This is a genomic window from Pseudoflavonifractor sp. MSJ-37, from assembly GCF_018917965.1.
In the GTDB taxonomy this organism is placed as follows: Bacteria; Bacillota; Clostridia; order Oscillospirales; family Oscillospiraceae; genus Pseudoflavonifractor_A.
This window is the reverse complement of record NZ_JAHLPP010000002.1, coordinates 170,987-285,235: the sequence shown is the minus strand read 5'-3', so window position 1 is coordinate 285,235 and position 114,249 is coordinate 170,987. Positions and strand designations below refer to the sequence as shown.

The 114,249-nt window shown below is 64.0% G+C and carries 104 protein-coding genes, 1 tRNA gene and 1 riboswitch (1 of these 106 running past the window's edge); of the genes, 75 read left to right on the top strand and 30 right to left on the bottom strand.

What is annotated here, in order from left to right; translation table 11 throughout:
- The 7 genes from rpmH to KQI12_RS07130 all read left to right on the top strand — a co-directional run.
- Positions 1-15: the final stretch of a 50S ribosomal protein L34 gene (gene rpmH, locus KQI12_RS07160; protein ID WP_087261554.1), read on the top strand. 120 nt of this gene lie to the left of the window's left edge; the window shows 15 of its 135 coding nt (coding positions 121-135); its start codon lies beyond the left edge, outside the window; the stop codon is at positions 13-15.
- Between the two features lie 159 nt (positions 16-174).
- Positions 175-525 carry a ribonuclease P protein component gene (gene rnpA, locus KQI12_RS07155; protein ID WP_216572128.1) on the top strand — a complete coding sequence of 117 codons (351 nt, stop codon included), beginning with the start codon at positions 175-177 and terminating at the stop codon, positions 523-525.
- Complete coding sequence (gene yidD / locus KQI12_RS07150) at positions 522-740, top strand: membrane protein insertion efficiency factor YidD (protein WP_216572126.1); 219 nt, start codon at positions 522-524, stop codon at positions 738-740. The genes rnpA and yidD overlap by 4 nt, the downstream gene beginning before the upstream one ends.
- Before the next feature lie 55 nt (positions 741-795).
- Positions 796-2,142, top strand: a complete 1,347-nt coding sequence (locus tag KQI12_RS07145; RefSeq protein WP_216572124.1) for a YidC/Oxa1 family membrane protein insertase — start codon at positions 796-798, stop codon at positions 2,140-2,142.
- Positions 2,143-2,151: 9 nt separating this feature from the next.
- Positions 2,152-2,937, top strand: a complete 786-nt coding sequence (gene jag / locus KQI12_RS07140) for an RNA-binding cell elongation regulator Jag/EloR (RefSeq protein ID WP_216572122.1) — start codon at positions 2,152-2,154, stop codon at positions 2,935-2,937.
- 760 nt (positions 2,938-3,697) lie between these two features.
- Positions 3,698-5,623, top strand: a complete 1,926-nt coding sequence (gene htpG, locus KQI12_RS07135) for a molecular chaperone HtpG (RefSeq protein WP_216572120.1) — start codon at positions 3,698-3,700, stop codon at positions 5,621-5,623.
- A gap of 170 nt (positions 5,624-5,793) precedes the next feature.
- Complete coding sequence (locus KQI12_RS07130) at positions 5,794-6,009, top strand: hypothetical protein (protein ID WP_216572118.1); 216 nt, start codon at positions 5,794-5,796, stop codon at positions 6,007-6,009.
- A gap of 76 nt (positions 6,010-6,085) precedes the next feature.
- Here KQI12_RS07130 and KQI12_RS07125 read toward each other — a convergent pair whose 3' ends face one another.
- Together KQI12_RS07125 and KQI12_RS07120 are read right to left on the bottom strand one after the other, a co-directional pair.
- On the bottom strand, positions 6,086-6,733 hold the full coding sequence (locus tag KQI12_RS07125) for a TrkA family potassium uptake protein (protein WP_216572116.1): 648 nt from the start codon (positions 6,731-6,733) through the stop codon (positions 6,086-6,088).
- 13 nt (positions 6,734-6,746) lie between these two features.
- A complete protein-coding gene (locus KQI12_RS07120; protein ID WP_216572365.1) occupies positions 6,747-8,081 on the bottom strand; it encodes a TrkH family potassium uptake protein in 1,335 nt (444 codons plus the stop codon).
- 317 nt (positions 8,082-8,398) lie between these two features.
- On the opposite strand from KQI12_RS07120, the gene KQI12_RS07115 reads away from it, so the two are divergent.
- From KQI12_RS07115 to mnmG, 9 genes are all read left to right on the top strand, one after another.
- A complete protein-coding gene (locus KQI12_RS07115) occupies positions 8,399-9,502 on the top strand; it encodes a metallophosphoesterase (RefSeq protein ID WP_216572114.1) in 1,104 nt (367 codons plus the stop codon).
- Between the two features lie 48 nt (positions 9,503-9,550).
- Positions 9,551-10,582, top strand: a complete 1,032-nt coding sequence (locus KQI12_RS07110; RefSeq protein WP_216572112.1) for a YeiH family protein — start codon at positions 9,551-9,553, stop codon at positions 10,580-10,582.
- Positions 10,583-10,599: 17 nt separating this feature from the next.
- Positions 10,600-11,229, top strand: coding sequence for an HAD family hydrolase (locus KQI12_RS07105; protein WP_216572110.1), 630 nt, complete (start codon positions 10,600-10,602; stop codon positions 11,227-11,229).
- A gap of 105 nt (positions 11,230-11,334) precedes the next feature.
- A complete protein-coding gene (locus tag KQI12_RS07100) occupies positions 11,335-12,942 on the top strand; it encodes a peptide chain release factor 3 (RefSeq protein WP_216572108.1) in 1,608 nt (535 codons plus the stop codon).
- Between the two features lie 182 nt (positions 12,943-13,124).
- Positions 13,125-13,868 carry an AzlC family ABC transporter permease gene (locus KQI12_RS07095; RefSeq protein WP_216572364.1) on the top strand — a complete coding sequence of 248 codons (744 nt, stop codon included), beginning with the start codon at positions 13,125-13,127 and terminating at the stop codon, positions 13,866-13,868.
- On the top strand, positions 13,862-14,230 hold the full coding sequence (locus tag KQI12_RS07090; protein ID WP_216572106.1) for a branched-chain amino acid transporter permease: 369 nt from the start codon (positions 13,862-13,864) through the stop codon (positions 14,228-14,230). The genes KQI12_RS07095 and KQI12_RS07090 overlap by 7 nt, the downstream gene beginning before the upstream one ends.
- Before the next feature lie 99 nt (positions 14,231-14,329).
- Positions 14,330-15,706, top strand: coding sequence for a tRNA uridine-5-carboxymethylaminomethyl(34) synthesis GTPase MnmE (gene mnmE, locus KQI12_RS07085; protein ID WP_216572104.1), 1,377 nt, complete (start codon positions 14,330-14,332; stop codon positions 15,704-15,706).
- Between the two features lie 34 nt (positions 15,707-15,740).
- Positions 15,741-16,631 (top strand): diacylglycerol kinase family protein, encoded by an 891-nt coding sequence (locus tag KQI12_RS07080; RefSeq protein ID WP_216572101.1) that lies wholly within the window; start codon positions 15,741-15,743, stop codon positions 16,629-16,631.
- 681 nt (positions 16,632-17,312) lie between these two features.
- A complete protein-coding gene (mnmG, locus tag KQI12_RS07075; protein ID WP_216572099.1) occupies positions 17,313-19,178 on the top strand; it encodes a tRNA uridine-5-carboxymethylaminomethyl(34) synthesis enzyme MnmG in 1,866 nt (621 codons plus the stop codon).
- 139 nt (positions 19,179-19,317) lie between these two features.
- On the opposite strand, the gene KQI12_RS07070 is transcribed toward mnmG, so the two are convergent.
- A complete protein-coding gene (locus tag KQI12_RS07070) occupies positions 19,318-19,473 on the bottom strand; it encodes a hypothetical protein (protein ID WP_216572098.1) in 156 nt (51 codons plus the stop codon).
- Positions 19,474-19,586: 113 nt separating this feature from the next.
- Positions 19,587-20,384 (bottom strand): DUF4358 domain-containing protein, encoded by a 798-nt coding sequence (locus KQI12_RS07065; RefSeq protein WP_216572096.1) that lies wholly within the window; start codon positions 20,382-20,384, stop codon positions 19,587-19,589.
- 173 nt (positions 20,385-20,557) lie between these two features.
- Here KQI12_RS07065 and KQI12_RS12695 point away from each other — a divergent pair, with 173 nt between their 5' ends.
- Positions 20,558-21,508, top strand: coding sequence for a putative ABC transporter permease (locus tag KQI12_RS12695; protein WP_216572094.1), 951 nt, complete (start codon positions 20,558-20,560; stop codon positions 21,506-21,508).
- A 224-nt stretch (positions 21,509-21,732) separates the two neighbouring features.
- Here KQI12_RS12695 and KQI12_RS07055 read toward each other — a convergent pair whose 3' ends face one another.
- Positions 21,733-22,425: an N-acetylmuramoyl-L-alanine amidase family protein gene (locus KQI12_RS07055; protein ID WP_216572092.1), complete on the bottom strand. Its 693-nt coding sequence runs from the start codon at positions 22,423-22,425 to the stop codon at positions 21,733-21,735.
- A 317-nt stretch (positions 22,426-22,742) separates the two neighbouring features.
- Here KQI12_RS07055 and KQI12_RS07050 point away from each other — a divergent pair, with 317 nt between their 5' ends.
- Positions 22,743-23,303 carry an RNA polymerase sigma factor gene (locus tag KQI12_RS07050; protein WP_216572090.1) on the top strand — a complete coding sequence of 187 codons (561 nt, stop codon included), beginning with the start codon at positions 22,743-22,745 and terminating at the stop codon, positions 23,301-23,303.
- Positions 23,300-23,872: an entericidin like toxin protein gene (locus KQI12_RS07045; protein ID WP_216572088.1), complete on the top strand. Its 573-nt coding sequence runs from the start codon at positions 23,300-23,302 to the stop codon at positions 23,870-23,872. The genes KQI12_RS07050 and KQI12_RS07045 overlap by 4 nt, the downstream gene beginning before the upstream one ends.
- Before the next feature lie 165 nt (positions 23,873-24,037).
- Here KQI12_RS07045 and KQI12_RS07040 read toward each other — a convergent pair whose 3' ends face one another.
- A complete protein-coding gene (locus tag KQI12_RS07040; RefSeq protein WP_253290885.1) occupies positions 24,038-25,093 on the bottom strand; it encodes an FAD:protein FMN transferase in 1,056 nt (351 codons plus the stop codon).
- Positions 25,094-25,393: 300 nt separating this feature from the next.
- Here KQI12_RS07040 and KQI12_RS07035 point away from each other — a divergent pair, with 300 nt between their 5' ends.
- From KQI12_RS07035 to KQI12_RS07010, 6 genes are all read left to right on the top strand, one after another.
- Entirely contained in the window at positions 25,394-25,669 is a 276-nt protein-coding gene (locus KQI12_RS07035; RefSeq protein WP_216572086.1) for a TM1266 family iron-only hydrogenase system putative regulator, read from the top strand.
- Entirely contained in the window at positions 25,650-26,765 is a 1,116-nt protein-coding gene (hydE, locus tag KQI12_RS07030; RefSeq protein ID WP_216572082.1) for a [FeFe] hydrogenase H-cluster radical SAM maturase HydE, read from the top strand. Before KQI12_RS07035 ends, hydE begins: the two co-directional genes overlap by 20 nt.
- Positions 26,766-26,812: 47 nt before the next feature.
- The gene (gene hydG / locus KQI12_RS07025) at positions 26,813-28,231 is read left to right on the top strand and encodes a [FeFe] hydrogenase H-cluster radical SAM maturase HydG (RefSeq protein WP_371817980.1); all 1,419 of its coding nucleotides are present in this window, start codon (positions 26,813-26,815) and stop codon (positions 28,229-28,231) included.
- A gap of 13 nt (positions 28,232-28,244) precedes the next feature.
- Positions 28,245-29,450, top strand: a complete 1,206-nt coding sequence (gene hydF / locus KQI12_RS07020) for a [FeFe] hydrogenase H-cluster maturation GTPase HydF (RefSeq protein WP_216572072.1) — start codon at positions 28,245-28,247, stop codon at positions 29,448-29,450.
- 641 nt (positions 29,451-30,091) lie between these two features.
- A complete protein-coding gene (locus KQI12_RS07015; RefSeq protein ID WP_253290884.1) occupies positions 30,092-31,459 on the top strand; it encodes a uracil-xanthine permease family protein in 1,368 nt (455 codons plus the stop codon).
- Between the two features lie 26 nt (positions 31,460-31,485).
- Positions 31,486-32,895 carry an amidohydrolase family protein gene (locus KQI12_RS07010; RefSeq protein ID WP_216572069.1) on the top strand — a complete coding sequence of 470 codons (1,410 nt, stop codon included), beginning with the start codon at positions 31,486-31,488 and terminating at the stop codon, positions 32,893-32,895.
- 798 nt (positions 32,896-33,693) lie between these two features.
- Here KQI12_RS07010 and KQI12_RS07005 read toward each other — a convergent pair.
- The 7 genes from KQI12_RS07005 to KQI12_RS06975 all read right to left on the bottom strand — a co-directional run bounded on the left by KQI12_RS07005 (position 33,694) and on the right by KQI12_RS06975 (position 42,389).
- Positions 33,694-34,335, bottom strand: a complete 642-nt coding sequence (locus KQI12_RS07005; RefSeq protein WP_216572056.1) for a transcriptional regulator — start codon at positions 34,333-34,335, stop codon at positions 33,694-33,696.
- A gap of 113 nt (positions 34,336-34,448) precedes the next feature.
- Positions 34,449-36,422 carry an ATP-dependent zinc metalloprotease FtsH gene (gene ftsH, locus KQI12_RS07000; RefSeq protein WP_253290883.1) on the bottom strand — a complete coding sequence of 658 codons (1,974 nt, stop codon included), beginning with the start codon at positions 36,420-36,422 and terminating at the stop codon, positions 34,449-34,451.
- Between the two features lie 99 nt (positions 36,423-36,521).
- Complete coding sequence (gene hpt, locus KQI12_RS06995; protein WP_216572054.1) at positions 36,522-37,067, bottom strand: hypoxanthine phosphoribosyltransferase; 546 nt, start codon at positions 37,065-37,067, stop codon at positions 36,522-36,524.
- A gap of 19 nt (positions 37,068-37,086) precedes the next feature.
- A complete protein-coding gene (tilS, locus tag KQI12_RS06990) occupies positions 37,087-38,499 on the bottom strand; it encodes a tRNA lysidine(34) synthetase TilS (RefSeq protein ID WP_253290882.1) in 1,413 nt (470 codons plus the stop codon).
- Between the two features lie 5 nt (positions 38,500-38,504).
- Positions 38,505-39,851, bottom strand: coding sequence for a replicative DNA helicase (dnaB, locus tag KQI12_RS06985; protein ID WP_216572051.1), 1,347 nt, complete (start codon positions 39,849-39,851; stop codon positions 38,505-38,507).
- 33 nt (positions 39,852-39,884) lie between these two features.
- Positions 39,885-40,331 (bottom strand): 50S ribosomal protein L9, encoded by a 447-nt coding sequence (gene rplI / locus KQI12_RS06980; protein WP_216572049.1) that lies wholly within the window; start codon positions 40,329-40,331, stop codon positions 39,885-39,887.
- 69 nt (positions 40,332-40,400) lie between these two features.
- Positions 40,401-42,389, bottom strand: coding sequence for a DHH family phosphoesterase (locus tag KQI12_RS06975; RefSeq protein ID WP_216572047.1), 1,989 nt, complete (start codon positions 42,387-42,389; stop codon positions 40,401-40,403).
- Positions 42,390-42,740: 351 nt separating this feature from the next.
- On the opposite strand from KQI12_RS06975, the gene KQI12_RS06970 reads away from it, so the two are divergent.
- From KQI12_RS06970 to KQI12_RS06950, 5 genes are all read left to right on the top strand, one after another.
- Positions 42,741-43,805, top strand: coding sequence for a branched-chain amino acid aminotransferase (locus KQI12_RS06970; RefSeq protein ID WP_216572045.1), 1,065 nt, complete (start codon positions 42,741-42,743; stop codon positions 43,803-43,805).
- A 351-nt stretch (positions 43,806-44,156) separates the two neighbouring features.
- Positions 44,157-45,410 (top strand): diaminopropionate ammonia-lyase, encoded by a 1,254-nt coding sequence (gene dpaL, locus KQI12_RS06965; protein WP_216572359.1) that lies wholly within the window; start codon positions 44,157-44,159, stop codon positions 45,408-45,410.
- A 259-nt stretch (positions 45,411-45,669) separates the two neighbouring features.
- Complete coding sequence (gene arcC, locus KQI12_RS06960) at positions 45,670-46,611, top strand: carbamate kinase (RefSeq protein WP_216572042.1); 942 nt, start codon at positions 45,670-45,672, stop codon at positions 46,609-46,611.
- Between the two features lie 20 nt (positions 46,612-46,631).
- Positions 46,632-47,009, top strand: a complete 378-nt coding sequence (locus KQI12_RS06955) for a RidA family protein (RefSeq protein WP_216572031.1) — start codon at positions 46,632-46,634, stop codon at positions 47,007-47,009.
- A 708-nt stretch (positions 47,010-47,717) separates the two neighbouring features.
- Positions 47,718-49,118, top strand: a complete 1,401-nt coding sequence (locus KQI12_RS06950) for a uracil-xanthine permease family protein (protein WP_216572028.1) — start codon at positions 47,718-47,720, stop codon at positions 49,116-49,118.
- 569 nt (positions 49,119-49,687) lie between these two features.
- Here KQI12_RS06950 and KQI12_RS06945 read toward each other — a convergent pair.
- The gene (locus KQI12_RS06945; protein WP_216572027.1) at positions 49,688-50,182 is read right to left on the bottom strand and encodes a deaminase; all 495 of its coding nucleotides are present in this window, start codon (positions 50,180-50,182) and stop codon (positions 49,688-49,690) included.
- 161 nt (positions 50,183-50,343) lie between these two features.
- Here KQI12_RS06945 and KQI12_RS06940 point away from each other — a divergent pair, with 161 nt between their 5' ends.
- The 5 genes from KQI12_RS06940 to KQI12_RS06920 all read left to right on the top strand — a co-directional run bounded on the left by KQI12_RS06940 (position 50,344) and on the right by KQI12_RS06920 (position 60,256).
- Entirely contained in the window at positions 50,344-50,733 is a 390-nt protein-coding gene (locus tag KQI12_RS06940; protein ID WP_216572025.1) for a hypothetical protein, read from the top strand.
- A gap of 451 nt (positions 50,734-51,184) precedes the next feature.
- A complete protein-coding gene (gene secA / locus KQI12_RS06935) occupies positions 51,185-53,944 on the top strand; it encodes a preprotein translocase subunit SecA (protein WP_216572023.1) in 2,760 nt (919 codons plus the stop codon).
- Positions 53,945-54,098: 154 nt separating this feature from the next.
- Positions 54,099-54,911: a peptidoglycan editing factor PgeF gene (gene pgeF / locus KQI12_RS06930; RefSeq protein ID WP_216572021.1), complete on the top strand. Its 813-nt coding sequence runs from the start codon at positions 54,099-54,101 to the stop codon at positions 54,909-54,911.
- A 149-nt stretch (positions 54,912-55,060) separates the two neighbouring features.
- Positions 55,061-56,470: an ABC transporter substrate-binding protein gene (locus KQI12_RS06925; RefSeq protein ID WP_216572019.1), complete on the top strand. Its 1,410-nt coding sequence runs from the start codon at positions 55,061-55,063 to the stop codon at positions 56,468-56,470.
- A gap of 84 nt (positions 56,471-56,554) precedes the next feature.
- Positions 56,555-60,256, top strand: coding sequence for a phosphoribosylformylglycinamidine synthase (locus KQI12_RS06920; protein WP_216572017.1), 3,702 nt, complete (start codon positions 56,555-56,557; stop codon positions 60,254-60,256).
- A 545-nt stretch (positions 60,257-60,801) separates the two neighbouring features.
- Here the strand turns inward: KQI12_RS06920 and KQI12_RS06915 are convergent.
- The 4 genes from KQI12_RS06915 to KQI12_RS06905 form a co-directional block, all read right to left on the bottom strand.
- Positions 60,802-61,878, bottom strand: coding sequence for a CAP domain-containing protein (locus KQI12_RS06915; RefSeq protein ID WP_216572014.1), 1,077 nt, complete (start codon positions 61,876-61,878; stop codon positions 60,802-60,804).
- A gap of 121 nt (positions 61,879-61,999) precedes the next feature.
- Positions 62,000-62,128, bottom strand: coding sequence for a hypothetical protein (locus KQI12_RS12635; RefSeq protein ID WP_256445855.1), 129 nt, complete (start codon positions 62,126-62,128; stop codon positions 62,000-62,002).
- Positions 62,125-62,286 (bottom strand): hypothetical protein, encoded by a 162-nt coding sequence (locus KQI12_RS06910; RefSeq protein ID WP_216572012.1) that lies wholly within the window; start codon positions 62,284-62,286, stop codon positions 62,125-62,127. Before KQI12_RS06910 ends, KQI12_RS12635 begins: the two co-directional genes overlap by 4 nt.
- A gap of 78 nt (positions 62,287-62,364) precedes the next feature.
- Positions 62,365-62,874, bottom strand: coding sequence for a helix-turn-helix domain-containing protein (locus KQI12_RS06905; protein ID WP_216572009.1), 510 nt, complete (start codon positions 62,872-62,874; stop codon positions 62,365-62,367).
- A gap of 249 nt (positions 62,875-63,123) precedes the next feature.
- Between KQI12_RS06905 and KQI12_RS06900 the strand changes: the two genes are divergently transcribed.
- Positions 63,124-63,636, top strand: coding sequence for a helix-turn-helix domain-containing protein (locus KQI12_RS06900; RefSeq protein WP_256445854.1), 513 nt, complete (start codon positions 63,124-63,126; stop codon positions 63,634-63,636).
- Positions 63,637-63,836: 200 nt separating this feature from the next.
- Here KQI12_RS06900 and KQI12_RS06895 read toward each other — a convergent pair.
- Positions 63,837-63,912, bottom strand: a tRNA-Val gene (locus KQI12_RS06895).
- A 154-nt stretch (positions 63,913-64,066) separates the two neighbouring features.
- On the opposite strand from KQI12_RS06895, the gene ymfI reads away from it, so the two are divergent.
- The 7 genes from ymfI (at position 64,067) to KQI12_RS06860 (ending at position 70,823) form a co-directional block, all read left to right on the top strand.
- The gene (ymfI, locus tag KQI12_RS06890) at positions 64,067-64,822 is read left to right on the top strand and encodes an elongation factor P 5-aminopentanone reductase (protein WP_216572002.1); all 756 of its coding nucleotides are present in this window, start codon (positions 64,067-64,069) and stop codon (positions 64,820-64,822) included.
- A gap of 152 nt (positions 64,823-64,974) precedes the next feature.
- Positions 64,975-66,189 carry an ABC transporter substrate-binding protein gene (locus KQI12_RS06885; RefSeq protein WP_216571999.1) on the top strand — a complete coding sequence of 405 codons (1,215 nt, stop codon included), beginning with the start codon at positions 64,975-64,977 and terminating at the stop codon, positions 66,187-66,189.
- 195 nt (positions 66,190-66,384) lie between these two features.
- Positions 66,385-67,266, top strand: a complete 882-nt coding sequence (locus tag KQI12_RS06880; protein ID WP_216572358.1) for a branched-chain amino acid ABC transporter permease — start codon at positions 66,385-66,387, stop codon at positions 67,264-67,266.
- 10 nt (positions 67,267-67,276) lie between these two features.
- Positions 67,277-68,356, top strand: coding sequence for a branched-chain amino acid ABC transporter permease (locus KQI12_RS06875; protein WP_216571996.1), 1,080 nt, complete (start codon positions 67,277-67,279; stop codon positions 68,354-68,356).
- A 29-nt stretch (positions 68,357-68,385) separates the two neighbouring features.
- Complete coding sequence (locus tag KQI12_RS06870; RefSeq protein WP_371817985.1) at positions 68,386-69,210, top strand: ABC transporter ATP-binding protein; 825 nt, start codon at positions 68,386-68,388, stop codon at positions 69,208-69,210.
- Positions 69,211-69,214: 4 nt separating this feature from the next.
- Positions 69,215-69,916 (top strand): ABC transporter ATP-binding protein, encoded by a 702-nt coding sequence (locus KQI12_RS06865; protein ID WP_216571993.1) that lies wholly within the window; start codon positions 69,215-69,217, stop codon positions 69,914-69,916.
- Positions 69,917-70,016: 100 nt separating this feature from the next.
- A complete protein-coding gene (locus KQI12_RS06860; RefSeq protein ID WP_216571989.1) occupies positions 70,017-70,823 on the top strand; it encodes a zinc dependent phospholipase C family protein in 807 nt (268 codons plus the stop codon).
- 154 nt (positions 70,824-70,977) lie between these two features.
- On the opposite strand, the gene KQI12_RS06855 is transcribed toward KQI12_RS06860, so the two are convergent.
- The 3 genes from KQI12_RS06855 to KQI12_RS06845 form a co-directional block, all read right to left on the bottom strand.
- Positions 70,978-71,796: a TIGR03915 family putative DNA repair protein gene (locus KQI12_RS06855; protein WP_253290880.1), complete on the bottom strand. Its 819-nt coding sequence runs from the start codon at positions 71,794-71,796 to the stop codon at positions 70,978-70,980.
- A 2-nt stretch (positions 71,797-71,798) separates the two neighbouring features.
- Positions 71,799-73,070: a putative DNA modification/repair radical SAM protein gene (locus KQI12_RS06850; protein WP_216572356.1), complete on the bottom strand. Its 1,272-nt coding sequence runs from the start codon at positions 73,068-73,070 to the stop codon at positions 71,799-71,801.
- A 297-nt stretch (positions 73,071-73,367) separates the two neighbouring features.
- On the bottom strand, positions 73,368-74,291 hold the full coding sequence (locus tag KQI12_RS06845; RefSeq protein ID WP_216571987.1) for a selenium metabolism-associated LysR family transcriptional regulator: 924 nt from the start codon (positions 74,289-74,291) through the stop codon (positions 73,368-73,370).
- A gap of 131 nt (positions 74,292-74,422) precedes the next feature.
- Here KQI12_RS06845 and selD point away from each other — a divergent pair, with 131 nt between their 5' ends.
- From selD to obgE, 11 genes are all read left to right on the top strand, one after another.
- Complete coding sequence (gene selD / locus KQI12_RS06840) at positions 74,423-75,478, top strand: selenide, water dikinase SelD (protein WP_216571985.1); 1,056 nt, start codon at positions 74,423-74,425, stop codon at positions 75,476-75,478.
- A gap of 329 nt (positions 75,479-75,807) precedes the next feature.
- Entirely contained in the window at positions 75,808-76,872 is a 1,065-nt protein-coding gene (yedE, locus tag KQI12_RS06835; RefSeq protein WP_216571983.1) for a YedE family putative selenium transporter, read from the top strand.
- Between the two features lie 24 nt (positions 76,873-76,896).
- A complete protein-coding gene (locus KQI12_RS06830; protein ID WP_216571981.1) occupies positions 76,897-77,100 on the top strand; it encodes a sulfurtransferase TusA family protein in 204 nt (67 codons plus the stop codon).
- A gap of 1 nt (position 77,101) precedes the next feature.
- On the top strand, positions 77,102-77,344 hold the full coding sequence (locus KQI12_RS06825; protein ID WP_216571979.1) for a DUF3343 domain-containing protein: 243 nt from the start codon (positions 77,102-77,104) through the stop codon (positions 77,342-77,344).
- Positions 77,345-77,507: 163 nt separating this feature from the next.
- Positions 77,508-78,314 carry an RNA-binding protein gene (locus KQI12_RS06820; RefSeq protein WP_216571977.1) on the top strand — a complete coding sequence of 269 codons (807 nt, stop codon included), beginning with the start codon at positions 77,508-77,510 and terminating at the stop codon, positions 78,312-78,314.
- 49 nt (positions 78,315-78,363) lie between these two features.
- Entirely contained in the window at positions 78,364-78,576 is a 213-nt protein-coding gene (locus KQI12_RS06815) for a DUF896 domain-containing protein (protein WP_253290879.1), read from the top strand.
- A gap of 35 nt (positions 78,577-78,611) precedes the next feature.
- A complete protein-coding gene (locus KQI12_RS06810) occupies positions 78,612-79,850 on the top strand; it encodes a uroporphyrinogen decarboxylase family protein (RefSeq protein WP_216571975.1) in 1,239 nt (412 codons plus the stop codon).
- Between the two features lie 190 nt (positions 79,851-80,040).
- Positions 80,041-80,352 carry a 50S ribosomal protein L21 gene (rplU, locus tag KQI12_RS06805; protein ID WP_216571973.1) on the top strand — a complete coding sequence of 104 codons (312 nt, stop codon included), beginning with the start codon at positions 80,041-80,043 and terminating at the stop codon, positions 80,350-80,352.
- Positions 80,353-80,359: 7 nt separating this feature from the next.
- Positions 80,360-80,686: a ribosomal-processing cysteine protease Prp gene (locus KQI12_RS06800; protein ID WP_216571971.1), complete on the top strand. Its 327-nt coding sequence runs from the start codon at positions 80,360-80,362 to the stop codon at positions 80,684-80,686.
- 47 nt (positions 80,687-80,733) lie between these two features.
- On the top strand, positions 80,734-81,018 hold the full coding sequence (gene rpmA, locus KQI12_RS06795) for a 50S ribosomal protein L27 (protein ID WP_216571968.1): 285 nt from the start codon (positions 80,734-80,736) through the stop codon (positions 81,016-81,018).
- Positions 81,019-81,135: 117 nt separating this feature from the next.
- Positions 81,136-82,416 carry a GTPase ObgE gene (gene obgE, locus KQI12_RS06790; RefSeq protein ID WP_216571966.1) on the top strand — a complete coding sequence of 427 codons (1,281 nt, stop codon included), beginning with the start codon at positions 81,136-81,138 and terminating at the stop codon, positions 82,414-82,416.
- 96 nt (positions 82,417-82,512) lie between these two features.
- Here the strand turns inward: obgE and spoIIP are convergent, their stop codons facing one another.
- Complete coding sequence (spoIIP, locus tag KQI12_RS06785; RefSeq protein ID WP_216571963.1) at positions 82,513-83,709, bottom strand: stage II sporulation protein P; 1,197 nt, start codon at positions 83,707-83,709, stop codon at positions 82,513-82,515.
- A 149-nt stretch (positions 83,710-83,858) separates the two neighbouring features.
- On the opposite strand from spoIIP, the gene KQI12_RS06780 reads away from it, so the two are divergent.
- The 11 genes from KQI12_RS06780 (at position 83,859) to KQI12_RS06730 (ending at position 96,878) form a co-directional block, all read left to right on the top strand.
- Positions 83,859-84,698, top strand: a complete 840-nt coding sequence (locus KQI12_RS06780; RefSeq protein WP_216571960.1) for a DegV family protein — start codon at positions 83,859-83,861, stop codon at positions 84,696-84,698.
- 82 nt (positions 84,699-84,780) lie between these two features.
- The gene (locus KQI12_RS06775) at positions 84,781-85,803 is read left to right on the top strand and encodes a low specificity L-threonine aldolase (RefSeq protein ID WP_216571958.1); all 1,023 of its coding nucleotides are present in this window, start codon (positions 84,781-84,783) and stop codon (positions 85,801-85,803) included.
- Positions 85,804-85,933: 130 nt separating this feature from the next.
- The gene (locus KQI12_RS06770) at positions 85,934-87,037 is read left to right on the top strand and encodes a methionine synthase (RefSeq protein ID WP_216571956.1); all 1,104 of its coding nucleotides are present in this window, start codon (positions 85,934-85,936) and stop codon (positions 87,035-87,037) included.
- A 1,254-nt stretch (positions 87,038-88,291) separates the two neighbouring features.
- Positions 88,292-89,551 carry an S-layer homology domain-containing protein gene (locus tag KQI12_RS06765; protein WP_216571954.1) on the top strand — a complete coding sequence of 420 codons (1,260 nt, stop codon included), beginning with the start codon at positions 88,292-88,294 and terminating at the stop codon, positions 89,549-89,551.
- Positions 89,552-89,685: 134 nt separating this feature from the next.
- A riboswitch (Lysine riboswitch) is annotated at positions 89,686-89,855 on the top strand.
- Positions 89,856-90,009: 154 nt separating this feature from the next.
- Positions 90,010-90,900, top strand: coding sequence for a 4-hydroxy-tetrahydrodipicolinate synthase (gene dapA / locus KQI12_RS06760; protein ID WP_216571952.1), 891 nt, complete (start codon positions 90,010-90,012; stop codon positions 90,898-90,900).
- A complete protein-coding gene (gene dapB, locus KQI12_RS06755) occupies positions 90,897-91,634 on the top strand; it encodes a 4-hydroxy-tetrahydrodipicolinate reductase (RefSeq protein WP_216571949.1) in 738 nt (245 codons plus the stop codon). The genes dapA and dapB overlap by 4 nt, the downstream gene beginning before the upstream one ends.
- Positions 91,635-91,655: 21 nt before the next feature.
- Positions 91,656-92,351, top strand: a complete 696-nt coding sequence (dapD, locus tag KQI12_RS06750; protein WP_216571947.1) for a 2,3,4,5-tetrahydropyridine-2,6-dicarboxylate N-acetyltransferase — start codon at positions 91,656-91,658, stop codon at positions 92,349-92,351.
- Positions 92,352-92,551: 200 nt separating this feature from the next.
- Entirely contained in the window at positions 92,552-93,409 is an 858-nt protein-coding gene (locus KQI12_RS06745) for a transporter substrate-binding domain-containing protein (RefSeq protein WP_216571945.1), read from the top strand.
- Between the two features lie 85 nt (positions 93,410-93,494).
- Positions 93,495-94,193: an amino acid ABC transporter permease gene (locus KQI12_RS06740; protein WP_253290878.1), complete on the top strand. Its 699-nt coding sequence runs from the start codon at positions 93,495-93,497 to the stop codon at positions 94,191-94,193.
- A gap of 4 nt (positions 94,194-94,197) precedes the next feature.
- Positions 94,198-94,947, top strand: a complete 750-nt coding sequence (locus tag KQI12_RS06735) for an amino acid ABC transporter ATP-binding protein (protein WP_216572353.1) — start codon at positions 94,198-94,200, stop codon at positions 94,945-94,947.
- A complete protein-coding gene (locus KQI12_RS06730; RefSeq protein ID WP_216571943.1) occupies positions 94,944-96,878 on the top strand; it encodes a molybdopterin-dependent oxidoreductase in 1,935 nt (644 codons plus the stop codon). The genes KQI12_RS06735 and KQI12_RS06730 overlap by 4 nt, the downstream gene beginning before the upstream one ends.
- A gap of 63 nt (positions 96,879-96,941) precedes the next feature.
- On the opposite strand, the gene KQI12_RS06725 is transcribed toward KQI12_RS06730, so the two are convergent.
- Together KQI12_RS06725 and KQI12_RS06720 are read right to left on the bottom strand one after the other, a co-directional pair.
- Positions 96,942-97,712, bottom strand: a complete 771-nt coding sequence (locus KQI12_RS06725) for a type III pantothenate kinase (RefSeq protein WP_216571941.1) — start codon at positions 97,710-97,712, stop codon at positions 96,942-96,944.
- Positions 97,713-97,740: 28 nt separating this feature from the next.
- Positions 97,741-98,403 carry an ECF transporter S component gene (locus KQI12_RS06720; protein WP_216571939.1) on the bottom strand — a complete coding sequence of 221 codons (663 nt, stop codon included), beginning with the start codon at positions 98,401-98,403 and terminating at the stop codon, positions 97,741-97,743.
- Between the two features lie 296 nt (positions 98,404-98,699).
- On the opposite strand from KQI12_RS06720, the gene coaBC reads away from it, so the two are divergent.
- A complete protein-coding gene (coaBC, locus tag KQI12_RS06715; RefSeq protein ID WP_216571936.1) occupies positions 98,700-99,905 on the top strand; it encodes a bifunctional phosphopantothenoylcysteine decarboxylase/phosphopantothenate--cysteine ligase CoaBC in 1,206 nt (401 codons plus the stop codon).
- Between the two features lie 61 nt (positions 99,906-99,966).
- Here the strand turns inward: coaBC and KQI12_RS06710 are convergent, their stop codons facing one another.
- The 5 genes from KQI12_RS06710 to KQI12_RS06690 all read right to left on the bottom strand — a co-directional run bounded on the left by KQI12_RS06710 (position 99,967) and on the right by KQI12_RS06690 (position 105,546).
- Entirely contained in the window at positions 99,967-100,989 is a 1,023-nt protein-coding gene (locus tag KQI12_RS06710) for an S-layer homology domain-containing protein (protein WP_216571933.1), read from the bottom strand.
- 1,427 nt (positions 100,990-102,416) lie between these two features.
- Positions 102,417-103,235, bottom strand: coding sequence for an HAD-IIB family hydrolase (locus KQI12_RS06705; RefSeq protein ID WP_253290877.1), 819 nt, complete (start codon positions 103,233-103,235; stop codon positions 102,417-102,419).
- 76 nt (positions 103,236-103,311) lie between these two features.
- Complete coding sequence (locus KQI12_RS06700; RefSeq protein WP_216571927.1) at positions 103,312-104,223, bottom strand: RluA family pseudouridine synthase; 912 nt, start codon at positions 104,221-104,223, stop codon at positions 103,312-103,314.
- Complete coding sequence (gene lspA, locus KQI12_RS06695; protein ID WP_216571924.1) at positions 104,220-104,690, bottom strand: signal peptidase II; 471 nt, start codon at positions 104,688-104,690, stop codon at positions 104,220-104,222. The genes KQI12_RS06700 and lspA overlap by 4 nt, the downstream gene beginning before the upstream one ends.
- A gap of 82 nt (positions 104,691-104,772) precedes the next feature.
- Positions 104,773-105,546 carry an S-layer homology domain-containing protein gene (locus tag KQI12_RS06690; protein WP_216571922.1) on the bottom strand — a complete coding sequence of 258 codons (774 nt, stop codon included), beginning with the start codon at positions 105,544-105,546 and terminating at the stop codon, positions 104,773-104,775.
- Positions 105,547-105,705: 159 nt separating this feature from the next.
- Here KQI12_RS06690 and KQI12_RS06685 point away from each other — a divergent pair, with 159 nt between their 5' ends.
- The 9 genes from KQI12_RS06685 to KQI12_RS06645 all read left to right on the top strand — a co-directional run bounded on the left by KQI12_RS06685 (position 105,706) and on the right by KQI12_RS06645 (position 114,241).
- Positions 105,706-106,299 (top strand): HD domain-containing protein, encoded by a 594-nt coding sequence (locus KQI12_RS06685; RefSeq protein WP_216571919.1) that lies wholly within the window; start codon positions 105,706-105,708, stop codon positions 106,297-106,299.
- Positions 106,300-106,357: 58 nt separating this feature from the next.
- Positions 106,358-106,858 (top strand): shikimate kinase, encoded by a 501-nt coding sequence (locus KQI12_RS06680; protein WP_216571916.1) that lies wholly within the window; start codon positions 106,358-106,360, stop codon positions 106,856-106,858.
- Positions 106,859-106,916: 58 nt separating this feature from the next.
- Positions 106,917-107,660, top strand: coding sequence for a GntR family transcriptional regulator (locus KQI12_RS06675; protein WP_216571913.1), 744 nt, complete (start codon positions 106,917-106,919; stop codon positions 107,658-107,660).
- A 94-nt stretch (positions 107,661-107,754) separates the two neighbouring features.
- Positions 107,755-108,933 carry a sporulation integral membrane protein YtvI gene (gene ytvI, locus KQI12_RS06670; protein ID WP_216571911.1) on the top strand — a complete coding sequence of 393 codons (1,179 nt, stop codon included), beginning with the start codon at positions 107,755-107,757 and terminating at the stop codon, positions 108,931-108,933.
- An 81-nt stretch (positions 108,934-109,014) separates the two neighbouring features.
- Complete coding sequence (locus KQI12_RS06665) at positions 109,015-110,394, top strand: S1C family serine protease (RefSeq protein ID WP_216571909.1); 1,380 nt, start codon at positions 109,015-109,017, stop codon at positions 110,392-110,394.
- A 200-nt stretch (positions 110,395-110,594) separates the two neighbouring features.
- A complete protein-coding gene (locus KQI12_RS06660) occupies positions 110,595-110,834 on the top strand; it encodes a hypothetical protein (RefSeq protein ID WP_216571907.1) in 240 nt (79 codons plus the stop codon).
- A gap of 152 nt (positions 110,835-110,986) precedes the next feature.
- Positions 110,987-111,487, top strand: coding sequence for a CarD family transcriptional regulator (locus KQI12_RS06655; RefSeq protein WP_216571904.1), 501 nt, complete (start codon positions 110,987-110,989; stop codon positions 111,485-111,487).
- Positions 111,488-111,752: 265 nt separating this feature from the next.
- Complete coding sequence (gene thiI / locus KQI12_RS06650; RefSeq protein WP_216571902.1) at positions 111,753-112,931, top strand: tRNA uracil 4-sulfurtransferase ThiI; 1,179 nt, start codon at positions 111,753-111,755, stop codon at positions 112,929-112,931.
- Positions 112,932-112,981: 50 nt separating this feature from the next.
- A complete protein-coding gene (locus tag KQI12_RS06645; protein WP_216571900.1) occupies positions 112,982-114,241 on the top strand; it encodes a competence/damage-inducible protein A in 1,260 nt (419 codons plus the stop codon).
- The last annotated feature ends 8 nt before the right edge of the window (positions 114,242-114,249 follow it).

The window sequence follows — 114,249 nt, the reverse complement described above, 5'->3', positions numbered from 1 at the left end:
CGCCTGTCTCACTGATCCGTTTCAGGAGGACAGCCCGCGTCCGGGAACAACGGTATAGAGTGGAGACAAGGGGCGGGGGAGCGTCATCCCACCGCCCCTGATCAGTATCCGGGGCATTTCGGTACGGTCCCGTACCGATGAGGGCAGCGTATTTTTCCGAGGGGGGAGAACATCGTGGAGACCACCGTCTCGCTGAAGCAGAACCATCAGTTCCGCCGGCTGTACAGTAAGGGCAAGTCGGCGGTGTCCCCCTGTCTGGCGGTGTACTGCCGGAAGAACCGACTGGATCATGACCGCCTGGGCCTGACTGTGGGCACCAAGGTGGGCAAGGCGTGGCTCCGCAACCGGACCCGCCGCCGTATCCGCGAGGCGTTCCGCCTCCACGAGGCGGAGATCCGCCGGGGCTATGACATCGTGATCGTGGCCCGGGTGAAGGCCGGCTTCTCCCGGTATCCGGTGCTGGAGCGAGAGCTCCTGAAGGACCTGGACCGCCTGGGCCTGCTGATCCGGGAGAAGGACGGATGAAGTCTTTCCTCCTGACGGCCATCCGGTTTTACCGGCGGGCCATCTCGCCCCTGCATCCCCCCTGCTGCCGCTTCATCCCTACCTGCTCGGCCTACGCGCTGGAGGCGGTGGAGAAGTACGGCGCCTGCAAGGGGGGCTTTTTGGCCCTGCGCCGTCTGCTGCGATGCCACCCCTTCCATCGGCAGGAGAGCGTCCAGTACGACCCGGTGCCCTGACCGACCGTATGTCCCCGGCTTCCCGATCTGTACAAAGACTATGGAGGCCTGACACATGAAGATCCTTCTCACGCCCTTCGTATGGGTGCTCAATTCCTTCTATGAGCTGACCGGGAGCTACGGTCTGGCTCTGATCCTCTTCGCCCTGGTGGTGAAGGTGATCCTGTTCCCCTTCCAGCTCAAGGGCAAGAAGAGCATGATCCAGATGAACATGCTCTCCGCCCAGACCCAAAAGCTCCAGAAGCAGTACGGCAAAGATCAGGCCCGCTACAACGCGGAGCTCCAGAAGCTCTACGAGCGGGAGAACGTGAACCCCATGGGCGGCTGCCTTTGGTCCTTCCTGCCCATCTTCATCCTGCTGCCCCTGTACTCCATCATCCGCCAGCCCCTGTTCTACATGATGAACGTGGACGAGAGCGCCCTGGGCGCCATCGCCCAGGTCCTGGACTGGGGCAACGTGGCCTTCCAGAACGGCTGGATCCGCACCGCCGGCGCGGAGTTCGTCAACAACAGCTATAACCAGCTCTATCTGGCCAGCCTCATCACCCCCGACAACGTCAGCGCGGTCCAGGCCGCGGCCGGCGCCGGGGCCAGTGTGTTCTCCATCAACTTCGACTTCCTGGGCATCTTCAACCTGGCGCTGGTGCCCCAGCTCAAGTTCTGGACTATCACCGGCGGCTTCGCTCTGTTCCTGCTGCCTGTGATCTCCGCGGCCTCCGGCTTCGTGTTCTCTCTGATCTCTCAGAAGACCAACGCCATCAACAAGCAGGCCGCCCAGGACAACCCCAGCATGAAGGGCATGCTCTTCACCATGCCCCTGATCTCCCTGTGGATCGGCTTCAGCATGCCCGCCGCCCTGTGTCTCTACTGGATCATCCAGAACCTGCTGTCCATGGTGCAGGAGTTCATCTGCGGCAAGCTGCTGAAGAAGGACTATGAGGAGGCCGCCGCCAAGGCCGCCGAGCGGGAGCGTCTGGAGAAGGAAGAGGAAAAGGAGCGCAAGCGCCAGGCCGCCGAGGAGCGGGCCCGCCGCATCGAGGAGGCCAAGCAGGCTAAGGGCAAGAAGCGCAAGGAGCTCCTGAACGCCATGGAGAAGAAGGACAAGGACAGCGGCGTCATCGCCGTCAGCGGCATCGGCCTGCGGTCCTATGCCCGTGGCCGCGCCTACGATCCCACCCGCTTCCGCGCGGAGGGGCCCACTCCCTACTTCGACCCTGCCACCGGTAAGCTGGAAGAGGCCCCTGTGGTGGAAAAGCCGAAGGCGGAGGCTCCCGTAGAGGAAGCGCCCGAGGCCAGGACGGAGGAGGTCTCCACCTCTCCCGCCGCTGATGTGGAAAACGATGCGGCTCCCGCGGACGATGCCGTGGAGCAGACCGCGGATGAGAACGCAGACAAGGAGTGAGTACAGACCATGCAGAAGTGGATCGAAAGCACTGGTAAGACCGAAGAAGCGGCCATCGAGGCCGCGCTGGTCCAGCTTGGTCTGGACCGGGACGATGTTTCCGTGGAGATCCTGGAGCGGGCCAAGTCCGGCTTCCTGGGCATCGGAAGCTGCCCTGCCAAGGTGAAGGTGAGCTACGAGGCCCCCGATGAGGAGCCCGCCCCCGCTCCGGTGGAGGAGGCTCCCGCCGCTGTCTCTGCGGAGGAGCCCTCCGCTTCCGCCCCCGAGGCCCCTGCGGCGGAAGCCGCGGAGGTCCCTGCCGCCGTGGCCGCCGATCTGAGCGGCGACCAGATGGCCCAGAAGATCGACCGGTTCCTGCGGGGCCTGCTGGCCCACATGGGGGCTCAGGCCGAGCCTGTGATCCGGGTGAACGAGCAGGGCTGTTATGAAGTGGAGCTGGTGGGCCAGGAGCTGGGCGCTCTGATCGGCCGCCGGGGCGAGACCCTGGACGCCATCCAGCAGCTCTGCGTCTATGCGGTGAACAAGGGCCTCACCCACCGGGTGCGCGTCCATCTGGACGCGGAGCACTACCGGGCCAAGCGGGAGGAGTCTCTGGTCCGTCTGGCCAACAAGGTGGCGGGCAAGGTGGTCCGCTACCGCCGGAACGTGACGCTGGAGCCCATGAATGCCTATGAGCGCCATGTGATCCATACCGCTCTCCAGGACCGGGCCGACGTGACGACGTACTCTGTGGGCACCGAGCCCAACCGCCGGACGGTGGTGGCTTACAGCCGGGGCGAGCACCGGCAGGGCTAAAACGATATCTCATGCGCGCCGGGCGCCTCATCGGAATGGGTGGGGCGTCCGGTTTTTTCTGCCGGACGGACGCCCTGCGCGGGCAGCGCCCTATTTCTTTTTCTGAGCGTCAGAAAAAGAAACAGGGGAAAGAAAAAGGACCGCCAGAGGGGGACAGTCGATCCCCCTCTGGACTCCCCCCAATGCGTCCCCGGCTGGCGTTCGAAGGCAGAAGCGCCCGCGCGAGCCTGGCAGCACACACACGTTCGCTTGGCGCTCCCGACGGACGTTTTTCGGCTCAAAAGACAAGATGGCCTGCCACTTCGAAGGGCAGGATCGGACGGGAGCGTTTTGTGCGTTCAGACCATCATAGGGGCGGCGTCCTCGCCGCCCCATCATAGACTTTCGGTCGTGCGCTCCGCGCGATCAGAGGACATCCGAGACGAGGACAGGGCCTTTATGATTATATCGGGAGAGAACGAGCGCATAGGGGGTGTCCAGAGGGGAGGTCCGCCCCCTCTGGCGTTCTTTTTCTTTTCCACCTTTCTTTTTTCTCACGGGAGAAAAAGAAAGAGGGCTCCCGCTGAGTAAGCGGCCCGTCCGGCGAGGACACAACACTCCCGCCCCGTGGGCGGCCCGAACGAGGAGAATTTGTAAACATTCTTTGAACCCTCTTGAAAATTTCCATACTAAGGTCTATCATAAGATCAGCACTCAAAAAAGATGAGTGCTGATCTTTCGTCCATCCATCACAGATATCATATACGGAGGCGCACAAACCATGGAAAAGAAAGCCTTTCAGGCAGAATCTCAGCGTCTGCTGGACCTGATGATCAATTCGATCTATACCCACAAGGAGATCTTCCTGCGGGAGCTGGTCTCCAACGCCAGCGACGCCATCGATAAGCTGGCCTATAAGGCCCTCACCGATGACAAGGTGGGTCTGGACCGGTCCGACTTCAAGATCGTCCTCACCCCTGACCAGATCGCCCGTACTCTGACCATCTCCGACAACGGCATCGGCATGACCAAGGAGGAGATGGAATCCAACCTGGGCACCATCGCCAAGAGCGGCTCCCTCCAGTTCAAGCAGGACATGGCCGCCCGGGACGCCGGCGAGGGCAAGGGCGACGTAGACATCATCGGCCAGTTCGGCGTGGGCTTCTACTCCGCCTTCATGGTGGCCGACCACGTGACCGTGATCTCCAAGGCCTACGGCGGCGACCAGGCCTGGAAGTGGGAGTCCGACGGCAAGGACGGCTACACCATGGAGCCCTGCGAAAAGTCCGGCGTGGGCTCCGACGTGATCTTGCACATCAAGGCCGACACCGACGAGGAGCATTACAGCGACTATCTGGAGCAGTACAAGCTCTCCGACCTGGTGAAGAAGTACTCCGACTACATCCACTACCCCATCACCATGCTCATGCACAAGTCCCGCCAGAAGCCCAAGCCCGCCGATGCCGGCGACGACTACAAGCCCGAGTGGGAGGACTATGACCAGTGGGAGACCCTGAACTCCATGGTGCCCCTGTGGCAGCGGCCCAAGAGCGAGGTCAAGGATGAGGAGTACGCTCAGTTCTACAAGGAGAAGTACGGCGACTGGGAAGACCCCCTGACCACCATCCATATCTCCGCCGAGGGCGCGGCGGAGTACAAGGCCATGCTGTACATCCCCAGCCATGCGCCTTTCGACTTCTACTCCCGGGACTATCAGAAGGGCCTCCAGCTCTATTCCTCCGGCGTGCTGATCATGGACCAGTGCGCGGACCTGCTGCCGGAGCACTTCCGCTTCGTCAAGGGCGTGGTGGACTCCCCCGACCTCTCCCTGAACATCTCCCGTGAGATGCTCCAGCACACCCGCCAGCTCAAGGTGATCGCCAACAACCTGGAGAAGAAGATCAAGGCCGAGCTGATGAAGCTCCAGAAGGACAGCCGGGACAAGTACGAGATGTTCTGGAAGGCCTTCGGGATGCAGATCAAGTACGGCATCCTGGCCGACTACGGCGCCCATAAGGATCTGCTGAAGGATCTGCTCCTCTTCTGGTCCTCCAAGGAGGAGAAGCTGGTCACGCTGGCCGAGTACAAGGAGCGGATGCCCGAGGATCAGAAGTACATCTACTTCGCCGCCGGCGAGAGCGTGGAGAAGATCGCCCAGCTGCCCCAGACCGAGCGGATCCGGGACAAGGGCTATGAGATCCTCTATCTGACCGACGATCCCGATGAGTTCGTCATGGACCTGCTGGGTGAGCTGGACGGCAAGGCGTTCAAGTCCGTCAGCGACAGTGACGCCCTCCCCGAGAGCGACGAGGAGAAGGCCAAGGCCGAGGAGAAAGCTCAGGAGAACAAGGACGTGCTGGACTTCGTGAAGGAGGCCCTGGGCGACAAGGTCAAGGAGGCCCGGATCTCCAAGATCCTGAAGAGCGGCGCCGTGTGCATGACTGCCGACGGCCCCGTGACCCTGGAGATGGAGAAGTACTTCAACAAGGTGGACCCGGAGCGGGCCAAGAGCATGAAGGCCCAGCGGGTGCTGGAGCTCAACCCGGACGCCCCCGCCTTCGCCGCCCTCCGCGCCGCCATGGGCAGCGATCCGGAGAAGGCCAGGACCTATGCCGAACTGCTGTACGATCAGGCGCTGCTGATCGCCGGTCTGCCCATCGAGGACGCCGCCCACTACACGGAGCTGGTCTGTTCCCTGATGAAGTGATCCGGCCGGATCCACCCGGCAGATCGCCGAAGATCTCCCTGCTCGACCGGCAGAAAACCGGCTCACAGACGTGCCATTTTTCGTTCCCATCCGCTATACCATGTAGTATAATATAGGAGAGCGCGCAAAGCCCTGATATTTGGATGTGGAAAATGTAGGGGGAATAACTGATGGTAGTAAGAAAGACGTTCGCCTCCCGTGAGGCGGTCCATAAGCTCCGCGAGCTGGCGCTTTCCGTTCCTGAGCCTGTGACCATCCGTTCGATGGATGGCGAGGTCTCCTTGAACGCGAAGTCACCTATGGGGATCTTCGCGCTGGACTTTTCCGAGCCGGTGGAGATCGAGTGTGATTCCGAGTGGTTCCATCAGCAGCTTGCCGCGATCTGAGCAGAAAGAAAGAGGGCCCCGCGCCGGCTGGCGCGGGGCCCTTTTTTGTATTTTGGAGGCCGATGGAGACGGCCGCTCACAGGTGGAAGCACTTCCGCAGGGCCTCGTACTCGCCCAGCGCCAGCAGGGTGGCGCCGCTGTCCAGCACGGTGTCCGAGGAGATGGCCATGTCGGTCCGCGCCCCCCGCTTCACGCCGAGGATATTGATGCCGTACCGTTTACGGATGTCCAGAGTGCCGATGCTCTTCTCCCGCCAGTCCCTCGGCACGTCCACCTCCACGATGGCGTGCTGCTCGTCCAGCTCGATGTAGCTGGAGATATGGTCGGCGGTGTAGCGGATGGCCGCCCATTTCGCCAGCTGTTTCTCGGGATAGGCCACCGCATCCGCGCCGTTGCGCAGGAGGAATTTGGCCTGTACGTCCCGTTCGGCCCGGGCCACCACATACCGGGCCCCCAGCTCCTTGAGGAGCGAGGTGGTCTCCAGAGAGTTCTGGAAGCTCCCGCTGATGGTGACGTAGCAGATGTCGTAGTTGTTCACGCCCAGCGACCGAAGGAAGTCCTCCCGGGTGCTGTCGCCGATCTGGGCGTTGGTGACGAAGGCCATACACTCGTTGATCCGCTCCTCGTTCTGGTCCACAGCCATGATCTGGTGCCCCAGCTGGTCCAGCTGGATGGCGAGGTGCCGCCCGAAGCGGCCGAGACCGATCAGCAAAACGTTCTTCATGGGATAGCTCCTTTCAGCCGACGGTGATCTTTTCTTTCGGCGCCCGGGCGCAGGGGCGGTCGTGTCCGGAGAAGGCGGCGTAGATCAGAGTCAGTCCGCCCACGCGGCCGAAAAACATCAGGAGGATCAGGATGCCCCGGGACAGCGCCCCTAGCTGGGGCGTCAGGCCAAGGCTCAGGCCTACGGTCCCGGCGGCGGAGACCGTCTCGAACAGGCAGACGGAGAGCGGGAGCCCCTCCGCCATGCTGAGGACCGCCGCCCCTGTGAAGGGCAGGAGCAGATACAGCAGGAGGATCGCGCCGGCGTTCCTGCCCGCCGTGTTCTCCAGCCGGCGGTCGAAAAGCTGGAGGTCCTCCCGCCGGCAGAAGGCGGCGCGGGCGTTGGCCATCAGCACGGCCACGGTGGTGACCTTCATGCCGCCCGCCGTGGAGCCGGGCGCACCGCCGATCAGCATCAGCAGGATCACGACTGCCCGGGAGACGTCGCTCATGGCGTTCAGGTCCATGGTGTTATAGCCCGCGGTCCGGGGCGTGACTGCCTGGAAGAGAGCGGCCAGCACCCGCTCGCCCAAAGGCAGGGCGGCATAGTCGGTCAGGAAGAACAGCGCGGCGGGGCACAGGATCAGGACCGCCGTGACGGCAAGGATGACCTTGCTCTGCATCCGGTAGCGCCGCAGACGGAGCCGGTGGGTGCGGACGTCGTCCCAAGTCAGGAACCCGATGCCGCCGACGACGATCAGGAGAGTGATGACTAGGACCACCAGAGGGTCGGCGGCATAGTCCATCAGGGACGGGTAGAGATGCCCCGGCCGCCCGAGGATGTCGAACCCGGCGTTGCAGAAGGCGGAGACGGAGTGGAACACGGCCATCCAGATCCCGCGGGGGCCGTAGTCCCGGCAGAACGGCAGGATCAGGAGCGCCGCGCCGATGCCCTCGATGAGGAGCGTGCCCCGCAGGATGGAGCGGGTCAGACGCACGATGCCGCCCACCGCCGGCGCGGAGATGGCGTCCTGTAGGGCACTGCGCTCCTTCAGCGTGATGTTCCGGCCGGAGAGCATCAGGAAAGTGATGGCAGCGGTGATCACGCCGAGGCCGCCCACCTGGATCAGCAGGAGGATGACGGCCTGTCCGAAAGCGGACCAGCAGCTCCCGGTGTCCCGCACCACCAGACCCGTCACGCAGACCGCGGAGGTGGCGGTGAACAGGGCGTCCGGGAAGGGCGTCCACTGCCCGCCGGCTGCGGCGATGGGGAGCGTCAGCATCAGCGCACCCAGCAGGATGACCCCGGCGAACCCCAGGATCATGATCTGGAACGATGTCAGATGACGCCTCAGACGGACCATGCTCATGACCATGGCGGATCCCTCCTTGGAACGGTCAGATACTGGATCCTATCATATCACATAATGGCGCTGTTGACAAAGTCCAATCTTCTAAAAATCGCCTGATCATTTGCAGGAAACTGTGTGAATAACCATTGAGTTTTCTTCAAACTTTTTAGAACGCTGTTTTTTCAAAACGAGACTTTGTCAACGGCTCCATAATGGGCCGGATGTCAGTATCGGGATGAAAAGACCGGGAAAGGCCCTGTCCCCCGCCGTTGCGGACCTCCCCCGGGTGTGATAGAATGGGTACCACGACACCACCACGAGAGCGAGGACATGAGATGGAGCGGGCAAAAGTAGTACCGATCGAACTCCCGGCAGGCCGCCGGGTGCTGGTGATCAGCGATATCCACGGCAATCTGACCTTCCTGAAGGCCCTGCTGGCCCAGGTGGGCTTCTGCAAGTCGGACATCCTGATCCTGCTGGGAGACGTGCTGGAGAAGGGGGTGGACAGTCTGGCCACCCTGCGCTATGTGATGGCGCTGGCCCGGGACTATGAGGTCCATATGCTCTGCGGCAACTGCGACAACCTGGCCTATAATTTTGTGGACGAGATCCCGGATATCCCGCCCTCCTTCTATGAGAGCTACGTGTTCGGCTGGGGGGAGAAATGCGTCCTCTTCCAGATGGCGTCAGAGGCCGGGGTGCCGCTCCGGTCCCCGGCGGACTTCCCCGCCCTCCGGGCGGCGGTCCGGGAGTGCTTCCAGCCGGAGTTGGACTTCCTCCGGGCCCTGCCTACGATCCTGCTCAGCGACAAGTTCCTCTTCGTCCACGGCGGCGTGTACCGGGAGGACCGGCTGGACCAGCTCACAGCCTGGCGGTGCATGAAGAACGACGATTTTCTGGATCAGGGCTTTTCGTTCCGGCACTGGGTGGTGGTGGGCCACTGGCCTGTGACGCTGTATGACCCAGCCATCCCCTCCGCCGCTCCGATCGTCCTGCGGGACCGGCACATCATCAGCATCGACGGCGGCTGTCAGCTCAAATGGGACGGTCAGCTCAACGTCCTCATCCTCCCGGACGGCCAGTCGGAGGACTTCTCCTGGCAGAGCTATGACGGCCTCCCCGTGGGGACGGCTCTGGACCGTCAGGCGGCCTCCATCGACTCCATCAACATCCGCTGGAGCGAGAACCCAGTGGAGATCCTGGAGCGGGGCCCGGAATTCAGCCGGTGCCGCCACATCGCCAGCGGCCGGGAGCTGGATATCCTGACGGCCTATCTGTATGAGAAGGGCGGCGTCACCCGGTGCGAGGACTCCACCGACTACCGGCTCCCGGTAGAGCCGGGGGACCGGCTGTCCATCGTCCGGGAGACCTCCCGCGGGTATCTGGCCAAGAAGGACGGCGTCACCGGCTGGTACGCCGGACGCGTCCGGAAGGACTGAACCAGGCCGGCTATCCTGGAAAAAGAAGAGAGAAAGAGGCATCATCACATGGAAACGATCCGTAAGAAAGCACCCGGCGTCCTGATCTGTCTGATCATGGCGCTCCTCTGCACCCAACTGGGCAAATGGCTCCCCGTGGTGGGAGGTCCGGTGTTCGCCATCCTGCTGGGCATGGCCGCCGGCCTGTTCTGGAAGGACAAGGGCGCCTGTAAAGAGGGCATCGCCTTCACCTCCAAGAAGATCCTGCAATACGCGGTGATCCTGCTGGGCTTCGGCCTGGACCTGTTCCAGGTGGCCCGGGTGGGACTCACCTCCCTACCGATCATCTGCTCCACGATCGCCACGTCGCTGATCGTGTCCTTCCTGCTGTGCCGGGCCCTGCGGATGCCGGCCAATATCTCCACGCTGGTGGGCGTGGGCTCCTCCATCTGCGGCGGCTCCGCCATCGCCGCCACCGCTCCGGTGATCGGGGCCGACGATGACGAGATCGCCCAGGCCATCTCGGTCATCTTCCTGTTCAACGTGGCCGCCGCCCTGTTCTTCCCCGCTCTGGGCGGCGCGATCGGGCTGAACGATCCGGGCTTCGCCCTCTTCGCCGGCACCGCCATCAACGATACCTCCTCCGTCACCGCCGCCGCCTCCACCTGGGACACGCTCCATCAGACCGGCGGAGCGGTGCTGGCGCAGGCCACCATCGTGAAGCTCACCCGCACCCTGGCCATCATCCCCATCACGCTGGCGCTGGCCTTCTGGCGCACCGCCCGGGCGAAGCGGGAGGGTAGCGTCACCGCCGGGCGTTTCTCCCTGAAAAAGGTGTTCCCCTTCTTCATCCTGTTCTTCGTGCTGGCCTCTCTGATCACCACGGCCGCCACGGCGGCGGGGGTCGACGCGGGGATCTTCCACCCGTTGAAGTCCCTGTCCAAGTTCTTCATCGTCATGGCCATGGCGGCGGTGGGTCTGAACACGGATCTGGTCAAGCTGATCCGCACCGGCGGGAAGCCCATCCTGATGGGCTTCTGCTGCTGGGTGTCGATCGCCTGCGTGAGCCTGCTCATGCAGCACCTGCTGGGCCTGCTGTGAGGGAAAGGAGCGATATCATGAGGACAGACGGCATCCTGTTCGATCTGGACGGCACCCTCTGGGATGCGGTAGAGGGCATCTGCCGGGGCTGGAACGACGGCTTCGTGGAGTGCGGGCTGGAGCCCCGTTTGACGGTCCCTCAGCTCCGCGCCTGCATGGGCCTGCTGATGGAGGACATCGCCGCCCGGATCCTGCCGGAGATCGGGGATCCGGCGGCCCGCATGGCGGTCATGGAGGTCTGCTACCGCCATCAGCTGGCATACCTGGCGGAGCACGGCGGCACGCTCTATCCCGGCGTGGAGGAGACGCTGGCGGCTCTGGCGGAGCGCTTCCCCCTGTGCATCGTCAGCAACTGCCAGGACGGATATATCCAGTGCTTCCTGAAGGTCCACGGGCTGGAGCGGTACTTCACCGACTTCGAGTGCCCCGGCCGCACGGGGCAGGCCAAGGCGGGCAACATCCGGCTGGTGACAGAGCGGAACGGCCTCCGCGCCCCGGTCTACGTGGGCGACACCCAGGGAGACTGCGATGCGGCCCACGCCGCCGGGGTCCCCTTCCTCCACGCCGCCTACGGCTTCGGCACGGCGGAGCCTGTGGAGGGCCGGATCGGCGCCATCGGGGCGCTGAAGGACCTGCTGGAGCGGTGAAAGAGGGCCCGTTTCGTCCTGCGGTGCCCTCTTGTGGACCGTTCTGGGCTGTGGTATAATAGACCGCTGATATCGTTCATTCTTTACAAAAGGTAGGTCATCACCTTGTCGAAATACGCCTCTGAGATCGAACGCCGCCGGACGTTCGCCATCATCTCCCACCCGGATGCCGGTAAGACCACTCTGACCGAGAAGTTCTTGCTCTACGGCGGGGCCATCGCCCAGGCCGGCCAGGTCAAGGGCAAGAAGAACACCCGCGCCGCCACCTCCGACTGGATGGAGATCGAGAAGCAGCGCGGCATCTCCGTCACCTCCTCTGTCATGCAGTTCCAGTATGAGGGCTTCTGCATCAACATCCTGGACACCCCCGGCCATCAGGACTTCTCTGAGGACACCTACCGCACCCTCATGGCCGCGGACTCCGCCGTCATGGTCATCGACGCCGCCAAGGGCGTGGAGGCCCAGACCCGGAAGCTCTTCAAGGTCTGCGCCATGCGGGACATCCCCATCTTCACCTTCATCAACAAGATGGACCGGGAGGCCCGGGACTCCTTCGAGCTTTTGGAGGAGCTGGAGAAGGAGCTGGGCATCGAGACCTATCCCGTGAACTGGCCCATCGGCTGCGGCAAGGACTTCAAGGGCGTGTACGACCGGACGTCGAAGAAGATCGTCCACTTCACCTCCAACGGCGGCGCTAAAGCCGCCACTGCCACCGAGGTGGAGCTGGGTGACGAGCACCTGGACGACCTGATCGGCCGCGGCCTCCATGAGAAGCTGGTGGAGGAGATCGAGCTGCTGGACGGCGCCGCCGCCGAGTTCGATCTGGACCGGGTCCGCCACGGCAAGCTCTCCCCTGTGTTCTTCGGCTCCGCCCTGACCAATTTCGGCGTGGAGCCCTTCCTGGAGCATTTCCTCCGCATGACCACCGCGCCCCTGCCCCGGAGGGCCGGGGACGAGGTCATCGACTCTATGGGGGACGACTTCTCCGCCTTCGTGTTCAAGATCCAGGCCAATATGAACAAGGCCCACCGGGATCGGATCGCCTTCATGCGCATCGTCTCCGGCAAGTTCGAGGCGGACAAGGAGGTCTACCACGTCCAGGGCGGCCGGAAGCTCCGGCTCTCCCGGCCCCAGCAGCTCATGGCCGCCGAGCGGGAGATCATCGAGGAGGCCTACGCCGGCGACATCATCGGCGTGTTCGACCCGGGCCTCTTCTCCATCGGCGACACCCTGTGTACGCCCGCTAAAAAATTCAAGTTCGACCCCATCCCCACCTTCGCCCCCGAGCACTTCCGCCGGGTGCGGAGCCTGGACACCATGAAGCGCAAGCAGTTCCTAAAGGGCATGGAGCAGATCGCCCAGGAGGGCGCGATCCAGATCTTCAAGACCCCCTACTCCGGCATGGAGGAGGTCATCGTGGGCGTGGTGGGCGTCCTCCAGTTCGACGTGCTGGAGTACCGGCTGAAGAACGAGTACAACGTGGACCTCTACATGGAGGGCCTGCCCTATGAGTACCTGCGGTGGATCGTCCGGGAGGATGAGGACGCCGAGCCGATCAAGGAGGAGGACCTGATCCTGGGCACCGACACCAAGCTGGTGGAGGACTACAAGGGCAACCAGCTCCTGCTGTTCGGCTCCCAGTGGGCGATCCAGTGGACCACCGAGCGCAACAAGGGCCTGACGCTGCGGGAATTCGGCGAAGGCGGGGCCTAAGACCGATCATCTATCCGGGCGGGCAGGGGCAGGGGCTCCGGCCCGCCCGGTCTTTTGAAAGGAGACCGACCCCACCCTGTCCGCCGGAGGAGATACGGGTCCGCCGGAGACTTGCGATCTCCAGCGGCTTCTAGTATGATATCCCTCAGATGTCCCCATATTTTCGATCGGAGATGATCCCTGTGGACCGCAAGTCCCTCTCCGCCGCCTTCCGGGCGACGATCCCCGTCCTGATGGGCTATCTGGCCATCGGCATGGCCTTCGGCCTGATGCTCCAGAAGATCGGGTATGATCTCATCTGGGCCTTTTTCATGAGCCTGACGATCTACGCCGGCTCCGGCCAGTATCTGGGCGTCAGCCTGCTGGCCACAGGAGCCGCCCTGAGCACCGTGGCCATGATGACCCTGCTCATCAACTTCCGCCATCTGGTGTACGGCCTGTCCATGCTGGAGAAGTTCCGGGGCATGGGGCTCCGGAAGCTCTACATGATCTTCGCCCTCACGGACGAGACCTATGCCCTGCTCAGCTCCGCCAAGGCGCCGGAGGGCGTGGAGCCCAAGCGCTTCTACTTCTACATCGCCCTCCTGGATCAGCTCTACTGGATCGCGGGCTCGGTGATCGGCGCGGTGGCGGGCGCGGTCCTGCCCATCGACACCACCGGCGTGGACTTCGCCATGACCGCCCTTTTCCTGGTGATCGCCGTGGATCAGTGGCAGTCGGTGAAGAGCCACTTCCCCGCCCTGCTGGGCGGCATCGTCACCGTCATCAGCCTGGCCGTCGTGGGGGCGGACAATATGCTCCTGCCCGCGCTGGGCGTGATGGTGCTGGTCCTGCTCCTGAGTCGGAAGAAGCTGGATGATCCCGGCGTCCCCGTGGCTCAGACCGCCGGGACCGATACAGAGCGAAAGGAGGGTCCGGCATGCTGACCCCGATCCAAGCCATCGCCTCCATCGCCGTCATGGCGGTGGTGACGTTCCTGACCCGCGCCCTCCCCTTCCTGCTCTTCGACCGGGGGGACCATCCCCCCAAGCTGGTGCTCTATCTGGGACGGGTCCTCCCCCCGGCGGTGATCGCCATGCTGATCGTCTACTGCCTGAAGAGCGCGTTGTTGGCGATCGGCGGCAACTGGACCGCCCTGCTGGAGCCCGCTGTGCTGGACCAGTGGCTCCCGGCGCTGATCGCCTCGGCGGCAGTGGTGGTGCTCCACCTGTGGAAGCATAACAACCTGATCTCCATCTTCGGCGGCACGGTGCTCTACATGGTGCTGGTGCAGGTGGTGTTCGTGTGAGCCGACCGGGCCCGTGAGACCGGCGGTGTTCCACGTGGAACACCGCCGGTGACTATCGTTTGAACGTTCGGCCTATGATATATAAAGGAGGGAACGCCCATGTCCGATACGATCGCCGCCATCGCCACCGGCCCCGGCCGGTCCGCGGTGGGGATCCTGCGGCTGTCCGGGCCGGAGGCCATACCGGCGGCAGACGCCGTGTTCCGGGCCGGGAACGGCCGGAGCCTGGCCGCCTGTGAGGACCGCCGCTTGGTGCTGGGCGCGCTCCTGGACCGGGAGGGTCGTCCGGTGGATCAGGTGCTGGCCACCGTCTCCCGGGCCCCCCACAGCTATACCGGCGAGGATACGGCGGAGCTCCAGTGCCACGGTTCCCCGGCGGTGCTGGCCCTGGGGCTGGAAGCCCTCTCCGCGCATGGAGTCCGCCAGGCCGGGCCGGGGGAGTTCACCCGCCGGGCCTTCCTGAACGGCCGCTTGGACCTGATGCAGGCCGAGGCCGTGGCCGACCTGATCGACGCGGAGACCGAGGCCGGGGCCCGGGCGGCGGCGGGCCAGCTCTCCGGGGCCCTGAGCCGCCGGGTGAAGGAGATCTACGACGCTCTGGTGGACGTGAGCGCCCACTTCCACGCGGTGCTGGACTACCCGGACGAGGACATCGACGCCTTCGGGGCGGAGACGCTGGACGGGACGCTGGGAGGCGCGGAGCGGGCCCTGTCCGCCCTGCTGGCCACCTACCGCCGGGGGAAGCTCCTGACGGGCGGGATCCCCTGCGCCATCGTGGGCCGGCCAAACGCGGGCAAGTCCTCCCTGCTGAACGCCCTGCTGGGCTATGAGCGGGCCATCGTCACTGACGTCCCCGGCACCACCCGGGACACGGTGGAGGAGAAATGTGTCCTGGGCGGACGGCTCCTGCGGCTGATCGACACCGCCGGCATCCGGGACACCGCTGACGCTGTGGAGCGCATCGGGGTGGAGCGGAGCCGGAAGGCGCTGGAGGGCGCGGCGCTGGCGCTGGTCCTCACCGACCTGTCCGCCCCGCCGGCCCCGGAGGACCGGGATCTGCTGGCCCTGGCCCTGGAGCGGGCCGAGCGGGTGGTGCTGGTGGGCACCAAGCGGGATCTGGCTGAGGGCGCGCCGGAGGCCCTCCTGCCTCCAGACCAGCGGGTCCCTGTGGTGCGCCTCAGCGCCAGGACCGGCCAGGGCCTGGAGGAGCTGGAGCGGACCGTGGCCGCCCTTTTCCCCGCCGATATGGCGGAGGACCGGGGCGAGCTGTTGACCAACGCCCGGCAGGCCGGCGCGGCAGAGGCCGCACTGGAGCAGATCCGCTCCGCCCTAGACGCTCTGGCGGCCGGAGTCACGCCGGACGCGGTGCTGGTGGATGTGGAGGGGGCCATGGAGGCTCTGGGCCAGCTCACCGGCCAGAGCGTCCGGGAGGACGTGACCGCCCGGATCTTCGCCCGCTTCTGCGTGGGCAAGTGAGATGACCGCATAGCGACAGACACAGGAGGAGACCATGAGACGACTGCTGTTCATCTATAACCCCTTCGCCGGAAAGGGGAACATCAAGAGCCACATCTCAGACATCGTGGACACGTTCACGAAGCAGGGCTGGCTGGTGACGATCCATCCCACCCAGGGCAAGGGCGACGCCACGTCTGTGGCGGCGGAGCTGGGCGCTCCGTTCGACCGGGTGGTCTGCTGCGGCGGAGACGGGACCCTCCATGAGACCGTGGCGGGCCTCATGGAGCTGGAACGGCGGCCGGAGGTGGGCTATATCCCCGCCGGCACCACCAACGATTTCGCCCGGAACCTGCACCTCCCCCGGAGCCTGATCGGGAAGGCCGAGACCGCCGGGGCGGGCGTCCCCCGCCCGGTGGACCTTGGGAGCTTCAACGGGGAGCGGTTCATCTATGTGGCGGCCTTCGGGGCCTTCACCGACGTGTCCTACGACACGCCTCAGCCATTCAAGAACATGTTCGGCCATCTGGCCTATGTGCTGGAGGGGGCAGCCCGGCTGGCCTCCATCCAGGCTTACCGCCTAAGGGTGGAGCACGACGGGGGCATCGAGGAGGGCGACTTCATCTTCGGCATGGTGAGCAACACCGTGTCGGTGGGCGGCTTCAAGGGCCCCCATGCGGAGGATGTGGCTCTGGACGACGGCCTCTTCGAGGTGGTGCTGGTCCGTCAGCCCAAGAATGCGGCCCAGCTCCAGAGCATCATCCTGGCCCTGATGCAGACCAAGCCGGAGCCGGACGGCGCGGTGACGGCCTTTCGGAGCGGCCATCTGCGGGTGACCTGCACGGAGGAGCTCCCCTGGACGCTGGACGGCGAATACGGAGGAGCGCCCAAAGAGGCGGAGATCCAGGCTCTGGAGCGGGCGGTCCGTATCGTACACGGGAGATGATGGGCGTTCGTTCCGCCCACGGGGCGGGGGGATGTGTCCTCGCCGGACGGGCCGCCTGCTCGGCGGGAGCCCCCTTTCTTTTTCTCACGTGAGAAAAAGAAAGGGGGAAAAGAAAAAGAACGCCAGAGGGGGCGGGCCTCCCCTCTGGCCACCCCCTATGCGCTCGTCCTCTCCTCGTTCGGTCATAAAGGCCCTGTCCTCGTCTCGGATGTCCTCTGATCGCGCGGAGCGCACGGTCGAAAGTCTATGGTGGGGCGTCGGGGACGCCGCCCCTATGATGGCCTGGATGCACGAAATGCTCTTGTCCGATCCTGCCCTTCGAAGCGGCAGGCCATCTTGTCTTTTGAGCCGAAAAACGTCCGTCGGGAACACCGGGCAAACGTGTGTATGCTGCCAAGCTCGCGCGGGCGCTTCTGCCCTCGAACGCCAGCCGGGGACGCATTGGGGGGAGTCCAGAGGGGGATCGACTGTCCCCCTCTGGCGGTCCTTTTTCTTTCCCCTGTTTCTTTTTCTGACGCTCAGAAAAAGAAATAGGGCGCTGCCCGCGCAGGGCGCCCGTCCGCACCCGCAAGGAGTATGCCGCATCCGTAAGGCGGCAGAGCCGCCAACGGCTGCGCAAGCGAGCGCATCCCCCGTCCCGCCCCGTGGGCGGGACCCTTCTATTCTCAAAAGGAGCTTACTATGGACTACGACGCAGGTACATATGACATCGCCGTGATCGGCGCGGGACACGCGGGGATCGAGGCGGCCCTGGCCGGGGCACGGCTGGGGCTGAGGACCCTCTGTTTCACGGTGGATCTGGACGGGGTGGGCAACATGCCCTGCAACCCCGCCATCGGCGGCACCGGGAAGGGGCATCTGGTCCGGGAGATCGACGCTCTGGGCGGCGAGATGGCCCGGGCGGCGGACCGGGCCTGCATCCAGTACCGGGTACTCAACAAGGGCAAGGGCCCTGCCGTCTGGTCCCTCCGGGCCCAGGCCGACCGCCGGGAGTACCAGCGGATCATGAAGGAGACGCTGGAGCGGCAGGACCGGCTTTGGGTGAAGCAGGCCGAGATCGTGGACATCCTCACGGATGAGGCCGGGGCCGTGTCCGGCGTGCGCACCGCCACGGGCGCGGTCTATGCCGTCCGGGCGGTGGTGGCGGCCACCGGCACCTATCTGGGCGGCCGGACGATCGTGGGAGATCTGACCCGGACCTCCGGGCCGGACGGCCGGATGGCGGCCCTCCCCCTGACGGACTGCCTCCGGCGGCTGGGGCTTTCCCTCCGCCGGTTCAAGACGGGCACGCCTCCCCGGGTGGATGCCCGGAGCGTGGACTTCTCCCGGATGGAGCGGCAGGACGGGGACCCGGAGCCCCTCCCCTTCTCCTTCGAGACGACCGAGGTGCCTGAAAACCGGGCCGTGTGCTGGCTCACCTATACGAACCAGCGGACCCATGACATCATTCGGGCGAACCTGGACCGCTCCCCCCTGTGGTCCGGCACGATCGAGGGCGTGGGCCCCCGGTACTGCCCCTCCATCGAGGACAAGGTGGTCCGCTTCGCCGATAAGGAGCGCCATCAGCTCTTCATCGAGCCCATGGGCCTGGACACCGGGGAGCTGTATGTCCAGGGCCTGTCCTCCTCTCTGCCGGAGGACGTGCAGGCCGCCATGCTCCACACGATCCCCGGCCTGGAGCGGGCCGAGATGACCCGCCACGCCTACGCCATCGAGTACGACTGCGTGGACCCCACGGAGCTCCGGCCCACGCTGGAGTGCAAAAAAGTTCCCGGCCTGTACGGCGCGGGGCAGTTCAACGGCTCCTCCGGCTATGAGGAGGCGGCGGCCCAGGGCCTGGCGGCGGGCATCAACGCCGCCCTGAAGCTGCTGGGCCGGCCCCCCATGGTCCTCCGGCGGGATCAGGGCTATATCGGCGTGCTGATCGACGATCTGGTGACCAAGGGCACCAACGAGCCCTACCGGGTCATGACCTCCCGGACGGAATACCGGCTCCTCCACCGGCAGGACAACGCGGACCAGCGCCTCTGCCCGGTGGGCCATGAGGTGGGACTGGTCAGCGACGAGCGGTATCAGCGGGTGCTGGACAAGTACGCCGCCGTGGAGAAGGAGCGGAAGCGGCTGGAGCACACCGGCGCCGCCCCCTCCCCCGCGCTGGCCGCCATGCTGGCCGCCCACGGGGAGCCTCCCGCGCCTAATGGGGCCCGCTTGGCGGACCTGCTCCGCCGGCCCGGGATCGGCTATCGGGAGCTGGCTCCCTTCGACCCGGACCGCCCGCCCCTCACCGCCGCCGAGGCGGAGAGCGTGGAGATCTCCGTGAAGTATCAGGGCTACATCGATAAGCAGCTCCGCCAGGTGGAGGAGATGCGCCGTTTGGAGGGCCGGGCCCTGCCCCCGGATCTGGACTATGCCGCCCTGGCGGGCCTGCGTCTGGAGGCCCGTCAGAAGCTGGCGGCGGTCCACCCGGAGAACTTGGGCCAGGCCAGCCGGATCTCCGGCGTCAGCCCCGCCGACATCGCCGTGCTCATGGCGGTGCTGGAGCGGTAGAGACCGGGCCATCCCCTTGCCTCACACAGCCCCAAAAAGGAACGGCCCCCTTCCCCGCACAGATCTCGTGCGTGGAAGGGGGCCGTTTGCTATCTCAGCTTCTTCAGATGCTCCAAGATGACGCAGGTGCATATGACGATCACCACACAGATGACGAGGGTGCAGAAGCCAATCGCCCGAATGGTCCAGTCATCCGTGAAAATGGGAAAAAACCGTACATGGCGCCAAAGTAAAATGCGGCGGTCACACCGACGATGACACCGGCGACCGCTTTGATATATGCTTTTTCTTCCATGACAGCGCTTCATCCTTTCGTTGATCGGATGGAGGACTTGGCTCCTCCCTTTTGGCGGTCTGAGTGGAAGGGCGATGGGGACAGGACCAGAGCCCGCCCCCATCGGATCGGTCTTACTCCAGTCCGGCCACGCCGTCCCGGAAGGTCTGGACGGCGGCGTCGGCGTCCTCACCGATCACGAAGAGGAGCCAGCCGTCCTGCACCACGGTCTGGGCCTCCTGCACCTTGGGCAGGTTCTGGCTCAGATACCAGGAGAAGGTGTCCTCCTGCTGCTGGCGGTACTCCTCCAGATCGGCCCTGGCCTGGGCCTCCCTGCCGTCGGCCAGCTTGCCGATCAGCACGGTGTCCGGGCTGGTCATCATGGGGAAGAAACTCCACATCTGGGTGAAGCTGTCGCTGTGGATGCCATAGTCATCCAGGTCCTCGGGGGTGGCATTGGAGCCGATGGCCACGCCGCCCGCCTCGGCCACGGCGTAGGCCAGCTTGGCCAGCGGGGTGCCGTTGGGGGTAGAGATCTCCAGCCTGCCGTCCTTCTCCACCGCAGAGACGCCGTCCAGATGGTCCAGCACGGACACGGGCAGGAAGGTCACGCCGGCCTCCACGGTGGCGGTGACGCCCTCCAGCGCCTCATCGTCCACGGAGACAGAGCCGTCCCGGAAGTCCACCACGATCCGCCGGCCGGCCAGATAGAAGAAGCCCTGGTCCTCGTCCTGGAACCAGGAGGCGTAGCCCTTGTCGGCCTCGGTGACGAGGCGCATGGGGATGCCCTCCACGGCGGGGAGGGCACTGGTGTCCAGCGGAGTGCCGTTGAGAGAGAGCTCAGCGGCGGGAGCCCCGGCGGCCAGCGCGGCGGGGGCCAGCAGGGCGCCGGTCAGGGCGGCGCTCACGAGCAGAGAAGCGGTCTTTTTCATGGTGAGATATCTCCTTTATCATCGGTGGTCCGGGCCGCGGTGGGACCGGCCGGTGTCCGTCGTTCGGAGGGTTAGACGGCGGGGGGCGAAAAAAGTTCCCCTCTCCCCGGCTGATCTGTGATAGAATGGTCCATACTGACACAAGATGCGGGATGCCGGAAAGGAGCCCTCCTATGACGCTGTATGAACTGATCTGGTATTTTTTCGCCTATGCCTTCCTGGGCTGGTGCGGTGAGGTGTGCTATGCCGCCCTGCGGACGGGGCACTTCGTGAACCGGGGCTTCCTGAACGGCCCCCTCTGCCCCATCTACGGCTGCGGCGTGGTGCTGGTGGTGTCCCTGCTCAGCCCGCTGAAGGGCAGGTCCCTCCTCCTCTTCTTCGGGAGCGTGGTGCTGTGCAGTGCCCTGGAATGGCTCACCGGCTTCGTGCTGGAGAAGCTCTTCCATCAGAGATGGTGGGACTACTCGGAGATGCCCTTCAACCTGAACGGCTATATCTGCCCCATCTTCTCCCTCATGTGGGGCTTCGCCTGCCTCATCATCATGGATATGGTCCACCCGGCGGTATCCGGGCTGGTGAGACACATCCCCCATCTGGCAGGGGTGGTCCTGCTGATCGTGTTCGGCGTGACGGCGGTGGTGGACCTGGCCGCCACGGTGGCGGCCATGGTGGGCCTGAACAAGCACCTGCGCCAGCTGGACGAGATGGCCGCCAAGATCAAGGCCGCCTCCAACGAACTGGGAGAGAACCTGGCCGACGCCACCCTCTCCCTGTCGGAGCGGAGCGCGGACCTCAAGGAGGACCTGGCTGAGCGGAGCGCCGGGCTCCGGGTGGACCTGGCCGACCTGGCGGAGAAGGGCGCGGACCTGAAGGAAGAGCTGGCCGAGCGGGCCGCCGCCCGGGAGGCGGAGCAGACCGCCCGCCGGACGGCCCGGGAGGCCGCCCTCAAGCGCCGGGAGGCGGCGCTGGCCGAGCTCAAGGCGGCCAACGAGGAGCTGCTGTCTACTTACGGCTTCGGCCAGCGGCGTCTGCTGAAGGCATTCCCCCATATGACCTCTACCCGCTACGCCGGCGCCCTGGAGGAGGTCCGCCGGCGCGCCCGGGGGCTCCGGAAGAAGGGATGACAGGGCTCACCTTTGGATGCGTTTATCATCGAAAACAAAAAGCAGGCAGGTATGACCCACACCGTCATACCTGCCTGTCCTTATTCACGGTCGAGGCAGACCGTGGCCGTGGTGAAAAAGGTCCCAAGCATTGTCAGCATCGTTCCAACGGCGCGAAGGAGAGGCACATCGATCCTCCTCCTCTGCCGTTCTACCGCCCTTCGTGATGTCGTGACTTCAAGATGTTAGTCCGCTTCGTTCGCCAGATCCTCCTTGAACTGCGCCCAAGCATCCGGGTGGGTCACGTAGTACCGGGGGCACTCCTTGCCCGTCACGTCGTAGTGGCGGATGATCTGGTCCCCGCTCAGGTGGTACTCCTCCTGGAGCCAGTGGACCAGCTTCAGCAGGGACTGGTAGGTGGCCTCGGTGAACTGCCCCTCCTCGTCGGGATGACAGCACTCGATGGAGATCGTGTCCTCGTTCCGCCGGTTGGAGCAGTAGGCCCACTCGTCCAGCGGGACACACTGGATGATCTCCCCGTCCAGACCGATCAGAAAGTGACTGCTGGCGTAGGTATTGGTGTCGACCTCCCCCTCCGCCGGGGCGGTCTGGTCTGCCAGACCGGCGAAGAAGCTCCGGTTCTGCTCCGCGGAGGTGCCGGGGTTGCCCACATAGTGGACCACCACGCCGTCGACCTGTTCCAGCTTGGTGCCGGGCCGGGACCAGGGATTCACCGGCAGGAGCTCCTGCGTCACCCAGGAGGGGGGCGTGGGGCCGCCTGCCTCCTCACGGCCGGTCCGGGCCAGGAGGAACTTCACCCCCAGCAGGACTGCCACCAGCGCGGCTAGCGCCGCTGGGATCAGGAACATCCTCCTGCCGCTGTCCTTCTGCCGCTTCCCCCGGGCCGCGACCCGCTTTCCGCCCTTCGTCTGTGCCATTTGGAGCCGTCTCCTCTCGTCTCGTGGTATCCTCCCATTATACCAGAGTTTCCGGCGCTTGTCTTTTAAGATATCATGGATTCCCTTTTACCTTTTGTGTGGATAGGGTAGAACTCCGGTGATTTCACTAAATCACGCACTTAACCGATACTGGATACCGAAAAGAGCCGAAGTCAGCTTCGGCATTTTTTCATACCTAAATTGTAGAATATTGTGGTATTATGGGATAGAAAAATATTTGAAAAAATGTGTGAGATTTGAGTTCAAAAGTTGTGTATATAGGTGAAAGGGTAAATTTGAAAGTGAGGTGAACACTGATGGATGACGCAAAGATAGTCCAGTTATACTGGGATAGGAATGAGCAGGCAATCCCCGCAACAGCAGACAAGTATGGAAGCTACTGTACCTCGATTGCCAAGAACATACTGGGCAACCATGAGGACACAGAGGAATGCGTGAACGATACATACTTGAACGCATGGAACTCCATGCCACCGCATAGACCGAGCATTCTATCTACGTTCCTTGGGAAAATAGTCCGCAACTTATCGTTTAACCGATACAAGCATAACACTGCCGACAAACGAGGCGGCGGAGAGTTGCCTGTGGTTTTGGAGGAACTTTCAGACCTGGTATCTGGCAAGGATGATGTTGAACAGGTATTTGACCAAAAGGAACTCACGAAAGCCATTGATACATTTCTGGATAGTCTTTATCCAGAGAAAAGAAGTATTTTCATCAGCCGATACTGGTACACCGATAGCATTTCAGAAATTGCTATCCGGCACGGCATGAATGATGGGGCAGTATCAATGGCCCTTAACCGCCTCCGCCTTAAACTACACAACTACCTTTTAGAAAGGGGCTTTGAACTATGACTAACGAAAAACTGTATGAAGTCCTCGGCGATATCAATGAGAAATATGTCAGCGAGGCAAGGGTATATCAAAAAGCAAAGAAGCCCGTCTGGGCTAAATGGGGAGCGGTTGCAGCTTGTTTGGCTTTAGTATGCGTTGCGGCAATTCCCTTTTTTCTCCACAACAATAGTGTTACTACTCCGGGTATAGCAGATGCGGCACCGATGATTTATGTTAATGACACCTTGTATAAGCAGTCCACTTCGCAAACATCGTTCAACGAATTGAAAGACGATTTTGTTTATTTAGGCGTCATTGAAAGTGATGTTACCAACTTCCAAGGCACAAATGACGCAGGTAATTATTTGGACGGGATACCCAAAGAAAACTTCCAGGCAAATCACCCTATTGTTGGCGCAGAAGTTTATCAATATGGCGAAAACATCGTCGTTGGGATTGGCGGGAAATACTGGTTGTATGAAAACTATCATAGCACAGACCTCGACGGAAACCCAGACGGGTATGGCCCACTCCCCAATAACCAAACTTCTGGTGAAGAAGTATCAGAACAAGACCCTGCCGCAAACTGAATGAGCTATCTTCATATCGAAAGGACAGCCGAGAAGTCGACTGTCCTTTTTCTATGCCCATTTTCCGTCAAATCGACGGAGGGATTGGCGGATAGGCTTATATCAACACTTAGGGTAAAAGGGAGATCATGGATCCGGCGGCCCGTCTATCTGGGACCAATGGAGTCAGCGGCGGATGACGGTCAGGTCCCGTCCCTCCCAGTCCCCATAGAGGGAGAAGCGGTCCTCCAGCCCCTCGGAGATCTGGACGGTGCCGTCCTCCAGCAGGAGGACGTAGTCGAAGCCGTCGTTGGCCCGCCAGCAGTCGGCGGCCCTCTCCGGCCCCAGGAGGAAGAGGGCGGTGGACAGGGCGTCCCCCTCTATGCCGGAGGGGCCGACGATCGTGGCGGAGGCCACGCCGGACCGGGCGGGATGGCCGTCCGCCGGGTCGATGATGTGCCAGTAGCGGACGCCGTTTTCCTCGAAGTACCGCTCATAGCCGCCGGAGGTGATCGCGGCCTCGTCCCGGAGCTCCACCACGCCGGCATAGCCGTCCCCGTCCGGGTCCTGGAGGGCCACCCGCCAGGCGGAGCCGTCCGGCTTAGAGCCCAGAGCCTGGATGTTGCCCCCCAGGCTCACCAGAGCGGAGGTCACGCCCCGGTCCCGGAACAGGTCCATGAGCCGGTCGCCGGTATAGCCCTTGGCCACGGCCCCCAGGTCGATCTCCATGCCGTCCGGGACGGTGAGCCGGTCCCCATCCAGCCGGATCCGGGTCCAGTCCACGGCCCGGAGCAGGCTTTGGAGCTCCTCCTCCCCCGGCACCCGGTAGTCCACGGTGGTGAAGCCCCAGGCCCGCACCACCGGATAGATGCTGATGTCCAGCGCCCCGCCGGTGCGCTCACACAGCGTCAGGGCCTGTGCCACCAGATCCGCCGTATCCTCGGACAGAGGGACGGGGACGCCGCCGCTGTGGTCGGCGGCGTAGATCTCGCTGTCCGGATCGGTGACGGACAGGAGGCCCTCCAGATGCCGGATCTCCGCCTCTGCGTCGGCGAGGAGGGCCTCCCCCTCCGCCGGATCCGTCCCATAGACGGTCAGGTCCATGACAGTGTCCATGGCGAAGAGCTCAGACCGGACCGGCTCCGTCTCCGGGGCGGCGGAGGAGGCGGACGGCGTGGACGGAGCACAGGCAGTGAGGGCAAGGGTGGCCAGGAAGGCCGGGAACAGGCGGATGGATCGCATAAGGGACGGGCTCCTTTCGAGGGACGTGTAGTCGGACCGAAGGTTAGTGGATACTAACTTTGCGAGACCTATCATAGCACGACCCGGGCGGAAACGCAACTTTGTCCATTTGGATCCGGAAATGCTTTACAAAAACAAGACTGGCCAGTATAATAGAAGAGACATCGCTGACGCGGAAGGATCCGATCCTGACGGGGAAGGGACGTGACGAGAGCGGGGCCGTGCCGGCCCTATGGTAGCGCGCGCCCTTTTTCGGGGCGCGTTTTTTGTCCCGCGGAGCGCGGAGAAAGGAGAACAGATATGGAAGCAGATCGTGTGGCCCTGCTGGGCCTGGTGGTGGAGGATCCCGACTCGGTGGAGCCCCTGAACAAGATCCTCCACGACTACAAGGACTATATCATCGGGCGGATGGGCATCCCCTACCGCCAGCGGGGGGTCAACCTGATCAGCATCGTGCTGGATGCCCCCGCCGATGCCATCAGCACCCTGTCCGGCAAGGCTGGGATGCTGTCCGGCGTCACCTGCAAGGCGGTCTACTCCAAGCTGCCGGAGGCCGATGAGAACGCTGCTCGATAAGCTGGAGCGGGAGCATCGGCTCTCCAAAGCGGAGTTCGCCTCCCTCCTCCGGGCCAGAGATCCGGATCTGGAGCGAGAGGCCGCCCGCCGAGCCGACGCCGTCCGTCGGCGCTGCTACGGTGCCGACGTGTATATCCGGGGCCTGATCGAGTTCACCAACTGCTGCCGGAACGACTGCCTCTACTGCGGCATCCGGCGCTCCAACGCCCATGTGGAGCGCTACCGTCTGACAGAGGAGCAGATCCTCTCCTGCTGTCGGGAGGGGCATATGCTGGGCTACCGCACCTTCGTCCTTCAGGGGGGCGAGGACCCAAAGTGGGGGCCGGAGCGGATCGCGGATCTGGTCCGGACGATCCGGACGGATTGGCCCGACTGCGCCGTGACCCTCTCCGTGGGCGAGCACAGCCGGGCGGTCTACCAGCTCTGGTTCGACGCCGGGGCGGAGCGCTATCTCCTCCGGCACGAGACGGCGGACGACGCCCATTACCGCACCCTCCATCCCCCGGAGATGTCCCCGGAGCACCGGAAAAAATGCCTGTGGGACCTGAAGGACATCGGGTACCAGGTGGGAGCGGGCTTCATGGTGGGCTCCCCCGGCCAGACGGAGGAGCAGCTGGCGGAGGACCTGTGCTTTCTCTACGAACTCCAGCCCGACATGGTGGGCATCGGACCCTTCATCCCCCACCACGACACCCCCTTCCGGGACCGGCCCCGGGGCTCGCTGGAGCAGACCCTGTTCCTGCTGAGCCTGATCCGGCTGATGCTGCCCACGGTGCTCCTGCCGGCGACCACGGCGCTGGGGACGATCCACCCTCAGGGCCGGGAGCTGGGCATCCGGGCCGGAGCCAATGTGTGTATGCCCAACCTCTCCCCCACGGCGGTGCGGGAGAAATACGCCCTCTACGACGACAAGATCTGCACCGGGGACGAGTCGGCCCAGTGCCGCCAGTGCCTGGCCGCCCGGATGGCCTCGGCGGGCTATCAGGTCGTCGTCGGCCGGGGAGACCGGGCGGGCCGGCAGGAGCGGGCTCCGTGCCCGCATCCTGCCCCTCTGCGGCCCGCGCATCGCGATCCATCCGACTATAAAAATATCTGACGGGGAAGCCCATGCGGCGCTGACCCATAAGAAAGGACTTGACCGAAGTGTACGATCCCAGATCTATGAAAGCCCAGGAGTTCATCGACCATCAGGAGATCCTGGAGAGCCTGGCCTATGCCGATGCCCACAAGACCGACGACGCCCTGATCGGTTCGATCCTGGACAAAGCCCGCCTGCGTAAGGGCCTCTCCCATCGGGAGGCCTCCGTCCTGCTGGCCTGCGAGCTGGAGGACCGGAACCGGGAGATCGATGAGCTGGCCCGGCAGATCAAAAAGGACTTCTATGGCGACCGCATCGTCATGTTCGCCCCGCTCTATCTGTCCAATTACTGCGTGAACGGCTGTCTCTACTGTCCCTACCACGCCAAGAACAAGCACATCGCCCGGAAGAAGCTGACCCAGGACGAGATCCGGGCCGAGGTCATCGCCCTCCAGGATATGGGGCACAAGCGTCTGGCCCTGGAGGCCGGCGAGGACCCCCTCCACAATCCGCTGGAGTATATCCTGGAGTCCATCCGGACCATCTACTCCATCCAGCACAAGAACGGCGCGATCCGCCGGGTGAACGTGAACATCGCCGCCACCACGGTGGAGGACTACCGGAAGCTGAAGGAGGCCGGCATCGGCACCTACATCCTCTTCCAGGAGACCTATGATCAGGAGAGCTATGAAAAGCTTCACCCCACCGGGCCCAAGAGCAACTACGCCTACCACACCGAGGCCCACGACCGGGCCATGCAGGGCGGCATCGACGACGTGGGCCTGGGCGTCCTCTTCGGGCTGGAGAGCTACCGCTATGAGTTTGCCGGCCTGCTCATGCACGCCGAGCATCTGGAGGCCGTGTTCGGCGTGGGCCCCCACACCATCAGCGTCCCCCGGGTCTGCCCCGCCGACGACATTGACCCAGACGCCTTCGACAACGGCATCTCCGATGACATCTTCGCCAAGGTCGTGGCCTGTATCCGGGTGGCGGTGCCCTACACCGGCATGATTGTCTCCACCCGGGAGAGCCAGAAGAGCCGGGAGCGGGTGCTGGAGCTGGGCATCTCCCAGATCTCCGGCGGCTCCCGCACCAGCGTGGGCGGCTATGCCGAGGAGGAGCCGCCGGAGGACAACTCCGCCCAGTTCGACGTGTCCGACCGCCGGAGCCTGGACGAGGTGGTCCGCTGGCTCATGGAGCTGGGCTATGTGCCCTCCTTCTGCACCGCCTGCTACCGGGAGGGCCGCACCGGCGACCGGTTCATGTCCCTGTGCAAGTCCGGCCAGATCCAGAACTGCTGCCTCCCCAACGCCCTGATGACCCTGAAGGAGTATCTGACCGACTACGCCGCCCCTGAGACCCGGGCCGTGGGCGACCGGGTCATCGCCCAGCAGCTGGACGGCATCCCCAACGAAAAGGTCAAGCAGATCGTGACGGAGCGGCTGGAACGGATCGCCCACGGCGAGCGGGACTTCCGGTTCTAAGAGGAGGAGCGGCATGAGCGGACTCAACGAGACCCCCTCCGGCGAGCGGGTCCACATCGCCTTCTTCGGTCGGCGGAACGCGGGCAAGTCCAGTCTGGTGAACGCCTTCACCGGACAGGCCCTGTCCATCGTCTCCCCGGTGGAGGGCACCACTACCGACCCGGTGTACAAGTCCATGGAGCTCCTGCCCCTAGGTCCGGTGCAGATCATCGACACCCCGGGCATCGACGACGTGGGAGAGCTGGGGGCCCTGCGGGTGGAGAAGGCCCGCCAGGTGCTGGACCGGACCGATCTGGCTATCCTGGTGGCGGATGCCGCCGAGCCTCTTGGGCCCGCCATGGAGGCCCTCCGGGAACAGATCCGGGACCGGAAGCTCCCCTGCCTGCTGGCGTGGAACAAGGCCGACCTCCTTCCCGCCGTGCCGGAGGGGACGGACGAGGCCCTCTGGGTCAGCGCGAAGACCGGGCTCCACATCACCGAGCTGAAGGAGGCGGCCGCCCGGGCGGCCATCGGAGCCGTGGAGGAGCGGCCTCTGGTCTCCGATCTGCTGGAGCCGGGGGACACGGCGGTGCTGGTGGTCCCCATCGACAAGGCCGCCCCCAAGGGCCGCCTGATCCTCCCCCAGCAGCAGACCATCCGGGACGTGCTGGAGGCGGGCGCCTCCGCCTTGGTGTGCCGGGACACGGAGCTGGCCCAGACGCTGGAGAAGCTGGCGGAGCCGCCCAAGCTCGTCATCACGGACAGTCAGGCGTTCGCCCAAGTGGCCGGGATCGTGCCGCCCGCGGTGTCCCTGACCTCCTTCTCCATCCTCATGGCCCGGTACAAGGGAGATCTGCCCCTGACCGTGGCGGGAGTGCGGGCCGTCGACCGCTTGAAGGACGGGGACCGGGTGCTGATCGCGGAGGGCTGTACCCACCATCGCCAATGCGGAGACATCGGCACCGGGAAGCTCCCCTGCCTGATCCGGGCCAAGCGGGGGGTGGAGCCGGACTTCACCTTCTGCTCCGGCCGGAAGTTCCCGGCGGACCTGAGCGGCTATGCCATGGTCATCCACTGCGGCGGCTGTACGCTGGGCCCCCGCGAGATGGCCTCCCGCCAGCGGGCGGCCCGGGATCAGGGCGTGCCTATCACCAACTATGGGATCCTGATCGCCTATCTGAACGGGATCCTCCCCCACGCCGTCGCCCCCTTTCCGGATGTGGCGGCCCTGCTGGGATGATCGGACCGAAAAGTGGATAGGATAAGGGGCGGGCCTCGCAAAAGGGGCCCGCCCTGTTCTATATCTGGACGATAGGAGGATCGTGCGATCTGCCATGGAAAATAGTTCCTTTCATGAGGTCTGACCCTCGAAAATGAATGTCGGTATTCGCCGACTGTCCGGAGACCTGTGGAAAACTATGTGGATAATGTGGAAAAGCCCGGCTGCACAGGGACGGAAGTTCTTTCCAATGAAATATCGGCCCATGTTCGATCGCATAAAGGCTGTCAAATAGCAAATCATTTCGGCCCCGATTTGTTGATGCGCCCTTACAAAAAGTCATGGACAACTCATATAAGGTATTGTATCATTTTTAACAGAAAAGGAGGGATCATCGTCAGCCGCGCTTGCAGTGAATGCGCGGGAGGAACAGGGTTCTTTTCTCATCTTATCCTGTCCTCATGCCTGTATCCTGACCCGGCCCGACCCGCCGGCGTCTGCCCTGCTGTGGGTGGACGGCGGTACTTTTTTGCTTGTGAACGGGCCACAGGCAGCGGCGCATACCCTGACCTCCAAAGCAGCGCCGCTCCGTCCGCAACGAGATGAGATAGTTAGGAAGAGAACGACTCTTCCTGGTGGACATCCTTCGGAGGGATCATACTTTGAAACAGAACAACAAGAGCAACGCGATCTACGAGTTGGACGGCAGACCGCCGTTCCTCCAGGCATTCCCGCTTGGATTCCAGCAACTGCTGGCCATGTTCGTGGGCAACATCGTGCCCATGATCCTGGTGGCCAACGCCTGCGGCATGGACAGCTACCACGCCACCCTGCTCATCCAGTGCTCCGTACTGGGCGCCGGCGTGGCCACCCTGATCCAGGCGTTCCCCATCAAGATCGGCAAGATACGGATCGGTTCGGGACTGCCCATCATGATGGGTTTGACCTACACCTTCCTGCCCATCTGTCTGGCCGTCGCCACCAATGAGGACCTGGGCCTCCCCGTCCTGTTCGGCGCGCAGCTCGTCGCCGCGTTCTCTTCCGTTTTCGTGGCATTCCTTCTTCCCTATATCCGCAAGTACTTCCCGCCCATCGTCACCGGTACCATCATCGTGTCGATCGGCATCTCCTGCTTCTCCGTGGCTATCTACAACCTGGCCGGCGGCCAGGGCGACCCCGCTATGGGCCAGCCTCATAACTGGCTGATCGGCGCGCTGGTCATCGTGGTCATCGTGGCCTGCAGCGCCTTCGGCAAGGGCATGATCAACGCTGCCGCCGTGCTGATCGGCATCGTGGCCGGCTACATCGTGGCCGCCGTGGCCGGCTATGTGGACTTCTCCAGCATCGCCTCCGCCAAGTGGTTCGACATCCCCCAGCCTCTGGCCTTCGGCAACGGCGGCGCTCCCCTGGAGTTCCGTTTGGAGTTCATCCTGGTCTTCATCCTGCTCTACTTCATCAACGCCGTGGAGATGACCGGCGACATGACCGTTTCCGCCACCGGCGGCCTGGGCCGCCAGCCTCTGGATGAGGAGCTCTCCGGCGGTATCCTGGGCAACGCCGTGGGCTGTATCTTCTCCTCCTTCTTCAACTGCTTCGCCACCGGCTCCTACAGCCAGTGCTCCGGCATCGTGGCCATGACCAAGGTCTGCTCCCGCTGGGTCATGGGCACCGGCGCCATCACCCTGATCGTGGCGGCCTTCTGCCCCAAGCTGGCAGCCCTGCTGTCCACCATCCCCAACTGTGTGGTGGGCGGCGCTACGGTCGTCGTGTTCTCCATGATCACCATGAGCGGTATGTCCCTGGTGGCCAAGAGCCGCTTCACCAGCCGCTCTATGCTCGTCTGCGGCATCTCCCTCACCCTGGGCCTGGGCCTCTCCTTCGCGAAGGACACCCTGGATGTGGTGGGCGGCTATGTCCAGATGTTCTTTGGTGAGTCCAGCATCATCCTGGTGGCTCTGACCGCCATCGTCCTCAACATCGTCCTGCCTAAGACGCAGGAGGACCGGGACGCGGAGGCCGCTGAGGACTAAGTGAAGAAAAAAGGAGCAATGCTATCATGATCGACCATCTGCTGAAAAACGGGATCATCGTCACTGTCGACAAGGAGCGCAACATCTTCTTCCAGGGTGCTGTCGCGGTCAAGGACGGCCGCATCGTCGAGGTGGGCCCCAGCGCCGAGCTGGAGGCCAAGTACACCGACGCGGCCAGAGTCACGGACCTGGACGGCAAGATCGTCTTCCCCGGCTTCGTGAACACCCACAACCATCTGTTCCAGACCCTGCTGAAGGGCCTGGGCGACGACATGGTGCTGAAGGACTGGCTGGAGACCATGACCTTCCCCGCCGCCACCAACCTGACCCGGGAGGACTGCTATCTGGCGTCCATGCTGGGCTGCATGGAGGGCCTGCACAGCGGCATCACCACCATGCTGGACTATATGTATCCCCATCCCATCGGCGAGCTGTCCGACGGCGTGGTGGACGCCATGCGGGACCTGGGCATCCGCGGCATCCTGGGCCGCGGATGCATGAACACCGGCAAGCAGTTCGGTGTGCATCCCGGCATCATGCAGGATACCGCCACCATCGAGAAGGACCTCTACCGGGTGTTCGACGCCTATCACAACAGTGAGAACGGCCGCATCCAGGTGTGGGTGGCCCCTGCCGCCATCTGGTCCAACACCAAGGAGAACCTGCAGATGCTGTGGCGCGTGACCAACGAGTACAAGTCCGGCTTCACCGTCCACATCTCCGAGACGCCCTGGGACCGCGACGCCGCGCAGGAGCTCCATGGCAAGCCCGACGCTGAGGTGCTGGAGGAGCTGGGTATCGTCGGCCCCAACGTGCTGATGGTCCACTGCTGCTACCTGACCGACAAGGACATCGCCATGGCCAAGAAGTACGACATGAAGGTGTCCCACAACGTCTGTTCCAACCAGTATCTGTCCTCCGGCGTGGCCGATGTGCCCAAGATGCTCCGCAACGACATCACCGTCTCTCTGGGCGTGGACGGCGCCGCCAGCAACAACGCGCAGGACATGGTGGAGCTGATGAAGTTCACCGCCCTCCAGCACAAGGTCGCCACCCGGAACCCCCTGGCCATGTCCGCCGAGAAGGTCCTGGAGATGGCCACCATCGACGGCGCCCGCGCCGTGGGCTTGGACAAGGAGATCGGTTCTCTGGAGGTCGGCAAGAAGGCCGACCTGGTGATCTTCGATCCTCTGGAGTGCCCCAAGGCCATCCCCATGCACAACCCCGTGTCCACGCTGGTGTACTCCTCCTCCATCAAGAACATCGTCGGCGCGATGGTCGACGGCAAGATGCTGATGGAGAACGGCGTCATCACCACCGTGAAGGACGAGAAGGAGATCTACCGCAAGGTGCAGAAGTGCGCCGAGGATCTCTGTGAGCGCGGCGGCATCACCAACCGCCGCGAGGGCCACAAGTGGAACCGCACCTACGGCTGAGCCGACGGGTCCGGTCCTGAGCAAGGCATATGAAACAGCGCGTCCCTGGAGCGTGAGCTCCAGGGACGCGCTTTCGTCTGGGGTCCCGCCATGGGCGGGGACGGGGGATGCGCTCGCTTGCGCAGCCGTTGGCGGCTCTGCCGCCTTACGGATGCGGCATGCCCCTTGCGGGTGCGCGCGGGCCGCCTGCTCGGCGGGGGCCCCCTTTCTTTTTCTCACGTGAGAAAAAAGAAAGGGGGAAAAGAAAAAGAACGCCAGAGGGGGCGGACCTCCCCTCTGGACACCCCCTATGCGCTCGTCCTCTCCTCGTTCGGTCATAAAGGCCCTGTCCTCGTCTCGGATGTCCTCTGATCGCGCGGAGCGCACGGTCGAAAGTCTATGGTGGGGCGTCGGGGACGCCGCCCCTATGATGGTCTGGACGCACGAAATGCTCCCGTCCGATCCTGCCCTTCGAAGCGGCAGGCCATCTTGTCTTTTGAGCCGAAAAACGTCCGTCGGGAGCGCCGGGCAAACGTGTGTGTGCTGCCAGGCTCACGCGGGCGCTGTTGCCTTCGAACGCCGGCCGGGGACGCATTGGGGGGAGTCCAGAGGGGGATCGACTGTCCCCCTCTGGCGGTCCTTTTTCTTTCCCCTGTTTCTTTTTCTGACGCACAGAAAAAGAAATAGGGCGCTGCCCGCGCAGGGCGCCCGTCCGGCGAGGACACATTCCGTCCCGCCCGCGGCGGGAAAAACAGCCAACGGCTGCGCAAGCGAAGACACAATGCCCCGCCTGCGGGCGGACCGAATACCGCCGAGAGCTCACCGCCCCTCCTTCGCCTCATCGATATAGTTGTAGAGGGTGTACTTGGAGACGTGGAAGAACTTGCAGATCTTTTCACTGCTCTTGGTGATGAGGAAGGCTCCGGACTGCTCCAGGAAGCGGACCGCCTCCACCTTGTCGTCCTTGCTCATCAGGGCCACCGGCCTGCCCACCCGACGGACGCTCTCTTCGATCAGCTCGTCCAGCAGGACGTTGACACTGCGCACCGGTCCCTCCGGCGTCTGGAGAGGCTGTGGGGCGGTGAACTGCCGCAGGTCCTCCTCCATGGACAGCAGGAGGCTGATGTCGTAGGAGATCTCCAGGGCGGCCGCGGGGGCCCCGGCCTCATCCCGGTAGAAGCAGACGCTGGACTTGAGCATCTTGCCGTCTCTGGTGCGGCGCAGGCCGCAGACATGGTCCTCCCGGGGGCCGCGGCCGCCCCGCAGGGCCTCCAGCATGAGGGGAGAGGGCCCGTCTCCCACGGCCCGGCCGCTGATCTGGCCGTTCTCGATGGCTGCGATGGACCGGCACCGGTCCGGGACCGTCAGGTCATGGACGGCGGCTTCGCACCGGGGGCCGAACTGCCGGACCAGGCTCCGGGCCAGTTCCTCTAAGAAATGAAGGGTGGACGCCTGCGACATATACGCCGCTCCTTTCCGGTTTCGAGATATCCTGGAACATATTTTAACATATCGGACGAAAAACACAAGGCGCCCCCGCTCATTCGAGCGGGGGCGCGGTCGTGCCGTCAGAGTCATTTTTCATCCTCGGAGACGGGAGCCTCCGCGGCCTTGGAGCGGGGCTTCCCGCCGGTGACTTCGGGCAGGAGGTCCGGTCCTGGGTCTGCCGGGGCCGCCCAGCCCTCCGGGGGCGGGAGGGGCTCGTCAGAGCCGGAGAACACCAGCTCGAACGTCTTGGCGTCCATGTTCTCATACTCCAGCAGATACCGGGCGGTGCGCTCCAGCTCCGGCCGGCGGGCGCGGAGGATCTCCTGGCACCGGGCATAGGCCTGGTCGATCAGAGCCTTGACCTCCTCGTCGATGATGGCGGCCACCTCTTCGGAGTAGGTCTTGGTCTGGGCCATGGAGCGGCCGATGAACACCTCGCCATGGCCGGAGTCGAACACTACGTTGCCCAGACGGTCGCTCATGCCGTAGCGGGTGACCATGTTCCGGGCGATGGAGGTGGCCTTCTGAAGGTCGTTCCCCGCGCCGGTGGAGATGTCGTTCAGAGCCAGCTGTTCGGCGGCCCGGCCGCCCAGACAGACGGCGATCCGCTCGGTCAGGGCCTGCCGGGACAGGAAGGACACGTCCTCCCGGGGAAGAGAGATGGTCATGCCTCCCGCCTGGCCTCTGGGGATGATGGTGATCTGATGGACCGGGTCCTGAGTCTCCAGCTCATGGATCACGATGGCGTGGCCCGCCTCGTGATAGGCGGTCAGGTCCCGCTCCCGCTGGATCACCACCCGGCTCTTTTTCTCGGGGCCGGCCACCACTTTGATGACGGCCTCCCGCAGGTCCCGCATGGCGATGAAGCGCTCGTGCCGGCGGGCGGCCAGTAGGGCGGCCTCGTTCATCAGGTTCTCCAGGTCGGCGCCGGTGAAGCCGCCGGTAGACCGGGCCAGCTCCCGCAGGCTCACGTCATCGCCCAGCGGCTTGTTCCGGGCGTGGACCCGGAGGATCTCCTCCCGGCCCAGAGCGTCCGGGGGACCTACATAGACCTGCCGGTCGAAGCGTCCGGGGCGCAGGAGGGCGGGATCCAGGATGTCCTGCCGGTTGGTGGCGGCCAGGACCACCACGCCCTCGTTGGAGCCGAAGCCGTCCATCTCCACCAGGAGCTGGTTCAGGGTCTGCTCCCGCTCGTCATGTCCGCCGCCCAGGCCGGCGCCGCGCTGGCGGCCCACGGCGTCGATCTCGTCGATGAAGACGATGGCGGGGGCGTTCTTCTTGGCCTGGTCGAACAGATCCCGGACCCGGCTGGCGCCCACGCCCACATAGAGCTCCACGAAGTCGGAGCCGGAGATGGACAGGAAGTGGACCCCGGCCTCTCCGGCCACGGCCTTGGCCAGCAGGGTCTTGCCGGTGCCCGGAGGGCCCACCAGCAGGACGCCCTTGGGGATCCGGGCGCCCAGGCTCAGGAAGCGCTTGGGGTCTCGCAGGAACTCCACGATCTCCTGGAGCTCCGCCTTCTCCTCCTTGGCGCCGGCCACATCGGAGAAGCTGACCCGCTTGGCCTGATCGTCCATGGTGCGGGTCCGGGCCCGGCCGAAGCGGGCGGTGCGGTCGCCGCCGCCCCCGGCGCCTCCACCGTTCTGGCGGAGGAACATCACATACCACAGGCCGCCGAACAGGGCGATCACGCCCACCCAGGCGATCATATCGAACCACCAGGGCTTCTGGAACGCACCGCTGTAATCATAGGTCAGCAGGCCCGCGTCCCGCTGGCTGACCAGCATATCGTTGAATTCTGCGTAGAAGGTGTCGAAGCTGGGCAGGTCGTGGGTGAGCACGGTGGTGCCGTACTCATCCTTGTCCCGCAGGGTGAGGGTGAGCCGGTCCCCCTTCACCGTCACGTCGGAGACCTTCTGCTGGACCAGGAGCTGGCGGATGTCGCCGTAGGTCAGCTGGGGCTGGGCATTGGTCCCCTGGAGCGTGAAGATGCTGGTCAGCAGGATCACGACCACCAGCAGGGAAAAGCCGATGTCGCGCAGACTTCCTCTCTTATTCAAAAAACGGACACTCCCCCCGGCGCTCCGTCCCGGTCACCGGGGGAACGCGCTTTCAGACTTATGATCCGGTCCCGCCCATCGGCAGAGGGACCGGAGGACTCATTCCCCACCGTAGACTCGGGGCTTCAGGATGCCGATATAGGGCAGGTTGCGGTATTTCTCGTCGTAGTCCAGGCCATAGCCCACCACGAAGGCGTCCGGGATGGAGAAGCCGGAGTAGTCCACATGGACGGGCTTGGTGCGGCGCTCGGGCTTATCCAGCAGGGTACACAGCCGGATGGAGGCGGGATGGCGGGCCTCCAGCAGCTTCAGCAGGTAGGACAGGGTGTTGCCGCTGTCCAGGATGTCCTCCACCACGATGACGTCCTTGCCTTCGATCTGCTCGGACAGGTCCTTCACGATCTTCACCTGGCCGGAGCTGGTGGTGCCGCTGCCGTAGGAGGACACGGCCATGAAGTCCACGGTGCAGGGCAGTGTGATCTGGCGCACCAGATCGGCCATGAACACGAAGGAGCCCCGCAGGACGCTGACCAGCAGGGGCTCTTTGCCCTCATAGTCCCGGTCGATCTGCTGGGCGATCTCCGCCACCCGCTGTTTGAGCTGCTCCTCCGAGAAGAGCACACGCTCGATGTCTTGTTCCAGCATATTCTTGCTTCCTTCCTTTCTATGCTTGGTCCGGCTGGACCAGGGGATCGGCGCCGCCCTCCGGCGGCGTGGGATCGGTCCGGATCTGGAGCTCCCAGGCCTCCTGACCGGGCTGGGCCAGCCGGGGGGCATGGGGGCCGTAGGGGATCAGAGCAGCCGGGCCCGCCTCGTCCGCCAGCACCGGCAGACGGTCCCGGTCCCATCGGGGACAGCGGCGGTCGATCAGGAGCTTCTTCACGCTCCGGCCCGGGCGGCCTGGCAGGGCGACCGTGTCCCCGGTCTGCCGGGGACGGAGCAGAGGGACGCCATGGAACTCCGCCACATAGAACGTCCCGGGGGCCGGGCGCTCCGGACAGACCGTCCGGCGGCACCGGAGGCCGTACCGGCTGTGGACCGGCCAGGTCTCCCCTTCCAGCGCCAGCGGCGCGGGGATCAGGGCCGGGACCGGCCCTGCCGGGGCGACCCGGAGGATGCCGCAGCTGAGGCGGCCCTCCCAGCCTCCGCTCAGGGAACAGGCCCTGTCGGTCCGGCCGGCCCGGACCAGAGCCAGCAGGGCCCGGCTGTGGGCGGCGGAGAGTTCACCGCCCCCGGCCTGCCGCACGATCTGCCGCAGGGCCCGGAGGGCCAGAGGATCCGGCGCGGCGGCGAGGCCTGCCGCCGGGACCACGGCACCCTCCGCGTCGGGACGGGCGGCGGCCGCCAGCGGGGCGGCCTGGGCCTCTAAAAAGGCGCTGTCGGCCCGGAGGAGGGCGGCGGTCTCGCCCAGCCGCCGGACCACCTGCGGGTCGATCGGGCGGAGAAGAGGCAGGACCTGATGCCGCAGGAGATTGCGGGCGTAGGCGGTGTCGGTGTTGGAGGCGTCCTCCCGGTGGGGGACGCCCGCCGCCTGGAGATAGGCCTCGATCTCGGCCCGTTCCGTGGTCAGCAGGGGCCGGATCAGGCCGTCCCGCTTGGGCGGGATGCCTCCCAGACCGTGGAGTCCGCTCCCCCGGATCAGATGGAGGAGCACCGTCTCAGCATTGTCCCCGGCGTTGTGGGCGGTGGCGATGGCGGTACAGCCCAGAGCCGCCGCCGTCTCCCGCAGGAAGGCGTAGCGCATGGCCCGGGCGGTCTCCTCGATGCCGGTCCCCCGGCGGCGGGCTTCGCCGGCCACATCGCCGGAGCCCACGGTCAGGGGGATGTTCCACTTTTTGCACCACTTTTCCACAAAAGCCGCGTCTCCGGTGGAATCCGCCCCCCGGAGCCGGTGGTCATAATGGGCGGCGAAGAGGATCAGCTCCCCCCGTTCCGCCCGCCGGGCCAGCAGATGCAGGAGGCACATGGAGTCCGCCCCGCCGGACACGGCGCAGAGGACCCGGCTCCCGGCGGGGAGCATCCCCTCCTGGCGGATCAGACCGGCGAAGGCGGCCGGCTCCCGGAGCGTCGGCCCCATGCCGGTCAAAACTCCTGATGCCGCCGGTCGATGGAGGAGAAGGTGGTGTACTCCGGCAGCCACTGGAGCTCCACCGTGCCCGTCTCGCCGTGGCGGTTCTTGGCGATGATGCACTCGGCCAGATTGTGGTCCTCGCTGTCCTCGTTATAGTAGTCGTCCCGGTAGAGGAACATGACGATATCGGCGTCCTGCTCGATGGCGCCGGACTCGCGCAGATCGGAGAGCATGGGCCGCTTGTTGGTGCGGCTCTCCGGTCCGCGGGAGAGCTGGGACAGGCAGACCACCGGCACGTTCAGCTCCTTGGCCATGATCTTCAGGGCCCGGGAGATGTCGGACACGATCTGCTGGCGGTTGTCCCCGGAGCGGGTCTTTTCCCCGGCGGAGGTCATGAGCTGGAGGTAGTCGATCACCACCAGGCCAAGATCGTCCACCCGGCGGCACTTGGCGTTCATGTCGGCCACGCTGAGGGAGGGGTCGTCGTCGATCAGGATCCGGGTCTTGTTCAGGGCGGCGGAGGCCGCCGCGATCCGGGACCAATCCTCGTCGTTGAGCCGGCCGGTGACCAGCTTCTTATTGTCCACGAAGGACTCGCCGGAGATCAGACGCATGGCCAGCTGTTCCCGGCTCATCTCCAGAGAGAAGAACACCACCGTCTTGCCGGAGAACTTGCCCGCGTGGAGCAGGACGTTCAGGGCGAAGGAGGTCTTGCCCATGCCGGGGCGGGCGGCCAGCAGGATCAGGTCGGACTTGTTCAGGCCGGAGATGGCCATGTCCACGTCGGGCAGGCCGGTGGACAGTCCGGGGACGGCGGAGTCGCTGGCGGCCAGCTCGGCCAGCCGCTCGTATACGTTCAGGATCACGCCGGAGATGTGTTCCAGTCCCCGGGCGGCCCGGCCCTGCCGGATGGCATAGATCCGCTGTTCCGCAGCCTCCAGCACATCCTGGGCAGTGCCGGTGCCCTCCTGGATCATGGCGGTCATGGCCCCGGCCGTCTCGGCGATCCGCCGGAGGAGGGACTTGTCCTTCACGATGGCCACATATTCCTTCACATTGGCCGCCGTGGGGGTGATCTCCATGAGCTGGAGGACATAGTTGCGGGAGGTGTTCTCGTCATAGACGCCGTTCTGCTTCATGTGCTCCAGCACCGTCACCGGGTCGATGGTCTGGGAGAAGTTGAACATGGAGTAGATGGTGTCATAGATGTCCCGGTTCTGCTTGACATAGAAGTCCTCGCTCTTGAGGGACTCGATCACCTCGGGCACACAGCGGGCGTCGATGAGCATGGCGCCCAGGACGCTCTGTTCGGCCTCCACAGAGTGGGGCATCTGCCGGGTGAGGAGCGCTTCGTCCATGGGGACCACCTCCTTTTTCGTTTGGGGATGGCGTTACAGTTCCGTGACCATGACCTTCAGGGTGCCCACGACCTCATAGCCCAGCTTGCACTTGAGCTCATAGCCGCCGAAGGCCTTGATGGGCTCGTCCTGGACGATCTTGGTCTTGGGGATGACCACGTCGAACTGCTCCTTCAGAGCGTCGGAGATCTCCTTGGAGGTGACGGAGCCGAAAAGACGGCCGCCGTTGCCGGCCTTGGCCTTCACCTGCACGGTGATGTCCTTGAGCTTCTTGGCGATGGCCTCGGCCTCGGCCCGCTCCGCGGCCTCCTGGGCCCGGCGGGCCTTCTCCTGGAGCTTCATGGTGTTCAGGTTCTCGGGGGTGGCCAGCACGGCCAGCTTCCGGGGGAGGAGGAAATTGCGGGCGTAGCCGTCGCTGGCCTCGATCATCTGGCCCTTCTTGCCCTGGCCCTTCACGTCCTGCTGCAGGATCACTTTCATGTTGGATCTTCCTTTCTTATCTTGTCCTTCTCCACACGGGGAAAGGATGGTGTGTATGGTCCGGTGCGGTCAGTCCTCCTCGAAGTACTGGTCGATGGCGGCCAGGAGCTTCCGGGACACCTCGTCCAGCGTGCCGGGGATCTGACCGCCGGCGGCACTGGCGTTGCCGCCGCCGCCCAGCTTTTCCAGGATGAACTGGACGTTGGTGTCTCCCATGGAGCGGCCGGAGATGATGACCCGCTCTCCGTCCGGGAAGAGGACGAAGGAGGCGTCCACGCCGGAGATGTTGAGGAGCTCGTCTGCGGCCTGGGCGGCCACCACACGGCCCACGGTGTGGTCCACCACGGCCACGGCGATGCCGTCCCGGTACATCCGGGCGTTCCGGATGATGTCATAGCGGGCGATGGTGCCGTCCAGATCGTTCTGGAACAGCTTGCGCACATCGCCGGTGTCGGCCCCCGCCCGGCGGAGGAAGGAGGCCGCCTCGAAGGTGCGGCTCCCAGTGCGCATGGTGAACTGCTTGGTGTCCAGCACGATGCCGGCCAGCAGGGCCTCGGCCTCGGTCTTGAGCAGATCGACCGGCTCCAGCAGGTACTGGAGCAGTTCCGTGACCAGCTCGCTGGCAGAGGAAGCATAGGGCTCGTGGAAGTTCAGCGCCGCGTCGGCGATATAGGTGGCCGCCCGGCGGTGGTGGTCGATCACCGCCACCTTGGTGCAGGAGAGGAGCAGGTCCTCGGACACGGTCTGCTCCGGCCGGTTGGTGTCCACCACCACCAGCAGGGAGCGGGAGTCGGCCAGGACCATGGCGTCCTGGGAGGAGAGGAACACGCCCTTGTACTCCGGGAGCTCCGAGAGCCGGGCCACCATGTCTCCGGCGGGGTTGGGGTCCGGGTCCTTGATGAAATAGACGGGAGTGCCCTTCTTCCGAGCGATGGCGCAGACGCCGGCGGCGGCGCCGATGCAGTCGAAGTCCGGGAACTTGTGCCCCATGACGAACACATGGGAGGCGTCGGCGATCAGCTCGCCCAGGGCGCTGGACATGACCCGGCTCTTGACCTTGGTGCGGCGCTCCTGCTCTTTCGTGTGGCCGCCGAAGAATTCGAAGTTGAACTTGTTCTTGATGACCACCTGGTCGCCGCCCCGGGAGAGGGCCATCTCCACCGAGAGGGCCGCGTACTGGAACAGATCCTGGAAGGTGTCCGCGTCCCGCCCCATGCCGATGGAGAGGGTGGCGGCCATGCCCTTGGGGTTGAGCACGCTCCGCACCCCGTCCAGGATGGCGAACTTGCCCTCCCGCAGGCTGGGGAGGAACCGCTCCTGGAAGAGGAAAAGATACCGGTCCCGGTCATACTTGCACAGCAGGCCGCCGGTGGGCTTGGTCCAGGCGCTGATCTGTTCGTCGATGGCGCTGAGGACGGCGGAGCGCTCGTTCTCGCTGATGCCCTTCATGAGCTCCTCATAGTTGTCCACCGTCAGGATGGCGCACAAAGGGCGGGAGCCATAAAAGGCCTCCCGCACGGAGGAGTAGTCGGTCACGTCCACCCAGTAGGTGGTGGCCAGGAAGCTGTGGGCGCCCTTCTCGTCGGTGCGGATCAGATGACCGAACACCAGGAAGCGGCGCTGTTCCAGCTCGACCTCCACGGGACACTCGGTCTTGCCCTCCATGAGCCAGCGGGAGGAGAAGTCGGGCACCACGGCGGAGAGCTTGGTGTCGAAGAGGTGCTCCCGCGCGCCGGTGATCTGGAGGAACCGGTCGTTGGACCAGATGACCTCGTCGCTCTCGGGCCGGAAGATGACCATGGGGAGCGGCGCGTTGAGCATGGTGTCCTTGGTGGCCTCATCCATGTTGCAGGTGACGCTGTCGATATACTTGAGGATCTCTTTCTGGCGCTGGGTGCTGTTGTGCCGGAAATAGACATAGAGCAGGACCACCACCGCGCCCTCCGCCGCGCCGAGGACCGGATCGAATACCACGGAGAGCAGGGCAAAGACTGCCAGACAGATGAAATAGAGCTGATAGCCCGGCTCCAGCAGGCGGGACAGCTTCTTTTTCCGCATAGAGGGACCTCCTTGCGCCAAGGGGGGCGCGCAGTGTGACATACCGGATCTCAACATTATATCATAAGAAGCGTGGATCGTGGATCATGATTTTTGCCGCGGCCGGCCAATGGGGAGAGGATATCCACACTCCTGTATCATAACACAAAACAGAGAGAAGGAAAAGTGCGATCAGACACCGTTTTTTGGGCGGAACAGCGTGCAGGAAGCGCAAAAAGCCCTTGCAGATCTGGATAGAGGCTGGTATAATACTTCATCATCCAAAACGGTTCAACTCGCTGAAGCCGCCCCCAGGTGTACCGCCGCGAGGACGGGAAGCGGTTCGATCGCAATGACAGGAGGTCAAATCTGATGAACCAGTTCCCTATCCAGCATCCGACGAAATTCAAGACTAAGCCTGATCCCAAGACCCTGGTGTTCGGCCACAGCTTCACCGACCATATGTTCCTGATGAACTATGACGCCGGCAAGGGCTGGCACGACGGCCGCATCGTCCCCTACGGCCCCCTCTCCCTGGATCCCTCCAGCATGGTGTTCCACTATGCGCAGGAGGTCTTCGAGGGCCTGAAGGCCTACCGCCGTCCTGACGGCGGCGTGCAGCTGTTCCGCCCGGACTGCAACGCCCAGCGCATGATCGACTCCTGCGAGCGCCTGTGCATCGCCCCTGTGCCGGAGGACATCTTCGTGGATGCCGTCAAGGCTCTGGTGAAGGTGGACGAGGACTGGGTCCCCAGCGAGCCGGGCACCTCTCTGTACATCCGTCCCTTCGTGTTCGCCACCGACACCAGCGTGGGCGTACACGCCAGCAAGAGCTATCTGTTCTGCATCATCTGCTGCCCCGTGGGCGCTTACTATAAGGAGGGCATCGATCCCGTCCGCATCTATGTGGAGAACGAGGATGTCCGCGCCGTCCGCGGCGGCACCGGCTACACCAAGTGCGGCGGCAACTACGCCGCCTCCATCCGCGCCGGCGAGCGGGCCGAGGAGCAGGGCTTCGCTCAGGTCCTGTGGCTGGACGGCGTGGAGCGCAAGTATATCGAGGAAGTCGGCTCCATGAACGTCATGTTCAAGGTGGACGGCAAGGTCATCACCCCCAAGCTGACCGGCTCTGTGCTGCCCGGCATCACCCGCCGCTCCTGCCTGGAGCTCCTGCGGTCCTGGGGCCTGGAGGTGGAGGAGCGCCTGATCACCGCTCAGGAGCTCTTCGACGCGGCCAAGGCCGGCAAGCTGGACGAGGCCTGGGGCACCGGCACCGCCGCCGTCATCTCCCCCATCGGCGAGATGGACTGGAACGGCCTGTGCGCCAAGGTGAACGGCGGCAACATCGGCCCCGTCACCCAGAAGCTCTACGATACCCTGACCGGTATCCAGTGGGGCACGAAGGAGGATACCCACGGCTGGACCGTGAAGCTGTGATCCAGATCGCATGACCGTATGAGAGGCGGGCTCTGAACAAGGGCCTGCCTCTTTTTTTGTCGGTGGACCGCGGTGGTTTTTGCCCCGCCCCGCGAGCGGAACGAATATCACAGGGGCGGCCGTCCGCACCTGCAAGGGGAGTATGCCGCATCCGTAAGGCGGCAGAGCCGCCGACAGCTGTGCAGGCGAGGACACACCCTTCAAAAAATATGACGGAACACCCCGCAAATGGCACTCTCGCTCCTTGACTTATGACTCCGATATTGATATGATGTCTCTATAAAATGCGGAGTGTGAACTCCACGATTTGATCTCTATAGTTTTTTACGGAGGCGAATGATCAAAATGGAGATGGAACAGATCAAGTGGGTGCCCAACCGGGTACCGAAGAGCGATGACAAGTGGCTGGACATCATGTCTCTGGAGAACGTGGCCAAGGCCCGTGCCTTCCACAGCAGCTTCCCCCAGTATTCTATCACTCCCCTGGCCAACCTGACCCGCATGGCGCAGTATATGGGCCTGGGCGGCATCTATGTGAAGGATGAGTCCTACCGGTTCGGCCTGAACGCGTTCAAGGTCCTGGGCGGCTCCTTCGCCATGGCCCGCTACATCGCCCAGCAGATGGGCAAGGACGTGTCCGAGATGACCTACGACTACATGACCAGCGAGAAGCTGCGCCAGGAGTTCGGCCAGGCCACCTTCTTCACCGCTACTGACGGCAACCACGGCCGCGGCGTGGCGTGGGCCGCCAACCGTCTGGGCCAGAAGGCTGTGGTCCATATGCCCAAGGGCAGCTCCATGGCCCGCTACAACAACATCGCCAAGGAGGGCGCCAAGGTCACCATCGAGGACGTGAACTACGACGACTGTGTCCGTATGGCCGCCGCTGAGGCCGACGAGTGCGAGAACGGCGTCATCGTCCAGGACACCGCCTGGGAGGGCTATGAGGACATCCCCTCCTGGATCATGCAGGGCTACGGCACCATGGCCTCTGAGGCCGCCGAGCAGCTGCGCCAGATCGGCGTGAACCGCCCCACCCACATCTTCGTGCAGGCGGGCGTGGGCTCTCTGGCCGGCGCCATCCAGGGCTTCTTCCAGAACCTGTTCCCCAACGATCCCCCGAAGGTCGTCATCATGGAGACCGCCGCGGCAGACTGCCTGTTCCGCAGCGCTCTGGTGGGCGACGGCAATCCCCGCATCGTCACCGGCGACCTGAAGACCATCATGGCCGGCCTGGCCTGCGGTGAGCCCAACATCATCGGCTGGGACATCCTGCGCAACCACTCCAGCGTGTTCACCTCCTGCCCCGACTGGGTGTCCGCCAAGGGCATGCGCATGCTGGCCGTCCCCTGCGACGGCGACCCCGTGGTCACCTCCGGCGAGTCCGGCGCTGTGGGCATGGGCTGTCTGGACGCCATCATGAACAACCCCGACTACAAGGATCTGAAGGAGTACCTGGAGCTGGACCGCTTCAGCCAGGTGCTGATGATCTCCACCGAGGGCAACACCGATCCTCAGAAGTTCCGCCGCATCATCTGGGACGGCGAGTATCCCACCACCGGCACGCCTCTGGGCGAGTACGAGGGCTATCGCCTGAACAAGTAAGCGCCCCTGCTGTACCGAGAACATCTCATACGGCGGTCCCGTCAGCTGGGGCCGCCGTATGTCGTTCCCGCGGCGGGACGGTCCCGGACCATTTGGATCCCGCCTTCCGGAAATGACGGATCGGATGTTGAACACAGATCCTTTTTTGACAGGTCGATTTGTGAAAATCGATTGACATCTGATGACTTAAGCTTTATGATAGCTGTATCGAATTAGACTGCGCGTTTCAAGCGCGCAAAAATGAAGAGGTGTGAGATACATGGGAAAGAGAATCGTCATCGCCCTGGGCGGCAACGCCCTCGGCAATAACCTGCCCGAGCAGATGGTCGCGGTCCAGCAGACCTCCAAGGCCATCGCGGACCTGATCCAGGAGGGGCATGAGGTCATCATCGCCCACGGCAACGGCCCCCAGGTCGGCATGATCCAGAACGCCATGACCGAGCTGACCCGTTCGGACCCTGAGAAGTACATCCCCTGCCCCCTGTCCGTGTGCGTGGCTATGAGCCAGGGCTACATCGGCTACGATCTGCAGAACGCTCTGCGCGAGGAGCTGCTGGACCGCGGTATCGACAAGTCCTGCGCCACCGTCCTGACCCAGGTCATCGTGGACAGGAACGATCCTGCGTTCGAGAACCCCACTAAGCCGATCGGCGCTTTCATGAGCAAGGAAGAGGCCGACAAGCTGGCCGCCGAGCGCGGCTATGTGGTGAAGGAGGATGCCGGCCGCGGCTACCGCCGTGTGGTCGCCTCCCCCAAGCCCCAGGCCATCGCTGAGATCGAGACCGTCAAGGCTCTGGTCGAGGCCGGTCATGTGGTCATCGCCTGCGGCGGCGGCGGCATCCCTGTCTTCAAGACCGAGGGCAACCGTCTGGACGGCGCGGCCGCTGTGGTGGACAAGGACTTCGCCTCCTGCGTGCTGGCTCAGCAGCTGGACGCCGACTGCCTGATCATCCTGACCGCCGTGGAGAAGGTCGCCATCCACTTCGGCAAGCCCGATGTGAAGTGGCTGGACGAGCTGACCCCCGCCGAGGCCCAGAAGTACATCGCCGACGGCGAGTTCGCCCCCGGCTCCATGCTGCCCAAGGTCCAGGCCGCTCTGCAGTTCGCCGAGTCCAAGCCCGGCCGCACCTCTCTGATCACCCTGCTGGAGAAGGCCAAGGACGGCGTCGCCGGCAAGACCGGTACCAGCATCCACTGCTGATCCAAAGGAGTGCGGATACCATGAACAAGACGATCACCGCTCCCGACGCCCCCAAGGCCACCGGTCCGTACTGCCACGCCAAGCAGGCGGGCAATATGCTCTTCATCTCCGGCCAGTTGGGCGTGGACCAGGCCAAGGGCGGCCTGGCCGAGACCGTGTCCGAGCAGGCCAAGCTGGCTCTGGAGGGCATGGGCAAGATCCTGAAGGCCGCTGGCATGGACTACACCGACGTGGTCAAGACCACCGTGTTCCTGGCCGACATCAACGACTTCGCCACCATCAACGCCATCTACTCGGATGTGTTCAAGACCGAGCCTCCCGCCCGGTCCTGCTATCAAGTAGCCAACCTGCCCAAGGGCGCGCTCTTCGAGATCGAAGCGATCGCCGTCAAGGGCTGATAGAGACCCTTTGAGCATCTACGGACGCTCGATATATTTCAGCAGCAAGCAGCGGCAGGGGCCGCCCCATTGGGGCGGCCCCTCAGCGTGTCGAAAAAGTTCGACACGCTTCTCAGAAATGCAGGCATTTCTTCGAGGGAGACGCAGGCCGCCACGCGCACTCGCTACGCTCGCACACTTGCGGCCTGAGAAGAGTTTTTTCTGAGGCGCATGTCCCCAGAAAAAACGCCTTGCATCTTATTCCGTCACCTGCGGGTGACGGAACTCTGCGAGGCTCTTGCATCGTTCCCTGTGAGAGATCACTTTTTTGACAGACTGAGGGGCCGCCCCGTTGGGGCGGCCCCTGCTTTTCGTTTTTGGAAAATGTATAGTAAAAATACACAAAAAATGGATTGGATATTTTGAACTAGAGTGAACGGTTCATGTTGAAATGATTTGTGCGATGTGTTATAGTGATATAGTCATCAGAAGAAACGAGGTAGGACATAGTACCTACTACGCAGGTATTCTGGACCGGCAGATCTCCATAGGATGCTGGCCCACGGCTCTGGAGCATCGGGAATGTTCCGACTGGCAAGGGGTTGTGATGGGACGAAATGACCAAAAGGAGGAGAGGCTGAGACCCCCCACGCCATTCCGCAGCGCGGTACCAGAAGTCCCCGACGCGGTGCCACCGCGTCTAAAAAATGAATGAGGTGAAATGAAAACATGAGCAAGCAAAACACGCAGGCTTCCGAGGCAGCTCTGTTCCAGCTGAACGGCAGGCCTCCGATGAGCAAAGCGCTCCCCCTGGGATTTCAGCACGTAGTCGTCGCGATCGTCAGTACGGTCTCTCCCGCACTGCTGGTCTCTGGCACCGCCAATATGGCTCCCGACCAGAAGATCATGCTGGTCCAGGTCTCTCTTCTCATGACCGCTATCGCGATCCTGCTCCAGCTGTTCCCCATCGTCCGCGGCTTCGGCTCCGGCCTGCCCCTGATCATGGGCATCAGCTTCATCCTGCCCACCCTGATGATCGAGCGCTTCTCCTTCCCAGTGATGATGGGTGCGCAGATCGTCGGCGGCATCGCGGGCGCGGTCTTCGCGATCTTCCTGAGACCCATCCGTAAATTGTTCCCCACCATCGTCACCGGCACGGTCGTGTTGACGATCGGTATGTCCATGTATCCCATCGCCGTCCGCAACATGGCCGGCGGCTACACGGACAACTTCGGCACTCCCGCCGTGTGGATCGTGACTCTGTTCACTCTGGTCGTCGTGGTCATCTGCGACAACTGGGGCAAGGGCCTGATCAAGCTGGGCGCGGTGCTGTGGGGCCTGATCGCGGGCTACATCCTGTCCATCATCTTCACCGAGACCGGCATCGCCCATCTGGTGGACTTCTCCAACGTGGGGTCTGCGGGCTGGTTCTCCCTGCCCCGTCCCATGCAGTTTGGCATCGAGTTCGACGCCACCGCCTGCATCTCCATGGCCATCCTGTTCGTGGCCAACTCCCTCCAGACCATCGGAGATATGAGCTCCCTGACCGTGGGCGGCTTCGACCGTATGCCCACTGACCGCGAGCTGTCTGGCGGCATCATGGCCCAGAGCGTGGGCTCCATCGTCGGCGCCATCTTCGGCGGCATGCCCACCTGCTCCTACAGCGAGTGCGTCGGCATCGTCACCGTCACCAAGGTCGTCAACAAGGTGGTCTTCGCCATCGCCGCCTTCGCCCTGCTGATCTGCGGTCTGGTGCCCAAATTCGCCTCCATCCTGACCACCGTCCCTGAGTGCGTGCTGGGCGGCGCCGTCATCTCCGTGTTCGCCATCATCACCATGACCGGTGTGCGCATGGTCACCGGAAGCGGCAAGTTCACCAACCGCAAGGCCACCATCGTGGGCCTGTCTGTGGCCGTCAGCATCGGCATCACTCAGGTCAGCGGCTGCATGGACGGTCTGCCCGCCGTCATCGAGACCGTGTTCGGCTCCTTCGCTCCCGTGGGCGCCGCTCTGATCGCCATCCCCCTGAACCTGCTCCTGCCCAAGGCCCAGGAGGACCTGGACGACGAGCGCGAGCAGGCGGAGCTGGAGCGCAAGCGCATGGAGGCCCTCCAGGCCAAGCAGCAGTGATATCCTGACGATACCCGCGCACACCATCTCTTCTTTTACACACGACGAGGCCCCGGCTGATCCAGCCGGGGCCTCGTCGTATTTTAATATAAGAAAACAAAACATAGTAAGACCATACAAAAATGGCTGTTGATCTCTACCAGAAGCCGAGGATAATGGATTGCAGTTTTTAGCAAGAAGTGATATAGTGATATAGTCATATGATGACAGTGCGCTTCGAGTTGCCCCTCTGCGCACAGGATGATACCCAAGAGGAGAGAACAAAAACTAGGAGGTAACAAGAGATGGGACAGAACACGACGAACGCGCCCGCGGCCGCAGGCGGGGCCCTCTTCCATAGGATGCAGGCCGCCGCGCGCACTCGCTATGCTCGCACACTAGCGGCCTGAGAAGCGTTTTTTCTGAGGCATATGTCCTCAGAAAAAACGTCTTACATCTCATTCCGTCCCCTGCGGGTGACGGAACTCTGCGAGGCTCCTGCGTCGCTCAACGGGAGAAATGACTTTTTTGACAGTCTGCAAGGGCCGTATCCCATGGGATACGGCCCTTTCGTCACTGATATGTCCTTTTTACGGCTCCTGCCCCTCCGGCGCGGGCAGGGAGTCGTCCTCCCGGATCCAGTCCTCCACGTGGACCACGGAATAGTCGCTCTTGGTCCGGCGGATCACCACCCGGTCGATGCCGGCGTTGATGATCAGGCGGCGGCACATGGAGCAGGAGGTGGCGTCGGTCAGGAGGAGCCCGGTCTTGGCGTCCCGCCCCGCCAGATAGAGGGTGGCCCCGATGCAGTCCCGCCGGGCGGCGGAGATGATGGCGTTGGCCTCCGCGTGGACGGAGCGGCACAGCTCATACCGCTGGCCGGAGGGGATGTTCATGATCTCCCGGGTACAGCGGCCCAGGTCGCCGCAGTTGCGCCGTCCCCGTGGCGCTCCGTTGTAGCCGGTGGCCACGATCTCATCGTTCTTGACGATGATCGCGCCGTAGCACCGCCGCAGACAGGTGGAGCGCTCCAGCACGGTCTCCGCGATGTCCAGATAATAGTTCTCCTTGTCGATGCGCTGCATAGCAGGACCTCCCGGCTGTTTTTCCACCAGTATAGCGGGTCTGGGGCCGGGGCGCAAGGCACAATTCACATAATGTTTACGTTTCCTTCCTTGACGTGTCCACAGCCAGAGCTTATCATTGGAATAGATATTTCTCACAGGAAAGGGGGGAGACCGCAGATATGGGATGGCTGAGACGGTTCATGTATGGCAGATATGGCGGAGACCAGCTCTCCTGGTTCCTCCTGGCGGTCTATGTGCTCCTGGTGTTCCTGTCTGGGCTGCCACATCTGGGCGTCCTCTCTCTGCTGGCGTGGGCGGTGCTGATCTGGTCCCTGTACCGGAGCCTGTCCCGTCAGTTCGCCAAGCGCCGGGCGGAGAACGCCCACTTCCTGACCATGGCGGGGCCGGCGATCCGGTGGTTCCGGATGCGCTGCACGATCTGCCGGGACAAGGAGCACCGCTACTTCCGCTGTCCCAACTGCGGGCAGTACCTCCGGGTCCCCAGAGGGAAGGGCAGGATCACCGTGAGCTGCCGCAACTGCGGCGTGAGCTTCGAGGAAAAGAGCTGACCTCCGGGTCAGAGGAAGGGCCGTCCGGAAGGACGGCCTGTCCTTCTTTTGGGGGAGATACCTGCTCATGAGGCAGGTACGTTATGTCCTCGCCGGACGGGCGCCCTGTTTCTTTTTCCTCACGTGAGAAAAAGAAAGGGGGCTCCCGCCGAGCAGGCGGCCCGTCCGCACCCGCAAGGAGTATGCCGCATCCGTAAAGCAGCGGAGCCGCTAACGGCTGCGCAAGCGAGGACACAACACCCCCGCCCGCAGGCGGGGAAACAGACCCATTTCGCACCTGACCGACCGCCCCAGTCTCCATTTTCCCCCTTCCTGAAACCGATTTGTCAGAGAAAAGGCCCATCATTCACAATTTCCCCTTTTTTATTGGGGATGGATGTGCTATACTCTAACATGAAATTTTACGGTCATTGGTTTTCCCGCACCATGCAAGAAAGGTGAATGACTCCATATGAACATCTTGAAGAAGCTGTTTGGCAACAGCTCCGCGAAGGAAGTCAAGGCGATCATGCCCCTCGTGACAAAGATCGAAGCTCTGGACGCGGAATACAGCAAGCTCACCGATGAAGAGCTCAAGGCCAAGACTCCTGCATTCAAGGAGCGCCTGCGTGCGGGCGAGACCCTGGATGACATCCTGCCCGAGGCGTTCGCCGCCTGCCGTGAGGCTTCCTGGCGCGTGCTGGGCATGAAGCCCTACCGTGTGCAGCTGATCGGCGGCATCATCCTCCACCAGGGCCGCATCGCCGAGATGCGCACCGGTGAGGGCAAGACCCTGGTGGCCACCCTGCCCGCCTACCTGAACGCCCTGTCCGGCGAGGGCGTCCATGTGGTCACCGTCAACGACTACCTGGCCAAGCGCGACAGCGAGTGGATGGGCAAGGTCTACCGCTTCATGGGCCTCACCGTGGGCCTGGTGATCCATGACGTCCTGCCTCAGATGCGCAAGGCCGCCTATCAGGCCGACATCACCTACGGCACCAACAACGAGTTCGGCTTCGACTACCTCCGCGACAACATGGCGATCTACGCCAGCGAGATGGTCCAGCGGGGCCACTCCTTCGCCATCGTGGACGAGGTGGACTCCATCCTGATCGACGAGGCCCGCACCCCTCTGATCATCTCTGGCCAGGGCGACAAGTCCACCCAGCTCTACCAGCTGGCGGACCGCTTCGCCGCCGGTCTGAAGGCCAAGGTCTACGCCAAGACCGACTCCAAGGAGGAAGAGGATCCCGACCTGGACGCCGACTATGTGGTGGACGAGAAGTACAAGACCGTCACCCTCACCGCCCGCGGCGTGGCCAAGGCGGAGAAGGTGTTCAATGTGGACAACCTGACCGACCCTGAGAACACCACCCTCCTGCACCACATCAACCAGGCCATCCGGGCCCGGGGCCTCATGAAGCGGGACATCGACTATGTGGTGAAGGACAACGAGATCATCATCGTGGACGAGTTCACCGGCCGCCTCATGTACGGCCGCCGCTACTCCGAGGGCCTGCACCAGGCCATCGAGGCCAAGGAGGGCGTGGAGGTCAAGCGGGAGAGCAAGACGCTGGCCACCATCACCTTCCAGAACTACTTCCGTCTGTATGACAAGCTCTCCGGCATGACGGGTACCGCCATGACCGAGGAGGAGGAGTTCGGCACCATCTACTCCCTGGACATCGTGGAGATCCCCACCAACAAGCCCGTGGCCCGTGTGGACCACCCCGATGTGGTGTACAAGAACGAGGCCGGCAAGTTCCGCGCCATCATCCGGCAGATCGAGGAGTGCCACGCCAAGGGCCAGCCCGTGCTGGTGGGCACCATCTCCATCGAGAAGTCGGAGGAGATCTCCGAGATGCTCAAGAAGAAGGGCATCAAGCACAACGTGCTGAACGCCAAGTTCCACGAGAAGGAAGCCGAGATCGTGGCGCAGGCCGGCAAGCTGGGCGCCGTCACTGTGGCCACCAACATGGCCGGCCGCGGCACCGACATCATGCTGGGCGGCAACGCCGAGTTCCTGGCTCTGGCGGACCTGCGGAAGGCCGGCCTGTCCGACGAGCTGATGGCAGAGGCCACCGGCTACGCCGAGACCGACAACGAGGATATCCTCAACGCCCGGAAGATGTACGCCGAGGCGGAGGCCAAGTATAAGAAGGACATCAAGGTCGAGGCCGAGAAGGTCCGCGAGGTGGGCGGCCTGTTCATCCTGGGCACCGAGCGCCACGAGTCCCGCCGCATCGACAACCAGCTCCGCGGTCGTGCCGGCCGTCAGGGCGACCCCGGCGAGAGCCGCTTTTACCTGTCCCTGGAGGATGACATCATGCGCCTGTTCGGCTCCGAGCGGGTCATGGGCATGATGGAGAAGTTGGGCGTGGACGAGGACACCCCCATCGATGCCAAGATGCTCTCCAACGCCATCGAGAACGCGCAGAAGAGCGTGGAGTCCCGGAACTTCCAGACCCGTAAGACGGTGCTGGAGTACGACGACGTGATGAACACCCAGCGCCAGGTCATCTACGGCGAGCGCCGCAAGGTCCTGGACGGCGAGAATCTGAAGGACTCCATCCAGAAGATGCTGGGCACCGTGATCTCCAACGCGGTCTACGGCCACATGGGCGACCAGAAGCACATGACTGCCGAGGGCTGGAACAGCGCCTGCTCCGGCTTCCGGGGCCTGTTCCTGGGCGCCGAGGACTTGGTGTACTCCGACGGCGACCTGCAGCAGTACACGGCCGATCAGCTGGTGGACCAGCTCATGGAGCGGGCCACGGCCGTCTACAGCCGGAAGGAGCAGGAGCTGGGCGAGCCTCTCATGCGGGAGCTGGAGCGCGTCATGATGCTCCGGGTGGTGGACGAGTACTGGATGGACCAGATCGACGCCATGACCGAGCTCCGCCAGGGCATCGGCCTGCGGGCTTACGGCCAGAACGATCCTGTCGTCGCCTACAAGAAGGAAGGCTACGATATGTTCGAGGAGATGATCGCCGCCATCCAGGAGGAGACCATCCGCCGGATCTTCTTGGCCCGGGTCCAGGTGGGCGGCGCCGTGAAGCGGGAGCGCGTGGCCCGCGTCACCGGCGAGTCCGGCGGCAGCGACGAGTCCGTGAAGAAGCAGCCCGTGAAGCGGCAGGGCATGCAGATCGGCCGCAACGACCCCTGCCCCTGCGGCAGCGGCAAGAAGTGGAAGAAGTGCGACTGCAAGGAGTACCATCCCGACCAGCAGTGACCGGGATGAGGACGGACCGGCGCACGGCCGGATGAGGGACATCCGGCCCCACCCGTTTTCCCCACAACCAAAAACGACGAAAAAGCGGAATGACAGACCGGCGGACCGCCGGAGGAGTCCATTCCGCTTTTTCGATATCCACGGAGGTCATTCCATGAACATCAACGAGACCAGCCGAAACGGCATCCCCTTCCTCACCTGCGACGGCTTCGATGCTGCCGGGGGCGTGGCCCACGGCTTCTCCACCAGGGAGGGCGGCGTCAGCGAGGGGATCTTCGCCTCTCTGAACTTGGGCTTCTGCCGGGGGGACGACCGGGAGAAGGTGCTGGAGAACTACCGCCGCTTCACATCCGCCATCGGTGTGGACTATGAGGGACTGGTCCTCTCCAACCAGGTCCACGGAGACATCGTGCGCACCGTCACCACCGCCGACAAGGGCAAGGGCATCCACAGCAAGGGTGACTACGAGGCCGACGGCCTCATCACGGACGTGCCCGGCATCTGCCTGACCATCTTCGGGGCGGACTGCCTGCCCATCCTGCTGTACGATCCCGTCCGGAGGGTGATCGCCGCGGTCCACGCCGGGTGGCGGGGCACCGTCAACGGGATCGCGGCCAAGGCGGTGGACAAGATGGTCCAGATCTATGGCTCCAGGCCGGAGGACGTGCTGGCCGCTATCGGTCCCGGCATCTCCATGTGCTGCTTCGAGACTGACGAGGACGTGCCCAACGCCGTGACGGAGGCCTTCGGCGCCTGCGCCCTGAAGCACATCCAGTTCCAGGAGAACGGCAAGTTCCATGTGGATCTGAAGGGCCTCAACGCCCTGCGGCTGGAGAAGACGGGCCTCCTGCCGGAGCACATCGCCGTATCCACGGTCTGCACCATGTGCCAGCATGACCGGTTCTGGTCCCACCGCTATACCCACGGGGAGCGGGGCAGTCAGGCCGCCATGCTCCAGCTCCTGTGAGCGTGGGGAGGCGTATATGGGCCGGGGCGCTGGCTCTTGCGCTGATCCTGTCCCTCGCCGCCTGCGGAGGCGGCGGAGTGGAGACGCCGGCCCCCTCAGAGACACCGGCGTCCCCGGCGGCGGAGAGCCCAGTCCCTTCGGCGGAGCCCATGGAGTTCGCCTTGGCCTGCTTCCCGTCCGGCGGCTTCGATCCGATCGCCGGCACCGACCGGACCAACAGTGTGCTGGCGGGGCTCCAGTACGACGGGCTCTATGAGCTGGACCAGAACTTCCGGCCCCAGCCGGCCCTGGCCGTGTCCGGCGCGGCCTCAGAGGATGGCCGGACCTGGACCTTCGTCCTGCGGCAGGGCGTCACCTTCTCCGACGGGAGCCCCCTCACGGCCGCCGAGGTGGTGTCCTCTCTGACAGCGGCCAAGGCCAGCGAGCGGTATGCCCAGCGCCTGGCGGGGATCTCCGCCGTCCGGGCCGGGGCGGACGGCTCTGTGGAGGTGGTCCTCTCCTCGCCCAACGGGGACCTGCCCGCCCTGCTGGACATCCCCATCGTGAAGAAGAGCGCCGGGCCCGCCCCTCTGGGCACCGGCTGGTATGTGCTGGAGCAGAGCGGCGAGAGCTGGCTCCTCCGCCGCCGGCCGGAGAGCTGGCGGGAGGCCGCCCACGCCCCGGAGACCATCCCGCTCCGCGCCGTGGAGGGGACCGCCGGACTCACCTCCGCCTTCGACTCCCGGGACGTGTCTCTGGTGGACACGGACCTGACGGGCATCGGGGCGCTGAACCTGTCCGGCAGCTTCGAGACCACGGACTATGCCACCACCGACCTGCTCTATCTGGGCTTCAATACGGCCAGCGGTGCCTGCCGCTCCACAGCGGTGCGGCTGGCAGTGAGCCGGGGCATCGACCGGGACAGCCTTTGCTCCGCCGTCCTCTCCCGCCACGCCGCGGCCTCCGCCCTGCCGGTCCATCCCCATGCGGCCCTCTATGACGCGGACAGCGCTGCCGCTCTGGACCGCGATCCGGAGGGCATGGAGACCGCCCTCACCGATGGGGGCTGGTCCAAGGATGACAGCGGGGCCTGGAAACGGGGCCGGAGCGCGCTTTCCCTGACCCTGGTGGTGGGCCAGGACAGCTCCTACAAGAGTTCCGCTGCCGGAGACATCGCCCGACAGCTCAACGCCGCCGGGTTCGACGTGACAGTCCAGCGTCTGGCCTGGGAGGACTATCTGTCCGCCCTCCAGAACGGCAAGTTCGACCTCTATCTGGGCGAGGTGAAGCTCACCGCCGACTTCGACCCCTCTCCCCTGCTCCCCGGCGGAGCGCTGAACTACGGCCGGTACAGCGACCAGGCCATGGCCGCGCTCCTGTCCGCGTTCCGGGCCGCTCAGGGGGAGGAGCGGATCTCCGCGGCCCAGGCCCTCTATGCCCGGCTGGGGGAGACGGCGCCCTTTGCGCCGCTGTGCTTCAAGAATTGGTCGGTACTGAGCCAGTGGGGCCAGCTCACCGGTCTGGCCCCCACCCAACAAAATGTGTTCTATCAGTTCGGAAATTGGAATTTCGCCGATTGAGTTTCACCGTTTTTTCGGTTATCATGTAGAAGAAGCAAACGGCGCGCCGCGCCGCCGAGACCAAAAATGTAAGGGGACATGGAAATGGGTAAGGTATTCCGCTGTTATGCCGAGAAGAAGCCGGGCTTCGACGTAGAAGCCCGCCGCCTGATGGGAGAGCTGAGGAGCGAGCTGGGGCTCGAGGGGCTCGCCGGTGTCCGGGTGCTCCACCGCTATGATGTGGAGGGCATCGACGCCGCGACCTATCAGGCCGTCCGCACCACCGTGCTCAGTGAGCCGCAGGTGGACGCCGTGTATGATGAGACCTTCCCCGACGCTCCTGCCCCCTGCCGGGTGTTCGGCGTGGAGTCCCTGCCCGGCCAGTACGACCAGCGGGCCGATTCCTGCGCCCAGTGCATCCAGCTCCTGACCGGCGGAGAGCGGCCCCTGACCGCCGCCGCCTCGGTGTACATCCTGATGGGCGAGATCGGCGATGAGGAGCTGGAGAAGGTCAAGAAGTACCTCATCAACCCGGTGGAGAGCCGGGAGGCCGCCCTGGACCGGGTGGAGACGCTGGAGCGCTCCTATGATGTCCCCGCCGATGTGGCGGTGCTGGAGGGCTTCCGGGAGAAGGACGAGGCCGGCCTGACCGCCATGCTGTCCGACTACGGCTTGGCTATGGATCTGGCGGACCTGACCTTCCTCCAGAGCTACTTCCGGGACGAGGAGCACCGGGACCCCACCATCACCGAGCTCCGGGTGGTGGACACCTACTGGTCCGATCACTGCCGCCACACCACCTTCTCCACCCACATCGACCGGGTGGACATCCTAGATCCCAGCGTGGCCGCCGCCTACCAGCAGTATCTGGCCGCCCGGGAGGAGGTCTACGGAAAGGAGAAGGCTGCCCAGCGGCCCCAGACCCTGATGGATCTGGCCACCATCGCCGGCAAGGTCCTGAAGAAGCGGGGCGTGCTGAAACACCTGGACGAGAGCGAGGAGATCAACGCCTGCTCCGTCCATGTCACCGCGGTCGTGGACGGCGAGGAGCAGGACTGGCTCCTCATGTTCAAGAACGAGACCCACAACCATCCCACGGAGATCGAGCCCTTCGGCGGCGCGGCCACCTGCATCGGCGGCGCCATCCGGGACCCTCTGTCCGGCCGGTCCTATGTGTATCAGGCCATGCGTGTCACCGGCTGCGGCGATCCCCGCGCCCCCCTGAGCCAGACGCTGGAGGGCAAGCTCCCCCAGCGCAAGCTGGCCCAGACCGCCGCCGCGGGCTACTCTTCCTACGGCAACCAGATCGGTCTGGCCACCGGCCATGTGGCCGAGGTCTACCATAAGGGCTACATCGCCAAGCATCTGGAGACCGGCGCCGTGGTGGGCGCGGCTCCCGCTGCCAACGTCCGCCGGGAGGTCCCCGCCCCCGGCGACCAGGTGATCCTGCTGGGCGGCCGCACCGGCCGGGACGGCATCGGCGGCGCCACCGGCTCCTCCAAGAGCCACAACAAGAAATCTCTGGCCACCATGGCCTCTGAGGTCCAGAAGGGCAACGCCCCGGAGGAGCGCAAGATCCAGCGGCTGTTCCGCCGCGGCGACGTGACCCGCCTGATCAAGCGGTGCAACGACTTCGGCGCCGGCGGCGTGTCCGTGGCCATCGGCGAGCTGGCCGACGGCCTGTCCATCGACCTGGACGCGGTCCGCAAGAAGTACGACGGTCTGGACGGCACCGAGCTGGCCATCTCCGAGAGCCAGGAGCGCATGGCCGTGGTGGTGGCCCCCGAGGATGTGGACGCCTTCATCGCCGCCGCCTCCGCCGAGAATCTGGAGGCCTATGTGGTGGCCCAGGTCACCGAGTCCCCCCGGATGGTCATGACCTGGCGGGGCAAAAAGATCGCCGACCTGTCCCGCGCCTTCCTGAACACCAACGGCGCGGCCAAGCACACCAGCGTGTCCGTGCCCGACTACGGTACGCTGGACGGCTCCCTGTTCCACAAGGGCTCCCTCCGTTCCACCGCCGCCAGCCTCAAGACCGCCAGCCGCCGGGGCCTGATCGAGCGCTTCGACAGCTCCATCGGCGCCTCCAGCGTGCTGATGCCCTTCGGCGGAAAGACCCAGCGCACGCCCACGCAGGCCATGGCCGCTCTCCTGCCCGTGGGGCCCGGCCACACCACCGACACCTGCTCCGTGATGGCCTGGGGCTTCGACCCGGACCTGATGGAGCGGGACCCCTATACCGGCGCCTTCGTCTCCGTGCTGACCTCCATGGCCAAGCTGGTGGCCGCCGGCTGCGATCCCACCGCCGCCTACGCCTCCTTCCAGGAGTACTTCGAGAAGCTCCGGGACGAACCCGCCCGCTGGGGCAAGCCCTTCGCCGCCCTCCTGGGCGCCCTGTCCGCCCAGCTGGGCCTGGGCGTGGCCGCCATCGGCGGAAAGGACTCCATGTCCGGCTCCTTCCTGGATCTGGACGTGCCCCCCACTCTGATCTCCTTCGCGATCGCCCCCGCCAAGGCCGGCGACGTGCTCTCCCCCGAGTTCAAGGCCGCTGGCCATCCCGTGTACCTGTTCCAGGCGGAGAACGCCCTGGACTGCGAGGAGATCGTGCCCTGCTTCGCCCGGGTCCACGCCCTGTGCCAGGCCGGCAAGGTCAAGGCCGCCTGGGCCGTGGAGCAGAACGTGGCCGAGGGCCTCATGAAGATGTCCTTCGGCAACGAGATCGGCTTCGCCGCCCGGGAGGATGCCCCCTCCCTGTGGTTCGGCGCCCGTCCCGGCGCGATCGTCGCCGAGTGCGACGGCGAGGTGGAGGGCGGCCTCCTGCTGGGCTATACCACCGAGGAGCCCGTCATCGACCTGGGCCGGGGCGAGAAGGCCTCCGTGGCCGACCTGCTGACCATCAGCGAGGGCGTGCTGGAGGAGGTCTATCCCACCCGTACCGCCGACCGCGGCGCCGTAGAGACGATCTCCTGCGCCGAGCGGGCCCCCATCGTGGCCAAGCATAAGGTGGCTCAGCCCAAGGCGGTCATCCCCGTGTTCCCCGGCACCAACTGCGAGTATGACACCGCCGCCGCCTGCCTGCGGGCGGGCATCCAGCCGGAGATCGTGGTGGTCCGCAATCTGAGCACCGCCGATCTGGCCCAGTCCGCCCAGGCGTTGGAGCAGTCCATCCGCTCCGCCCAGATGGTGGTGATCCCCGGCGGCTTCTCCGGCGGCGACGAGCCCGACGGCTCCGCCAAGTTCATCTGCTCCTTCCTGCGCAATGCCGCCATCACCGACGCGATCCACGACCTGCTCCGGGAGCGGGACGGCCTGATGCTGGGCATCTGCAACGGCTTCCAGGCGCTGGTGAAACTGGGCCTGGTGCCCTACGGCGAGATCCGCCCCATGGACGCCGGCTGCGCCACCCTGACCTTCAATGAGATCGGCCGCCATCAGAGCCGCTATGTGACCACCCGGATCGCCTCGGTCCGCTCCCCCTGGATGCTGAAGAGCCAGGTGGGCGACCTGCATCAGATCCCCATCTCCCATGGCGAGGGCCGCTTCGTGGCCCCGGAGGCCCTGCTGGACCGGCTGGCGGCCAACGGCCAGATCGCCACTCAGTATGTGGACGCCGCCGGTATGCCCTCCATGGACATCGATGTGAACCCCAACGGCGCCCTGCGGGCGGTCGAGGGCATCTTCTCCCCCGACGGCCGTGTGTTCGGCAAGATGGGCCACTCCGAGCGCCGCGGCGCCTTCGTGGGCGTGAACATCCCCGGCGACCGGTATCAGCCCCTGTTCGAGAGCGGTGCGGAGTACTTCAAGTAAACTCAGACGTCCGCCTCTGCGTTTACATATTGTTCACAGACCATTCACGGACCATCCAACTATTGCGGGAGGGATCGTGGTATCTTAGATGCGTGGTCAGGAGTTCCCACCTGACCGCGGGCCGGAAGCGGAGCCAGACGCGGAAGGCCGGAACAAAAGGAATCGTGTTTTTCATTTTACCTCCTCTCTCTCTTTTCAAAGCGAACGCCCCTGTCCGGCCGGACAGGGGCGTTCGTGCGCTGTGGAGGGACAGGCGTTTCCGGGACGGGTTCACAAAACGTTCATAAGCCTTTCACAGAACGTCCAACATTTCCCTCCCCCGGCGTGGTATCCTAGGAGTGCAGTCAGGGAATACCCAAACACCGCTGCTCCAGACTGCGGGAGCAGACCAAAGACAGCATGAGCCCGGCTATGCCGGACCCCTGTTTCGATATAAAAAATACCCTTCCCTCCTCTCTTTTTCTTTTTCTCTCTTTAAACTCCTTTTTTCGACGAAAGCCCCGTCCGTACGGACGGGGCTTTCGTCATAGCCGGGGTCATTTCGGTCACCCGAGGAACACCTGAGACCAGTAGTGGCCATAGGTACAGTCGGCGTCATAGGCATAGCCGACGCCGAGATAGCGGAAGCTGGCGTTCATGATGTTCGCATAGTGTCCGGGGGAGTTCATCCAGCCGTCCACCACCGCCGCAGGGGTGGTGTAGCCCGCAGCGATGTTCTCTCCGAACGTCCGGCAGGAGATGCCTGCCTCGTCCAGCGCGGTGAAGCAGCTGGTCCCGTCGGGACGGGTATGGCTGTAATGCTCAGTCAACTCCTCCGCCCGGAGCTGGGCCACGGCGGTGAGGTCATCCCGAGTGGTCAGGGCAGAGAGGCCCTCGGCGGCCCGCGCCTCATTGACCAGACGCAGGACCTCTGCCGTGAATGCCTCGTCGGGGGCGGCAGGCGTCGTCGGAGCAGGCGCTGACGAGCTGCCGCCCACTGTGTCGGTCAGGCGGCATAGGACCGCACAGGCGGAAGCCCGGTCCATACTGCCGGTGCCGTCGAAGGTGCCCTTGCCGGTGCCGCTGAGACAGCCCATGGCGTACATGGACAGCACCGCGTCCCGATACTGCTCCGGCACGGCGGAGAAGTCGGCGAGCTTACTGGCGGCGGTCTGGATCTTGGCGCTGTCGGGCAGGTCCAGCCCCTTGCTCTTCAGCACATCATACATGATCTGAGCCATATCATAGCGGGACATGGGAGCGTTCATGATGTCCTCGTCCCAGATGCCCTTCTCGTAGTAGGCCAAGGCGGTGGTCTGGTCCAGTGCCCCGGCGTCCATGAGGACATCGGCATACTTGTCCCACCAGGTGTAGGAGCCGCCGTCCCAGCGGGAGAGCTCGTCGGCGTAGAAGAGCTTGCCCACCATGACGCAGAACTGGGCGGTGGAGACCGGATCGCCGGGGGCGAACCGCCCATCGCCGATGCCGGTCACGATGCCCTTGGCGGCCATAGTGCCGATCGGCTGGCTGGCCCAGTGGGTGGAGGGGACGTCGCGGAAGGTCTGCCCCGCCGCCGCCGTGGGAAGCATCAGGCCCAGACAAAGGCCCAGGGCCAGAGTGGTGGGAAGGATATGCTTGTTCATCGGTGGGTCCTCCTCTTATTTGCGGGCCCCGTCGAACTGCCAGGATACGCCCGCTTTCTATGAGTTTATTTTAAGCGGATCGGGACCGAAAAGCAAGTGGAGACCCGGGGTCAACCGTCTGTCATGGCGCCTCAGAGCGGCTGTCCGCTGGCGGAGCGAAGCAGGTCCGGACCTGTTCCGTGAGGCCGGCGGACAGCTGGCCCTTCCCAGCCATATCGGACAGGATGCCGCGGGCGGCCTCGTGGCTCATGCCGGATCTGTACGGCCGATCCCCAGCGCCCGCGCGATGCGCGCGCTGATGCAGGCCACCCGGTTGCTGTGCTTGTTCGTGACGTGGACCAGCTCGGCCTCGATGCAGTCCAGGGCATACGAGCAGGCGCCAGCCAGTCCGACGATATCCAATTCCATCCGCGTCCCTCCAGAAGATGATCGTTCTCTACTATCTTAGAGGAAAGACTGCCATCTGGCAAGAGACGGATGGAGCGTTCACCCCCGCCTTCGGGTCAGACAGGCGCCGATGACGCCGACGAGGAAGAGGGGCGGCGCGATCCGGACGAAGAGCCATTCGAAGGCGTGGAGAGCCACGCCCACGACAGCGGTCTCCGGGTCAGCATAGTCCCAGCTCAGATAGGGACTGTGCCACAGGAGCAGGAGGATCGTCCCGGCGGCCAGGACGGCGCATAGGGCCAGGGACAGGCCGTGGAGCAGGGCCCTCCGGGCGGCCTTCCTGCGGGCGAGCTGGAGGTTGATGGCCTCCAGCTTCTCGGAGAGCGCCCTCCAGTCGTCGGTCGGCGGCGGAGCGGCGGTCTCCCCCAGCAGAGTGCTGACCGGGACTTCGAGCGCTTCCGCCAAAGCGATCAGCAGATCGGCATCCGGGACGGAGATGCCCTGCTCCCATTTGGAGATCGTCTGCCGCACCACATGCAGCTGGACGGCCAGTCCCTCCTGAGACAAGCCCCTCGCCTTCCGGATCGTCTTGATATTTTCGCTCAACATGAGCATCGGCCTCCTTTCGATGCCTCTATCCTATCAGGGGATGGCCCGTTGCGGCAAGCAACGAAAGATGACAGGGCGGGAAAAAAACCGGACGCCGCTGCGACAGCGGGTCCGGGACGGATGGATGCTCCCCCGTTTTCGTACGGCAGAGGCCGATGTCGAATGGACCATATCTTGCCCCTTGGGGCGGTTGCCCTAGCTTGCGTTTTACTGCTGTTCGTGCTATTTTAGCACCAGAGGTGATTTTTCATGGCGAAGGATCGGATCGGGGATCTCCGCCGTGACCGTGGTTTGAACCAAAAGGAGCTCGGGGATAAACTGGGTGTGGGACAGACCACCGTCAGCGCATGGGAGACGGGCAAAAATGAGCCGGACTACCGGTCGATCCGGGCGATGGCGGAATTGTTCGAGGTGTCCGCCGACTATCTGCTGGGCTTCAATGACGATGACCTCCGCCGAGGGCTGACGCCGGAGGAGTTCGAGGCCAGACAGGAGCGGCTGAGACAGAAGCTGGAGAAGGAGCAGGAGCAGAAGGACATCCAGCGGTATCTGCGGGAGCAGGAATTGCAGGAGCATGATATGACCGAGGAAGAGCTGGACGAGTGGAAGGAGGATGCTCTCTGGGACGAGTGGAAAAAGAGCGGCCTTCCGGTGCAGTTCGAGACGTACAAGGTCATCCGGCTGATGGAAGAGGGCAGTAAGGCCCAGCGGACAGCGGCCTTGGAGCACGTCCAGATAACGATGAAATACCTCCAGGCATGACGAAGGGGGAGCCAGCACACCTGAAGGTGTGCGCTGGCTCCCCCCTTCTCTGTTTCGGGGCCTCTGCGGGCCTGTCCCCGGTTTTATGCATGACTTCCGTATAAAAGCCGGATGGGGCGTATCTCCTACCGGTTCGAACGAAAAAAGTCCGTGAAAACGACGAAAAGCCCCCAGGCCTTGCGGCCCAGGGGCTTCAGCGATGGTGGACGATACAGGACTTGAACCTGTGACCTCCCGCACGTCAAGCGGATGCTCTACCAGCTGAGCTAATCGTCCAAACAACGTTGCTTATTATAACGGATGGGAGCGCGATCGTCAATAGGTTTTCCGAAAAAAGTCCAAGTCCTTTTTTGGACCCATTGCCCGAGCGGGAAGGTGGTGCTATACTGGACCGAGCGACGCATCCGATATATCGAAGGAGGGACCACATATGGGAGGGAAGAATGAGACCGCGCCCCGCACGGTGCTGATCACCGGGGCCAGCCGGGGGATCGGGGCGGCCTGCGCCCGCCGCTTTGCTGCGGCGGGAGACCAGGTGGTGGTGAACTATCACCGCTCCGAGGCCGCGGCTCAGGCGCTGGTGGAGGAGATCCGGTCCGCCGGAGGGACCGCCGCGGCCATCCGGGCCGACGTAGGCGACCCGGAGCAGGTCCGGGCGATGGTTGACAATGTGTTGGAGAAATTTTGTCAACTTGACATTCTGATATGCAACGCCGGGGTGGCGAAACAGCAGCTTTTCACCGATATCACGGATCAGGATTGGCGGGGGATCTTCCGCACGGACGTGGACGGTGTCTTTTATGCCTGCCGGGCGGTCCTGCCCCACTTCATCCACCGGAAGGCAGGGAGCATCGTCACCCTGTCCTCTATGTGGGGCGTCACCGGAGGGTCCTGTGAGGTGGCCTATTCCGCCGCGAAGGCCGCGGTCATCGGCCTCACGAGGGCGCTGGCCAAGGAGGTCGGGCCCTCCGGCATCCGGGTCAACTGCGTGGCTCCAGGGGTAATCGATACCGAGATGAACGGGAATTTGGGCCCGGAGGATCTGGAGGCTCTCCGGGAGGAGACCCCTCTGGAGCGCATCGGCCGGCCCGAGGACGTGGCCGAGAGCGTGTACTTCCTCTCCTCCCCCGCCGCCGGATTCATCACCGGACAGATCCTCAGTCCGAACGGAGGCATCCTGATCTGAACGGCCGCCTGTTATGGACATTTGACCGCTGAAATTGTACTGTCTGTCAGAGAAGAACACGAAACGGAACGGTTCGTTGGATATTTTGACAGGTTGACAATATTTGAGCCGGAGCGTATAATGTCAACAATCCACAAGGAGGTCATGAAATCATGAAAAAGATGCGTGTTATGTCTCTTGCAGCGACTGCCGCGATGACGGTCTCCCTGCTCGCCGGCTGCGGCGGCAGCAACAGCGGCTCCGCCAGCACCCCCGCCCCCAGCGCCGCCGGCGGCAGCGATGCTCCCGCTGCTTCCAGTGAGGCCATCAAGATCGGCGGCATCGGCCCCCTGACCGGCTCCGCCGCCGTGTACGGCGTCGCCACCCAGCAGGGCGCCCAGCTGGCCGTCGATGAGATCAACGCCCAGGGCGGCCTGCAGTTCGAGCTGAACTTCCAGGACGATGAGAACGATACCGAGAAGGCCAGCAACGCCTACAACAACCTGAAGGACTGGGGCATGCAGATCCTGTACGGCTGTACCACCACCAACCCCTGCGTGGCCGTCGCCTCCTCTACTTCCGCGGACCGCTACTTCCAGCTGACTCCCTCCGCCTCCTCCTCCGACGTGACCGCCGGCAAGGACAATGTGTTCCAGATGTGCTTCACCGACCCCAACCAGGGCACCACCGCCGCGGACTACATCGCGGAGCACGCTGAGCTTGGCAGCAAGATCGCTGTCATCTACAACAACGGCGACGCCTACTCCACCGGTATCGCCACCGCCTTCATCGCCGAGGCCGGCGCGAAGGGCCTGGACGTGGTCTCTCAGACCACTTTCCCCGATGACACCAACAGCGACTTCTCCGTGCAGTTGGGCGACGCCCAGAGCAACGGCGCCGACTTGGTGTTCATGCCCATCTACTACACCCCCGCTTCCCTGATCCTGAACCAGGCCAAGAGCATGGGCTACGCGCCCACCTTCTTCGGCTGTGACGGCATGGATGGTATCCTGGCGCTGGACGGCTTCGACACCTCTCTGGCCGATGGCCTGGTGCTGATGACCGCCTTCAACCCCTGGGGCACCGATGACCTGAGCGCCAACTTCACCAAGGCCTATCAGGAGAAGTTCGGCACCGACCCCAACCAGTTCGCCGCCGACGGCTATGACTGCATCTATGCCATCGCCAAGGCCTGCGAGCAGGCCGGCGTCACCGCCGACATGAGCCACGAGGACGTGTGCGACGCTCTGATCGCCCAGTTCACCGGCTCCGACTTCACCGTGGACGGCCTGACCGGCAGCGGCATGGCCTGGTCCACCAACGGCGAGGTCTCCAAGGCCCCCGTGGTCATCAAGGTCGAGGACGCCAAGTACGTCACCATCGAGTGATCCTTCCCGTCTGACCAAGTTCCAGATCCATTCCCAAGTGACAAGGGAGGGCCGCCGAGAGGCTCGGCGGCCCTCTTTTCCCACTATCCGCACTTATCGGGAGGAAAGCGCCGTGGAGACATCCCCGGCGCCGCGGCATTTTCCCCCCGGTAAGGAAATGAACGTATGACGAATGTGTGTGAGGTGTAACGTATGATCTCTGTCCTCAATAATCTGATCAACGGCATCAGTCTGGGGAGCATCTACGCCATCATCGCCCTGGGCTACACCATGGTCTACGGCATCGCCAAGATGCTGAACTTCGCCCACGGCGACGTGATCATGGTGGGCGCCTATGTGTGCTTCTTCGCCACGGGCAGCTATGGGCTCCCCCCGGTGGCGGGCGTAGTGCTGGCCATGGTGGTATGTACGATCCTGGGCGTGGTGATCGAGCGGCTGGCCTATAAGCCTCTGCGGCAGGCCCCCTCTCTGGCGGTCCTGATCACCGCCATCGGCGTGAGCTATTTCCTCCAGAATGCGGCCCTGAAGCTGTGGGGCTCCGATCCGAAATCCTTCCGCTCTGTGGTCCCCTCCGGTAGCCTGTCGCTGGCCGGCGGCAAGCTGACCATCTCCTATGCGACGCTGGTGACGGTGCTGGCCTGTGTGGTCATCATGGTCGCCCTGACCGCTTTCACCGGCAATACCAAGATGGGCAAGGCCATGCGGGCCTGCTCGGAGGACAAGGGCGCGGCCCAGCTCATGGGCATCGACGTGGACTTCACGATCTCCATGACCTTCGCCATCGGCTCCGCGCTGGCGGCCATCGCCGGCGTCCTGCTCTGCTCCGCCTATCCCACCCTGATGCCCACCACCGGCTCCATGCCCGGCATCAAGGCCTTCACCGCCGCCGTGTTCGGCGGCATCGGCTCCATCCCCGGCGCCCTGGTGGGCGGCATCCTGCTGGGCGTGATCGAGATCTTCGGCAAGGCCTATATCTCCACTCAGCTCTCCGACGCGGTGGTGTTCGCCGTGCTGATCGTGGTCCTTCTGGTCAAGCCCAGCGGCCTGCTCGGCAAGACCATCCGAGAGAAAGTTTGAGGTGGACGCGATGAAACAGATCTCTTCCCGCAAGAACAAGCGGCTTTTGGACAACATCATCACCTATGGGATCGTGATCGCGGCCTTTATCATCGTCCAGGTCCTGGAAGCGGCCGGCGGACTGTCCAGCTCCCTCCAGGGCCAGCTGGTGCCCATCTGCTGCTATGTGGTCATGGCCGTGTCCCTGAACCTGGTGGTCGGCGTCTCCGGCGAGCTGAGTCTGGGACACGCCGGCTTCATGAGCGTGGGCGCCTTCACCGGCGTGGTGGCCTCCGTGGCCCTGGCCGACGCGATCCCCTCCGGTCCGGCGCGCCTGCTGGTGTGCATGATCGTGGGCGCCCTGTTCGCCGGTGTGGCCGGCGTGGTCATCGGCGTGCCCGTCCTGCGCCTGCGGGGCGACTACCTGGCCATCGTGACTCTGGCCTTCGGTGAGATCATCAAGAACATCATCAACTGCCTGTACATCGGCGTGGACAGCGAGGGCCTCCACTTCTCCGTGGAGAGCGCCGACAAGCTGGGCCTGGCCGAGGGCGGCGTGGCCGTCATCAAGGGGCCCATGGGCGCCACCGGCTACGCCAAGCTGGCCACCTTCACCGCCGGCTTCCTGCTGGTCCTGCTGACTCTGGTGGTGGTGCTGAACCTGGTCCACAGCCGGGCTGGCCGGGCCATCATGGCCCTGCGGGACAACCGCATCGCCGCGGAGAGCGTGGGCATCGGTGCCACCAAGTACAAGCTGATGGCCTTCGTCACCTCCGCCGTGCTGGCGGGCGCCGCCGGCGCGCTGTACGCCATGAACTACGGCACAATCGCCGCCAAGAAGTTCGACTTCAACACCTCCATCCTGATCCTGGTCTTCGTGGTCCTGGGCGGCATGGGCAGCATCCGCGGCTCCATCATCGCCGCGGCCCTGCTGACGGTCCTGCCCGAGATGCTCCGCGCCGTGGGCGACTACCGGATGCTGATCTACGCCGTGGTGCTGATCGTGGTCATGATCGTCACCAACAACGCCGCCATCCGCCAGTTCTTCGCGGAGAAGTTCGGTGGTGAGAAGGCGGAGGCCAAGCAGAACGGAAAGGGGGCGGCGAAATGAGCCGACTGGAAAAACGTGAGGCCACCAAGATGGTCCCCGTGCCCAGCCACTCCATCGTGCCGGAGCGGGACGTGGACAAGTCCCCCATCCTGGAGTGCAGTCATCTGGGCATCGACTTCGGCGGTCTGACCGCCGTGAACGACTTCAACCTGGCCATCGGCCGCACCGAGATCGCCGGCCTGATCGGCCCCAACGGCGCGGGCAAGACCACCGTGTTCAATCTGCTGACCAAGGTGTACCAGCCCACCCGGGGCACCATCCTGATCGACGGCAAGGACACCCACGGCATGAACACCGTGCAGGTCAACCGGGCGGGCATCGCCCGTACCTTCCAGAACATCCGCCTCTTCGACAAGCTGAGCGTGGAGGACAACGTGAAGATCGGCCTGCACAACCAGGTCCGCTACCCCATGTGGAGCGGCATCTTCCGCCTGCCCGGCTACTGGAAGAAGGAGAAGCTGGCCCACGAGAGCGCCATGGAGCTCCTCCACATCTTCGATATGGAGGATATGGCGGACCATCAAGCGGGCAGCCTGCCCTACGGCGCCCAGCGCCGTCTGGAGATCGTCCGCGCTCTGGCCACCAACCCCAGCCTCCTGCTGCTGGACGAGCCGGCCGCCGGCATGAACCCCTCCGAGACCGCTGACCTGATGGAGAACATCCTGAAGATCAGGGACACCTTCCACATCGCTATCATGCTGATCGAGCACGACATGAACCTGGTCATGGGCATCTGCGAGGGCATCTGCGTCCTGAACTTCGGCCAGGTCATCGCCAAGGGCACCCCGGAGGAGATCCAGAACGACCCGAAGGTCATCGAGGCCTATCTGGGCAGCCAGAAGAAGGAGGGATGACGCGATGCTGAAGGTCGAACACATCAATGTCTACTATGGCGCCATCCACGCCATCAAGGACGTGTCCTTCGAGGTCAACGACGGTGAGATCGTGACCCTGATCGGCGCCAACGGCGCGGGCAAGTCCACCACATTGCAGACCATCTCCGGTCTGCTCCGGTCCCACACCGGTTCCATCGAGTTCATGGGCAAGAGCCTGGCGGGCATCCCGCCCCACAAGGTGGTCTCCCTGGGCCTGGCCCATGTCCCTGAGGGACGCCGGGTGTTCCTCCAGATGAGCGTGGAGGAGAACCTGGAGATGGGCGCCTATACCCGCCCCAACGGCGAGATCGCCGACAGCATCGCCGACATCTATCAGCGCTTCCCCCGCCTGAAGGAGCGGCGCAAGCAGGTGGCCGGCACCCTGTCCGGCGGCGAACAGCAGATGCTGGCCATGGGCCGCGCCATGATGTCCAAGCCCCGCCTGCTGATGCTGGACGAGCCCTCCATGGGCCTGGCCCCCATCCTGGTGGAGCAGATCTTCGACATCATCCAGGAGCTGAACAAGGCGGGCACCACCATCCTGCTGGTGGAGCAGAACGCCCAGATGGCCCTGTCCATCGCCCACCGGGGCTATGTGCTGGAGACCGGCAAGATCGTGGCCACCGGCACCGGCGAAGAGCTGCTGGAGAACGAGGCCGTCAAGAAAGCCTACCTGGGCGGCTGAAGCGCCTCCTGCCCGAACCATAGAACAGACCCGGACGGCACCGCCGCCCGGGTCTGCTGTCTTTTTCCCGAATATCCTGTTACGAAAGAAGAGACGCCTTATGCCCAACTATTTCGCTCATCTGGTCTTTGGCGCGAAGGTCTTGGCGGCTCTGCCGGAGGAGACGGCCCGTCCCCTCCGGGCGGAGCGGGAGGCCTTCAACCTGGGGTGTCTGGGGCCGGACCCCCTGTTCTTCTACTGGCCGGCCCTCCCTTTCCCCGCCCGGCTGGAGGGGATGCGGATGCACAAGGAGAGCGTCCGGCCGGTGTTCCGGCGGCTGGCCGGTCCTGTCCGGGAGCGGGTCCCTCTGGCGGGGAGCTATGCCGCCGGATTCCTGTGCCACTTCGCGCTGGACGCGGCCTGTCACCCTTATGTGGACGCCCGGATGGCGGACGGCCATCTGGGCCATCTGGCGATGGAAGCCGAGCTGGACCGGAAGCTCATGGAGGAGCGGGGCCTCTGGACTCAGGGACAGGCCTATCTGCCCAAGATCCAGGATGGGGCGGTGTTCCGGGCGGCGGCTCTCACCTACCGGAAGGCGGGCCCGGCCCAGCTCCGGCAGGGTTACGCCGCCATGCGGACGGATACCCTGCTGTTCGCCAAGCGGCGGGAGGAGCTTTTGGGCTGGATGACGGATAAGGTCCTGCGGGGCCTGCCCCCCTGCCGGGACCTGCGGGGCGTGATCCTGCGGCGGGAGCCGCCGGAAGAGCACACGGCCGTCTGCCGGGACCTGACGGCTCTGCTCCAGCGGGCCGTGGCCCCGGCGGCGGAGCATCTGCTGGAATTCCAGGCCTTCGCCGCCGGCGAGGGGAGCCTGTCGGCCTGGTTCGACCGGGATTTCGACGGGAAGGAGCATCCGGTGATCTGAACGGAGGGCCCGATCCCGCAGAGGCAGTGCCCTTGACGCCCCGTTTGGAAGAGACGGATCAGGGTGCTGCTCCGACGGCATGACAAGACCAAAGGGACGGTCCCTGGTCATCGATGACCAAAAGGACCGTCCCTTTGGCCTGTCCAGTCAGTCCTCACCCTTTGGGCCCCATGGCCGGCACGGCGGCGGGAGCGCTCTGGAACTCGGTCATCGTGTTCCGATAGCGCTTGGGCATATGGCTCCGGCGGCAGGCCTCGTTCTCCCGGCCGGGGATCGCGATCGTCTGGTAGAACCGCCGCCACAGGGCCCGGAAGCCCTCCTCCGCTTCCCCGGCGGTGCCCAGCCGGACCTCCTCCGCCGGCAGGATCCGCCAGTCCCCGGACCGGTGGAGCAGGACCTCTTGGTGGGTCTTGTCCCAGATCGCGAAGTCCTCCTCCGGATAGCGGGCGCAGAAGTGGGGCCGCAGGAGGGGGAGCACCCGGTCTTTGGGCTCGATCTCCGCCGCCAGCATCCCGTCCCGCTCGGAGAACCGGAGGAAGCCTTTATAGAGGTGGGCCTCGTTCCGCAGATGGCGGACCGCCTTGTCCAGTGCCGCCACCCGGGGGTCTGTCAGGTCCCGCGTCACCGCCCGCCCCCGGGCATAGCCGTACCAGATGAACCCCCACAGCAGGAGCTCCCGGTCCTCGGCGCTGGTCAGGAAGCCGAGGGCCACCAGCTCCCGGGCGGCGGGGGAGATCTTCCGGGCCAGAGACCGGTAGACCCGGCGGGCATGGGCCTCATCGGTCGCCACCGGCCGCTCCGGCCACAGGGAGACCCGGGGATCCTCCGGCGTGGAGAAAGCGGCCGGAGCCTCCCGGTGGAGCCAGCTCTCATAGACGCAGGTCAGGAAGCCGGAGAAGCTCCCGTCATAGGTGTAGGATACCTGAGTCCAGGGCATGGTCCTCCTCCGCTCACGTTCTGCCGGTCCATCCATGGTCATGCCTCCTGCCCCAGAGGCGGGAACAGGGAGATCTGCTCCGGGACGGCCTCCAGACCGGGCCGCTCCAGTGCCGCCAGATGGCCCGGGATCCGGTCGGGCCGCACACGGAGGCCCTCCAGCATCCGCCCGCCGCAGGTGATGAAGTACTGGGCCCGCTTGAGGACCACACCCAGCGTCTTCAGGCCCAGGAAGGTGAGTCCGCCCACCCGCCGGGCCGTCAGGATCCGCCGGGCGCTGGTCACGCCGATCCCCGGTACCCGCAGGAGGTCCTCATAGTCGGCGGTGCGGACCTCCACCGGGAAGCGCTCCATGTGCCGCAAGGCCCAGCCGCATTTGGGGTCCACCCGAGGGTCCAGATCGGGGGCGTCCTCGGACAGGAGCTCCTCCGCCCGGAAGTGATAGAAGCGCAGGAGCCAGTCCGCCTGATAGAGCCGGTGCTCCCGCAGGAGGGGCGGTCGGAACTCCGCCGGCGAGGGCAGGAGCCGGCTGTTCGACACGGGCATATAGGCGGAGAAGAACACCCGCTTGAGCTGATAGCGGTCGTAGAGGCTCTGGGCCAGGGCCAGGATGTGCCGGTCGTCCTCCGGTGTGGCCCCTACGATCATCTGGGTGGACTGCCCTGCTGGGGCGAAGCGGGGCGCAAAGCGGGAGCGGGCCAGCTCCCGCCCGGAGGCGGCGATGGAGTCCCGGATCTGGCCCATGGGGGCCAGGATGGCCCGCCTCCCCTTGTCTGGGGCCAAAAGGGCCAGGCTCTGCTCAGAGGGCAGCTCGATGTTGACGCTGAGGCGGTCAGCCAGGAGCCCCAGCCGGTGGGTCAGGAGCGGGTCCGCCCCGGGGATCGCCTTGGCGTGGATGTAGCCGCCGAAGCCGTAGTCCCGCCGCAGGAGGGACAGGGTCTCGATCATCCGCTCGGTGGTGTAGTCCGGGTCCCGCAGGACGGCGGAGGACAGGAACAGGCCCTCGATGTAGTTCCGCCGGTAAAAGCCTATGGTCAGTTCACACAGCTCCCGGGGGTGGAAGGCCGCACGGGGCAGGTCGTTGGAGCGGCGGTTCACGCAGTACTGGCAGTCGTAGACGCACAGATTGGTCATCAGGACCTTCAGCAGAGAGATGCACCGTCCGTCCGCGGAGAAGGAGTGGCAGCACCCCGCCGCCATGGTGGACCCGATCCCGCTCCGGCGGCGCCCCCGGTCCAGCCCGCTGGAGGTACAGGCGGCGTCATATTTGGCCGCGTCCGCCAGGATCGTCAGCTTATCCATGAGCTCCAAAGAGACCATCCCCTTTGAGATAGAACTATCGTTCGATTATTTGCATCTTATCATCGAACAAATGTTTTGTCAAGAGGCATGAGAAAGCCCCCGCTCGCAGAGCGGGGGCTCCAGACTGTCAAAAGAGTCATTCCTCACGTTGAGCGATGTAAGAGCCTCGCAGAGTTCCGTCACCCGCGGGTGACGGGATCAGATGTAAGACGTTTTTTCTGAGGACATGTGCCTCAGAAAAAACTCTTCTCAGGCCGCTAGTGTGCGAGCACAGCGAGTGCTCGATATGTATGGGATGGAGGCCCGTCATGCCTGCTCCGTCTGGAGCGCGCCATCGTGGAAGAACTGGGGCAGCTCCTGGAGGAGCATGGTGGCGGCGGGAGAATGGGGGCGGGTCCGGTGGTGGATCAGATAGAACTGCCGGGTCAGGAGCGGACTGTCGAAGTCGAAGGTCAGGATCTTGCCCATCTCGGTGTAGTCGACGGCGGCCAGACCGGAGACGATGGCGATGCCCAGGCCGTTCTTCACGCCCTGGAGGATGCTCTCTGTGCTCTGGAGCTGAGCGGCCAGGACCAGATCCCGGGGGTCGATGCCGATGCCGCGCAGGAATTCCTCTCCCCGGCGGCGGGTGCCGGAGCCGGGTTCCCGGACGAGGAAGGGACTGGAGCGGAGCGCCTGGGTGGTCATGACGCCATCCAGCTCCTGATATTCCTGCGTGTTGGGGGTCGCGATCACCATGCGCTCGGAGAAAAAGGGCGTGCAGACACAGCCTGCCTTCTGCACCGGAGAGCCGATGATGCCAAGCTCCGCGCCGTTCTCGAACACCCGCTGGGCGACCTGATTGGTGTCCCCCTGATAGATCTGGAAGAACACCTTGGGATACCGCTTCCGCAGGGAGGGCAGGATCCGGGGCAGGAGGTACTGGGAGGGCACCGTGGAGGCCGCCACGGACAGGGCGCCTTGGATGTCGGAGGAGGCGGTCTTGACCTCCTGCTCCGCCCGTTCGCACAGACCCAGGATCTGGGTGGCGTAGCCCAGCAGGATGCTTCCGGTGGTGGTGAGCTGGATCTCCTTGGTGGAGCGGATGACCAGCTTGGTGCCCAGCTCGTTCTCCAGCGAGCTGATGTGGGCGCTGATGGTGGGCTGGGTCAGATAGAGGGCGTCGGCGGCCTTGGAGAAGCTCTTGAGCCGGGCCACATGGACGAATACCTCCAGTTGCTTGATCTGCATATGCGTTCGTTCCTCTTTTCTCTGGGCGTATCATTGGGATACAAGGTTGCTATTTTTCGGACGTAGGAGTACAATGAGCCGGAGCAACCCCTCGGGCCACTGTATGTTACGAAAGAAAGCGGGTGTAGACCATGTCTGATGTCAAGAAAGTCAAGCTGACGGAGATGACCTCCGCCGGCGGGTGAGGCGCCAAGATAGGACCGGGCGTCCTAGGGAAACTGCTGGCCGATCTGCCCCGCATCTATGATCCGGATCTGATGGTGGGCTTCGATTCCAGCGATGACGCGGCGGTGTACCGCGTCAATGACGAGACGGCCATGATCGCCACGGTGGATTTCTTTCCGCCGATCGTGGACGACCCCTTCCAGTTCGGCCAGGTGGCCGCGACGAATGCCCTCTCCGATGTGTGGGCCATGGGCGGGACCCCCAAGATCGCCATGAACCTGCTCACCTTCCCCAGCTGCCTGCCCTTGGACGTGGTCCAGGGCATCCTGGCCGGAGGCTATGACAAGGTGATGGAGGCCGGCGCTGTGATCGTGGGGGGACACAGCATCGAGGACAAGGAGCCGAAATACGGCCTCTGCGTCATGGGCTTCGCCCATCCGGACGAGGTCCTCACCAACGACGGGGCGAAAGAAGGCGATGTGTTGGTGCTGACTAAGCCCATCGGCACGGGCATCCTGTCCACGGCGGCCAAGGCAGACCTGCTGACCGAGGCGGAGTATGCCGAGATGCTGGCCATCATGACCACCCTCAACAAGAAGGGACAGGAGGCGATGCTCCCCGTCCATCCCACCGCCTGCACCGACATCACCGGCTTCGGCCTGCTGGGCCATGTGCAGGAGATGGCTAAGGGGAGCGGCCATACCTTCCGCCTCTGGGCGGATTCCGTGCCCATCGTGCCCAAGGCGCTGGAGCTGGCCAGAGACGGTATCATCCCCGGCGGGGCTTACAACAACATGGCCTATCTGGCGGAGGACGTGGTCGTGGAGGACGGCGTGCCGCTGGAGCGGTCCGATGCGCTGTATGATCCCCAGACGGCGGGCGGCCTGCTGATCACCGTGCCCGAGGTCCGGGCGCAGGAGCTGCTCCGGCGGCTGAGCGATCTGGGCGTCCCCGGCGCGGCCATCGGCGTGGTGGAGCCCAGAGGGGACAAGCTGGTCCGGGTGGTCCCCGGCCGGATGTGATCGACCCAGGACCCAAATGAGTCGAACACGGAGCATGGAGGAGCGGACTCCGGTGTCTTTTCAGACGCCGGAGTCCGCTTTTTGCGTCTGTCCGCCCCAAGTATACACCTTCTCCAAAGAAACGACAAGACTTTATCAAAAAATAGAATAAATTATATTCACGCCCGGGAGAAAAACGCTTTCTTTATACGGAAAGTAAATAAACTGGATGGTACAATATCGGCGGATCCAATTTCACTTCCCTATCTGGACCGGGTATAATAGGGCTGTGCGCAAGTCGTGTGGCGCACGAGTACAGAGGGTATCAAAACAAAGGAGGAAGATCGATCATGGCAAAACTGAAAGAGCATGGGCTCATCATCGTGACCGGCCTGGTGGTCGGCCTGATCGCGGCGTTCCTGGCGTCTCAGGGCAATCCCGCGAACATGGGCTTCTGCATCGCGTGTTTCCTGCGGGACATCTCCGGCGCGGTGGGCCTCCACCGGGCGGAGGTCGTCCAGTACATCCGTCCTGAGATCATCGGTCTGGTGCTGGGCGCACTGGTCATGTCCCTGGTGGGCAAGGAATTCAACGTCCGGGGCGGTTCCTCTCCGGCGCTCCGCTTCGTGCTGGGCTTCTGTGTCATGGTGGGCGCTCTGATGTTCCTGGGCTGCCCCCTGCGGATGGTCCTGCGCATCGGCGGCGGCGACCTGAACGCCGTGGTAGGCCTGGTGGGCTTCGTCATCGGCATCGCCATCGGCACCGCGTTCCTGCAGGCTGGCTTTTCTCTGAAGAAGTCCACTCCCCAGCCCAAGGTGGAGGGTGTGGTCATGCCCGCCGTCGTCGTGGGTCTTCTGGTCCTGCTGGTGGCGGCTCCCGCTTTCATCTTTTTCTCTGCGGAGGGACCCGGCGCGGCCCGCGCGCCTCTGGCCCTGGCACTGATCGCCGGCCTGATCGTGGGCGCACTGGCCCAGAAGACCCGCCTGTGTATGGTGGGCGGCATCCGTGACGTGATCCTGTTCCGTGACTTCCATCTCCTGCTGGGCTTCGTGGCCATCTTTGCGGCGGCTCTGGTGGGCAACCTGATCTTGGGCAACCCCGTCCACTTCACCTTCGCCGATCAGCCCGTGGCCTACAACGACGGCCTGTGGAACCTGATGGGCATGGTGCTGGTAGGCTTCGGCTCCGTCTTGCTGGGCGGCTGCCCCCTGCGCCAGCTGATCCTGTCCGGCAGCGGCAACAGCGATTCCACCGTGGCTGTGCTGGGCATGGTGGTGGGCGCGGCCTTCTGCCACAACTTCGGTCTGGCCTCTTCCGGCAAGGGCCCCACCGCCAATGGTCAGGTGGCCGTGATCCTGGGCCTGATCGTGGTGGCGGTCATCGCCGTGACCAACCTGCGCCGCAACAAAGACTGATCGGACGAAAGGAGCATGGATATCATGAACGAACTGGATGCCCGCGGCTATTCCTGCCCGGAACCCGTACTGATGACCCGGAACGCGCTGAAGAAGGGCGTTCCCCTGAAGGTCCTGGTGGACAGCATGACTCCCGTGCAGAACATCACCCGCTTCGCCGCCAATGCGGGCTATCAGGTGACCCATCAGAGCGTGGGGAGCGATTTCGAGCTGACCATCACCAAGTGAGATGGATCAGATCGCCACGTTCCACACCCATTTCGGCGCGCTGACCTTCCAGCGGAAGCGGAAGGCGGAGGGGGCCAAGGCCGTGATGATGCCGGTCCCCCGCGCCCTGTCGGCCTCCTGCGGGACCTGCGTGAAGTTCACGGGGACCTTCGAGTTGTCCATGGCCGATGAGGATCTGGACAGCGTCTACGCGGTCCAGCCCGACAAAAGCTATCAGCTGATCTTCCGAAATGCGGAAAAGTGAGAGAGGAGAGATCCCAGTCCCCATCATCGGGGGCTGGGATCTTTTCCGTGGATGAGATGACTTTCCCGCCCCGTTGGGCGGAACGATACTGCCGAGGCCTGCCGTCTTGCACCTACCAATTCGGTGTGGTATACTCAGAAACGATATGTCAGGAGGTGGGCCCATGACGAAAACGGAACGACTGGACAAGCTGGCACGGGATGGAGAGGAACGCCTCCTGCTGGCCCGGGCCATGGATAAGATGGATCTGGCCCAGCGGAAGAACATCCCAGCCTCCACCGGATTTTTGTCCCCCTCCGAGCGGGTCAGCGTGGAAAACCTGATCGCCGCCAGCGGCCATCCCGCCCATCTGTTCTTCGGCGGCTATGAGGGCGCAGAGCGTACCATCTGTGTGTTCCTCCCCGACTGGCAGGAGCCGGAGGAGTTCCAGGCCCTGGCGATGGCCGGAGAGGGCCCTGTGGCCGCCCTCCGCTGTGCCTACAGCGCCGACGCGGGCCTGACCCACCGGGACTTCCTGGGGGCCATCCTGGGCCGGGGCATCGACCGGGAGAAAGTGGGCGACCTGCTGGTGGGCTCCGACTCCTGCGACCTGCTGGTGCTGGAGGAACTAGCCGACTACCTCCTGATGGACCTGGACAGCGCCGGCCGGGCTCGGCTCCGGACCAAACGCCTCCCGTTGGATCAGCTCCAGCCTCCGGAGGTGAAGGTCAGGCAGATCCGGGACACGGTGGCCACGCCCCGGCTGGACGCGGTGGCGGCGGCGGCCTTCTCCACCTCCCGGAGCAAGGCGGCGGACCTGATCTCCGCCGGACGGGTCCAGCTCAACTACCGGGACTGCCTCAAGGCCGACCGGCTCGTGGAGGAGGGCGACGTGCTCTCCTGCCGGGGGCTGGGCAAGGCGGTGGTCAAGTCCCTGGGCGGCCGGTCCAAGAAAGGCCGCACCATGCTGGAGATCGAGCGGTACCTGTGACCGCCCGTCTCCCTTCCCTCACAGCCTTCTTCTGAAAGGAGTTTTCGATATGATCACACAAGCCCAGATTGACCGGATCAACGCGCTGGCCCGGAAGGCCAAGAGCCCCGAGGGCCTCACCCCGGAGGAGACCACCGAGCGGGCGGAGCTGCGGGCCGCCTATGTGGCCGCCGTCCGGGAGAGCCTCCAGAGCCAGCTGGACAACACCTATATCATGGAGCCGGACGGCACCAAGCACAAGCTCGCCCCCAAGGACGACTGACAGACCTGAGACCACAAGAAGAGAGGAGCATCCCTATGGCATCTATCATCGAGAACACGCTGGAGCAGCGCACCGCCCGGGTGGACGCGGCCGTGGCTCTGACCGAGGGCGACCGGGTCCCCATGGCCCCCAAGATCGGCATGGCCTATGCCCAGGCCGCCGGCATCGACCGCTACGAGGCCCTGAACGACTTCCGCCTGCTGGCCCCCGGCGTGGAGAAGTTCCTGAAGCGCTGGCAGTGCGACCTCTTCTGGGGCGCGGCGGCCTATCCCATCCCCATGATGGAGGTGCTGGGCACCACCGCTATCCGCTGGCCCGGCGCCACCTGCGGCGTGCCGCTGGACCAGGGCTTCCAGATCGTGGACGGCACCTATATGGAGGAGGATGAGTACGACGAGTTCCTCCATGACCCCTCCCACTTCTGCATGACCAAGATCTTCCCCCGGAAGCACGCCAAGCTGGCCGGTCTGGCCAAGCTGTCCTTCAACAACGTGGTGGAGTTCGGCCACTACGGCTCCATGGCGGCCTTCGCCGACCCCGAGGTGCGGCAGGCCCTGCTGACCCTCATGTTCGCCGGCGAGAAGTCCGTGGAGTGGCTCCAGGGCAGCGCCTCCCTCCAGCAGGTGGCCCTCTCCTGCCAGACTCCGCTGGGCTCCATGGGCGGCCAGAACGCCCCCTATGATATGCTGGCCGACAACATCCGGGGCTTCCTGAACGTGCCCATGGACATCTATGAGATCCCTGAGAAGGTCAAGGCCGCGATCGATGTCCTCACCGGATACGCGCTCCAGAACGTCCACCACATGAAGGAGAGCGGCTCCAAGTACTGCTTCATGCCGCTCCACGGCGGTACCGACGACTTCATGAGCGTGGAGGACTACCGGGAGTTCTACTGGCCCTCCCTGCGGCGGGTCATCCAGGAGATCATCGACTGCGGCATGATCCCCTACATCTTCTGCGAGGGCAAGTACGACACCCGGCTGGAGGTCCTGAAGGAGGTCCCCAAGGGCAAGGTCATCTATATGTTCGAGCAGGTGGACATCGCCCGGGCCAAGGCGGTGCTGGGCGACACGGCCTGCATCTGCGGCAACCTGCCGACCACCCTCCTGCTGTACGGCAAGCCCCACGAGGTCGTGGACGAGACCAAGCGCCTGCTGGACACCTGTGCCCCCGGCGGCGGCTTCATGATGGACTGCTCCATCGTGCTGGACCACTACAAGGAGGAGAACCTGGACGCCTGGTTCGACACCACCTTCCAGTATGGCAAGTACTGAGCGGGAGACTGTGCGGTCCGCCCGATCCAAGGACACGTTTTTGGGCAAAAATGTGCCGAAAAACGGTTGACGATCGGGAAAACGACTGATACAATATTAAAGCCGCTTTGACTGGGTCAGCAAGTGGAGACGGAGCAGTCTCCTCTCCCGCCCCCGAGAGCGAGTCCGTAATGAAGGAGTGAAAATCAGAATGCAGGCGATCATCGTGACTGGTGGCAAGCAGTACAAGGTTGCGGAGGGCGACACTATCTTTGTGGAGAAGCTCCCCAACGAGGCTGGCGACGCCATCGTTTTCGACCAGGTCCTGGCTGTCATCGACGGCGAGAAGGCTACCTTCGGCACCCCCGTGGTGTCCGGCGCTAAGGTGGACGCTTCTGTGGTGAAGAACGGCAAGGGCAAGAAGGTCATGGTCTTCAAGTATAAGCCCAAGAAGGGTTACCACAAGCGTCAGGGCCATCGTCAGCCCTACACCAAGGTGACCATCGGCAAGATCTCCGTGTGATCCGGATATGACCACCATATCCTTCCGCATGGAGGGCGACCGCATCACCGGCTTCACGGCCAGTGGACACAGCGGTTACGCCGATGAGGGGTCGGACATCGTCTGCGCGGCGGTGACGAGCGCGATCCGCTTGGCGGAATGTGCCGTCAACGACGTGCTGGGACTGGAGGCTTCGGTCAAGGTCCGGGATGATACGATCTCCCTCAGGCTCCCCAACGGCTTGGGCGAGGCCAACGAGAGCACCTGCCAGACCCTTCTGGCGGCGCTCATGCTGTACCTCACCGAGCTGCATGAGGAATATCCCGACTATATCCTCGTGGTGGAGGAGGACTGATCCTCATCCGCCGCGCCATCGACACACAAGTTTGGAGGTGTACGACAATGCTGAAGATCGGTATCCAGTTCTTCGCCCACAAGAAGGGCGTCGGCTCCACCCGCAACGGCCGTGATTCTGAGTCCAAGCGGCTCGGCGTCAAGCGTGCTGACGGTCAGTTCGTCCTGGCCGGCAACATCCTGGTCCGCCAGCGGGGCACCCATATCCATCCCGGCGTCAACGTGGGCAAGGGCAGCGATGACACCCTGTTCGCTCTGAAGGACGGCAAGGTCAAGTTCGAGCGTCTGGGCAAGGACCGCAAGCAGGTCTCCATCGTGGAGATCGCCCAGTAATATCGGCGATGTAGGAAGAGCCTCGGACGGGAACCCGTTCGGGGCTCTTTTTCCGATATCCAGAAAAAGCAACTACGGCGGGCGGGGCCCGGTGCCCCGCGGGAAAGGAGGCCTCTCATGGCAGCACCCTTCGTAGACAAGGCGAAGATCACCGTCCGCTCCGGCAACGGCGGCAATGGCGCGGTGGCCTTCCACCGGGAGAAATATGTGGCCGCCGGCGGTCCGGACGGCGGCGACGGCGGCCGGGGCGGAGACATCATCCTCCAGGTGGACGGGCATCTCTCCACCCTGATGGACTTCCGCTACAAGCGCAAGTATACCGCCGGCAACGGCATGGACGGGACCGGCAAGCGCTGTACCGGCAAGGACGGCGCCGACCTGGTCATCAAGGTCCCCCGGGGCACCGTGGTCCGGGACGCCGAGACGAATGAGATCATCTGTGATATGTCCGGCACCGAGCCCTTCGTCCTGGCCAAGGGTGGCAAGGGCGGCTGGGGCAACAAGCATTTCGCCACCCCCACCCGGCAGGTCCCCAACTTCGCCAAGTCCGGCCTCCCCGGCCAGACCCGCGAAGTGGTGCTGGAGCTGAAGCTCCTGGCCGACGTGGGCCTGGTGGGCTTCCCCAATGTGGGCAAGTCCACCCTCCTGTCCGTGGTGAGCAAGGCCCAGCCCAAGATCGCCAACTACCACTTCACCACCCTCTTCCCCAATCTGGGCGTGGTGTATGTGGAGGAGGGCGTCTCCTTCGTGCTGGCCGACATCCCCGGCCTGATCGAGGGCGCCAGCGAGGGCGCCGGTCTGGGCCACGACTTCCTGCGGCACGTGGACCGCTGCCGTCTGCTGATCCACGTGGTGGATGTGTCCGGCAGTGAGGGCCGGGACCCGGTGGCCGACTTCGAGGCCATCCGCGCGGAGCTGGCGGACTACTCTCCCGAGCTGGCCTCCCGCCCCATGATCGTGGCGGGCAACAAGGCGGATATCGCGGAGGACCGCACCGGGCTGGAGGCATTGAAGGCCCACGTGGAGGGCCTGGGCATGGAGTTCTTCGAGCTCTCCGCCGCCGCCCATCAGGGCACCCGGGAGCTGATGCTGGCCGCCGCCCGGAAGCTCCGGGACCTGCCCCCCATCACAGTGTACGAGCCCACCTTCGTGGAGCGGCCTCCCGAGGTGGACACCTCCGCGCCCCTGGAGATCGCCCACGAGGACGACACCTGGATCGTGGAGGGCCCCTGGCTCCAGCGGCTCATGTCCAACACGAACTTCGACGACTTCGAGTCCCGGAGCTGGTTCGACCGGATGCTCCGCCAGTCCGGCCTCTACGACCGTCTGGAGGAGATGGGCATCCAGGACGGGGACATCGTTTCCCTCTACAATTTGGAATTTGAGTACCAGAAATAACGATGAGCGATCAAAAAGCCGGGCCTTCGCCCGGCTTTTTTTTGGAGTGTTCCGCCTTCGAGGCAGGGGGTGGTCCCGCCCCCGTGGGCAGAACGCTCAGTGGTCCATCAGTCCCAGATATACCTGTCCCGCCGCCCGAGCGAAGCACCGGGCGGCGCGAAGGGCCTCCTGGAGCGTGTTCCCGTGACTGCCCACCTCCACCAGCAGAGAGCCGGGAGACAGCTCCTGATTGTATACCGAGCCCCGCAGGGTCATGGGCCGGGCCAGTGTGGGATAGAGCCCGTCCAGACTCTTCTGGATCTTGGCGGCCAGCGCCAGATTGGCCATCCAATTCGGATGCCCGCTCCCGCTCCCCACGACCAGCATGACCTGAGCGGTCTTTTCCCCGTCCACCTTGGTCACGGCCTTGTAGACCGTGCCGTCGTTCCCCACCAGCGCGTCCCGGTGGACGTCCAGTACCAGCTGGATGGAGGGATACCGGGCCAGATAGTCTGCCACAGCCGCCCCGGAACGGCCATAAGCACCCTGATAGGCGGGATAGTCATAGGCCCCCTTGTCATGGAGCACATCCAGGCCCATCTCCTGGAACACCCGGGCCATCTCATCCCCCACCCGGATCATGTTCTGGGTCTCGTCCAGCGTCCGGGAGTTGGCATCGGTGGGGGCATAGGTGTCGGCGCCGTCCGGGGCATAGGCCTCGGTGGCGTGGGTATGGACGATCAGGATCTCCGGGCCCTCCTTGGGGAGCGTGATGTCCACCGCGGCGGAGGCCGCCGCCGCCAGATCCACGGAAAGGTCGGTCCGGTTATAGAGGTAGAGACCATCGGCGTAGGCGTATCCCTCCGTGGAGGTGGGCACCAGTGTCCGCTCCACGATGTCCTCCGGAGAGGTTGCGGGGGGCGCGGGGGCCTCCTGGGCATCTTCGCCGCCGGAAGCCGGAGCGGGCGTGACGGCGGTCGGGGCGGCGGAGGGCTCCGGGGTCCGCACAGGACCCGCCGCCTCTCCGCCGGACAGGTCCAGCCCCATCTGCCGCAGGAGGGGGGACTGGCCCACCACCAGCCGCTCCCAGGGCCCAAGCGCGTCCTGTTCGGCGGCGGAGCCGTCCCCGCTGCCCAGCTCCGCCTGAAGGGCGGCAGTGAGGAAGGCGGGATCGTCCCCCAGCACATGGAGGGCCTCTGCCGCCTGGCCGGAGCCTGTCCCCGCCAGCAGGAGCCATATCCCCGCCGCGGCCAGACAGAAGGCCCCCGTCCGCCGCAGGACCAGCCCCCAGCAGATCCGTTCCTGTCGCTTCATGTGGATCATCCTTTCTCTTCGGTATCCCGGTGCTCCAGCCTATGTGCCTGCCGAGGGGAAAATGACTTGACTTTTCCACCGGCGGTGGGTAGGATGGTAGAGAAAAAGAGACAGACGAAGCGCCCTTGCTTTGGAAAGGAAGTAACCATATGATCCGCATCCTCACCGACAGCACCAGCGACCTATCCCCCGCCCGGGCCCAAGCTCTGGGCGTGGAGGTCCTCCCTCTCTCGGTCCATTTTGGAGAGGAGACCTTCCGGGACGGGGTGGACATCACCAATGAGGGCTTCTACGACCGGCTGGCCAAGGCCGAGACTCTCCCCACCACCTCTCAGGTCCCGCCGGAGACCTTCCTCCAGACCTTCCAGCGCATCCGGGGGGAGGGCGACCAGATCCTGGGCATCTTCCTGTCCGGGGCCATGTCCGGCACCTGCCAGTCCGCCATGATCGCCCGTCAGATCGTGGGCGGGGAGGGCATCGCCATCGTGGACTCCCGCACCGTCACCTTCGCCCTGGGCCTGCTGGTGGAGACCGCCTGCATCCTCCGGGACCAGGGCCTCTCGCTGGAGGAGCTGACCGCCCGCATAGAAGAGCTGGTGGGGAAGGTCCGTCTGCTGGCGGTGGTGGACACCCTGAAATATCTGAAGATGGGCGGCCGGATCTCCGGGGCCGCCGCTGTGGTGGGCGGCCTGCTGGGCATCTGCCCCATCATCACCATCCGGGACGGCCTGGTGGCCTCCGTGGGCAAGGGCCGGGGCCGGAAGGCCGGCTTCCAGTTCATCGCCAAGTGGCTGGATGAGAAGGAGCCCATCGACGGGAGCCTCCCTGTGTCCTTCGGACATACCAATGCCCCCAAGGCGCTGGAGGAGTGTATGGTCTACTTCGCCGAGCGCACGGCGGGACAGCAGGTGTTTCCCAGCGACATCGGCGCGGTAGTGGGCACTCACACCGGCCCCGGCGCCACCGGCATCGCCTTCTATACCAAGTGACTTGGGACCATGGACTTCGGGGAGCGGCGGAAGCCGCTCCCCCGTTCTGACCGGGGCAAAACGAAAAAAGGAGCGATATCCTATGCAGTACTTTGAGAGCGACTACACCGAGGGGGCCCATCCGGCGGTCCTCCAGCGGCTGATCGACACGAATCTGGAGCATCTGTCCGGCTATGGCGCGGATCCGTACTGCTCCGCCGCCCGGGAGAAGATCCTGGCGGCCTGCGGCTGTCCCGGCGGGGACGTGTCCTTCCTGGTGGGCGGCACTCAGACCAACGCCGTGGTGATCGGCAGCCTCCTCCGCCGGTATGAAGGCGTGGTATCCGCGGACACGGGCCATGTGAACGTCCATGAGGCTGGGGCCATCGAGTACACCGGCCACAAGGTCCTGACCGTGCCCTCCCATATGGGGAAGCTGGACGCCGGGGAGCTGGAGGCCTATCTGAAGGGCTTCTTCGGGGACGGCAACCGGGACCACATGGTGTTCCCCGGCATGGTCTACCTGTCCCATCCCACCGAGTATGGCACCCTGTGGTCCAAGGCTGAGCTGGAGGCCGTCTCTGCCGTGTGCCGCCGGTATGAGCTGCCCCTGTTCGTGGATGGGGCCCGGCTGGGCTATGCTCTGGCCAGCCCGGAGAACGAGCTGAGCCTGCCCGACCTGGCCCGGCTCACCGACGTGTTCTACATCGGCGGGACCAAGGTGGGGGCCCTCTGCGGCGAGGCGGTGGTGTTCCCCAAGGGGGCTCCCGCCCACCTCCTGACCATGGTGAAGCAGCAGGGGGCTCTGCTGGCCAAGGGCCGTCTGCTGGGGATCCAGTTCGACGCCCTCTTCACCGACGGGCTCTATGAGCGGATCGCCGGGAACGCCATCCGGACCGCCCGCGCGCTGGAGACCATCCTCCGGGAGAAGGGCATCCCTCTCCTGTTCCACAGCCCCACCAACCAGATCTTCGCGGTGCTGGAGGACGCGCGTCTGGCGGCCCTCCAGCACCGGGTGAAGGTCGGCTTCTGGGAGAAGAAGGACGAGGACCACACCGTGGTCCGCTTCGCCACCAGCTGGGCCACAGATATGGAGGATGTGGAGGCGCTGAGAGAGATCCTGTGACCGGATATAGCCGCTCCCTATATCGAACCTATGGAATCTCGTATTTTACATCCCTCCCGACCGATGCTATACTGCATGGAAAAGAAAGGACCGCACCGGGCAGGACGTCGGCGCGGGAGGAGGATGCACTATGCTGGATATCGAATACGACATCGTGGGATCGTTCCTGCGGACTCAGCCCATCCAGGAGGCCCGCGCCCGATACAGCGCCGGGGAGCTCTCGCTGGCCGGTCTGCGGCAGGTGGAGGACGCCGAGATCGCCAAGCTGGTGGAGGAGGAGGTCTCTCACGGCCTGAAGTTCGTCACTGACGGCGAGTTCCGCCGCCGCTGGTGGCATCTGGACTGGCTCAAGGAGTTCGACGGCTTCACCACCAAGCATCTGGACAAGGAGCGCAACGGCGTGGTGAACCACATCGAGCTGGGCTATATCACCGGCAAGATCTCCTACGATCCCGGCCGTGCCCACCCGGAGGTGGAGGCTTTCGAGTTCCTGAAAAAGGAGGCCGCCAAGTATCCCGGCGTCACCGCCAAGAAGTGCATCTCCGGCCCCAACATGATCCTGGTGGACAACTACCTCCAGATGGGCATCAAGGAGGTCCCCTACTACGGCTCCGACATCGACGCCCTGATCGATGACATCGCCCTGGCCTATCAGACCGCCATCCGGGACCTGTACGACCACGGCTGCCGCTATCTCCAGATCGACGACACCTCCTGGACCTATATGATCGATGAGAACTTCCTCCAGAAGGTGGCCGGGCTGGGCTATGAGAAGGCCCAGGTGCTGGAGTGGTTCCGGCGGGTGTCCACCAAGGCCCTGGAGGGCCGCCCGGCGGACATGGCGATCGCCACCCACTTCTGCAAGGGCAATTTCAAGGGCCACCCCCTGTTCTCCGGCTTCTACGACACCGTGGCCCCGGTGATCAGCCAGATCCCCTACGACGGCTTCTTCGTGGAGTACGATGATGAGCGCTCCGGCTCCTTCGCCCCCTGGGCGGTGCTGAAGGGCACCGGCGCCACCTTCGTGGCCGGGCTGATCTCCACTAAGGATCCCCGTCTGGAGGACCACGACGAGATCCGCCGCCGCTTCCTGGAGGCCAAAGCCGTGGTGGGCGAGAACATCGCCCTCTCCCCCCAATGCGGCTTCGCCTCCGTGGAGGAGGGCAACTGCATCGATGAGGAGACCCAGTGGAAGAAGATCGACCTGCTGGTCTCCTGCCGGGACTTCCTGTAATAGGAATGAGGCGGACCGGACCCCGGATCGGGGGTCCGGTCCGTCTGCGTGTCGCCCTCAGCAGTATTTACACCGCCCCCAAAAAGGTGTATCATGAGGGCAGGAATGACGAGGAAGCGCTTCCTCGTCCCATTTCCATAGTGGAAATGGGACGTAAACACCGTTCTGTCACTAGGAGGGACCTGTATGAAAAAACGACTATTTAGCGTGCTCACAGCCCTGGCCCTATGTCTGACCCTGCTGCCCATGGCGGCGCTGGCGGATGAGGGGGAAAACAAGCTCGACTTTTCCTCCGCCACATCTGACCTTACCGGGACTGGATATCAGTGGTCCAACGAAAGCAAGACCCTCACATTGGACGGTTTGGACATGACCGTATCGTCCGGCGACGCGATCACATTGCCCAGTGGTGCGACGGTGATCCTGAACGGTACGAACCAGATCATCACGGAAGCCGGTTCTATCATCGTTTCCAATGGCGATTTGACCGTTAAGGGTGACGGATCTCTGACTGGTCAATCTAATGGCAAGGATGATTCTACCAAGGGTATCCACTACCATGGTATTTGGACGATGGGCGGAGATCTTACCATTGATGGTTGTACACTCGATTTGCTCATTACGCCAGGCTTTGTCACAGAGGTGCTTTCGACCGCGGTATATGAACAAAATACGAAAGGCATTTACACAAAAATTGATAAAGGCGGAGATTTCAAAATCACTGGCAATGCTGATGTGACGGTCGGGGACACGACGGAGCTTCGCACTTGGGGCGTGTGTACAGGAGGTCCTGGTTATACAAACAAAACCTGCGGTGACTTGACCATCGAAAGCGGCTCTACGCTGACTGCAAAAGGGGGACTTGGCTTCTACGCAGGATATGGCTGTAACGTGACGATCAGTGGTACGCTGGATACCCGTAATTGTGACAAGGACAGAATTTCCGCAAATGTTTTGAATTCCGATAGCAAAACAAAAATAGACGGGACTGTTTTGATGGCCGATGGCACCTATATGGACACCCGCGGCAAGCAGTTGGATATCCAGCCGACACCGAATAGCACTGGTGCTATTTGGAACCCTGATATGCGTTCTTTTTGGATCCTTTCTAATAAGCGTGGTCTAAACAAAGGATTGCTTACTTATTGTAATCAAAAGGATACGAATGTTAAGATGCTGTCTGTTGCCGATGGTGCGATATTCACGATCGTTCCCACTGACAGTGATGGTTCGACAGGTGATCAGACACTGAAATTGAATCACCTCTCCGCCCTCTCTGACTTGAGCGGCGGCGGATATGTCAAGGTCGAGGACGGCGCTGTGGTCGAACTGACCTTTGACGGCGCAACGGCAGAGCAGGTACAGGCGCTTGATTTGTTCTGCGGCAAGGTGAAGGTCAACGGTACAGAAGCCACTTTCCATGCGGGCGGCATCGCCACCTGTAAGGAAAAGGCCAAATGTGCCGTCTGCGGTGAGGAATACGGCGAGCTCGGCGGCCATACATATGGAACTTTGATCGATGAACAGCCTGCGACTACTTCCACCGCAGGCATGAAGGCCCACTATTTCTGCGCAGTCTGCGGAACATACTTCGATACGGATCAGAATCAGACTACGAAAGAAGCCTTGACCATCCCCAAGTTGCCCTCCGACCCGAATCCAGACCCCTCCACTCCTTCCTCCTCCCGTGACGATGACGACGATCCCAGCTACTCCGTCACGGTCCCCGGCGGGAGCTCCGTGGCCAACGGCTCCATCAAGGTCACGCCCCGGAACGCGGAGAAGGGCAGCAGGGTGACGATCACGGTCACACCAGACACCGGCTATGTGCTGGGCTCCCTGTCCATCACCGACTATAAGGGCAATGAGCTGACGCTCACCGACGCGGGCGACGGCAAGTACACCTTCATCATGCCCGGCTCCGCCGTCAAGACCAGCGTGTCCTTCGTCCCGGAGGCCGTCACGCCCGCTCCCGGTCCGGATCAGGCGTTCCCCTTCGCCGACGTAAAGACGGACGCCTACTACCGGGAGGCGGTCCGCTGGGCGGTGGACGAGGGCATCACCAGCGGCACCTCCGCCACCACCTTCGGACCGGACCTGCCCTGTGACCGGGGCCAGATCGTCACGTTCCTGTGGCGGGCGGCGGGCTCTCCCGCGCCCACCGGGGCCCTGACCTTCACCGATGTGGCGGAGGGCTCCTACTGCGCCGACGCCGTCCGCTGGGCGGCGGAGAACGGGATCGCCAGCGGCACCTCCAAAGAGACGTTTAGCCCGGACCTGCTCTGTACCCGGGCCCAGATGGCGGCCTTCCTGTACCGGAGCCAGAAGAGCCCCGCCGTGTCCGGCTCCTCCGCCTTCACCGACGTGAACGCCGGGGACTACTTCCACGACGCGGTCCTGTGGGCCGCCCAGAATGGCATCACCAGCGGGATCTCCGCCGCCGCCTACGGCCCCGACGCGATCTGCACCCGGGCCCAGATGGTGATGTTCCTCTACCGCCTCATGGGCAAGTGAACAAAATATGCGCCGGGGGACGGCCTCATCACGGGGCCGTCCCCTTTTGACCTCTTGCGGGGATGACCGTTCCCGCCGCGGAATCCGGCAAAAAACTTCTTGACACTAAAGTGGTGCTGTGCTACAATGAGCCAAACAATGATAGAGGCGCGAGCAAGATGGACCGTGGGGGAGCCGGCAGGCACTGATCCCCGGTGAGGCGAGCTCGCCGAATCCTGACGCCGGGCGCGGCGGCAGGGTGGGGCCGTGGAGAATATCTGCGGGACTGTCTGCGGGGAGGACCCGCAGGGGTGCTATCTTTACTGGTTCCCGGCCGCATGGCCGGAGCTGCGTCAGTAAGGCATCGCCCTGCTGGCGTATTTTTTTTGAACAGGAAAGGATCAGGCTTCCAATTCTATCGCTGTCGTCCACTTGTCCTGCCGGTCTGGACCGGCGCAACGCGAAAGGAGTCTATCATCATGAACGTCAGAGATCTTACCGGTTCCATCGTCGCCCTCGTCACCCCCTTCCATGCGGACGGGTCGGTGAACTTCGATAAATTGGGAGAGCTGATCGACTTCCACCTGGCCAACCATACCGACGCCCTTCTGATCCTGGGCACCACCGGCGAGTCCTCCACCATGAGCCATGAGGAGGATGACGCGGTGTGCGAGTACACCGTGAAGCGCGTGGCGGGCCGGATCCCTGTGATCGCGGGCAGCGGCTCCAACTGCACCCAGACCATGGTGGAGAAGAGCCTCAGCTTCCAGCGCCTGGGGGCGGACGGCCTGCTCCTGATCACCCCCTACTACAACAAGACCAATGAGGAGGGCATGTACCTCCACTTCAAGACCGTGGCCGACGCGGTGGACATCCCCTGCATCCTGTACAACGTGCCCGGCCGCACCGGCTGTTCCATCTCCGAGGACGTGATCCGCCGCCTGTCCGTCCATCCCAATATCATGGGCATCAAGGAGGCCTCCGGCAACCTGAGCTACGCCACCAACATCGCCCGCTATGTGTCCGACTCCTTCCGGATGTACTCCGGCAACGATGACATCGTCCTGCCCATGATGGCTCTGGGCTCCAGCGGCGTGATCTCCGTGTCCGCCAATATCATCCCCCAGCAGACCCATGACATGGTGGTCCACTATCTGGAGGGCCGCCCGGGGGAGGCGCTGGCCATCCAGCTCAAGTATCTGGACGTGATCCACGACCTGTTCATGGAGGTCAACCCCGTGCCCGTGAAGGAGGCCATGAACCTGATGGGCATGGAGGTGGGCGGCTACCGCCTGCCCCTGACCTACATGGCCGAGGCCCACCGGGCCGTGCTGAAGTCCGCCATGGAGGCGGCGGGGATCCTGGGATGAGCGCCCTGGATCTGGTCCTGGTGGGCACCGGGCGCATGGGTCTGGCGGTCCGCCATGTGGCAGAGGCCCGGGGCGATGTGACGATCTCCGCCGCCTTCCACCGGAGCAATGTGTGGGACCTGGAGGTACTGGAGGGCGGCGCCGGCGCGGTGATCGACTTCTCCTCCCCGGAGAGCCTGCCCCACATCGCGGCCTACGTCCGCCGGACGGGCACGCCCCTGATCTGCGGCACCACCGGTCTGGACGAGCGGCAGACGGACCTGCTCCGCCAGCTGGGCGAGCGGGCCCCGGTGCTGTACAGCGCCAACTTCTCCGTGGGCGTGGCGGTGCTCCGCCGCCTGGCGGCCCAGGCCGCCGCCGCCCTGGGCGGGGATTTCGACATCGAGATCGTGGAGGCCCACCATAACAAGAAGGCCGACGCCCCCAGCGGCACCGCCAAGCTCCTGCTGTCAGCGGTGGATCCGGACCACGACCACCGGCCGGTCTATGGCCGGGAGGGGAACTGCGGCCGGCGGGACCCACGGGAGATCGGGGTCCACGCCATCCGGGGCGGCACGGTGGCCGGGATGCATACCGTGTCCTTCTACGGCCCTCAGGAGGAGCTCCATCTGACCCACCGGGCCGACAGCCGGGAGATCTTCGCCGCGGGAGCGGTGAAGGCCGCTTCCCTGCTGGCCGGGAAAACGCCCGGGTACTACGCGCTGGAGGATCTGCTGTTCCCCCAGGCCAACTGATATCATAAGGAGGCAGTCCCCATGGACGCACAGGAGATCATTCGATACATCGCCGCCGCCGAGAAAAAGACCCCGGTGAAGGTGACCATCAAGGAGAAGTCCCCCATCGACTACGGCTCCGCCCAGGTGTTCGGCGCGGGCGATAAAGTGGTGTTCGGGGACTGGAAGGAGCTGGGCCCCATCCTCTCCGCCAACGCGGACAAGATCCAGGACATGGTGGTGGAGAACAGCTGCCGCAACTCCGCCATCCCTCTGCTGGATCTGAAAAGCATCAACGCCCGGATCGAGCCGGGCGCGATCATCCGGGATCAGGTGGAGATCGGGGACAGCGCCGTGATCATGATGGGCGCGATCCTGAACATCGGCGCCGTGGTCGGCGAGGGGACCATGATCGACATGGGCGCCGTGCTGGGCGGACGGGCCACCGTGGGGAAGCATTGCCATATCGGGGCCAACGCGGTCCTGGCCGGCGTGGTGGAGCCAGCCAGCGCCCTGCCGGTGATCGTGGAGGACGACGTGCTGGTGGGGGCCAACGCGGTCCTCATCGAGGGCGTCCATGTGGGCCGCGGGGCCGTGGTGGCCGCCGGCAGCGTGGTGATCCAGGACGTGCCCGCCGGAGCTGTGGTGGCCGGTGTCCCCGCCCGGATCATCAAGGAGCGCAAGGACGAGGGCACCACCCAAAAGACCGCCTTGCAGGATGCCCTGCGGTCGCTGTGATAAATAGAGATGGAACGGGAGCGTGCTTGACGCATCGCTCCCGTTTTGTCGCGCGCGGCATTACTTCTGTATTTAAAATATCTATATATATCATGGGCGAGATAGAAAATCGCTCTTTTACTTTCTGATCGCGGGATGGTATACTTTTCTGAAAAAGAGCGTCATGCTCTTGCGTCTAGAAAGAAAGGAGACCCATCATCATGTTACTGAAACGTTCTCTGTCCGGACTCCTGCTCACCGCCGTGGTCGGAGGCCTCGGCCTGACGGCCTGCTCCGGCTCCGGAAGCAGCGCTGTCCCTACGGCCTCTGCGGCTCCCGCAGAGACCTCCGCCGTTGTGGAGTCCGCCGCCGTGGGCTCTGACGGTCCCATCAAAGTGGCGACTACCGGAAGCCATGCTTTTTTTTCCCAGACGAATGACAAAGGGGAACTGGAGGGCTTTGAGATCGATGTCTGGACCGAGATCGGCAAGCGTCTGGATCGGGAGATCGACTGGGTGGAGGCTGACTTCCCCGGCATGATGGGCCTGCTGGAGAGCGGCAAGGTGGATACCGCCGCCGATCAGATCGGCATCAATGCGGAGCGCGAGAAGGTCTATAACTTCTCTGATGTATACTTTTATGTGCCCTACCGCCTGATCGTGGCAGAGGACGATGATACCATCCATTCCGTAGAGGATCTGTATGGCAAGAAGATCGGCCTGACAGCCGGTGAGATCGCGAACGACTACATTGCGGAGATGGACCCTGAAGGAAAGATCGAAGTCGTGGATTATGAGGACAGCTCTGTGGTGCCCGGTGACGTGGTCAGCGGCCGCGTGGATGCCAGCGTCATGTCTGCCCTCCACATCGACACGGTGAAGAAGGAGTCCGGTCTGGCCATCAAGGCGGTGGGCGAGCCTATCTACACCGAGGAGGAGGGCTATCCCTTCCACAAGACGCCGGAGGGAGAGGCCCTGCGGGACGATGTGAACGAGGTCCTGAGCCAGCTGCGTGAGGAGGGCTTCCTCCACGAGACCGCGGTGAAGTGGTTTGGCTTCGACCCCATGGAAGTGGACTGACCTGAGGCTATAACGTTCGGCTCCAGCCGCCCTGCCGGGAATGCCGCGGCAGGGCGGCTTCCATTTTTGCTTCCAGGAGGGCGCCATGTCATATCCGATCTTGGCCGCTGTCGGCGGCATCGACTTTGACCCAGACTACTTTTTCCACCTCTTCCCCAAGATCCTCCCATATATCCCCCGCACGCTGCTGATCTCTCTGCTCTCTCTGATCTTAGCGCTCCTGCTGGGCATCATCCTGGCACTGTTCCGGCAGTACCGCGTACCGGTGCTCTCGCCGCTGACAAGGGTGTATGTGTCGTTTTTTCGCTGTACGCCCTTTATCGCCCAGCTCTATCTGTTTTACTACGGCTTTGCGCAGGTGAGCCATTGGGTGAAGGACCTCTCCCCCTTCCAGGCCATCCTGATCGCCCTGTCGGTGAATTACTCAGCCTATATGTCAGAGAACATCCGCGGCGCCCTCAATTCGGTGGATCGGAGCCAGTATGAGGCGGCGCTCTCGATCGGGATGCACCCGGTACAGGCCGCCCGGAGGATCATCCTGCCTCAGGCGTTCCGGGTGGCTCTGCCCAGTCTGGGGAACGACTTCATCAATCTGATCAAATCCACGGCCATTGGCTTTACGATCACACTGAAGGACATCATGGGCGTGGTCAAGCAGGAGACCAGCACGACCTGGCGTTTCCTGGAGCCCTATACGGCGTCTATCCTGATCTATTGGGTCCTGATCGGCGGGCTGTCCCTGATCCAAAACCGAGTGGAGGCGAGATGGAATGAAAAATACTGAGCCGATGCTGGCAGTCAGGGGGTTGAAAAAATCGTTCGGTCCACTGGAAGTCCTGCGGGGGATCGATCTTGATATGGCGCGAGGAGAGACAGTGGCGCTGATCGGGCCCTCCGGGACGGGAAAATCTACTCTGCTTCGGTGCCTGAACTATCTGGAGCGGCCGGACGAGGGAACGATCCGGATCGGGCCTTGCGTCGTCCGGGCGCCACGCCCCAGGACCCGGGATGTTTATGAACTGCGGGGACGGACGGGGATGGTGTTCCAGAATTACAGCCTATTCCGCAACAAGACTGCCCTGGAGAACATCATGGAGCCTATGACCGTTGTGCAAAGGATCGATAAGGAGACCGCCAGGACGAAGGCGATGACGCTCCTGGAACGGGTGGGGCTCGCAGACAAGGCGGACAGCTATCCCTCCCGGCTCTCCGGCGGCCAGCAGCAGCGCATCGGGATCGCCCGGGCCATGGCGGTAGAGCCGGATGTGCTCCTCTTTGATGAGCCCACCTCCTCGCTCGACCCGGAACTGGTGGGTGAGGTGCTGGCGGTGCTCCGAGACCTTGCCGCCGTCCATACCACGATGTTGATCGCCACCCATGAGATGGCGTTCGCCAGAGAGGCGGCGGACCGGGTGGTCTTCCTGGAGGAGGGGCGCGTCTTGGAGGAAGGGCCGCCGGAGCAGGTGCTGGAGCACCCGACTCATGAGCGGGTCCGCCAGTTCCTGCGGAAGCTGGACCGGGAGGAGCGCATCGGATGACAGAGAGCCGCTCTGTGCGGTGCCAGGTCTGTGGGCGGCACTGCACGCTCCTGCTGGAGCAGACAGAAAAGGGCCATGCGCTCCATCCGGCGCCCGGCGTGATCCCATGCATCCGGGGCTTGGACCTGGGACGGCTCCTGGATCATCCGGCCAGACTCCGGATGCCTCTGAGACGGGTAGGTCCCCGGGGAGACGGCCGCTGGGAGGCGATATCCTGGGAGGAAGCGATCGGGGAGATCGGACGGCGGTTGGCCCAGATCCGAAGCGGATATGGACCGGAGTCGCTCTTCACGGCGACCGGAGCGGACCGCCCCATCGTGGATGGCTTGGTCCGACGATTCGCCTCCGCCTATGGGACGCCCTGGATGGCCTGGGCAGGACACATCTGCCATATACCGCAATATCTGGCTATGGAGGAGGCCCTTGGGACGCCGGTCCAGGCCATGGTGACAGAGGAGACCGGTCATGTGCTCCTCTGGGGCTCTGATCCGGCCAGTACGGCGCCTGCGGCTGCCGCGGCGGTCCGGCAGGCGCAGAGACGGGGTGTCCCGGTGACGGTAGTGGACCCACGGCCCACCTACTTCGCAAAAAAAGGACTCCATCTGCCGATCCGGCCTGGGACAGATCTGGCCCTCCTGCTGGGACTCCTGCGGGAGGTGCTCTCCTGCCGTCCTGTGCCAGGATGGCCCTATGCAGAAGAGCTGGAGCCATACGATCTGGTCTGGACCGAGCGGGAGACCGGGGTCGCCCCGGCATTGGTCCGGGAGACGGCCCGCCGTTTGCTGGAGCATCCCACCTGTATCATGGGCGGAAACGCGCTCCATCAGAATGAGGACAGCTACGACAAGGGAACGGCATTGGCTCTGCTGGCGGCGCTCTCGGGGAATTGGGACCGACCGGGATGTCTTAGGCCCTGTCCACCGCCGGACCCGCGGGACCAGATCGCCGGCGGGGCGCTGGCGGATGAAGCGGCCTGCACAGCCCGCTATCTGGCGCATCGGCCTCAAGGACAGCGAGAGTCCTTCCCATGGTTCGGAAGCAGCCATATCCTGGATGGCATCGATCGGGGCGTCATCCGGGCAGGGCTCTGTGTGGCCTCTAATCCGGTCCAGTCTTGGGCCGGAGGCAGGGAGACGACGGAACGGCTCTCCGCGTTGGAGCTGCTGGTGGTCATGGATTATTGGATGACGCCGACGGCTCGACTGGCAGATCTGGTCCTCCCCGCGATGACCTATCTGGAGTCAGACTATGTGGAACTGGGGCGGGACGGTATCGTCCGGGCCTGGACGCCGCGGGTCTATGGGACTGAGGTCCCGGACGGACGCCATGAGGCGGAGACTTTGGGCGCGATCGCCTCTGCGGCGGGACTCTCGTGGCCATGGAAGGATGGACGCGCGTTCTGGGAATGGATCCTGGAGCCATATGGCCTCGATCTGGATACGCTCCAGAAAGCGGGGACCAGAGACTGTGGATCTGCGGAGGATGGCAGACCGTTGGAACGGCAGACACCGCCTTCACAGCTTCCGCCCCCACCCCAGTATCGCCCACCGGTCCGACGGGAGGGCTGGCCCTGGTACTGTACCTGTTATAAGCCGGGGTGGCTCTATCTGAGCCAGGGACGGGAGCTGGGCCGTGGGACCAGTCCGGAGGTCTGGATCGCGCCGGATGCCGCGTCAGCGGAGGGGATCCACACGGGACAACGCGTCAGGATCGAAACGCCCTGGGGGGCGGTCATCCAGACGGCCAGGATCGTGGAAGGCATGGCACTGGGGACTGTGGCGGTCCTGTCCGGCTGGCGCTATCTGGCCGGGGAAGGCCGGCCGGTCTGCGAGGCCAGTTCGGCGGAATTGCTCCCGGCGCGGGAGGGCGTGGGGACCAAGATCCCCTCCACTCTGGCAAGAGGACTCCCCTGCCGCCTGACGGCACTGTGAACGGACGGGAAAACGAAGAGGCCCTGCCCGGAGCGGACGCTCCGGGCAGGGCCTCGATGCTGTTCACTTGTTCCGCTCGTAGAGCTTCCAGAGCCCAAGCAGGAGCAGGTCCTTGTCGTAGTGGATCTCATGTTTGCAGAAGGGCAGGACCACGCCCATGAGGCCGCCAGTGGCCGCGACCGTCACCGGCTGTCCCAATTCTTCTTCCACCCGGTCCACCAGACCGTCGATCATGGCGGCGTTGCTGTAGATCGCGCCGGCCTTCATGCAGTCCACGGTGTTGGTGCCGATCAGGCGCTCCGGCGGCTCCTCCATGTTGATGAAGGGGAGCTGGGCCGCCCGGCTGGACAGAGCGTCCATGGAAAGCCGCAGGCCGGGGACGATCACGCCGCCGATATAGTCGCCGTTGGCGTCCAGCACCGACATGGTGGTGGCGGTGCCCATGTCGAAGATCACCAGAGGCGGCCGGAACAGGGACAGGGCCGCCGCCGCGTCCACCAGCAGATCCGCGCCCAGCTGGGAGGGGATGTCCGTGAGGATCCGCATCCCGCCCAGATCCATTTTATGGCTGACCACCAGGAACCGCTTCCCGGTGAGGACCTCCATGGACTTGCCCAGCAGATACCGGAGCTCCGGCACCACGCTGGAGAGGATGCCGCCCTCCACATGGGAGAGGTCCACCCCCTTGTCCGCCAGAAGCCCCCGGAGGAGCAGGACGTATTCGTCCAGCGTCTTGCTCCGGTCGCTCTGCATCCGCAGGCTGAACCGGAGGACGCCGTCCTCGAAGCCGCCCACGACGGTATTCGTATTGCCGACATCGAGAGCCAGGATCATGTCGTCACGCTCCTTCGGATGGGATCAGTCAGGCGTCCCGCTTCAGGGCCTTCTGGAGCGGCACCACGATCGCGGGGACCAGCACGGCGGCGGCCACGGTCTCGGGCACGCCGTTGGCCAGGACCACCGCCATGACGGCGGAGGTGACGGCATCCACGGGGATGCCCTTGGCGGCGGCATAGCCGTCCCGCAGGACGGAGCCCATGGTGCCCATGACCAGAGCGGTGTTGATGATGGCGCCGGACGCACCGGCCACGGCGGCCTCCAGACCGCGGGCGGCGGTCTTGCGGCCCAGCAGCTTATGCAGGCCGGTGTACACGGCCCAGGCGCCCGGGCCGATCAGCATCCGGGGCACCATGGAGATGAACAGAGCCCACAGGCTCCCGTGGTCCGTGCCGGGCACCGGGATCAGGGGCGAGAAGGCAAAGGAGAGCACGCCGGGGATCATGGTGTTCTTCACCAGACTGGTGAGACCGAACACCGCGCCCAGGAACGCGCCGCGGCCGGGACCCAGCAGGATCGCCCCGATGATCACGGGGATGTGGAGGATCGTGGCCTTGATGATGGGCAGGTCGATGAGACCCAGAGGCGTACACGCCATCAGGATGATGATGGCTGTGAACAGGGAGAGGAGCACCATGTCGTGGATCGACGTGCTCCGCTCAGCGCGGGTGGTGATGGTACCGTTCATAAAATGACCTCCTGCTGCCGTTCTCTCCCTCTGAGAGATACAGCGTGGATAAGATTTACGGCGTATCCCGGACCGTCCCTTGGGCGCCTGCCGTCCCGCGCGGCGGGTACAGCGGCGACCGCGGTCCAAGACCGTCCGTATACAGCCTGATATTATAAAGGAAGCGTCTGGCGAACGCAAGGGGACGGAGCATATTCGTACGCGGCCGTTTAGTTTGAGCGGCGTTTACATCGGCGGGGAGATCTGGTATACTAAGCAGGAAAAATGCCCGTTCGGGCAGGAAACGAGGGATCCATATGCTGAAGGGAAAGACCGTACTGCTGGGCGTCACCGGCGGGATCGCCTGCTACAAGGCAGCGGCGCTGGCCTCCGCCCTGGTGAAGCAGCACTGCGACGTGCAGGTCGTCATGACGAAGAATGCCACGGAGTTCATCACGCCCCTGACCTTCGAGCACCTGACGGGCAACCGGACCGTCACCGACACCTTCGACCGGAACCACACCTATCAGGTGGAGCACATCGCGCTGGCGGACAAGGCGGATCTGGTGCTGATCGCTCCAGCCACGGCCAACGTGCTGGCCAAGCTGGCCCACGGCATCGCCGACGATATGCTCACCACCACGGTGCTGGCCTGCGACTGCCCCAAGCTGGCGGCCCCGGCCATGAACACCAAGATGTATCTCAACCCGGTGACTCAGGACAACCTGGCCGCCCTCCGCCGCTACGGGTGGGAGATCCTGGAGCCCGCCTCCGGCCGTCTGGCCTGCGGCGCGGTGGGCCCCGGCAAGCTGCCCGAGCCCGAGGACCTGCTGGAGAGCGTCCTGCACGCCCTGTCCCATAAGAAGGACATGGAGGGCCTCCGGGTGCTGGTCACGGCGGGCCCCACCCAGGAGAGCCTGGATCCGGTGCGCTACCTCACCAACCACTCCACCGGCACCATGGGTTATGCCATCGCCCGGGCCGCCGCCGCCCGGGGGGCGCAGGTGACGCTGGTGTCCGGTCCCACCCATCTGAAGGCCCCGGCCTATGTGGAGACCGTGCCGATCCGCTCGGCTCAGGACCTGTTCGAGGCCGTCACCAGCCGCGCAGCGGAGCAGGACATCATTTTGAAGCCCGCCGCCGTGGCGGACTACCGCCCCGCCGTGGTGGCCGGGGACAAGATCAAGAAGTCCGCCGATGACAGCGACTTGACCCTGACGCTGGAGCGTACCCCGGACACCCTGGCCTGGCTGGGGGCCCACAAGCGGCCGGGCCAGTTCCTCTGCGGCTTCTCCATGGAGACCCGGGACATGGTGGAGAACTCCCGGAAGAAGCTGGTCAAGAAGAACTTGGACCTGATCGTGGCCAACAATCTGAAAGAAGAGGGCGCCGGGTTCGGCGGGAGTACCAACCGGGTGACCCTGATCTCCGCCGGCCGGGAGACCGCCCTCCCCCTCCTCTCCAAAGCTGAGACCGCCCACCTTATCCTGGACGAGGTGATGGCCCTCCGGGCGGAGGGATGAGAGACAGACGAACGCCGGGGGACGGCCCCGTGATGAGGCCGTCCCCCGGCGCATATTTTGTTCACTTGCCCATGAGGCGGTAGAGGAACATCACCATCTGGGCCCGGGTGCAGAGGGCGTCGGGGCCGTAGGCGGCGGCGGAGATCCCGCTGGTGATGCCGTTCTGGGCGGCCCACAGGACCGCGTCGTGGAAGTAGTCCCCGGCGCTCACGTCCGTAAAGGAAGAGACACCGGACACGGCGGGGCTCTTCTGGCTCCGGTACAGGAAGGCCGCCATCTGGGCCCGGGTACAGGGCAGGTCCGGGCTAAACGTCTCCTTGGAGGTGCCGCTGGCGATCCCGTTCTCCGCCGCCCAGCGGACGGCGTCGGCGCAGTAGGAGCCCTCCGCCACATCGGTGAAGGTCAGGGCCCCGGTGGGCGTGGGAGAGCCCGCCGCCCGCCACAAGAACGTGACGATCTGGCCCCGGTCACAGGGCAGGTCCGGTCCGAAGGTGGTGGCGGAGGTGCCGCTGGTGATGCCCTCGTCCACGGCCCAGCGGACCGCCTCCCGGTAGTAGGCGTCCGCCTTTACGTCGGCGAAGGGGAACGCCTGATCCGGACCGGGAGCGGGCGTGACGGCCTCCGGGACGAAGGACACGCTGGTCTTGACGGCGGAGCCGGGCATGAGGAAGGTGTACTTGCCGTCGCCCGCGTCGGTGAGCGTCAGCGCATTGCCCTTGTAGTCGGTGACGGACAGGGAGCCCAGCACATAGCCGGGGTCCGGGGCGACCGTGATCGTCACCCTGCTGCCCTTCTCGGCGTTCCGGGGCGTGACCTGGATGGAGCCGTTGGCCACGGAGCTCCCGCCGGGGACCGTGACGGGGTAGCTGGGATCGTCGTCATCATCGTCGTCATCACGGACGGCGGGCGTGGGGGTCGGAGTAGGAATTGGTTCGGAGGGCTTTTCCGCCAGAGTGGCGATCGCGTCCTCGATGGCCTTTGCCATGGCGTCGACCTTGTCCTGTTCCGTGATATTCTTCCCGCGCACGACCGCAGAGATCGCCGCCTCTACGGTGGAAAAGTCCTGATAATCAGACTTGTTCAAGGCGTTTGCCTTAGCGATAGCGGCATCGACGACAGAGTAGTCAGCAGGAGAGGAAGCAAGGATCGGGTAGCCGGGGCCTTGGACGAAAGAATCACCGAGTGCCTCTTTGACGGTACCGTCAGCAAATTCGGCTTCTGTTTTTTCGGTTGCGGTCCCTGCATTTTCCGTAGAAGTACATTTGCCATAGAAGCAATTTGTGTCGGCGATCGTACTTCCACCCCAGAGATTGCCGGCAAAAATGCCCGTTGCTTTTAGTCCCGGTACCGCGGTTCCATCAGTGGAGAGTGCAACATTGAAAACATAACAATTTTTGATAGTCAAGGTGGAGTCTGTCATTTCACCGACAAAGCCGCCAGCATAACTGAGTCCCTGAACATCTGAAGTTACCGCCGTTACAGAGCAGTTTGCGACCATACAGTCTGTAAAGGTAGAATCGCCGGCACTGTAATCAGGGTCATCATCTATCTCGCCGACAAAACCACCGCCATAGGCCATCGTTTTGACCTGATCATGTTCAGCTCCACATTTTACGAAAGTGCCACCAGTAGAATAGCCCACAATGCTTCCTGCACAGTTGTTATTATTGTCCCGCTTGCTTTCGATTTTGGAATCTTTTACAGAACAATTGGTGATAGATGCGCCGTAGCACACGCTTGCAATACCGCCGACATAACTATAATTTCCTTCTCCTGTTGCAGAGAAGTCTGCATTTTTAACATTCAGATTGCTGACAGAACCGAATGCGACCCATCCGAAAATGCCGGCTGTTGCATATCCTTCTTCATCCTGTTTGCCGGTAGAAGTAACATTTTTTATGATGTGCCCATTACCATTGTAATTTCCCGCAAAATAATGACTTCCTGAATAACCGATAGGATCCCAAGCGATATCTGTTAGATCGATATCCTGCGTTTGCTCAAAATAGTAGCCATGATAATTTCCAACGCCGGAATCCGTTGTATCAAATTCTTCTGCGCCGCCAGAATTTACAAAAGCAGCCAATGCGATGAGATCTTCTTTTGAAGAGATCAGCCACGGATCCTCTTCCATACCAGATCCGCCGCTGTATGTGGGAGAGGAATTGCCCTCCTCCGCCAGCGCCGCCATGGGCAGCAGGGTCAGGCACAGGGCCAGGGCTGTGAGGACGCTAAAAAGTCGTTTCTTCATACAGGTCCCTCCTATGACAGAATGGTAGTTGCGTCCCATTTCACGGTGAAATGGGACGAGGAAGCGCTTCCTCGTCATTCCTGCCCTAATGATACACCCTCCTGACGGCGGTGTAAATCATCAAAGCATGAGATAGGATGGAGAAAATAGGCGATCTTCGGCCTTTTGTTGGAGGAAAAAGGAAACGTAGGACGCGCCGCCCACTTGGTCGAAAAAAGAAGCCGGGCGGCAAAATGCCGTCCGGCTCTCCTCTTCGTCATTCACTTCTCCGGATACCGCTCCCCCAGGCGCTCCACCACCTGGGCCAGACAGCTCTCGTCGCAGGAGCCCACGAGCTGGGCGCCCCAGTCCCGGACGATCGGGGCACAGTTGGACGGGGCGAAGGGGACGGCCGAGACCTCCAGCATGGGGAGGTCGTTCTCGTTGTCCCCGATGCAGTAGATCTTGTCCCGGTCGATGCCCAGGCGGCGGGCCAGCTCCAGCACCATGCCACCCTTGCTGCTGCCCTTGGCGGTCAGCTCCAGCAGGACCTGATTGGAGAAGATCGCCTCATAGCGGTCCCCCCAGCGGTCCAGGATGTAGGCCTTGGCCCGGTCCAGCACCGCCCGCCGGTCGTGCTCGATCAGCACCTTGGAGAGGGGCGTTGGGATGTCCCGGATGGCCTTCTCCTCCCCGGCGGCCCCCACCTTGGCCAGGTGGTTCCGGGTGATGATGTTGGGGTTGTGGAGATAGATCTCGTCCTCGTGGTAGGCCTCCAGACCCAGCTCCGGCACCACGAAGGTCAGCTCCATCAGGTCGGTGAGGATCGGCTCCGGCAGGAAGGTCTCGCAGACCATCTCCCCAGTGCGGAAGTCGTACAGGGCGGAGCCGTTGGACAGGATCACGGGGGCGTTGATGGGGGCCTCGCCCCAGTGGCGGGCGAAGGCCGGACGGGCCCGGCCCGTAGCGACGGTGAAGGTGCCGCCCTCTGCCTGGAAGGCCAGGAGCGCCGCCACGTTCTCGGCCGAGACGGTAAAGTCAGAGCCATAGAGCGTATCGTCGAAATCACTGACCAGGAGCACGCCGTCGAATCTGCCCAAAAGAGCCACCGCCTTATCTCTTCTGTCGTTGTCACAGGATGATCGATACCATTCTATACCAGTGCCGATCAGACTGTCAAGTCCGGCGGCGGAGCTTGTCCAGCACCGTCTGGAACCAGTCCGGCAGAGGGCATTCCACCGTCACCAGCTCCCCGGAGCGGGGGTGGCGGAAGGTGAGCCGCCGGGCGTGGAGGCACTGCCCCGCCAGTCCCGGCCAGGGCTTTTTGGGGCCGTACACGGTGTCCCCCAGGAGCGGGTGGCCGATGGAGGCCATGTGGACCCGGATCTGGTGGGTGCGGCCGGTCTCCAGCCGGCACTGGATGTGGGCATAGCCGCTCAGATGCTCCAGAACGGTCCAATGGGTGACGGCCCGCCGTCCGGCGGGATCGATGGCCATCCTCTTCCGGTCGGCGCGGTGGCGGGCGATGGGGGCGTCCACGGTGCCGGACTCCTCCTTCAGATCGCCCACGCAGACCGCCTCGTACTCCCGGTAAAGGGAGTGGTCCTGGAGCTGTTCCGCCAGCGCCAGATGGGCGAAGTCGTTCTTGGCCACGATCAGCAGGCCGGAGGTGTCCCGGTCGATCCGGTGGACGATGCCGGGGCGGCGCTCCCCATTGATGCCGGAGAGGGAGTCCCCGCAGTGGTAGAGCAGGGCGTTGACCAGCGTGCCGTCCGGGTGCCCGGCGGCGGGGTGGACCACCAGGCCCACCGGCTTGTCCACCACGATCACGTCCTCGTCCTCATACACCACATGGAGGGGGATGTCCTGAGGCACGATGTCCACCGGCTCCGGGTCCGGGAGGAGCACGGAGAACACGTCCCCCAGGGCAGTCTTATCGTTCTTCCGCGCCGGGCGGCCGGACCGGGTGACGGCCCCCTCCTCCAGCAGGCGCTGGGCGGCGGACCGGGTCAGCTCCGGCACCGAGCGGGCGAGGAAACGGTCGATCCGCTCCCCGTCCTGATCGGCGGTCAGCTCCAGCGGGGTCATCGGGGCGCCTCCTTCCCCTCCAGCTTGTCGTAGAGGAACAGGTAGTAGGCGCAGAAGCCGATGCCGCCCACCACCACGCAGATGTCCGCCACATTGAACACGGCGAAGTGGATGAACAGGGTCTCGAACATATCGGTGACGAAGCCGAAGAGGGCCCGGTCGATCAGATTGCCGACGGCCCCGGCCAGCACCAGTGTCAGACAGAGACGGCCCGGCCTGGTCCGGGTCACCCAGCCCCGGACCAGCGCCAGGATCAGCAGGACGGACACGGCCAGGGACAGGAGCGTCAGCAGCCAGGTGTGCTGGGCGAAGATGGAGAAGGCGGCGCCGGTGTTCTGGACGTAGGTGAAGTCCATCACATGGGGCAGGAAGGGCACGGAGCCTCCCAGCGGGATGTGGGCCCGGACCAGGTACTTCACGGTCTGATCCAGCGCCACCAGCAGGACGGTGAGCAGGGCATAGAGCATAGAAAGGAGCCTCCCTTTTGCGTTCGGATGAGTCCTCCCTATTGTATCACGCCGGAGGACGGGGGACAAGGAGCGGGATACGTCACTCCTCGCTCTCCCCAGAATGGGGCAGCCGGTCATACCGGTCCAGGATGGCGGCCGCCTCGGCCCGGCTGACCGTGCCGGTCAGATCCATGCGGCCGTCGCCCCGGCCGGCCAGGATCCCCTGGGGATAGGCCCAGCACAGTACGATATCGTCGATGCCAAGGCTGTCGTTCTCCCCCGCCTGATAGTCGGGATAGGCCGCCGCGATCGCCTGATGGAGGGCGTCCTCCTCCAGGTCCGGGAAGAGGGTCCCGGTCCCGACATACTGGAAATAGGAGCGGTCGAAGTAGGTGTCGCCCTCGAACTCCACCGAGAAGCTGTGGAGCATCTCCAAAAGGTCCATCCGGAGCATGGGGCGCTCCGGCTCGAACCGGGTCCGCTCCGCTCCGGATTCCTCCTCGTTCCTGTAGAGGAACCACTCCGGCATCAGGTCCTCCTGACAGGCCCAGACCACCGCGTCCTCATACCAGCTCCCGGCGGGCACGTCCTGGAAGGGCGTCACCGCGGCGGCGGAGCCAGTCACGGCGGGAGATCCGGCATAGCGGTAGAGCACCGACACCAGCATAGCCCGGCTCATGGGGGCCTGAGGGGAGAAGATCTCCGCCCCGGTGCCTCGGAACAGGCCCCGCTCCGTCATGCGCTGGATGCCCGCGGCCGCCCAGTGGTCCTGGGCCACGTCCGCGAAAGACGCCGCGGAGGCCCCCACGCCCAGCCCCATCAGCAGGGCCGCCGTCAATATGCCCCCGGTCAGCCGGGTCCCGATCTGTCCCATATCATCCGCTCCTTTGCGTTCATTGGAAGTATGTACGGATGTTATCATGATCGCTCATAGACCCATTTGTCAAGTCCCTGCCGATCATGCTATAATAACACGATCACGACAGCGCGGCGCGGGAGCGTCCGCTCATGCTCATACAAGGAGGAGACGCCCATGAGCGCCCGGGAGGAATTCATCGAGCTGTTCACCACCAACATCCGCCGGGAGGGCAGCGGGGCCCTGCTGGACTATTTGCAGAACAAGAGCGACTTTTTCACCAGCCCCGCCTCGGCTAAGTTCCATGGCGCCTATGCCGGCGGTCTGTGTGACCACAGCGTCAACGTGTACCACTGTCTCCAGGCCTATCTGGAGCGGGAGCGGGTGAAGGAGCTCTACGGTCTGGAGTACAGTGAGGAGAGCATCGCCATCTCCGCCCTCCTCCACGATGTGTGCAAGATCGGCTGCTACAAGCCCGGCACCCGCAATGTGAAAGGCCCGGACGGGAAATGGCAGACGGTGCCCACCTTCTTCTATGAGGACGGCCTGCCCTACGGCCACGGAGAGAAGAGCGTGTACATCCTCAGCGGGTTCATGCGCCTGACCCGGGAGGAGGCCATGGCCATCCGCTGGCATATGGGCTTCTCCGGCTCGGAGGACCCCCGGATGGTGGGGCAGGCCCTCCAGCAGTATCCGCTGGCCTTCGCCCTCAGCGTGGCCGATATGGAGGCGACCTATTTCCTGGAAAATGAGGAGGACCGGGCATTCTGACCCGGTACCGTCCCCCAGACGCATATCCTCTCATCTCGCGACAAAGGAGAACTGATCCATGAAAAACATCACTTTGATCGGGATGCCCGGCTCCGGCAAGAGCACGGTGGGCGTCTTGCTGGCCAAGACCCTGGGCTTCGGCTTCATCGACACGGACCTGGTCATCCAGACCCGGGAGGGCGCGCTGCTCCAGGAGGTGGTGGACAGCCACACCAACGACGAGTTCCTGGACATCGAGGCCGATGTGATCTGCTCGGTGGACTGCGACCGCACCGTCATCGCCCCCGGCGGGAGCGTCATCTGCCGCGCCCGGGGCATCGAGCATCTGCGGGCGCTGGGCAAGGTGGTCTATCTGAAGGTGCCCTGCGAGGCCTTGGAGCAGCGGATCCAGAACATGGGCAGCCGGGGCATCGCGTTCAAGCCCGGCGAGACCCTGCGGGACATCTACGAGTACCGGGCCCCCCTCTATGAGAAGTATGCCGACATCGTGGTGGACGGGGACAAGGGCTCTCTGGAGGAGACCCTGTCCGCGGTGCTCCAGGCGCTGATCGGCTGCTGAGCGGCGGACGATCCTTATCCATCCCACTATCTCATCAAAGCAAAGGACACGAAGATCGATGCGAAACTCCATCCATATCGAACCGGTAGACAACTCCGAGCTGTCCGCCAAGACCAAAGCCGCCCTCATCGAGCTGATCCGCAGTCAGGAGAGCGACGAGCCCTTCAAGCTGCCCAGCGAGGACCAACTCGCTCAGATGATGGGCGTGAGCCGCAACGCCCTCCGGGACGTGCTGGCCTCGCTGGAGGAGATGGGCCTGGTGACCCGCCAGCGGAGCAAGGGCACGCTGGGCAATCCCAAGGTGGCCCGGGAGACCTGCCGCCTGGACACGGACCCCGGCCTCTTCAGCATGATCCGCCAGATGGGCCGGACCCCCCGCACGGACATGACCTCCGTGGGCATGGTCCAGAAGAACGACCCTCTGATGGGGGCGGAGTGCCAGTCCTATCTGGAGGTCTCCAAGCGCTTCTATGCCGACGACGTGCCGGTGGTCCTCACCATCGACCACATCCTGGGCGAGCTGGCCGAGGGGAAGGAAGAGCTGTTCCCGCGGCTGGAGAAAGAGAGCTGCTTCTCCTTCCTGAAGAGATCCTGCCGGGTACCGGTGGCGTACAGCATGGCCACCTTCGACGTGACCCACGCCGACGCCCAGCTCCAGGAGCTGTTCCAGGTGGGACCGGAGGAGCTCTTCCTGGTCATCGACGACATCGTCTATTCCAAGGATCTGAAGATCGTCTGCCACGCCCGCTCCTACTACCGGAAGGGCTATCTGCCCGTCAAGGTCCTGCGCAAGGGGTGGTGAGCCCTCTTTCCACAAAAAATTTACAGATCGGTCGCTTTTTTCGGCCTCCTGTCGTGGTATACTTCCGGTATATACCATTGCGGGAGGTCTTTTTATGGAAGAACAGGAGCTTTCCTGGCGGGAGCGGGGACGGCTTTGGATGCGGCTGGGCATCCGGCTGGTCCTGACGGTCCTGGTGCTGGCGGGGCTGGTGCTGGCGGGGCCGCCCCTGCTGTCCCTTTTCATGCCCTTCGTGCTGGCCTTCGCTGCCGCCTGGCTCCTGGACCCCCTGGTCCGGGGGCTCCAGAAGCGCCTGGGTCTGCCCCGGAAGCTCATCTCTCTGGTGCTGATCCTGCTGATCCTGGCCGGGCTGGGGGGCCTCCTCACCGCCTTCGTGTGGAACGTCACCGACGAGGTCGTGTCCCTCTATGAGAACTGGACCGACATCTGGACTGGGATCCAGACCGGCCTGACGGATCTGGACAAGGCCCTCTCCCGCGCCCTGTCCCTGATCCCAGCTGAGGTGCGGACCGTGGGACTGGAGTACTGGGACGCCCTGCTGGACTGGCTCCAGTCCGCCGGGACCGACACTCTGGGCCGGGCCGCCGCCTGGGCCACCCGGACGGCCAAGGGCGTGCCCGCCTTTGCCGTGGCCACGGTCATGTTCCTGATGGGCACCTATTATCTCACCGCTGACTATCCCAGCATCCGAGCTGGGGTGGCCCAGTTGTTCCGCGGGCGTCCCCGCCGCTTCCTGCGGGAGGTCCGCGCCGCCGCTGTGTCCGCCTTCGGCGGCTATGTGAAGGCGGAATTCATCCTGTCGGTGGGGGTGTTCTTCATCCTGGCCGTAGGCTTCACCGTCATCGGCCAGCCATACACCCTCCTGCTGGCCTTCCTGCTGGCGGTGATGGATTTCATCCCCATCATCGGCGCGGGCACCGTCATGGTCCCATGGGCCGTGGTGGACCTGTGCCTGGGCGATCTGCGCCGGGCCATCGAGCTGATGGTGATCTGGGGGCTGATCGCCCTCTACCGGCGGGTGTGGGAACCCAAGGTGGTGGGCGACCAGACCGGGCTGCCCCCGGCGGTGTCCCTGATCAGCATCTATATCGGGATGCGTGTGGCCGGCGTGGCGGGCATGATCCTGGGGCCGGTGGTGTGCATGGTGGTCTGGAACATCGGCCGTCTGGGCATCTTCGAGCCGACGCTGGAGGACCTGCGGCTGGCCGCCGCCGACCTGTCCGCCTTCCTGAAGCACCGCCCCCGGCCGGATGGGAATTCAAAAAATGTGTAAAGTCTCTTCATGTTCTGGACATATTTCGGGGGTATCCTAAATGCAGTTCCAGAGAAGGTACAGGAAAGGAGCGAACGACTTATGTTCGACCGCAATGATGAAAATTTCGATCCCAATGATCCGCGCCGGGGGGATCGTGTGATAGAGACCGATGACTTCCAGGTCCACGGCGACCCGTGGGAGAACAGGACGTCCGGCCGTAAGCCGCCCATGAAGAGGCGCGGCGGTATGGCGGGCAGGCTGGTGGCTCTGGGCCTGTGCTGTGCCCTGATCGGCGGAGCCGTGGGCGGAGGCACTGCCTGGTATGTCTCCCAGGACCGCGGCGACACCGTCCTCTATGAGGGCGAGAGCCGGTCCGTCAACGTGGACACCACCTCCGTGAAGTCCGGTCAGGCCATGACGGCCGCTCAGCTCTACGCCGCCAACGTGGACGCCTGCGTGGGCATCACCACTCAGGTCAACACCAATGTGTACGGCTATGTGGTCCAGGGCGCCGCCGCCGGTTCCGGCTTCGTGATCTCCTCCGATGGCTACATCGTCACCAATTATCATGTGATCAAGGACGCCACCTCCATCAAGGTGGCCTTCCACAACGGCCAGAGCTATGACGCCAAGCTGGTGGGCGGCGAGGCTGAGAACGACATCGCCGTGTTGAAGATCGAGGCCACCGGCCTCCATGCCCTGACTCTGGGCGACTCCGACTCTCTGGTGGTGGGCGAGCCCGTCTATACGATCGGCAACCCCCTGGGCGAGCTGACCTGGTCCCTGACCGACGGTCTGGTCTCCGCCAAAGACCGCTCCGTCACCACCAGTGAGGGCCAGACCATCAATATGATCCAGACCAACGCCGCCATCAACTCCGGCAACTCCGGCGGCCCCCTGTTCAATGCCTATGGCGAGGTGATCGGCATCACCTCCGCCAAAGCCTCCAACAGCGGCAGCTCCTCTTCCGCCGCCACGATCGAGGGCCTTGGCTTCGCCATCCCCATCAATGACGTGAAGAGCATGATCACCGACATCATCGAGCATGGCTACGTCACCGGCAAGCCCAATGTGGGCGTCCTGCTCAGCGACGTGCCCAGCTACGCCACCCAGTACGGCGTGCCCGCCGGCGCCTCCGTGGAGGCCGTCCTCAGCGGCTCCTGTGCCGACAAGGCCGGCATCCAGCAGGGCGACATCATCTGCGCCATCGACGGCACCGATGTGGACTCCACCACAGCGCTGAAGGATGCGGTCCGGCAGAAGAAGGCCGGCGACACCGTCACCCTGACGATCTACCGGGACGGCGAGAAGAAGGATGTCTCCGTCACGCTGGACGAGGACAACCAGACCCGCCAGAATGCCCTGAGCGATCTCCAGACCACCCTGAGCGAGCAGAAGAAGCAGGCCTCCCAGCAGCAACAGCAGAGCAGCGGCGGGAACGGCTATTCCGGCTGGCCCTTCTTCGGGTTCGGCTATTGATCCACGCGGTATGATATCACGCCCCCGGCCCTCGGATGAGGACCGGGGGCGTTTCCTATATGTGGGCGATCTGCACAAAACGGGGGCCGCTCTGCTTCGTCCGAAAAGACGAAAGCGCTGTATCGAACACTTTTTACGTTTGAAATTCGCGTTTTTGAATGATAAAATGAGGTTATCAAAACGAAATGGAGGAGACGAATATGAAACGGATCAAGGCCGCCTGTCTCTATCAGACCGTGCGGTTCACCCAGAAGGAGGATCTGGACTCTGCCGCGGCCGCGGCGCAGGTCCGACGGGAGGTGGAGCATTACAAGCAGGCTCTGGACCGCCACCATACCCGGCACAAGATCCTGGCGGAGACCGTCCAGCCCGATGGCTCCATCCTGGTGGAGCTGAAGAAGGAATACAACTCCTACTCCGTGGGGCACTATCTGGACTGAGTCCCAATATCCGGAAGAAAACAGGGGGAAAAGATGGACTTTTATGCTTTTTGTGCAAGATAACGCAGGCGAAACGGGGCGGATCCTGCTATAATAGAGGAGTCGAACGACGAAGGACATCGTACTATATCGTGAATGAGGAGGCCTGTCCCATGTATCCAGTTGGTAGTCTGATCGTATATGGCCGGAACGGCGTCTGCCGGGTGCGCGATGTCGCCCCCAGACCGGGAGACAAGGACGGCCGTCTCTATTATACGCTGGAGCCCATCTACACGAAGGAGACGATCATCGCCCCGGTGGACACCAAGGTGGCCCTCCGCCCGGTGCTGACCCGGGAGGAGGCGGAGGCTCTGGTGCGGAGCATCCCCAGCATCGAGACCGAGACCATCGAGATCCGCAGTCTGCCCGCCCTGTCCCGGTATTATCAGGAGGCCTACCATACCTCCGACTGCGTAGAGCTCCTGCGGCTGATCAAAACGATCCGTCTGCGCAGTCAGGAGGCCATCGAGCGGGGCCGCCGTCCGGGCAAGCTGGATGAACGCTACCTCCATCTGGCGGAGGAACAGCTCTACGGCGAGCTGAGCGTGGCCCTGGAGCTGGAGCGGGAGGCGGTCCCCGACTACATCCGCGAAACGCTGGAGGAGGCGTCCTGAGCGGGCTCCGCTGAGACCGGACGGCGCTCGTTCCAAGGACAGGTCCTTTTGTGCCCGATGCGTATCTGAGGATGGCATCATATCACCGCGGAAAAATGTGGATCGGATAGAGTCGAAGGGGCGTTTGGGGATCATCGGGATCCTCAAAACGCCCTTTTGCGCGGAATGGACTGTCCACGTCCCCCATCCGCAAAAAACTCCCCACTCCCCCATGGGATATGGTATAATATCCGGGATCAGCAACGAACGAAAAGGAGTCACATACATGGAAGAGATCATTCTGCTCAAGCTGGGCGAGATCGTGCTCAAGGGCCTCAACCGCCGCAGCTTCGAGGACAAGCTCATGGGCAACGCCCTGCGCCGTCTGCGCCCCTATGGCAAGTTCCGGGTCTACACCAAGCAGTCCACCCTCTACGTGGAGCCGCAGGAGGAGACCTGCGATCTGGACGGGGCCTATGAGGCGCTGAAATACCTCTTCGGCGTGGTGGGCCTCTCCCGGGCCCGGGCCTGCGCCAAGGACAAGGACGCCATGCTCAGGACCGCCCAGGAGTATCTGGGGGACAAGCTCTCCGCCGCCAAGACCTTCAAGGTGGAATCCAAGCGGGCGGACAAGTCCTTCCCCATGACCTCCATCCAGCTCTCCCAGTATGTGGGCGGCGAGCTGGACGAGCTCTACCCCAACTTGAAGGTGGACGTGCATCACCCCGAGCTGACCGTCCATCTGGAGGTCCGGGACTACGCCGCCTATGTCCACGCGGACCCGGAGCCCGGCGCCGGCGGCCTGCCCGTGGGCATCAACGGCCGGGCGGTGAGCCTCCTCTCCGGCGGCATCGACTCTCCTGTGGCCTCCTGGATGATCGCCAAGCGGGGCATCGCGCTGGAGATGGTCCACTTCTTCTCCTACCCCTATACCTCTGAGGAGGCCAAGCAGAAGGTGCTGGACCTGGCTAAGAAGCTCACCCCCTGGTGTGGACGGCTCATGGTCCATGTGGTGCCCTTCACCGCCATCCAGGAGGAACTGCGCCGGAAATGCCCCGAGGAGCTCTTCACCATCATCATGCGCCGCTTCATGATGCGGATCGCCGAGAAGGTGGCCGAGCGCACCAAGGCTGGCGCCATCGTCACCGGCGAGTGCCTGGGCCAGGTGGCCAGCCAGACCATGGAGGCCATGAAGGCCACCGGGTCTGTCTGCTCCCTCCCCATCCTCCGGCCCGTGGTAGGCATGGACAAGGAGGAGATCGTCACCATCGCCCGGAAGATCGACACCTACGACACCTCCATCCTGCCCTATGAGGACTGCTGTACCGTGTTCACGCCCCGCCATCCCCGCCTGCGCCCCCTGCCCGGCGAGGTGGAGGCCGCCGAACAGGCGCTGGACATCGACGCCATGGTCCAGGCCGCCGTGGAGGGCATCGAGCGGATCAAAGTGACCGCCGATCTCTGATCCCATCCTATCATCTCATCGTACCGATCCAGGAAGGAAGTGTCGTTTTCATGTCCCATACCGCTGAACTGATCGCCGTGGGCACCGAGCTCCTGCTGGGGAGCATCGCCAATACCGACGCGCAGATGCTCTCTCAGGGCCTGGCCGCGCTGGGGATCGACGTGTACTACCACACGGTGGTGGGCGACAATCCGGAGCGGCTCCGGGCCGCCGTGGAGCTGGCCCGGAGCCGGGCCGACCTGATCGTGACCACCGGCGGACTCGGTCCTACCTGCGACGACCTGACCAAGAACGTGCTGGCCGGGTGTTTCGGGAAGAAGCTGGTCTACAACGCCGAGGCGGAGGAGCGCTGCCGGGCCTTCTTCCAAAAGATCGGCCGGGAGATGACCACCAACAACGCCCAGCAGTTCTATCTGCCCGAGGGGGCCGAGGTGTTCCAGAACGACTGGGGCACCGCCCCCGGCTGTGCCTTCCAGGGAGAGGACGGGGTCCGGGTCATCATGCTCCCCGGCCCGCCCCGGGAGTGCCGGGCCATGTTCCAGTACCGGGCCAAGCCCTATCTGGAGGGACTGGCCGACGGCGTGATCGTCTCCCGGACGCTGAAGCTCTTCGGCATCGGCGAGTCCGGGATGGAGGCCCTCCTGCGGGACAAGATGAACGCCATGCGGGACCCCACGCTGGCCCCCTATGCCAAGGAGGGCGAGTGCGAGCTGCGCATCACCGCCAAGGCCCCCACGGAGGCCGAGGCCCGGGCCAAGATCGCTCCGGTGGAGGCCGACCTGCGGGCCCTGTTCGGACATAAGATCTACGGGGCCGACGTGGGCTCTCTGGAGGAGGCCGCGCTTGCGCTCCTGAAGGAGAAGGGCGTCACCCTGGGCAGCGCCGAGTCCTGCACCGGTGGCCTGATCGCCAAGCGCGTCACAGATCTGCCGGGCGCCTCCGCCGTGTTCAAGGGCGGCGTGGTGAGCTATACCAACGAGGTGAAGCACGGCGTCCTGGGGGTGCCGGCGGACCTGCTGGAGCAGTACGGCGCCGTGTCCGAGCCAGTGGCCCGGGCCATGGCCGAGGGTGCCCGCCGGGTACTGGGGAGCGACATCGCCGTCTCCACCACCGGCGTGGCCGGGCCGGATCCGGACGACCGGGGGAACGTGGTGGGACTGGTCTATGTGGCCATCGCTGCCCCGGAGGGCACCGTGGTACGGACCCTCCACGCCGGGAACGGCCGGGAGCGGGTGCGCACCATGGCGGCCCACAACGCCTTCGATCTGGTCCGCCGTTATTTGACGGGACTGCTCCGGTTCGAGGACTGAGCGGATCC

What these genes read in the sequence shown, in the direction of transcription:
- yidD (WP_216572126.1), top strand. Translation starts at nt 522, where the DNA reads ATGAAGTCTTTCCTCCTGACGGCCATCCGGTTTTACCGGCGGGCCATC.
- KQI12_RS07145 (WP_216572124.1), top strand. Translation starts at nt 796, where the DNA reads ATGAAGATCCTTCTCACGCCCTTCGTATGGGTGCTCAATTCCTTCTAT.
- jag (WP_216572122.1), top strand. Translation starts at nt 2,152, where the DNA reads ATGCAGAAGTGGATCGAAAGCACTGGTAAGACCGAAGAAGCGGCCATC.
- htpG (WP_216572120.1), top strand. Translation starts at nt 3,698, where the DNA reads ATGGAAAAGAAAGCCTTTCAGGCAGAATCTCAGCGTCTGCTGGACCTG.
- KQI12_RS07130 (WP_216572118.1), top strand. Translation starts at nt 5,794, where the DNA reads ATGGTAGTAAGAAAGACGTTCGCCTCCCGTGAGGCGGTCCATAAGCTC.
- KQI12_RS07125 (WP_216572116.1), bottom strand. Translation starts at nt 6,733, where the DNA reads ATGAAGAACGTTTTGCTGATCGGTCTCGGCCGCTTCGGGCGGCACCTC.
- KQI12_RS07120 (WP_216572365.1), bottom strand. Translation starts at nt 8,081, where the DNA reads ATGAGCATGGTCCGTCTGAGGCGTCATCTGACATCGTTCCAGATCATG.
- KQI12_RS07115 (WP_216572114.1), top strand. Translation starts at nt 8,399, where the DNA reads ATGGAGCGGGCAAAAGTAGTACCGATCGAACTCCCGGCAGGCCGCCGG.
- KQI12_RS07110 (WP_216572112.1), top strand. Translation starts at nt 9,551, where the DNA reads ATGGAAACGATCCGTAAGAAAGCACCCGGCGTCCTGATCTGTCTGATC.
- KQI12_RS07105 (WP_216572110.1), top strand. Translation starts at nt 10,600, where the DNA reads ATGAGGACAGACGGCATCCTGTTCGATCTGGACGGCACCCTCTGGGAT.
- KQI12_RS07090 (WP_216572106.1), top strand. Translation starts at nt 13,862, where the DNA reads ATGCTGACCCCGATCCAAGCCATCGCCTCCATCGCCGTCATGGCGGTG.
- mnmE (WP_216572104.1), top strand. Translation starts at nt 14,330, where the DNA reads ATGTCCGATACGATCGCCGCCATCGCCACCGGCCCCGGCCGGTCCGCG.
- KQI12_RS07080 (WP_216572101.1), top strand. Translation starts at nt 15,741, where the DNA reads ATGAGACGACTGCTGTTCATCTATAACCCCTTCGCCGGAAAGGGGAAC.
- mnmG (WP_216572099.1), top strand. Translation starts at nt 17,313, where the DNA reads ATGGACTACGACGCAGGTACATATGACATCGCCGTGATCGGCGCGGGA.
- KQI12_RS07070 (WP_216572098.1), bottom strand. Translation starts at nt 19,473, where the DNA reads ATGGAAGAAAAAGCATATATCAAAGCGGTCGCCGGTGTCATCGTCGGT.
- KQI12_RS07065 (WP_216572096.1), bottom strand. Translation starts at nt 20,384, where the DNA reads ATGAAAAAGACCGCTTCTCTGCTCGTGAGCGCCGCCCTGACCGGCGCC.
- KQI12_RS12695 (WP_216572094.1), top strand. Translation starts at nt 20,558, where the DNA reads ATGACGCTGTATGAACTGATCTGGTATTTTTTCGCCTATGCCTTCCTG.
- KQI12_RS07055 (WP_216572092.1), bottom strand. Translation starts at nt 22,425, where the DNA reads ATGGCACAGACGAAGGGCGGAAAGCGGGTCGCGGCCCGGGGGAAGCGG.
- KQI12_RS07050 (WP_216572090.1), top strand. Translation starts at nt 22,743, where the DNA reads ATGGATGACGCAAAGATAGTCCAGTTATACTGGGATAGGAATGAGCAG.
- KQI12_RS07045 (WP_216572088.1), top strand. Translation starts at nt 23,300, where the DNA reads ATGACTAACGAAAAACTGTATGAAGTCCTCGGCGATATCAATGAGAAA.
- KQI12_RS07040 (WP_253290885.1), bottom strand. Translation starts at nt 25,093, where the DNA reads ATGCGATCCATCCGCCTGTTCCCGGCCTTCCTGGCCACCCTTGCCCTC.
- KQI12_RS07035 (WP_216572086.1), top strand. Translation starts at nt 25,394, where the DNA reads ATGGAAGCAGATCGTGTGGCCCTGCTGGGCCTGGTGGTGGAGGATCCC.
- hydE (WP_216572082.1), top strand. Translation starts at nt 25,650, where the DNA reads ATGAGAACGCTGCTCGATAAGCTGGAGCGGGAGCATCGGCTCTCCAAA.
- hydF (WP_216572072.1), top strand. Translation starts at nt 28,245, where the DNA reads ATGAGCGGACTCAACGAGACCCCCTCCGGCGAGCGGGTCCACATCGCC.
- KQI12_RS07010 (WP_216572069.1), top strand. Translation starts at nt 31,486, where the DNA reads ATGATCGACCATCTGCTGAAAAACGGGATCATCGTCACTGTCGACAAG.
- KQI12_RS07005 (WP_216572056.1), bottom strand. Translation starts at nt 34,335, where the DNA reads ATGTCGCAGGCGTCCACCCTTCATTTCTTAGAGGAACTGGCCCGGAGC.
- hpt (WP_216572054.1), bottom strand. Translation starts at nt 37,067, where the DNA reads ATGCTGGAACAAGACATCGAGCGTGTGCTCTTCTCGGAGGAGCAGCTC.
- tilS (WP_253290882.1), bottom strand. Translation starts at nt 38,499, where the DNA reads ATGGGGCCGACGCTCCGGGAGCCGGCCGCCTTCGCCGGTCTGATCCGC.
- dnaB (WP_216572051.1), bottom strand. Translation starts at nt 39,851, where the DNA reads ATGGACGAAGCGCTCCTCACCCGGCAGATGCCCCACTCTGTGGAGGCC.
- rplI (WP_216572049.1), bottom strand. Translation starts at nt 40,331, where the DNA reads ATGAAAGTGATCCTGCAGCAGGACGTGAAGGGCCAGGGCAAGAAGGGC.
- KQI12_RS06975 (WP_216572047.1), bottom strand. Translation starts at nt 42,389, where the DNA reads ATGCGGAAAAAGAAGCTGTCCCGCCTGCTGGAGCCGGGCTATCAGCTC.
- KQI12_RS06970 (WP_216572045.1), top strand. Translation starts at nt 42,741, where the DNA reads ATGAACCAGTTCCCTATCCAGCATCCGACGAAATTCAAGACTAAGCCT.
- dpaL (WP_216572359.1), top strand. Translation starts at nt 44,157, where the DNA reads ATGGAACAGATCAAGTGGGTGCCCAACCGGGTACCGAAGAGCGATGAC.
- arcC (WP_216572042.1), top strand. Translation starts at nt 45,670, where the DNA reads ATGGGAAAGAGAATCGTCATCGCCCTGGGCGGCAACGCCCTCGGCAAT.
- KQI12_RS06955 (WP_216572031.1), top strand. Translation starts at nt 46,632, where the DNA reads ATGAACAAGACGATCACCGCTCCCGACGCCCCCAAGGCCACCGGTCCG.
- KQI12_RS06950 (WP_216572028.1), top strand. Translation starts at nt 47,718, where the DNA reads ATGAGCAAGCAAAACACGCAGGCTTCCGAGGCAGCTCTGTTCCAGCTG.
- KQI12_RS06945 (WP_216572027.1), bottom strand. Translation starts at nt 50,182, where the DNA reads ATGCAGCGCATCGACAAGGAGAACTATTATCTGGACATCGCGGAGACC.
- KQI12_RS06940 (WP_216572025.1), top strand. Translation starts at nt 50,344, where the DNA reads ATGGGATGGCTGAGACGGTTCATGTATGGCAGATATGGCGGAGACCAG.
- secA (WP_216572023.1), top strand. Translation starts at nt 51,185, where the DNA reads ATGAACATCTTGAAGAAGCTGTTTGGCAACAGCTCCGCGAAGGAAGTC.
- pgeF (WP_216572021.1), top strand. Translation starts at nt 54,099, where the DNA reads ATGAACATCAACGAGACCAGCCGAAACGGCATCCCCTTCCTCACCTGC.
- KQI12_RS06925 (WP_216572019.1), top strand. Translation starts at nt 55,061, where the DNA reads ATGGAGTTCGCCTTGGCCTGCTTCCCGTCCGGCGGCTTCGATCCGATC.
- KQI12_RS06920 (WP_216572017.1), top strand. Translation starts at nt 56,555, where the DNA reads ATGGGTAAGGTATTCCGCTGTTATGCCGAGAAGAAGCCGGGCTTCGAC.
- KQI12_RS06915 (WP_216572014.1), bottom strand. Translation starts at nt 61,878, where the DNA reads ATGAACAAGCATATCCTTCCCACCACTCTGGCCCTGGGCCTTTGTCTG.
- KQI12_RS12635 (WP_256445855.1), bottom strand. Translation starts at nt 62,128, where the DNA reads ATGAGCCACGAGGCCGCCCGCGGCATCCTGTCCGATATGGCTGGGAAG.
- KQI12_RS06910 (WP_216572012.1), bottom strand. Translation starts at nt 62,286, where the DNA reads ATGGAATTGGATATCGTCGGACTGGCTGGCGCCTGCTCGTATGCCCTG.
- KQI12_RS06905 (WP_216572009.1), bottom strand. Translation starts at nt 62,874, where the DNA reads ATGTTGAGCGAAAATATCAAGACGATCCGGAAGGCGAGGGGCTTGTCT.
- KQI12_RS06900 (WP_256445854.1), top strand. Translation starts at nt 63,124, where the DNA reads ATGGCGAAGGATCGGATCGGGGATCTCCGCCGTGACCGTGGTTTGAAC.
- ymfI (WP_216572002.1), top strand. Translation starts at nt 64,067, where the DNA reads ATGGGAGGGAAGAATGAGACCGCGCCCCGCACGGTGCTGATCACCGGG.
- KQI12_RS06885 (WP_216571999.1), top strand. Translation starts at nt 64,975, where the DNA reads ATGAAAAAGATGCGTGTTATGTCTCTTGCAGCGACTGCCGCGATGACG.
- KQI12_RS06875 (WP_216571996.1), top strand. Translation starts at nt 67,277, where the DNA reads ATGAAACAGATCTCTTCCCGCAAGAACAAGCGGCTTTTGGACAACATC.
- KQI12_RS06870 (WP_371817985.1), top strand. Translation starts at nt 68,386, where the DNA reads ATGGTCCCCGTGCCCAGCCACTCCATCGTGCCGGAGCGGGACGTGGAC.
- KQI12_RS06865 (WP_216571993.1), top strand. Translation starts at nt 69,215, where the DNA reads ATGCTGAAGGTCGAACACATCAATGTCTACTATGGCGCCATCCACGCC.
- KQI12_RS06860 (WP_216571989.1), top strand. Translation starts at nt 70,017, where the DNA reads ATGCCCAACTATTTCGCTCATCTGGTCTTTGGCGCGAAGGTCTTGGCG.
- KQI12_RS06855 (WP_253290880.1), bottom strand. Translation starts at nt 71,796, where the DNA reads ATGGATGGACCGGCAGAACGTGAGCGGAGGAGGACCATGCCCTGGACT.
- KQI12_RS06845 (WP_216571987.1), bottom strand. Translation starts at nt 74,291, where the DNA reads ATGCAGATCAAGCAACTGGAGGTATTCGTCCATGTGGCCCGGCTCAAG.
- yedE (WP_216571983.1), top strand. Translation starts at nt 75,808, where the DNA reads ATGGCAAAACTGAAAGAGCATGGGCTCATCATCGTGACCGGCCTGGTG.
- KQI12_RS06830 (WP_216571981.1), top strand. Translation starts at nt 76,897, where the DNA reads ATGAACGAACTGGATGCCCGCGGCTATTCCTGCCCGGAACCCGTACTG.
- KQI12_RS06825 (WP_216571979.1), top strand. Translation starts at nt 77,102, where the DNA reads ATGGATCAGATCGCCACGTTCCACACCCATTTCGGCGCGCTGACCTTC.
- KQI12_RS06820 (WP_216571977.1), top strand. Translation starts at nt 77,508, where the DNA reads ATGACGAAAACGGAACGACTGGACAAGCTGGCACGGGATGGAGAGGAA.
- KQI12_RS06815 (WP_253290879.1), top strand. Translation starts at nt 78,364, where the DNA reads ATGATCACACAAGCCCAGATTGACCGGATCAACGCGCTGGCCCGGAAG.
- KQI12_RS06810 (WP_216571975.1), top strand. Translation starts at nt 78,612, where the DNA reads ATGGCATCTATCATCGAGAACACGCTGGAGCAGCGCACCGCCCGGGTG.
- rplU (WP_216571973.1), top strand. Translation starts at nt 80,041, where the DNA reads ATGCAGGCGATCATCGTGACTGGTGGCAAGCAGTACAAGGTTGCGGAG.
- KQI12_RS06800 (WP_216571971.1), top strand. Translation starts at nt 80,360, where the DNA reads ATGACCACCATATCCTTCCGCATGGAGGGCGACCGCATCACCGGCTTC.
- rpmA (WP_216571968.1), top strand. Translation starts at nt 80,734, where the DNA reads ATGCTGAAGATCGGTATCCAGTTCTTCGCCCACAAGAAGGGCGTCGGC.
- obgE (WP_216571966.1), top strand. Translation starts at nt 81,136, where the DNA reads ATGGCAGCACCCTTCGTAGACAAGGCGAAGATCACCGTCCGCTCCGGC.
- spoIIP (WP_216571963.1), bottom strand. Translation starts at nt 83,709, where the DNA reads ATGAAGCGACAGGAACGGATCTGCTGGGGGCTGGTCCTGCGGCGGACG.
- KQI12_RS06780 (WP_216571960.1), top strand. Translation starts at nt 83,859, where the DNA reads ATGATCCGCATCCTCACCGACAGCACCAGCGACCTATCCCCCGCCCGG.
- KQI12_RS06775 (WP_216571958.1), top strand. Translation starts at nt 84,781, where the DNA reads ATGCAGTACTTTGAGAGCGACTACACCGAGGGGGCCCATCCGGCGGTC.
- KQI12_RS06770 (WP_216571956.1), top strand. Translation starts at nt 85,934, where the DNA reads ATGCTGGATATCGAATACGACATCGTGGGATCGTTCCTGCGGACTCAG.
- dapA (WP_216571952.1), top strand. Translation starts at nt 90,010, where the DNA reads ATGAACGTCAGAGATCTTACCGGTTCCATCGTCGCCCTCGTCACCCCC.
- dapB (WP_216571949.1), top strand. Translation starts at nt 90,897, where the DNA reads ATGAGCGCCCTGGATCTGGTCCTGGTGGGCACCGGGCGCATGGGTCTG.
- dapD (WP_216571947.1), top strand. Translation starts at nt 91,656, where the DNA reads ATGGACGCACAGGAGATCATTCGATACATCGCCGCCGCCGAGAAAAAG.
- KQI12_RS06745 (WP_216571945.1), top strand. Translation starts at nt 92,552, where the DNA reads ATGTTACTGAAACGTTCTCTGTCCGGACTCCTGCTCACCGCCGTGGTC.
- KQI12_RS06740 (WP_253290878.1), top strand. Translation starts at nt 93,495, where the DNA reads ATGTCATATCCGATCTTGGCCGCTGTCGGCGGCATCGACTTTGACCCA.
- KQI12_RS06735 (WP_216572353.1), top strand. Translation starts at nt 94,198, where the DNA reads ATGCTGGCAGTCAGGGGGTTGAAAAAATCGTTCGGTCCACTGGAAGTC.
- KQI12_RS06730 (WP_216571943.1), top strand. Translation starts at nt 94,944, where the DNA reads ATGACAGAGAGCCGCTCTGTGCGGTGCCAGGTCTGTGGGCGGCACTGC.
- KQI12_RS06725 (WP_216571941.1), bottom strand. Translation starts at nt 97,712, where the DNA reads ATGATCCTGGCTCTCGATGTCGGCAATACGAATACCGTCGTGGGCGGC.
- KQI12_RS06720 (WP_216571939.1), bottom strand. Translation starts at nt 98,403, where the DNA reads ATGAACGGTACCATCACCACCCGCGCTGAGCGGAGCACGTCGATCCAC.
- coaBC (WP_216571936.1), top strand. Translation starts at nt 98,700, where the DNA reads ATGCTGAAGGGAAAGACCGTACTGCTGGGCGTCACCGGCGGGATCGCC.
- KQI12_RS06700 (WP_216571927.1), bottom strand. Translation starts at nt 104,223, where the DNA reads ATGACCCCGCTGGAGCTGACCGCCGATCAGGACGGGGAGCGGATCGAC.
- lspA (WP_216571924.1), bottom strand. Translation starts at nt 104,690, where the DNA reads ATGCTCTATGCCCTGCTCACCGTCCTGCTGGTGGCGCTGGATCAGACC.
- KQI12_RS06690 (WP_216571922.1), bottom strand. Translation starts at nt 105,546, where the DNA reads ATGGGACAGATCGGGACCCGGCTGACCGGGGGCATATTGACGGCGGCC.
- KQI12_RS06685 (WP_216571919.1), top strand. Translation starts at nt 105,706, where the DNA reads ATGAGCGCCCGGGAGGAATTCATCGAGCTGTTCACCACCAACATCCGC.
- KQI12_RS06680 (WP_216571916.1), top strand. Translation starts at nt 106,358, where the DNA reads ATGAAAAACATCACTTTGATCGGGATGCCCGGCTCCGGCAAGAGCACG.
- KQI12_RS06675 (WP_216571913.1), top strand. Translation starts at nt 106,917, where the DNA reads ATGCGAAACTCCATCCATATCGAACCGGTAGACAACTCCGAGCTGTCC.
- ytvI (WP_216571911.1), top strand. Translation starts at nt 107,755, where the DNA reads ATGGAAGAACAGGAGCTTTCCTGGCGGGAGCGGGGACGGCTTTGGATG.
- KQI12_RS06665 (WP_216571909.1), top strand. Translation starts at nt 109,015, where the DNA reads ATGTTCGACCGCAATGATGAAAATTTCGATCCCAATGATCCGCGCCGG.
- KQI12_RS06660 (WP_216571907.1), top strand. Translation starts at nt 110,595, where the DNA reads ATGAAACGGATCAAGGCCGCCTGTCTCTATCAGACCGTGCGGTTCACC.
- KQI12_RS06655 (WP_216571904.1), top strand. Translation starts at nt 110,987, where the DNA reads ATGTATCCAGTTGGTAGTCTGATCGTATATGGCCGGAACGGCGTCTGC.
- thiI (WP_216571902.1), top strand. Translation starts at nt 111,753, where the DNA reads ATGGAAGAGATCATTCTGCTCAAGCTGGGCGAGATCGTGCTCAAGGGC.
- KQI12_RS06645 (WP_216571900.1), top strand. Translation starts at nt 112,982, where the DNA reads ATGTCCCATACCGCTGAACTGATCGCCGTGGGCACCGAGCTCCTGCTG.